The organism is Arthrobacter sp. UYCu511 (assembly GCF_040547105.1).
In the GTDB taxonomy this organism is placed as follows: Bacteria; Actinomycetota; Actinomycetes; order Actinomycetales; family Micrococcaceae; genus Specibacter; species Specibacter psychrochitiniphilus.
Map to the genome: position 1 here is coordinate 1 of NZ_JBEPPB010000015.1, position 90,563 is coordinate 90,563.

At 60.3% G+C, this 90,563-nt stretch carries 86 protein-coding genes, 1 tRNA gene, 1 pseudogene and 3 riboswitches; of the genes and pseudogenes, 42 read left to right on the forward strand and 46 right to left on the reverse strand.

Features of this window, described 5'->3' with window-relative positions:
• Window positions 1-875 (reverse strand): pyruvate dehydrogenase E1 component-related protein (locus ABIB48_RS16400; RefSeq protein WP_502914144.1); only part of this gene is annotated, 875 nt, incomplete at its 3' end.
• A 315-nt stretch (window positions 876-1,190) separates the two neighbouring features.
• Between ABIB48_RS16400 and ABIB48_RS16405 the strand changes: the two genes are divergently transcribed.
• The gene (locus ABIB48_RS16405; RefSeq protein ID WP_315914364.1) at window positions 1,191-1,952 is read left to right on the forward strand and encodes an SDR family oxidoreductase; all 762 of its coding nucleotides are present in this window, start codon (window positions 1,191-1,193) and stop codon (window positions 1,950-1,952) included.
• 111 nt (window positions 1,953-2,063) lie between these two features.
• On the opposite strand, the gene ABIB48_RS16410 is transcribed toward ABIB48_RS16405, so the two are convergent.
• From ABIB48_RS16410 to uraD, 4 genes are all read right to left on the reverse strand, one after another.
• Window positions 2,064-3,563, reverse strand: coding sequence for a nucleobase:cation symporter-2 family protein (locus ABIB48_RS16410; RefSeq protein WP_315914363.1), 1,500 nt, complete (start codon window positions 3,561-3,563; stop codon window positions 2,064-2,066).
• Between the two features lie 135 nt (window positions 3,564-3,698).
• Window positions 3,699-4,610 carry a factor-independent urate hydroxylase gene (gene pucL / locus ABIB48_RS16415; protein WP_110104879.1) on the reverse strand — a complete coding sequence of 304 codons (912 nt, stop codon included), beginning with the start codon at window positions 4,608-4,610 and terminating at the stop codon, window positions 3,699-3,701.
• Between the two features lie 4 nt (window positions 4,611-4,614).
• Window positions 4,615-4,956: a hydroxyisourate hydrolase gene (gene uraH / locus ABIB48_RS16420; protein ID WP_110104878.1), complete on the reverse strand. Its 342-nt coding sequence runs from the start codon at window positions 4,954-4,956 to the stop codon at window positions 4,615-4,617.
• Window positions 4,953-5,450 carry a 2-oxo-4-hydroxy-4-carboxy-5-ureidoimidazoline decarboxylase gene (uraD, locus tag ABIB48_RS16425; protein WP_110104877.1) on the reverse strand — a complete coding sequence of 166 codons (498 nt, stop codon included), beginning with the start codon at window positions 5,448-5,450 and terminating at the stop codon, window positions 4,953-4,955. The genes uraH and uraD overlap by 4 nt, the downstream gene beginning before the upstream one ends.
• Window positions 5,451-5,765: 315 nt before the next feature.
• Between uraD and bcp the strand changes: the two genes are divergently transcribed.
• Together bcp and ABIB48_RS16435 are read left to right on the forward strand one after the other, a co-directional pair.
• Window positions 5,766-6,236 (forward strand): thioredoxin-dependent thiol peroxidase, encoded by a 471-nt coding sequence (gene bcp / locus ABIB48_RS16430; protein ID WP_110104876.1) that lies wholly within the window; start codon window positions 5,766-5,768, stop codon window positions 6,234-6,236.
• 398 nt (window positions 6,237-6,634) lie between these two features.
• Entirely contained in the window at window positions 6,635-6,793 is a 159-nt protein-coding gene (locus ABIB48_RS16435; protein WP_354213644.1) for a hypothetical protein, read from the forward strand.
• Window positions 6,794-6,960: 167 nt separating this feature from the next.
• Here the strand turns inward: ABIB48_RS16435 and ABIB48_RS16440 are convergent, their stop codons facing one another.
• On the reverse strand, window positions 6,961-8,511 hold the full coding sequence (locus tag ABIB48_RS16440; protein WP_354213645.1) for a CAP domain-containing protein: 1,551 nt from the start codon (window positions 8,509-8,511) through the stop codon (window positions 6,961-6,963).
• 138 nt (window positions 8,512-8,649) lie between these two features.
• Here ABIB48_RS16440 and ABIB48_RS16445 point away from each other — a divergent pair, with 138 nt between their 5' ends.
• The 4 genes from ABIB48_RS16445 to ABIB48_RS16460 all read left to right on the forward strand — a co-directional run bounded on the left by ABIB48_RS16445 (window position 8,650) and on the right by ABIB48_RS16460 (window position 9,543).
• Entirely contained in the window at window positions 8,650-8,874 is a 225-nt protein-coding gene (locus ABIB48_RS16445; RefSeq protein WP_354213646.1) for a hypothetical protein, read from the forward strand.
• Between the two features lie 106 nt (window positions 8,875-8,980).
• On the forward strand, window positions 8,981-9,106 hold the full coding sequence (locus ABIB48_RS16450) for a hypothetical protein (RefSeq protein WP_354213647.1): 126 nt from the start codon (window positions 8,981-8,983) through the stop codon (window positions 9,104-9,106).
• Window positions 9,103-9,369: a response regulator gene (locus ABIB48_RS16455; protein ID WP_110104873.1), complete on the forward strand. Its 267-nt coding sequence runs from the start codon at window positions 9,103-9,105 to the stop codon at window positions 9,367-9,369. Before ABIB48_RS16450 ends, ABIB48_RS16455 begins: the two co-directional genes overlap by 4 nt.
• A 6-nt stretch (window positions 9,370-9,375) precedes the next feature.
• Window positions 9,376-9,543 (forward strand): response regulator transcription factor, encoded by a 168-nt coding sequence (locus tag ABIB48_RS16460; protein WP_110104872.1) that lies wholly within the window; start codon window positions 9,376-9,378, stop codon window positions 9,541-9,543.
• 26 nt (window positions 9,544-9,569) lie between these two features.
• Here ABIB48_RS16460 and ABIB48_RS16465 read toward each other — a convergent pair whose 3' ends face one another.
• Window positions 9,570-10,517 carry a LysR family transcriptional regulator gene (locus ABIB48_RS16465; protein WP_354213648.1) on the reverse strand — a complete coding sequence of 316 codons (948 nt, stop codon included), beginning with the start codon at window positions 10,515-10,517 and terminating at the stop codon, window positions 9,570-9,572.
• Between the two features lie 237 nt (window positions 10,518-10,754).
• On the opposite strand from ABIB48_RS16465, the gene ABIB48_RS16470 reads away from it, so the two are divergent.
• The 6 genes from ABIB48_RS16470 (at window position 10,755) to ABIB48_RS16495 (ending at window position 17,368) form a co-directional block, all read left to right on the forward strand.
• Window positions 10,755-11,336: an NAD-binding protein gene (locus ABIB48_RS16470; protein ID WP_354213649.1), complete on the forward strand. Its 582-nt coding sequence runs from the start codon at window positions 10,755-10,757 to the stop codon at window positions 11,334-11,336.
• 14 nt (window positions 11,337-11,350) lie between these two features.
• Window positions 11,351-12,838, forward strand: a complete 1,488-nt coding sequence (locus tag ABIB48_RS16475) for an aldehyde dehydrogenase family protein (RefSeq protein ID WP_354213650.1) — start codon at window positions 11,351-11,353, stop codon at window positions 12,836-12,838.
• A gap of 10 nt (window positions 12,839-12,848) precedes the next feature.
• Window positions 12,849-14,141 carry a CaiB/BaiF CoA transferase family protein gene (locus ABIB48_RS16480; RefSeq protein WP_354213651.1) on the forward strand — a complete coding sequence of 431 codons (1,293 nt, stop codon included), beginning with the start codon at window positions 12,849-12,851 and terminating at the stop codon, window positions 14,139-14,141.
• Between the two features lie 35 nt (window positions 14,142-14,176).
• Window positions 14,177-14,986: an enoyl-CoA hydratase/isomerase family protein gene (locus tag ABIB48_RS16485; protein ID WP_354213652.1), complete on the forward strand. Its 810-nt coding sequence runs from the start codon at window positions 14,177-14,179 to the stop codon at window positions 14,984-14,986.
• Window positions 14,987-15,074: 88 nt separating this feature from the next.
• Window positions 15,075-15,707, forward strand: a complete 633-nt coding sequence (locus ABIB48_RS16490) for a TetR/AcrR family transcriptional regulator (RefSeq protein ID WP_315914349.1) — start codon at window positions 15,075-15,077, stop codon at window positions 15,705-15,707.
• A complete protein-coding gene (locus ABIB48_RS16495; protein WP_110104867.1) occupies window positions 15,704-17,368 on the forward strand; it encodes an MDR family MFS transporter in 1,665 nt (554 codons plus the stop codon). Before ABIB48_RS16490 ends, ABIB48_RS16495 begins: the two co-directional genes overlap by 4 nt.
• Window positions 17,369-17,409: 41 nt before the next feature.
• Here ABIB48_RS16495 and ABIB48_RS16500 read toward each other — a convergent pair whose 3' ends face one another.
• Together ABIB48_RS16500 and ABIB48_RS16505 are read right to left on the reverse strand one after the other, a co-directional pair.
• On the reverse strand, window positions 17,410-17,709 hold the full coding sequence (locus ABIB48_RS16500) for a hypothetical protein (RefSeq protein ID WP_354213653.1): 300 nt from the start codon (window positions 17,707-17,709) through the stop codon (window positions 17,410-17,412).
• Window positions 17,710-17,768: 59 nt separating this feature from the next.
• Window positions 17,769-17,981: pseudogene (locus ABIB48_RS16505) on the reverse strand (ABC transporter permease); the annotation flags it as partial.
• A 162-nt stretch (window positions 17,982-18,143) separates the two neighbouring features.
• Between ABIB48_RS16505 and ABIB48_RS16510 the strand changes: the two are divergent.
• Both ABIB48_RS16510 and ABIB48_RS16515 read left to right on the forward strand, forming a co-directional pair.
• A complete protein-coding gene (locus tag ABIB48_RS16510) occupies window positions 18,144-19,217 on the forward strand; it encodes a lipid II:glycine glycyltransferase FemX (protein ID WP_354213654.1) in 1,074 nt (357 codons plus the stop codon).
• Window positions 19,218-19,336: 119 nt separating this feature from the next.
• Window positions 19,337-20,755: a threonine/serine exporter family protein gene (locus ABIB48_RS16515; RefSeq protein WP_110104963.1), complete on the forward strand. Its 1,419-nt coding sequence runs from the start codon at window positions 19,337-19,339 to the stop codon at window positions 20,753-20,755.
• 36 nt (window positions 20,756-20,791) lie between these two features.
• On the opposite strand, the gene ABIB48_RS16520 is transcribed toward ABIB48_RS16515, so the two are convergent.
• Together ABIB48_RS16520 and ABIB48_RS16525 are read right to left on the reverse strand one after the other, a co-directional pair.
• The gene (locus ABIB48_RS16520) at window positions 20,792-21,646 is read right to left on the reverse strand and encodes a siderophore-interacting protein (protein WP_502914145.1); all 855 of its coding nucleotides are present in this window, start codon (window positions 21,644-21,646) and stop codon (window positions 20,792-20,794) included.
• An 83-nt stretch (window positions 21,647-21,729) separates the two neighbouring features.
• Window positions 21,730-22,485 (reverse strand): uracil-DNA glycosylase, encoded by a 756-nt coding sequence (locus tag ABIB48_RS16525; protein WP_396334230.1) that lies wholly within the window; start codon window positions 22,483-22,485, stop codon window positions 21,730-21,732.
• A gap of 234 nt (window positions 22,486-22,719) precedes the next feature.
• Between ABIB48_RS16525 and ABIB48_RS16530 the strand changes: the two genes are divergently transcribed.
• The 4 genes from ABIB48_RS16530 (at window position 22,720) to ABIB48_RS16545 (ending at window position 26,725) form a co-directional block, all read left to right on the forward strand.
• Window positions 22,720-22,977 carry a DUF3263 domain-containing protein gene (locus tag ABIB48_RS16530; RefSeq protein ID WP_245932048.1) on the forward strand — a complete coding sequence of 86 codons (258 nt, stop codon included), beginning with the start codon at window positions 22,720-22,722 and terminating at the stop codon, window positions 22,975-22,977.
• 42 nt (window positions 22,978-23,019) lie between these two features.
• Window positions 23,020-23,634 carry a LytR C-terminal domain-containing protein gene (locus tag ABIB48_RS16535; RefSeq protein ID WP_315914344.1) on the forward strand — a complete coding sequence of 205 codons (615 nt, stop codon included), beginning with the start codon at window positions 23,020-23,022 and terminating at the stop codon, window positions 23,632-23,634.
• Window positions 23,635-23,975: 341 nt separating this feature from the next.
• On the forward strand, window positions 23,976-25,601 hold the full coding sequence (groL, locus tag ABIB48_RS16540) for a chaperonin GroEL (protein WP_354213655.1): 1,626 nt from the start codon (window positions 23,976-23,978) through the stop codon (window positions 25,599-25,601).
• A gap of 176 nt (window positions 25,602-25,777) precedes the next feature.
• Window positions 25,778-26,725, forward strand: coding sequence for an RNase H family protein (locus ABIB48_RS16545; RefSeq protein ID WP_354213656.1), 948 nt, complete (start codon window positions 25,778-25,780; stop codon window positions 26,723-26,725).
• 33 nt (window positions 26,726-26,758) lie between these two features.
• Here the strand turns inward: ABIB48_RS16545 and ABIB48_RS16550 are convergent, their stop codons facing one another.
• The 9 genes from ABIB48_RS16550 to ABIB48_RS16590 all read right to left on the reverse strand — a co-directional run bounded on the left by ABIB48_RS16550 (window position 26,759) and on the right by ABIB48_RS16590 (window position 37,612).
• The gene (locus ABIB48_RS16550; protein WP_354213657.1) at window positions 26,759-28,747 is read right to left on the reverse strand and encodes an HNH endonuclease signature motif containing protein; all 1,989 of its coding nucleotides are present in this window, start codon (window positions 28,745-28,747) and stop codon (window positions 26,759-26,761) included.
• Between the two features lie 130 nt (window positions 28,748-28,877).
• Window positions 28,878-29,171 carry a WXG100 family type VII secretion target gene (locus tag ABIB48_RS16555; protein WP_110104856.1) on the reverse strand — a complete coding sequence of 98 codons (294 nt, stop codon included), beginning with the start codon at window positions 29,169-29,171 and terminating at the stop codon, window positions 28,878-28,880.
• A gap of 133 nt (window positions 29,172-29,304) precedes the next feature.
• Window positions 29,305-30,795: a sensor histidine kinase gene (locus tag ABIB48_RS16560; RefSeq protein ID WP_110104855.1), complete on the reverse strand. Its 1,491-nt coding sequence runs from the start codon at window positions 30,793-30,795 to the stop codon at window positions 29,305-29,307.
• A gap of 15 nt (window positions 30,796-30,810) precedes the next feature.
• Window positions 30,811-31,521, reverse strand: a complete 711-nt coding sequence (locus tag ABIB48_RS16565; RefSeq protein ID WP_062294031.1) for a response regulator transcription factor — start codon at window positions 31,519-31,521, stop codon at window positions 30,811-30,813.
• Window positions 31,522-31,608: 87 nt separating this feature from the next.
• Window positions 31,609-32,928 carry a sulfatase family protein gene (locus tag ABIB48_RS16570; RefSeq protein WP_354213658.1) on the reverse strand — a complete coding sequence of 440 codons (1,320 nt, stop codon included), beginning with the start codon at window positions 32,926-32,928 and terminating at the stop codon, window positions 31,609-31,611.
• On the reverse strand, window positions 32,925-34,388 hold the full coding sequence (locus ABIB48_RS16575) for a sulfatase family protein (protein ID WP_354213659.1): 1,464 nt from the start codon (window positions 34,386-34,388) through the stop codon (window positions 32,925-32,927). The genes ABIB48_RS16570 and ABIB48_RS16575 overlap by 4 nt, the downstream gene beginning before the upstream one ends.
• Complete coding sequence (locus ABIB48_RS16580) at window positions 34,388-35,332, reverse strand: carbohydrate ABC transporter permease (RefSeq protein ID WP_110104852.1); 945 nt, start codon at window positions 35,330-35,332, stop codon at window positions 34,388-34,390. The genes ABIB48_RS16575 and ABIB48_RS16580 overlap by 1 nt, the downstream gene beginning before the upstream one ends.
• A gap of 10 nt (window positions 35,333-35,342) precedes the next feature.
• Window positions 35,343-36,299, reverse strand: a complete 957-nt coding sequence (locus ABIB48_RS16585) for a carbohydrate ABC transporter permease (protein WP_354213660.1) — start codon at window positions 36,297-36,299, stop codon at window positions 35,343-35,345.
• Entirely contained in the window at window positions 36,299-37,612 is a 1,314-nt protein-coding gene (locus tag ABIB48_RS16590; RefSeq protein WP_315914338.1) for an ABC transporter substrate-binding protein, read from the reverse strand. Before ABIB48_RS16590 ends, ABIB48_RS16585 begins: the two co-directional genes overlap by 1 nt.
• A gap of 290 nt (window positions 37,613-37,902) precedes the next feature.
• Between ABIB48_RS16590 and ABIB48_RS16595 the strand changes: the two genes are divergently transcribed.
• A complete protein-coding gene (locus ABIB48_RS16595; protein ID WP_354213661.1) occupies window positions 37,903-39,054 on the forward strand; it encodes a GntR family transcriptional regulator in 1,152 nt (383 codons plus the stop codon).
• A 16-nt stretch (window positions 39,055-39,070) separates the two neighbouring features.
• The gene (locus ABIB48_RS16600) at window positions 39,071-40,060 is read left to right on the forward strand and encodes a Gfo/Idh/MocA family protein (protein ID WP_354213662.1); all 990 of its coding nucleotides are present in this window, start codon (window positions 39,071-39,073) and stop codon (window positions 40,058-40,060) included.
• A 133-nt stretch (window positions 40,061-40,193) separates the two neighbouring features.
• Here ABIB48_RS16600 and ABIB48_RS16605 read toward each other — a convergent pair whose 3' ends face one another.
• A complete protein-coding gene (locus ABIB48_RS16605; RefSeq protein WP_354213663.1) occupies window positions 40,194-42,566 on the reverse strand; it encodes a polysaccharide lyase 8 family protein in 2,373 nt (790 codons plus the stop codon).
• 168 nt (window positions 42,567-42,734) lie between these two features.
• Window positions 42,735-44,228 (reverse strand): sulfatase family protein, encoded by a 1,494-nt coding sequence (locus ABIB48_RS16610; protein ID WP_354213664.1) that lies wholly within the window; start codon window positions 44,226-44,228, stop codon window positions 42,735-42,737.
• A 151-nt stretch (window positions 44,229-44,379) separates the two neighbouring features.
• On the opposite strand from ABIB48_RS16610, the gene ABIB48_RS16615 reads away from it, so the two are divergent.
• Both ABIB48_RS16615 and ABIB48_RS16620 read left to right on the forward strand, forming a co-directional pair.
• On the forward strand, window positions 44,380-45,231 hold the full coding sequence (locus ABIB48_RS16615; protein ID WP_354213665.1) for a sugar phosphate isomerase/epimerase family protein: 852 nt from the start codon (window positions 44,380-44,382) through the stop codon (window positions 45,229-45,231).
• 41 nt (window positions 45,232-45,272) lie between these two features.
• Window positions 45,273-46,700: a sulfatase family protein gene (locus tag ABIB48_RS16620; protein ID WP_354213666.1), complete on the forward strand. Its 1,428-nt coding sequence runs from the start codon at window positions 45,273-45,275 to the stop codon at window positions 46,698-46,700.
• Window positions 46,701-46,730: 30 nt separating this feature from the next.
• Here the strand turns inward: ABIB48_RS16620 and ABIB48_RS16625 are convergent, their stop codons facing one another.
• The 4 genes from ABIB48_RS16625 to ABIB48_RS16640 all read right to left on the reverse strand — a co-directional run bounded on the left by ABIB48_RS16625 (window position 46,731) and on the right by ABIB48_RS16640 (window position 51,331).
• Window positions 46,731-47,564, reverse strand: a complete 834-nt coding sequence (locus ABIB48_RS16625) for a class I SAM-dependent methyltransferase (RefSeq protein ID WP_354213667.1) — start codon at window positions 47,562-47,564, stop codon at window positions 46,731-46,733.
• An 83-nt stretch (window positions 47,565-47,647) separates the two neighbouring features.
• A complete protein-coding gene (locus ABIB48_RS16630) occupies window positions 47,648-49,297 on the reverse strand; it encodes a DNA repair helicase XPB (RefSeq protein WP_354213668.1) in 1,650 nt (549 codons plus the stop codon).
• On the reverse strand, window positions 49,290-51,071 hold the full coding sequence (locus ABIB48_RS16635) for a helicase-associated domain-containing protein (RefSeq protein WP_354213669.1): 1,782 nt from the start codon (window positions 51,069-51,071) through the stop codon (window positions 49,290-49,292). The genes ABIB48_RS16630 and ABIB48_RS16635 overlap by 8 nt, the downstream gene beginning before the upstream one ends.
• A gap of 20 nt (window positions 51,072-51,091) precedes the next feature.
• Entirely contained in the window at window positions 51,092-51,331 is a 240-nt protein-coding gene (locus ABIB48_RS16640) for a hypothetical protein (RefSeq protein ID WP_110104841.1), read from the reverse strand.
• Window positions 51,332-51,530: 199 nt separating this feature from the next.
• On the opposite strand from ABIB48_RS16640, the gene ABIB48_RS16645 reads away from it, so the two are divergent.
• A complete protein-coding gene (locus ABIB48_RS16645; protein WP_110104840.1) occupies window positions 51,531-51,911 on the forward strand; it encodes a cold-shock protein in 381 nt (126 codons plus the stop codon).
• Between the two features lie 11 nt (window positions 51,912-51,922).
• Window positions 51,923-52,432 carry a DUF3027 domain-containing protein gene (locus tag ABIB48_RS16650; RefSeq protein ID WP_110104961.1) on the forward strand — a complete coding sequence of 170 codons (510 nt, stop codon included), beginning with the start codon at window positions 51,923-51,925 and terminating at the stop codon, window positions 52,430-52,432.
• A 129-nt stretch (window positions 52,433-52,561) separates the two neighbouring features.
• Here the strand turns inward: ABIB48_RS16650 and serC are convergent, their stop codons facing one another.
• Window positions 52,562-53,689 carry a phosphoserine transaminase gene (serC, locus tag ABIB48_RS16655; protein WP_110104839.1) on the reverse strand — a complete coding sequence of 376 codons (1,128 nt, stop codon included), beginning with the start codon at window positions 53,687-53,689 and terminating at the stop codon, window positions 52,562-52,564.
• A 230-nt stretch (window positions 53,690-53,919) separates the two neighbouring features.
• Here serC and ABIB48_RS16660 point away from each other — a divergent pair, with 230 nt between their 5' ends.
• From ABIB48_RS16660 to ABIB48_RS16670, 3 genes are all read left to right on the forward strand, one after another.
• Entirely contained in the window at window positions 53,920-54,615 is a 696-nt protein-coding gene (locus tag ABIB48_RS16660; protein WP_110104838.1) for an iron-dependent transcriptional repressor DtxR, read from the forward strand.
• A 112-nt stretch (window positions 54,616-54,727) separates the two neighbouring features.
• Window positions 54,728-54,974: riboswitch (cyclic di-AMP (ydaO/yuaA leader) on the forward strand.
• A gap of 70 nt (window positions 54,975-55,044) precedes the next feature.
• On the forward strand, window positions 55,045-55,794 hold the full coding sequence (locus ABIB48_RS16665) for a M23 family metallopeptidase (protein ID WP_502914147.1): 750 nt from the start codon (window positions 55,045-55,047) through the stop codon (window positions 55,792-55,794).
• 141 nt (window positions 55,795-55,935) lie between these two features.
• Window positions 55,936-56,146, forward strand: a riboswitch (cyclic di-AMP (ydaO/yuaA leader).
• A gap of 4 nt (window positions 56,147-56,150) precedes the next feature.
• Entirely contained in the window at window positions 56,151-56,948 is a 798-nt protein-coding gene (locus tag ABIB48_RS16670) for an NlpC/P60 family protein (protein ID WP_315914328.1), read from the forward strand.
• Between the two features lie 141 nt (window positions 56,949-57,089).
• Here ABIB48_RS16670 and ABIB48_RS16675 read toward each other — a convergent pair whose 3' ends face one another.
• Both ABIB48_RS16675 and ABIB48_RS16680 read right to left on the reverse strand, forming a co-directional pair.
• Window positions 57,090-58,769: an MDR family MFS transporter gene (locus tag ABIB48_RS16675; RefSeq protein WP_354213671.1), complete on the reverse strand. Its 1,680-nt coding sequence runs from the start codon at window positions 58,767-58,769 to the stop codon at window positions 57,090-57,092.
• 139 nt (window positions 58,770-58,908) lie between these two features.
• Window positions 58,909-59,589, reverse strand: a complete 681-nt coding sequence (locus tag ABIB48_RS16680; RefSeq protein ID WP_170120878.1) for a TetR/AcrR family transcriptional regulator — start codon at window positions 59,587-59,589, stop codon at window positions 58,909-58,911.
• Window positions 59,590-59,763: 174 nt separating this feature from the next.
• Here ABIB48_RS16680 and ABIB48_RS16685 point away from each other — a divergent pair, with 174 nt between their 5' ends.
• The 3 genes from ABIB48_RS16685 to ABIB48_RS16695 are packed head-to-tail and all read left to right on the forward strand — an operon-like array spanning window position 59,764 to window position 62,089.
• The gene (locus ABIB48_RS16685; RefSeq protein ID WP_354213672.1) at window positions 59,764-60,450 is read left to right on the forward strand and encodes an NTP transferase domain-containing protein; all 687 of its coding nucleotides are present in this window, start codon (window positions 59,764-59,766) and stop codon (window positions 60,448-60,450) included.
• A gap of 3 nt (window positions 60,451-60,453) precedes the next feature.
• Entirely contained in the window at window positions 60,454-60,792 is a 339-nt protein-coding gene (locus ABIB48_RS16690; RefSeq protein WP_354213673.1) for a DUF6457 domain-containing protein, read from the forward strand.
• 10 nt (window positions 60,793-60,802) lie between these two features.
• Window positions 60,803-62,089 carry a molybdopterin molybdotransferase MoeA gene (locus tag ABIB48_RS16695; RefSeq protein WP_354213674.1) on the forward strand — a complete coding sequence of 429 codons (1,287 nt, stop codon included), beginning with the start codon at window positions 60,803-60,805 and terminating at the stop codon, window positions 62,087-62,089.
• 117 nt (window positions 62,090-62,206) lie between these two features.
• Here ABIB48_RS16695 and ABIB48_RS16700 read toward each other — a convergent pair whose 3' ends face one another.
• Window positions 62,207-62,920, reverse strand: a complete 714-nt coding sequence (locus tag ABIB48_RS16700) for a putative endonuclease domain-containing protein (protein ID WP_354213675.1) — start codon at window positions 62,918-62,920, stop codon at window positions 62,207-62,209.
• Window positions 62,921-63,571: 651 nt separating this feature from the next.
• Window positions 63,572-65,905: an FdhF/YdeP family oxidoreductase gene (locus tag ABIB48_RS16705; RefSeq protein WP_354213676.1), complete on the reverse strand. Its 2,334-nt coding sequence runs from the start codon at window positions 65,903-65,905 to the stop codon at window positions 63,572-63,574.
• A gap of 67 nt (window positions 65,906-65,972) precedes the next feature.
• On the opposite strand from ABIB48_RS16705, the gene fdhD reads away from it, so the two are divergent.
• Entirely contained in the window at window positions 65,973-66,806 is an 834-nt protein-coding gene (fdhD, locus tag ABIB48_RS16710) for a formate dehydrogenase accessory sulfurtransferase FdhD (protein ID WP_354213677.1), read from the forward strand.
• Window positions 66,807-66,809: 3 nt separating this feature from the next.
• Here the strand turns inward: fdhD and ABIB48_RS16715 are convergent, their stop codons facing one another.
• From ABIB48_RS16715 to ABIB48_RS16730, 4 genes are all read right to left on the reverse strand, one after another.
• Window positions 66,810-67,229 (reverse strand): hypothetical protein, encoded by a 420-nt coding sequence (locus ABIB48_RS16715; RefSeq protein ID WP_354213678.1) that lies wholly within the window; start codon window positions 67,227-67,229, stop codon window positions 66,810-66,812.
• Window positions 67,230-67,362: 133 nt separating this feature from the next.
• Window positions 67,363-68,160: an amino acid ABC transporter ATP-binding protein gene (locus ABIB48_RS16720; RefSeq protein WP_354213679.1), complete on the reverse strand. Its 798-nt coding sequence runs from the start codon at window positions 68,158-68,160 to the stop codon at window positions 67,363-67,365.
• Window positions 68,147-68,806, reverse strand: a complete 660-nt coding sequence (locus tag ABIB48_RS16725) for an amino acid ABC transporter permease (RefSeq protein WP_354213680.1) — start codon at window positions 68,804-68,806, stop codon at window positions 68,147-68,149. Before ABIB48_RS16725 ends, ABIB48_RS16720 begins: the two co-directional genes overlap by 14 nt.
• 32 nt (window positions 68,807-68,838) lie before the next feature.
• A complete protein-coding gene (locus tag ABIB48_RS16730; RefSeq protein WP_315914319.1) occupies window positions 68,839-69,651 on the reverse strand; it encodes an amino acid ABC transporter substrate-binding protein in 813 nt (270 codons plus the stop codon).
• A 273-nt stretch (window positions 69,652-69,924) separates the two neighbouring features.
• On the opposite strand from ABIB48_RS16730, the gene ABIB48_RS16735 reads away from it, so the two are divergent.
• Complete coding sequence (locus tag ABIB48_RS16735; RefSeq protein ID WP_354213681.1) at window positions 69,925-71,841, forward strand: ABC transporter ATP-binding protein; 1,917 nt, start codon at window positions 69,925-69,927, stop codon at window positions 71,839-71,841.
• A 76-nt stretch (window positions 71,842-71,917) separates the two neighbouring features.
• Here the strand turns inward: ABIB48_RS16735 and ABIB48_RS16740 are convergent, their stop codons facing one another.
• The 4 genes from ABIB48_RS16740 to ABIB48_RS16755 all read right to left on the reverse strand — a co-directional run bounded on the left by ABIB48_RS16740 (window position 71,918) and on the right by ABIB48_RS16755 (window position 74,812).
• Entirely contained in the window at window positions 71,918-72,328 is a 411-nt protein-coding gene (locus ABIB48_RS16740) for an NUDIX hydrolase (protein ID WP_354213682.1), read from the reverse strand.
• 164 nt (window positions 72,329-72,492) lie between these two features.
• Window positions 72,493-72,828 (reverse strand): YnfA family protein, encoded by a 336-nt coding sequence (locus tag ABIB48_RS16745; RefSeq protein WP_354213683.1) that lies wholly within the window; start codon window positions 72,826-72,828, stop codon window positions 72,493-72,495.
• 48 nt (window positions 72,829-72,876) lie between these two features.
• Window positions 72,877-73,770, reverse strand: coding sequence for a diacylglycerol kinase catalytic domain-containing protein (locus tag ABIB48_RS16750; protein ID WP_354213684.1), 894 nt, complete (start codon window positions 73,768-73,770; stop codon window positions 72,877-72,879).
• Window positions 73,771-73,774: 4 nt separating this feature from the next.
• Window positions 73,775-74,812, reverse strand: a complete 1,038-nt coding sequence (locus ABIB48_RS16755) for an SPFH domain-containing protein (protein ID WP_354213685.1) — start codon at window positions 74,810-74,812, stop codon at window positions 73,775-73,777.
• Window positions 74,813-74,917: 105 nt separating this feature from the next.
• Here ABIB48_RS16755 and ABIB48_RS16760 point away from each other — a divergent pair, with 105 nt between their 5' ends.
• On the forward strand, window positions 74,918-75,667 hold the full coding sequence (locus tag ABIB48_RS16760; protein WP_354213686.1) for an NUDIX hydrolase: 750 nt from the start codon (window positions 74,918-74,920) through the stop codon (window positions 75,665-75,667).
• Between the two features lie 74 nt (window positions 75,668-75,741).
• On the opposite strand, the gene rarD is transcribed toward ABIB48_RS16760, so the two are convergent.
• The 3 genes from rarD to ABIB48_RS16775 form a co-directional block, all read right to left on the reverse strand.
• The gene (gene rarD, locus ABIB48_RS16765; RefSeq protein ID WP_354213687.1) at window positions 75,742-76,677 is read right to left on the reverse strand and encodes an EamA family transporter RarD; all 936 of its coding nucleotides are present in this window, start codon (window positions 76,675-76,677) and stop codon (window positions 75,742-75,744) included.
• 71 nt (window positions 76,678-76,748) lie between these two features.
• Window positions 76,749-76,820: transfer RNA gene (locus tag ABIB48_RS16770), tRNA-Arg, on the reverse strand.
• 49 nt (window positions 76,821-76,869) lie between these two features.
• Window positions 76,870-77,496 (reverse strand): hypothetical protein, encoded by a 627-nt coding sequence (locus tag ABIB48_RS16775; RefSeq protein WP_354213688.1) that lies wholly within the window; start codon window positions 77,494-77,496, stop codon window positions 76,870-76,872.
• 32 nt (window positions 77,497-77,528) lie between these two features.
• Between ABIB48_RS16775 and ABIB48_RS16780 the strand changes: the two genes are divergently transcribed.
• On the forward strand, window positions 77,529-78,410 hold the full coding sequence (locus ABIB48_RS16780) for an inositol monophosphatase family protein (RefSeq protein ID WP_354213689.1): 882 nt from the start codon (window positions 77,529-77,531) through the stop codon (window positions 78,408-78,410).
• Window positions 78,411-78,572: 162 nt separating this feature from the next.
• Complete coding sequence (gene pcrA / locus ABIB48_RS16785) at window positions 78,573-81,092, forward strand: DNA helicase PcrA (protein WP_502914148.1); 2,520 nt, start codon at window positions 78,573-78,575, stop codon at window positions 81,090-81,092.
• Window positions 81,093-81,178: 86 nt separating this feature from the next.
• Here the strand turns inward: pcrA and ABIB48_RS16790 are convergent, their stop codons facing one another.
• Window positions 81,179-81,790, reverse strand: a complete 612-nt coding sequence (locus ABIB48_RS16790; protein ID WP_315914310.1) for a hypothetical protein — start codon at window positions 81,788-81,790, stop codon at window positions 81,179-81,181.
• 160 nt (window positions 81,791-81,950) lie between these two features.
• On the opposite strand from ABIB48_RS16790, the gene ABIB48_RS16795 reads away from it, so the two are divergent.
• The 4 genes from ABIB48_RS16795 to ABIB48_RS16810 all read left to right on the forward strand — a co-directional run bounded on the left by ABIB48_RS16795 (window position 81,951) and on the right by ABIB48_RS16810 (window position 86,201).
• On the forward strand, window positions 81,951-82,673 hold the full coding sequence (locus tag ABIB48_RS16795; RefSeq protein WP_354213691.1) for a hypothetical protein: 723 nt from the start codon (window positions 81,951-81,953) through the stop codon (window positions 82,671-82,673).
• Between the two features lie 225 nt (window positions 82,674-82,898).
• The gene (gene sucC / locus ABIB48_RS16800; protein WP_110104816.1) at window positions 82,899-84,068 is read left to right on the forward strand and encodes an ADP-forming succinate--CoA ligase subunit beta; all 1,170 of its coding nucleotides are present in this window, start codon (window positions 82,899-82,901) and stop codon (window positions 84,066-84,068) included.
• A 15-nt stretch (window positions 84,069-84,083) separates the two neighbouring features.
• Window positions 84,084-84,986 (forward strand): succinate--CoA ligase subunit alpha, encoded by a 903-nt coding sequence (gene sucD, locus ABIB48_RS16805; protein WP_110104815.1) that lies wholly within the window; start codon window positions 84,084-84,086, stop codon window positions 84,984-84,986.
• 285 nt (window positions 84,987-85,271) lie between these two features.
• A complete protein-coding gene (locus tag ABIB48_RS16810) occupies window positions 85,272-86,201 on the forward strand; it encodes a DUF4253 domain-containing protein (RefSeq protein WP_354213692.1) in 930 nt (309 codons plus the stop codon).
• A 325-nt stretch (window positions 86,202-86,526) separates the two neighbouring features.
• Here the strand turns inward: ABIB48_RS16810 and ABIB48_RS16815 are convergent, their stop codons facing one another.
• Window positions 86,527-86,835, reverse strand: coding sequence for a rhodanese-like domain-containing protein (locus tag ABIB48_RS16815; protein ID WP_354213693.1), 309 nt, complete (start codon window positions 86,833-86,835; stop codon window positions 86,527-86,529).
• Between the two features lie 218 nt (window positions 86,836-87,053).
• Between ABIB48_RS16815 and ABIB48_RS16820 the strand changes: the two genes are divergently transcribed.
• A complete protein-coding gene (locus ABIB48_RS16820) occupies window positions 87,054-88,166 on the forward strand; it encodes an LOG family protein (protein WP_502914146.1) in 1,113 nt (370 codons plus the stop codon).
• On the opposite strand, the gene ABIB48_RS16825 is transcribed toward ABIB48_RS16820, so the two are convergent.
• A complete protein-coding gene (locus tag ABIB48_RS16825) occupies window positions 88,167-89,258 on the reverse strand; it encodes a VIT1/CCC1 transporter family protein (RefSeq protein WP_315914308.1) in 1,092 nt (363 codons plus the stop codon).
• Between the two features lie 159 nt (window positions 89,259-89,417).
• Between ABIB48_RS16825 and ABIB48_RS16830 the strand changes: the two genes are divergently transcribed.
• Window positions 89,418-89,705 carry a hypothetical protein gene (locus tag ABIB48_RS16830; RefSeq protein ID WP_354213694.1) on the forward strand — a complete coding sequence of 96 codons (288 nt, stop codon included), beginning with the start codon at window positions 89,418-89,420 and terminating at the stop codon, window positions 89,703-89,705.
• A gap of 266 nt (window positions 89,706-89,971) precedes the next feature.
• Here the strand turns inward: ABIB48_RS16830 and ABIB48_RS16835 are convergent, their stop codons facing one another.
• On the reverse strand, window positions 89,972-90,259 hold the full coding sequence (locus ABIB48_RS16835) for a hypothetical protein (RefSeq protein WP_315914306.1): 288 nt from the start codon (window positions 90,257-90,259) through the stop codon (window positions 89,972-89,974).
• Between the two features lie 12 nt (window positions 90,260-90,271).
• A riboswitch (SAM riboswitch) is annotated at window positions 90,272-90,383 on the reverse strand.
• Between the last annotated feature and the right edge of the window lie 180 nt (window positions 90,384-90,563).

Below are 90,563 nucleotides of genomic sequence, written 5' to 3' on the forward strand. Positions count from 1 at the left end.
AGTTCCTGAACGATCTTCCCGTTGCCACGAACCGGACCATCTAGACGCTGAAGGTTGCAGTTAATGACGAAGTTCAGATTATCGAGCTTGTCATTCGCGGCCAGTTGCAGCAGGCCACGGGACTCAGGCTCATCCATTTCACCATCACCTAAGAACGCCCACACCTGCTGCTCAGAGGTGTCCTTGATGCCACGGTTATGCAAATACCGGTTGGACTGTGCCTGATAGATCGCGTGCATCGGGCCAATACCCATCGACACGGTCGGGAATTCCCAAAACTCCGGCATTAAACGCGGGTGCGGGTACGAGGACAAGGCATGGCCCTCTTTGGACTTTTCCTGACGGAAACCATCCATGTCTTCCTCGGAAAGACGGCCCTCTAAGAACGCCCGGGCATACATACCAGGAGAGGCGTGTCCCTGGAAGAAAATCTGATCTCCACCACCGGGATGATCCTTACCACGGAAGAAGTGGTTAAAACCGACCTCGTACAACGTGGCAGCACCGGCATACGTGGAAATATGGCCACCCACACCAATATCAGGAGACTGCGCACGGTGGACCATAATCGCAGCATTCCACCGCAACCACGCACGGTACTTCCGCTCGATCTTCTCATTACCCGGAAAAACCGGTTCCTGATCAGCAGGAATCGTATTCACGTAATCAGTCGTCGTCACCATCGGCACGCCAACACTCTGCGCACCAGCACGCTGAAGCAAGCTACGCATAATGTACTGGGCACGCTCCGTGCCACGATCCTGAATCAACGCATCCAAAGACTCAAGCCACTCGGCAGTCTCCTCCGGATCACGATCAGGTAGCTGGTTAGTCAACCCGCTAAGGATATGGGAGTTCTCGTCACGCTGAAGCATTGGTATCTCTTTCCGCGGGGCCTTCACACAACTTAACTTTGGTGAGGCGTGTGTAGTTTTACCCGCCACCCGTTCGTCATCGAACGGGGTTGGCTGGGTTGGGCTTGGTTGAGCACCCAGATGATTATTATCATTATGTGAAAACAAAATATTGTATCTTGAGAATACTGCGCCTGATTGTGTGACGCAAGACGCGTGGTGATGTGACGGGGGCCTCGAGAGTGTTTTCCCCGAAAAACAGTGGATGTGTCACTTCACAAGCACCGCCGCCCGGGCTACAGTCAGCCACAACATCCCCACCTGCAAGGAGCACAGATGAACACGCAAAAACCGGCCGCTAAGGTCATGGTCATTACGGGAGCCGGATCCGGAATTGGACGGGCAGTGGCTCGCCGTGCCATCGCTGAAGGCTACAACGTAGTGCTGGCTGGCCGGCGATCAGCGGAACTGGCAGAAAGTGTACCCAGCGCCCCAAACGCACTGCTGGTACCCACAGACGTCACCGACGTGGATGCTGTTAGGACATTATTTGAGCGCGCAGTGGAACACTTTGGCCGGGTGGATGTTCTATTCAACAATGCAGGTATGTTTGGCCCCTCCGGGGCAGTGGATGAAATCTCCCTGACCGGCTGGAATGACACCCTGGCTGTGAACCTTACGGGATCCATGTTGTGTGCGGCGCAGGCCGTCCGCACCATGAAATCTCAGACTCCTCACGGTGGGCGGATCATCAACAACGGATCCATTTCCGCTCACTCGCCTCGCCCCAAATCGGTGGCTTACACGGTGAGCAAGCATGCCATCAGTGGACTCACCAAATCGATTGAGCTTGACGGACGAGCCTATGGAATCAGCTGCGGGCAGATAGATATTGGCAATACCGCCACGGATATCATGAACGAATTGGATGTTGCAACGGGTGCCGTGCAAGCTAATGGATCCCTGCTGGTGGAGCCTATGTTCCCCGTGGAGGAAGCGGCCAGGACGGTGCTGTTCATGGCCGGGTTGCCAGCCAGTGCCACCATTGGCCAGTTGGTGATTACGGCGGCAGGAATGCCGTTTGTGGGACGCGGCTAGCGCTCCTGCCGAACTCTTAGATGATCAGCTATCCAGATAGACAACTACGGCGGTGGCCTCCTGGCGAAGGAGGCCACCGCCGTGCTCAGTCACCGTGGGATTACGGCGCTACTAGTGTTCGTTTGCTTTGGGAGTGAGGGGTACTTCTCCCGTGATGGTTATCTCGTTGCCATCGGCATCGATCAACTTGCCGTTCTCGTAGCGGTCACCGTCTTGCAGTGATGCCATAACTTCGGAAGCGACCAAGCGGTCCGTGCCGGCAACGAACACGGAGGCGTTATCCGAGTTGCCGAACTTCAAGTGGTTGAACAACAGGTTCAGCAAGATGGCTACTACAGCGGCGGAGCTGATGCCTGAGTGGAAGATCGTGGCGAACCATTCCGGGAACTTGTCGTAGAACGTGGGTGCGGCGATCGGGATGATGCCAGCACCGATAGCTGTGGCAACGATGATCATGTTCATGTTGTTTTTGTAGCTCACAGTGGACAACGTGCGGATACCGCTGGCTGCAACCGTACCGAACAGAACAATACCGGCACCGCCCAGGACGGGCAGCGGCACTGCGGCCACAACGCGGCCCATGACGGGCAGAACACCCAAGATCACCAGGATGACGCCACCGGCTGCCACTACAAAGCGGCTCTTGATGCCGGTAACGGCAACCAGGCCCACGTTCTGAGCGAAGGCGCTCTGTGTGAACGAACCGAAGACCGGTGCAATGACGCTGGCTGCCATGTCGGCGCGCAGGCCGTCGCCGAGGCGGCGTGAGTCAACCTTGGTGTCCACGATGTCGGCAACAGCCAGGATGTCAGCAGAGGTTTCCACCATGATGACCAGAACCACAATGAACATGGAGACAATGGCGGCGATATGGAAGGTGGGCATGCCCAGGTGGAACGGTGTTGGGAAGGCAACGATGGGGCCGGTGCTTACCTTGGAGAAGTTAGCCATTCCCACAGCGACGGCGATCAGGGTGCCGATGACGATGGCCAACAGGATGGAAAGACGGGAGATGGTGCTATTGCCTACCTTGCTCAACAGCAGCACAATGACCAGAGTCAGGGCGGCGAGACCAATATTGGCGACACTGCCGTAATCTTCCGCCTTCCTGTTTCCGCCCATGGCCCAGTTAGCTGCCACCGGCATGAGCGACAATCCGATCACCGTGATGACGGTACCGGTCACCACCGGAGGGAAGAACTTGATGATCTTGGAGAAAATCGGAGAGATCAGCAGACCAAGTGCCGAGGAGACTATGACGGCACCAAAAACACTCTGGATGCCTCCACCACCGTTGACAATAGCCACCATGGTGGCCACCCCGGCAAACGAAACACCCTGCACCAAGGGGAGCTGGGAGCCGAAGAACGGCAGACCCAAGGTCTGTAAGAGAGTGGCAAGTCCACCCATGAACAAGCAGGCTGCAATGAGCAAGCCAATGTCTGCCGGGTCCAGACCAGCGGCCTGTCCAACAATCAGTGGTACGGCAATGATGCCACCGTACATGGTCAGTACGTGCTGGAATCCGTAGGCAAAACTTGCCCCGATTCCTAGTTTCTCGTCCTCTGGCCGGGTGGGGGCTACGGCGGTGGATCGTGAATTCTTGGTCATAGCGGACCTCCTTGTCTGCTTACCTTCATCAAACGTCAGCCCACTTTTGGAGATGACGTGCGGGGTGGGCGGGGGATTGGAGCCCCGCCCACCCCTGGCCATTATGGCCGTGGGCTGACGTTCAGCCGCTAATTTCTAGCAGAAACCTGCTACGCCTTCCCAGACGTTGCCTGCATCGCTGGCGTTGTCGCGGGTGACGGTGGCTTCGATCAGACCGTACGGACGATCTGCTGCGAAGAACACTTCGTTGGGGTTGTCCTGGCCGAACGGAGACAGATCCACCAAGAAGTGGTGCTTGTTCGGCATGGAGAACTTCATTTCGTCGATCTCGGGGTGCGCTTGTAGAACCTTGGTGCCCATTTCGAACAGCGTGGTCTGGAGTGCGTGGGAGAAACCTTCGGTGAAGCCTTCTAGCAGGAGAGACTTGACGCTTTCGTAAGAGGCGTTGAAATCGAACTCTGCAGAGATCGCATCGGCATTGAAGCGCCAGCGTGCTGCCACGTCGGTGGCGAGGATGCGATCGCTGGTCTCGGCCAAGGTGGTGAACTTGTCAACCGGGAAACCGGAGAAACCTGACTGGGTGGACTTCAGGACGGTGAGGTCCTTCAGGCCGGCGAGAACGTGGGTGCTCTCGCCATCCTTGACCACAACAGCGGTGCGGACTTCCTGGTTGCTCTTGACGAAGGAGTGATCGTGTTCCTTGCCGTTGGCCTGGATACGGTTCCATGCGTACTGCTCGGCTGCCCAGCGGCCGCCAGTTACCCAATCGAACTCGCTGGTGAAGTGTGCGCCGAGGCGAAGCAGGAATGCTTCGGGGGAGCCCACTCCGTCGCGGGCAAAGCCGTAAACGGTGTTCTTCTGAGTGTCAGTGGGAACCACGTGGCCGTTGTCGCCATCGAGGTGGGCGGCCTGGAAGTCACCGCGCAGCTGCGAGGTGACATTGAGGTCTTCAATCTCGTGGCGGTCAGTGTCGCGAGTGATCTTGACGAGGCGAACTTCGGCCTTGCCGTACTGGTTGGCGCCCAGGATTATGTTGTTATCGCTCATGGTATTAACTTCCTCGATATGTTGAATAGGCGAATGGACTCAGGAGCAGGGGCACGTGATAGTGCTCCTGGCTAGCCTGAACCGCAAAGGTCAGCGATACCTCCGGGAAGAAGGTGTCCGTCTTGATGCCGGCGAAGTAGGCCTGAGTGTCAAAACGCAACTGGTACGTTCCGCTTTGCAGTTTCTCAGGGCCAAGATCTTTCACCCGCCCGTCAGCATCAGTGGTGCCCGACGCAATCTGGAACCATGCCTCGCCGTCGCGGGCATAAAGCTCGACGGCGACACCTGCAGCAGGTTTCCCCAGTGCGGTATCCAGAATGTGGGTGGTTATATGGGAGACGCTCACGCGCTCATCACTCCTTCGAGCCGCAGCACAGCGATTTCTCGCAGCTGTTGGGCAACTATGAGGGCTTCTTCAGCTGCGGTGTTTTCCATCCGCTGGTGAAGGGTTTTTATGATTTCCTGTGGGCTGCGTCCTGCAGCCCGGATCAGGAAGACTTGGTCAAATTTGGCTTCGTAGGCACGGTTGCCTTCGGCGAGTGCCGTAGCGATCTCTTGATCGGCGGGATCTACGCCGGACTGCTCTTGACGCGACAATGTGGCTTCTGCGCCAGCTCCGGTTGCCCGTTCGCCGATTCTGGGGTGGTGGGCCATAGCAGAGGCCACTTCCTCATCGGTGAATGGCTCTGCAGCAGTCCGGGCACAGTAGAGTAATTCGGCATTGCTAGAGAACGGGCGGGCATCGATGATCTCGTTTACCCAGCGTTCAATATCAATGCAGGGCTTCAAAACTGAGATCAGTTCTGCAGGTTCTGCGCTGTTAAAGTCTTCAAGCATCATCGCTTGCATTCCTTGCGAGTCAGTGCTGGCATCCACGGTGTCGGCTATACGAGAACAACCAAGTTATTTTCGTATCGTGGAACTGTTATTTCAGCATATGAATAGTGAACCGCATCACAGGTGAGATGTCAAACACAAATTTCAACCCTTAAGGTGCCTCTTGTTCATCTTGGGTTGCACTGGGGGGCACTCTTGCGGATTTACGCGCTTGTGCTGGCACAATGACCGGCATGGCATTGACGGGCCGCGGGGCCTCCACTAAGTTATTTCATAGAGCAAGATTTGAATTTCACTTTATGAAAACTTAGGAGCGACATGACTACCCCCCTTACGCCCGGAACGATCGCACCGGCCTTCACCCTTCCCGATGCACAGGGCAACGCTGTCAGCCTCTCGGATTACGCAGGCCGCCAAGTCATCGTGTACTTCTACCCCAAGGCTGCCACCCCCGGGTGCACCACTGAGGCCTGCGATTTCCGTGACAGCCTCGCGGCATTGCATAGCGCAGGTGTGGAAGTTGTTGGCATCTCCACCGATCCGCAGGAAGCTCTTGTCGCATTCACGGAAGAATTTAACCTGAATTTCCCGCTGCTCTCCGACGAAGCACACGAGGTTGCCGAGGCTTGGGGCGCCTGGGGCGACAAGGTTGTCAACGGTAACGCCATGGTGGGGACCTTGCGTTCAACCGTGGTGGTCAATGCCGATGGCACCGTCAAGAGCGCCGAGTACAACGTCAACGCTGATGGCCACGTGGCACGCCTGCGCGAAGAACTTCTGGGGTCATAAGACGGGTCTCCCGCACTCCCAACGCACCGCACTCAAACGCTCCAGCACCCCAGGTGCTGGAGCGTTTGAGCTTTCATCCTCCGAGATTTAACTCGTTGGAGTGTGTTTGCGCGCCAGTTGCGCAACCGTTCGCCGATAAAACCTCCTCACTTTACGTCCGAGTGCCGGCCACTGTCCCGCAGTAGCTCCGGTCCTGGCTGGATCCGATCCGGGCCCGGCTGCTGGCCGAACTGCGGTGCCTTTTTTCGCAGGGGCGGTCTTTGTGGCTAAGCTTGCAGCCGACACGGCGCACTTGGTGGAAAGTAGCGCAGCGTGAAAGCAACCCCACAAGAAATTAACGAAAGTGCCCGAACGCCCGGCCGCATCAAGGGGTCATGATGACCTAGAAATTGCAGATTGTGCACGAATCCGAGATCGAGGGTATCCCGGTGCAGGTCTTTGACGCGGCGATCCTCCGGCAGATGCAGGGATTCTTTGCCGCCGCAGGATCTGGCGTTTCCGGCAGTAAAGTGAGCCCTTTCTGCGGACCTGACGCCGCGGGAACACCAAGCTTTTGAGCTCGTGGTGGTGGTGGCGAAATTACGGGTGGCAAGCCACAGTCAAACGATCGTGCGAGCCCGCGAGGCAGGCCAGAGGGAAGCTGGCATTGGGTAGCCGGCCCCTGCCGATTCCCGTCTGGTTCCTACTTGCCCTCGGGATTCACTTTCGGTGGCTCAGGAAAGCTCTAGCTACCCAGCTTCAGCGCCGACCAGCCACCCGTGCCAATCTGCACCTTAGAACCCCAAGAGTTGCGCAGGATCGGGTAATACAAGAGATTGCCGCTCGAGGAGCGGGCAAGAACGCCGTAAGTGCCCGCGCCTACGTGATTGGAGATGCCAGATAGATGAGTCATGGAGCCCCACCCGGTCCCCACCTGGCGGCGGGTTTCACTGATGAATCCACCGGCGCCATTGCCGCGGTAGAGCAGCAACTTTCCAGCCGTGCTGCGAGCCAGCAGGTCTTGCCTCTTATCACCGTCAAAATCGGCGGCCATGATGGTCAGCGATCCCCAACCTTGGCCAATCTGCTGGCGTGCACCGAACCGGACGCCGTCAAGGTTTGGGTAGAGAAATAGCTGTCCGGTGGTACGGTTTTTCGCGACGATAGACGGGTATACCGAGCCGGACTTCCAGTTCGTAATGACTACGTCAAGCGGTCCCCATCCTGTACCGATCTTTTGCGCAGCCTTCAAAGTGCCGTTGGTCTGGCCGAAGCTAACTGTGAGCCGGCCATCGGACCATACCGCGACCAGGTCTTGGATGCCGTCGTTGTTGTAGTCCACCACTGTCAACTGCTGAACTCCGGCCCAACCCGCTGAGATGAACTTGCTCTGCCACAAGTCGCCTCCTTTGGCGGAAGGGTAGACGTACAGGCTGCCGGCGGAGTTTACGGCGGCGATGTCGCCTGCTGCAAAGACAGGGCCAGAATTTGGTGCAGGGTTGCTTGGTGCAGGGGTGCTTGGCGCCGGGGTACTCGGAGCAGGGGTTGGCAATGTTGCCGGGTACCGGGCCAAATTGCCCGCAACCACGCTCATGCCGCTCCAGCCAACCTTGCTGGTCTTGACGTAGCCCAGCCCAAAGTCAGTGAATCGTTTATCCATCAGCGCTGCGCGGTGGCCGGGGGAGTTCATCCACCAGTCAACAATCTGTTCGGCCGTGTTGTTGATGCCGATAATTTCCGAGTAAGTGTCAAAACCGGCAGGGAGAATAGAAGCACCGTAATCCGGGCGATGCAGTTTGGCCATGTCCAGCGTGTCAGCGTTGATTTGTCCGTTTAACTTCAGGACCCACTCTTGTGAGCCGGCGCTAATGGCCGTGTTTAGGACCAGCGGGGCCGCTCCGTTTTGGGCTCGGTAACTGTTGGCCCTGGCCAACACCTTCGAGGCAAAAACGTCTTTGGCATCGGGGACGTAGATGCCGGATAGTGCTCGAGCTACAGGACTCTTGGCCGGTGTAGTTGCGGCGATGTCTGCCGTCATGATGGGAGACGAGGACGCAACAGCCGCCCCGGTTTCCTCAGCAGGAGCCGGCTCAGCACCCGTGCTCGTGGTGGCGGCGGGTGACGCGGTCGGTGAGGGATCCGCCGTCGTACGTGGGGTTGAAAAGGGTGCGGCGGAAGAGGTTGGTGATGGGGTGGAAGGGGGTGCCGGGGATTGCGCCAGAGCAGGTGAGAACCCCGAGGTCGCAAGGACAGCCGACGCCGCAACGGTGCACAGCAGAGAAGCAATTTTTCGCATGGTGAATCCCCAGAGAACGCGATAGGTCGTGGCATCTTCGAGACAAGGATGCTTTTTCATCCTATCCGGGCCGTCAATTTCTGCTGGCTTTGCTGGCTTTGCTACCCGTAACGGCTGGGATCACTTCAAAACCATTGGGTGAGCCAGATCTCTGCGATGGTGGCCGCCGCATCGGACGCTATGGCCGACTACCAGGATCCGAACCTCATTGGCCTGCGCACGCAGGACGCCATGTACCGCTCCTTCGGCCGCAATGCGTTCGGCGCCGTGGTGTGCATGACCATCCACCTCTTTGCCGACGGTGCCGGCGCCGAAGCGGCCGGTGTGGCCTGGGGCGTGTGGCTCAACGGGCTGTACGCGTAGCTGCACCGGGCATATTCTTCGCCGAGCACGCTGAATATCCCGGCCCGACCGGGGCTGTAGACACTGGTGCCCGGGACGTGGGCGCGCCGGAAGGGTGCCGCAGGGCATGGCAGGCCTCGCCATGAACATCGTGGGCATCACGCTTATGCTGGCTGGCCTGCCGGGACTGCTCCAGCGTGCCAGCGCTCGGGCACCCGTTGTGAGCAGGATCGCCGCCTGGCCCGGGATGTGACGGGGGTGCGGATCTGCATCCTGACCATGTTCGACGACGACGATTCCGTGTTCGCCTCCAAGCTCGCCGGGGCGCTGGGGTACCTGCTCAAGGGCGCCGACATTGACGGGATTGAACGCGCGGTGCGGGCTGTGGCTGCGGGAGAGGCCCTGTATTCGGCTGCGACTGCCCGGCGCATGCAGGCATTCTTTGCCGCTTCCTCCGGCGGTGGGCACGCCCAGGCCCTTGCCGCCCAACCGTGTCCCGGGTTGACGCCCCGGTAGCGGGAAGTGCTAGAACATGTGGCGCGCGGTCAAACCAATGCGCAGATTGCGGCGGCGTTGGGATTGCGCCCCAAAACAGTGCGCAACGTGGTCTCATCCCTGTTGGCGAAACTGCGGGTGGACGGCCGCGGCCAGGCCATGGTGCGGGCCAGTGATGCGGGGTTGGGCGGCTGACGCTTGCCGGTTCTGCGGCTCAGGGGTCAGTCGGGTAGGAGGCGGTTCGCCATGCGCTGGATTTGGTCACGGAACGCGCCCAGCACGGCTTGCACCGCTGGTGACCGGAGCGATTCTGCCCGGGCCGCAACCCAGAACTGCACTCTCTGCTCAACCTCCTTGGGCAGGACCCGGACCAATCCGTCCTGCCCTTCTGCCATAAACGCCGGCAACATCCCAATGCCGGCGTTGGCCCGTACTGCCTCAATCTGCGCGAAGACGCTCGTGGCTTGAAACTGGGCCGTGTTCACGGAGCTTGCTGTGAGCGCAGAGTGAGCCCTATCCAGAGGGCGGGCAGGGCGCTGCAGGGCCAGCTCCGAGACCTGCAACGTTGTTTCCACGTAGGAAATAGAGCGGTGGTTGCCCAGCTCGGCCACGGAGGCCGGCAATCCGTGTGTCTGGGCGTAGCCTGTTCCAGCATAGAGCCGCAGTGAATAGTCGCTCAGGTGGAGGGTTTCGGCCCGGCCCGCCTCCACACTTCCGGCCACCACTTCCAGATCCATCCCTGACCGGTTTTTGCTCAGCCTGCGGGTTGCGCTGAGTAGTTCCACCCGCAGCGATGGATGCTTCAGTTGCAGCCTTGCAAGGGCGGGCGTGGCAATGAGTGCGCCAAAGCCGTCGGAGGTGCTGATCCGCACAACCCCGGACACAGCATCCACCCCGTTGCCAAGGCCGGAGGTCAACTGGCCCAGGCTCTTCTCTACCCCTTCGGCGGCGGTCACTGCTGCCCGGCCCAGCTCTGTCAGTTCCCACCCGTGCGGGGTCCGCTCCAAAGTGCGCCCACCCAATTGTTGCTCCAAGGCCAGAATGCGGCGCGAGACAGTGGTGTGGGTGGTCTTGAGAGCGTCGGCTACTGCGGTAAACCGCCCCAGCCGAGCCACTGTGAGCAGAATCAGCAGATCATCCGGGCTGGGAAACCGTGGGAAATCCGCCATGCCACCACTTCCTTCCAGAGACCCGCAGAGGCCCTCATAGAGAGAGCTCATAGTGAGGCGTGCAGAGTGCCCCGCGGAGGTGCCGCCAAATCAACCAAGGCTTCATTGTGCAAAAATGCACATGCACTCTGCTGATTTCAGCCTTGTTTGCACCCTATCAGGGTGTGATGCTGGTCATAGCCGGTCAATGTCGGGGCCTTGGGACATAATGGGAATTGGGCGCAAGGGAGCATTCAAATGGCAGTTGTGGCGTGGATTGGTTTGGGCAACATGGGCGGGCCCATGGCTGCCACCAATGCTGCCACCACGGTCAAGGCCGGGCGCGTCGGGCACACCATCCGCAGCTTCCGCGCGGGCAAAGCCCCTGGCCGGAAATATTATCTCCAGGGGAGGGGCCGCCACAGGCCAGGAGCCGTTCCTGGAGAGCGCCTCCCTATAGACCGCGTACTCGCAGAACCCTTCCCTTCAGAAAGCCTTGGCCTGGGCAAACAAGTGTTCTGGGATATTGGCTCGGTATCCGCCGGCGACAGCTGGGCTCTGCGCACCTGGTATCCCATCTCCGGAGTTGTCCCCACTTCCGCGGCCAACAGCAACTTCGCACCGAGCTTGACCGCAGAGTTGGCCAACAAGGACAGGGGGTTGGCCCTTGCAGCCGCCCCAAGCGCCAACACTCCCTTGGGAAGAGGTGAGCCCGTCCAAGCGATGCTCCAACGCCTCACCCGCCAACGCCTCACCCGCCAAGGCCAGGGAACCAAGGATTGCACCCAGATCGTCTTCTTGGTGGATGACTCCCTGCCGGAGCTTGCCTTCCGTGAATAGATAAGGAAAATGCCATGACTGAAATTCAAGCAGCTGTCCGTGATTGGCCCATGTGGATTGGGGGAGAAGAAGTGGCCTCCTCCAGTTCGGCGTGGCGCACAGTGATGAACCCTGCACGCCGAGAAGCTGCCATTGCGCGGGTTCCGGCCGGTAATGAGGCAGATGTGGACCGGGCTGTGGCCGCCGCCCGCGCAGCCTTCCCGGCCTGGCGCGCCCAGCATTTCACCGCTCGAGCCAAGGCCCTGCTGGACATTGCGGACGAGCTCGAAGTCCGTTCTGAGGAATTTGCCAGACTCACGGCGCTGGATACCGGCAACGCTTTGCGCACACAGGCCCGCCCCGAGGTCACTGGCCTGATCACGCTGTTCCGCTATTTTGCCGGCATTGCCGGGGAGGTTAAGGGAACCACTTTGCCCGCAGGTGAGGATCAGCTCCAGTACACCCGTCTTGAACCTCTTGGCGTGGTCGCGGCCATCCTGCCGTGGAACTCGCCTCTCATGATCGCCGCCTTCAAGATCCCCGCCGCACTCGCAGCAGGCAACACCGTCATCATGAAGGCCGCCGATGACGCTCCGCTCACCATTTTGCTGCTGGCCGAGGTGTGCAACAAACACCTGCCGCCCGGCGTCGTCAATGCCATGACGGGCCGTGGTGCGGTCATCGGCGAGGCACTGGCCAAGCACCCGGGCGTGGACAAGGTCTCCTTCACCGGCTCCACCGAAGTAGGGCGCGGGGTGGCCTCCACGGCAGCAGCACGTCTAGCCCACATGTCCTTGGAACTCGGCGGTAAAAGCCCCTCCATCGTGTTCCCTGACGCTGTGGACGAGGAACTCATCGATGGATTACTGACCGCCTCTCGCTTTACTAGGCAGGGCCAAAGCTGTACCGCCGGCTCCCGTCTATTCCTCCATGAGGACATTTACGAGGAAGTCCTGGCCCGTCTCAGTGACAAGCTCGGTGCGCTCAAGGTGGGTGACCCACTTGACGAGGAGAGCGATATGGGCGCCATCATCAATGCCAAACAACATGCCGCCATCTCCGCCTATCTGGATGAAGGCCGCGCCACGCCCGGCATGAAAGCCGTCCTGGGAGGCAGCGCCCCCACCGAGGGGCCACTGGTGGAGGGCTACTACCACCTGCCCACAGTCTTTAGCGGAGCACGGAACGAGTTCCGGCTGGCACAGGAAGAGATCTTTGGCCCCGTGCTGGTCGCCATCCCGTGGAGGGATACCGAGGAGGTCATCAGGATGGCCAATGACACCAGCTACGGTCTCGCCGCCTATGTATGGAGCCACAACCTGGACAATGCGTTGAATACGGCCAACCGGATCGAGGCCGGCTGGGTGCAAGTTAACCAAGGTGGTGGGCAAGTGGCAGGCCAATCCTATGGAGGATACAAGCAAAGCGGCATGGGCCGAGAAGTATCTCTAGAAGGCATGCTGGCCGGATTCACCCAGACCAAACAGATCAATGTGCGTTTGCGTGCGGTGCCCCGTGGATAAGCCGGGCCCCGTGGATAAGCCGATGCAGATGCCGATGGGGGACCCGGGTCCCCTGGGTGATGCGCAGCAGCTGCCACTGGCGGGTATCCGTATTCTTGACCTCAGCCGTGCCCTCGCCGGACCATACGCCACGGCGCTGTTGTCCGATCTCGGCGCCCAGATCATCAAGGTTGAAAGCATCAAGGGTGGTGATTCCAGCCGAGCCTGGCCACCTTTTGAGAATGAGCACAGCCTGTACTTTGACTCCGTCAACAGGGGCAAGCACTCGATTGCCGTTGATTACTACACGGACGCAGGCAAGGAGTTGCTGTGGGATCTGGCGCTGAGCTCTGACGTGGTCGTGGAAAACTTCCGCCCCGGCGTGTTGGCAGTCATGGGACTAGCCCCGGAGAAGCTTCGCGCCGCCAAGCCGGAGCTGGTGGTGGCTACGGTGAGCGGATTCGGAGCCACGGGGCCGTTGTCGCAGGCACCTGGACTGGACCAGGTGGCGCAGGGCATGAGCGGACTGATGTCGGTGACCGGTCCGGATACCGATCACACCTACCGCGTTGGCGTTCCGATCGTGGACCTGGTGTCCGGGATCAATACGGCACTGGCCATTGCAGCGGCACTGCTGGGTAGGGCGCGGACGGGGGAGGGCATGGAGGTCTCCACCTCATTGCTGGAAACCGGGCTGGCACTGAGCGCGTTCCAGGGCCAGCAGTACCTCAGCACGGGTAAGCTGCCTGTGCCGCAGGGAAACACCCACCCCGCACTGACCCCCTACGGCGTGTTTGCCACACGGGACATTCCCCTCATTATCGCCGTGGGCAGTGAAAAGCAGTGGCACCAACTGTGCACCCTTTTGGGGGAGCCGGATATGGCGCAGCGGTCCACATACGCCACAGGTTCGCTGCGTCATAGCAACCAGGCCGCACTCAAGGAAGAGTTGGAGGCATTGCTGGCGCACCGTCCCGCCGCCGAATGGTTACCCTTGCTGCGGGCTGCGTCCATCCCGGCCGGGCCCATCTACAACTATGAACAAGCCTTTGCCGATGAACAGGTGCAGTCCCTGGGTGTGGTGCAAACCGTGCAACGTGCCGATGGCAGTGAACTGCCGCTGGTCCGAGGGCCCATTTCTGTGAACCGGCGGGCCCCGCGCATCCGCAAGGCCCCGCCGTCGTTAGGGGAGGACACCCTAGAGGTGCTGGCAGGGTTGGAACTGACGCAGGAGAAAATTACGGCTCTGGTGGCGACCGGCATTGTGCAAGTGGCTACGCCGCGCCTTAGCTCTCAGCCATCTGATTCCGCGCCATCCACATGAACATCGCAACGAAGGCAGGGGAGAAAGGGGTCACGGTGAAAGAGCAAGTGGGCAGGTTACGCATTGAGACGGTGGGTCCCGTGGCCATGCTCGTCATGGACAACCCTCGAATGCGCAACGCCATCACCCAGGGCATGTGGCAGCAATTCCAGGATTTGCTGGCACAGTTGGACGCCGATGACTCCGTCAAGGTGGTGGTAGTGCGCGGGGAGGGCGCACACTTCTCGGCAGGAGCAGACATCGCCTCCGTTCAACAGATCCTCCATGACCCCGCCACGGGGCAGAGTAGTGGCGGGGACATCACCGTCGCGGAGAATGCCCTAGCGCACTTCCGCAAACCCACGATTGCGGCGATAGACGGTTACTGTGTGGGTGGCGGCTGGCAGATTGCCGGTGCCTGCGACATTCGTCTGGCCTCCAGCCGCGCCATATATGGCATCACCCCGGCCAAGATCGGCATTGTCTACCCACTCTCAGGCATTAAACGTCTCGTGGAGTTGACGGGGCCAGCCGCGGCCAAATACTTGTTGTTCAGTGGCGACTTCGTCGACGCCAACCAGGCGCTTCGCCTGGGCTTGGCCACCAAGGTCCTTGGTTTCGACGATTTCTGGGAGGAAGTCCACACCTTCGCCCTGCACCTCGCAGAGCGCTCGCAGTTCTCGGCTCAAGGTCACAAGTCCTTGATCAATGCGATCAGTGCTGGGGACGGAGATGCTGCTGTGGCAAAGCTCAGCGCGTACTGGCAGGGGCAGATGGCCATCAGTGAGGATGCTGCCATTGGTGTTAAGGCATTCCTTGCCAAGGAAACGCCGGTATTCACCTGGTTGCGTCCCCGCGAAGGGTAGGGGAGCCTGCATAGGATGTGAGTAAAAACATGCGCTCCTGCAAACTTTGCACTTGTGCAACTTGTGCGTGAGTGCATATACTGGGGATATGCAAAAAACCGCAACTGTGCCGCTTCGTGAACGTAACCGTTTGGACACGTGGGCCTTGATTCATGACGCGGCCTCAGCGATGGCGTGCCAGCAGGGGATGTCTAAGACCACGGTCGAAGCCATTGCTGAAGCGGCTGGAATCTCCAAGCGCACCTTCTTCAACTATTTCCCCACCAAGGAAGACGCCATTCTGGGCCTGCAACAGCCCACCTTGTCAGAGGAAACCCTGGCGGCTTTCCGGGCCGAAAGCTCCGGGGACCTTTTTGGCCGGACAGTGCGCCTGATGGTGACGGTGATCCGCTCCATGTTCCCCGAAGAATCCAAGGCGGAGCGCCGGAAGCTACTAAAGCAGAAATACCCGGAACTGGGGAAAAGGATTTTTGACCATTTGAGGGACTCTGAGGAACTGGTTGAAGCCGTCCTCATGGAGCGCTACCCGGATCCGTCAGAAGAACTATCCGAACCCGGGGATCTCCCCGGCAAAGACTCGGCGCTGGCCTTGTTGATGATGGCGGGAACCGTTATCCGGTTTGCCTTCTCCAAGGATTCAAGCGCCGCCACCAACGAACAAAGCACGGCCATTGATGAGGCCATTGAAATTTTCCGAGAGGCAATTAAAGCAACCCTATGAGTAAGCAAAAAATAGTTGAAACGTCGGTGGACGCCGGCGAAAAGCGCAAAATAATCCTCTTGTTCTCCGGCTTGATGGTCACCATGCTGCTGGCATCGCTGAACCAGACAGTTCTTTCGAGCGCCCTGCCAACCATGGTGGGCGAGCTCAACGGCGTCGAGCATATGGCGTGGGCCATTACGGCCTTCATCCTGGCTTCCACCATCATGATGCCGGTTTACGGCAAACTCGGTGACCTCTTGGGCCGCAAGCCCATGCTGTTGTTCGCGATCTCCATTTTCTTGGTGGGCTCGGTGATCGGTGCGTTAGCGCCGGATATGGGCACACTCATTGTGGCACGCGTCATTCAGGGCCTCGGTGGCGGAGGTTTGATGATCCTTTCTCAGGCAACTATTGCTGATGTGGTCCCTGCCCGTGAACGCGGAAAGTACATGGGAATCATGGGCGGCGTCTTCGCCTTCTCCTCCGTTGCCGGACCACTGATTGGTGGCGGCTTGACGGAAGGACCCGGCTGGCGCTGGACCTTCTGGATGAACGTGCCGCTGGCATTGCTGGCCATTGTTGCCACGGTCTTCTTGCTGCACATCCCCAAAGTAGTGCACGCAACCCGTCCCAAGATTGACTACTTGGGCATGATGCTCATTGCCGTAGCCACCACAGCACTTGTTCTGGTAGGCACCTGGGGCGGTTCCCAGTACAGCTGGAACTCCCCGGAGATCATTGGCCTAGCCATCATTGCAGTAGTTACCGGTGTCTTGTTCGTCTTTGTAGAAAGCCGCGCCACGGAGCCTGTCATGCCGCTGATGCTCTTCAAGAACCGTAACTTCAACCTGACCACGTTGGCTGGTTTGCTGACCGGTATTGCCATGTTCGGTGCCATTGGCTACATGCCGACCTACATGCAGATGGCCACAGGCTACTCCGCTACCCAGGCTGGCTTGCTCATGATCCCCATGATGGCCTGCATGCTGGTCACCTCGGTCATCATTGGCCGCCGGGTCTCCAACACTGGCCGCTACAAGGTTGCCCCCATTGTTGGTTCGGCCATCTTGGGTGTAGCGCTGGCATTGCTGGCTACCATTCACGCTGATAGCCCCATCTACTTGATCTGCGTTTACTTGGGCATCATGGGTATTGGGCTCGGTGCCAGCATGCAGATTCTGACACTGGTGGCTCAGAACTCCTTCCCGCTGAAGTTCGTGGGGACGGCCACTGCCGGGCAGAACTACTTCCGCCAGGTGGGTGCCACTTTGGGTTCAGCTGTTGTTGGTGCCATGTTCGCCAGCCGTTTGAAGTCCCTCATTGCAGACAAGCTGCCAACAGGCGGTGGCGCAGGGGATGGCAACTCCTTCACCCCCCACATCGTCAACAGCTTGCCTGAGCCGTTCAAGTCTCTGATCATCGAGTCCTACAACGAGGCCTTGATCCCCATGTTTATGTGGATGGTGCCGCTGGCTGTTCTTGCCGCCATTGTTCTGTGCTTCGTGAAGGAAGTGCCGTTGGCCACCAAGATCAACCGCGAAGCCCCTGTGGCTCTTGCCCCGGAAATGGCTGAGTTTGAAGCGGACGTCATTGAAAACGATTTACAGGATTCAAAGTCCTTGCACGACGCCGGAACGCAGGACGAGCTGGAGACGGCGGCTTCCCACTCGCGCCAGTAAGTGACGCAGTCCCTGCTGCGGCGCAACTAACGGCGCGGCAACTACAGGAGAACTTTTCCTGGAGTTGCTGCGCCGAAGCTGTTTAAAGTGACTCTGGTGTTGTGGGCGCTGGCGGGGCTGACTCTGGTGTTGCGGATACTGGAGGTGCCGGCTCTGGTGTGGCATCCTCGGTGAGGTTGCCACGGGCAAGCCGGAACCTGCGGTCCGTCTGGGCTACCAGGCATGACCATGGGTGAGTACCAAAATAGTGCACTGTTCCTCGTGCGCCAGGCGAGCGCTCGGGCAATGGCTACACGCTGTTGCATGCCACCGGAGAGCTTGTTGGCCTTGCGTCCGCACATTTGATCGGTCAGCCCTACCTGGTTGAGCAGTTCGGCGGCCCGGGTACTGCGTCCTGGGTTCCACCACCTCGCCAGCAAAGGGATTCTGCTGGATTCACGGTGATGCTGGTGCCCACCGAGGCTTTGAGCGAGTCTACTTTGGCGCCAACCGCCTGGTTGGCGACCAGCATGGCCAGCGCCAAACCACTGGCCACCGCCAAAGTCACCACGACGGCGCCGCTACGCACCTTGTTGCGAAACGCGTTACCCGCACCTCGAGAAACCACACCCATCTCATGCTCCCTGCCAGGGTGGGCACCCTTCTGGCAGCCGTACGTAGCAATGTTCTGGCGGGGACTTTGGCTTTGATCATGGAGCCGCTGTGTGTGAGCTGTGAGAACCCGGCCCGGTAGACTGGACGCAGTGAATACACGCCAACGTAATTGAGGTCTCACTTGCCAGAATTTACCGCCCGATTTGCCACAGCCGCCGAGATTGCCCACTGGGATGGGCATGTCACCGCCAACCCCAACGGCGGGAACTTGCTGCAGTCCCTAGCCTTTGCGACCGTGAAGAAAAACTACGGCTGGGGCACCCAATTCATCGCATTCGAGGGGGCTGGCTACACCAGCTACAATCTCATTCTGGAGAAATCCTTCCCGGTGCTAGGCAAGCTTTGGTACCTCATGAAAGGCCCTGACACAGCTGAGGCGGCCCACGTTCCTGCCATGTTGGAGGCGCTGCAGGCATTCGTGAAGCGGGCCCGCCTCAACGTGTTCGCCGCGAAAATTGAGCCTGACCTTGTGGCCTCAGATGAGGTACGCTCCATCTTCGCCGGTGCAGGTTTAATCAAGGTTGATGACTTGCAGCCCAACGATCACACAGCAATTTTGGACATCACCCCCGAACCCAATGAACTGCTGCGCAAGCTCCACTCCCGCGGCCGCAACGCGATTCGCCGGGCCATCCGTGAAGGCGTGGAGGTCCAGCGGGCGGAGCCCACGGAGGAAACCATGCGGACCCTCTACGGGCTCATGGAAGGGACGTTTGAGGCGAAGAATGCGGGCAAGGCCCGTGAGTTTGCCTACTTCCAGCAGTTCTGGGGCGAGTTCTGCGCCCGCGGTCAGGGCCAGTTCTTCTTTGTCCATGAAAACGGTGTTCCCTCCGTTGGTGCGTTTGTCATCAATTACGGTTCCAAAGCCACCTACAAAGATGGGGGCTCGTTGCAGAAGCGCTCCCAGTACGGGGACTCCCACTTGATTCAGTGGGAAGCCATTTTAGCTATGCAGGAGTTGGGGGCGGTGGAATACGATTTTTGCGGCACGCCGCCTTCGGACCGGCTCAAGGACCCCACCCACCCGCACCACGGGCTGGGCCTGTTCAAGACCAGTTTTACAAAGACCGTCACTGACTTCATAGGTTGCTGGGATCTGCCGTTCTCACCCTGGAGATACAAGGTGTGGACGGCAGTTGGGGAACGGGTTGCGCGCCAGATTTATGTGCGGCGCACGGGACAAAAATTTTACTAGGGCATTGCCCGCGGCTGCTGTCTTGCAGCAGCCGCGTGAGAGAAAAGGAAACACTGGAAAGGTGACTTGTGGGATCTGACCGCCGGATTCAGGCCTCGAAGGATGTGCCGAAAAAAGATATGCTGCAGCCAGCTCACGCTAATGCCGTTGCCAAGAACATCCTGCGCAAGCTGGTTCAGGGAGAGTCGCCACCTACAGCGCCCATGAAGATTGTTGACCGGCTGGCAGGCAGCCCGTATGCCAACTTCACTATTCAGGTGGGCAAGGCAGAGGAATCGGCGCGAAAAACCATTGACTTTGCCCTGCACCTTGCCGAAACCATGTTCCGGTACGGAGCCGGTGCCCTGGAAGTTGAAACAAGTATTATCGCCGTCACTGCGGCGTTGGGGTTGCGCCACATTGAAGTCGACATCACCAACCAGTCGGTCATCATCAACTATGCGCCGCGGGACGCCGTCCCCATCACGCTTTTGCGGGTGGTCCGTTCCTGGACCAACAACTATGCCGGTTTGGTGGCAGTGCATGAGCTGGTCACCGATATCACCGCCGGTGGGGTCAGCCGGGATGAGGCCTACCGGCGCCTGGATGTCATTGTCAAGAAGCCCAAACCGTTCCCGCGGTGGATGGTTGCTGTTGCTGAAGCGGTTTTTGCTGCCGCCGTGGTGGGCGTCATTGGTGGCACACCCTTTGGCATGATCGTTGCCCTGATCACCATCCTCCTGGCCGGGCAAACTGCTCGTGTCCTGGGTAAATGGCGGGTCCCTGACTTCTTTGTCACAGCCATTAGTTCCTTCATTGTCACCATTGTGGCGGTGCTGTGCTTTATGGCTCGCGTGCCTTTGAGCCCATCGGTGGTGGTGGCCGGTGGAATCTTGCTGATGCTGCCTTCAGGGCGGCTGGTCTCAGCTGTTCAGGATGCCATCAACGGCTTCCCTGTCACCGCCGCTGGACGTTTTCTCTCCGCCTTCCTGAGCTTTGGTGCCATCGTGGCAGGTATTGCGGTGGCACTAGTTACCGGGGCCTTGTTTGGGGCCGAGCGCCTCAACGTGGCCGAGACCATCAACAGCTTGCTTCCTTTGTATTCTGTGCTGGGCCTTGTGGCCGTGGCCACAGTGGCTATCTGCATTGCAGAACAAACTGCCGTCCGGTTGCTGTTGCCAACGGTTGCCGTGGCGTTGATCGGCTATCTGGTTTACTACTTGGGCATGTATTGGGGTTTGGGCGGTCGCTTCGCACCAGCTGTTGCAGCCGTGGTGATAGGAATGTTGGCCCGCATCATTGCTCTTAGGCTTGGTGCCCCGCAACTGGTGGTGGCCGTCCCGTCCATCATCTTCTTGCTGGTGGGACTGTCCATCTTCCGCGCCATGTTTGTCATGACCCTCACACCCGAAGAGTCAATCACCGGGTTCGTGGGCCTCTTCAACGCCCTGATTGTCATCCTGGCTGTTGCCGCGGGCGTGGTGCTAGGAGACAACGCCGCCCGTCCGTTCACGCATATCAAGGGCACGAAGGACCGGCGCAGGAACCGCCGCCGTTGACCTGGTAGTTCCTCGCCGGCGCAAGAATCATACGGGTTAGAGGATCTTGCCGATGGGTTCGCGCTTTTCGGCCTGGAAATAGTCTTCTGTGCGTCCGTAGGCCCAGTATCCCGAGAGTGAAACTTGTGCTCGTTCCAGGCCGCGCTGTTTGAAAAGGAGGTCCCGCAGCGCCTTCATGTATTCACGCTCGCCATGCACAAAGGCATGAACCGTGCCTTCTGGCCAGGGTCCGTTGCGCACGGCATCCAAGAGGGCCGTGGACTCGGCGGGGGTGGTCCCGTTGCGGAACACCCAGGTAAGGCCTACGCCGTGTGGCTTGTCCAGGGGCTGGATGTCAGCGGCCGAATCAACCTCTAGGTAGGCGTGGCCGGCGGCTTCTACGGGCAGAGCTTCCAAGGCTGCAGCAATGGCAGGCAGTGCGGCTTCGTCGCCGGCGAGCAGATGCCAGTCGGCGTCGGGGTTGGGCTGATAGCCGCCACCGGGACCGGAGAAAATAATCCTGTCGCCGGGGATGGCCGCAGCCGCCCAGGGACCGGCCAGCCCGGAACTGCCGTGCAGCACAAAATCGATCGCAATCTCCTGCGCGGCCAGATCGATCCAGCGGACCGTGTAAGTGCGGGTCACGGGCCACAGCTCACGGGGCATGCTTTCGCGCAGTGCAAACACATCCACCGGCTCCGTGTATTCCACGCCCGGGTGCAGGAAGTGGATCTTCACGTACATGTCCGTGGCGTCCTTGGGCTCAAATTTCGCCAGCCCGGGCCCGCCGGCAATGATGCGCACCATGTGCGGACTGAGTTGTTCCTTGCGCAGCACATTGAGGGTGTATTGGGTGCGGGGTTTCACGGCAGGTGCCATGGTGCGGGTGGCGGCGGGCTGTGGTGAGGTCATGGTGAGCTCCTGGTGCCGGGTAAGCAGGCCGGCCTGGTGGGCGCGGAAAAAGCGCCAAGTTAGGTTGTCCTAACCAGTCTAGTTCATTGTGGTAATTGCCAGTCCACGGGGGTGGCACCTTGCGCTAATAGCTGATTGTTGATGCGGCTAAAGGGCTTGGATCCGAAGAAGCCGCGGGATGCGGACAGTGGGCTTGGGTGCGCCGATTCAATCACGGGGGTTCCGGTGAGAAGCGGCGCCAGCCGTTGGGCGTCCTTGCCCCACAGCACGCTCACTAGCGGCTGTTTCCGTGCTGCGAGGATTCTAATAACAGCCTCGGTGACCTCTTCCCACCCACGACGGCGGTGTGAACCTGCCGCTCCTGGCGCCACCGTGAGTACTCTGTTCAGGAGCAGGACGCCTTGACGGGACCAGGCACCCAGATCGCCATGGGTGGCAGGTGGGATGCCCAAGTCAGTGTTCAATTCCTTGAAAATATTGTTCAGGCTCCGAGGCAGCGGATGCGTTGAGCGGTCCACGGAAAACGCCAGACCTACTGAATGCCCCGGTGTGGGGTAGGGATCTTGGCCCACAATCAACACCTTCACCTCGGCCAAGGGGGTGCCCAGGGCGCGCAGCACCTGGGTGGGTAGAGGCAGGAAGCGAGTTCCGGAATCGTACTCATGTTCAAGCATGGCGCCCAAGCTCGCCAAGGTGGCCTCCAAGGAGGCCAATGCTGTGGCCCAATCAGGGGCCATTTGCGTCAGGGGAGCGGATTTCAAGGCGGCAAGGGCCTGCAATTGTGTTCCATCCCAGGGTTCCGGGGCCGGCAGGTCAAAAAGGCTGGGTGCGCTGTCCATGCTCTCCATTGTGGGCCATGGTGGGGGAAGGGGACTTCCTCCACAGCGCCCACTAGCGCCCGGCCCATCCACGCAATCCCAAATGACAGGGCGGTAATTCACCCCTATCATTGACAGAGCGGGCTCATGATTGCTGCCCGAACGGGAGAGCCAAGCGGAAAAGGGACTGTTGTGACTGAAGCGCTCCATCACGAGACTGCTTCCGCAGAGCCCTCCGCAGAAACTACCGCAACGCTGGGGACTCCTGTGGGGCTCAGTGCACGCGAGCAGCAGATGCTGGATCTGGAACGCCAATGGTGGAAGTATGCCGGCGCGAAGGAGCAGGCCATCAGAGAGAAGTTTGAGCTCTCAGCGACCCACTATTATCAAGTTCTGAATGCGTTGATCGACACGGAAGCCGCGCTGGCCTATGACCCCATGCTGGTCAAACGGTTGCGTAGACTACGTTTGTCACGGCAACAGGCCCGTTCCGCACGGCGGCTCGGGAACTAACGCACGCCTTCGCCACCGTACCCACAAGGACCACACTGCACAATGAGTAATTACCCGCGGGATGAATTCGACGCCGTCGAGGAGAACTCGGCACGCCACGGCGTCCACCGGTCTTCGATGGAAGCCCAGGGGCGCTCCTTAATGCCTTTGATGATTGTTGGCGTCGCCGCCTTGTGTGTTGGTCTTCTGGCCTTTTTCATCATGCCGAAAATTCTCGGTAACACCACGCCGCCGCCCCTTGTGGCCAACCAAACCACCGCGGCACCGACACTTGCGCCGACGGCGCCTGCCACCACGGCACCCGCCCCGACCGATTCTGCCACCACGAAGCCTACGGAAACGCCGACGTCAACACCCACAGCTGAAGCAACTCCCGAATCAGTGGTTGATAAGAGCGTTACCGTGGCCATCTTCAACGCCACCGGAGTACCGGGACTTGCCGCACGCTACGCCGGTACAGTCCAGGGCGATGGATGGGTTGTGTCACAGTCCTCCAACTGGGGCGGGCAGCCGCAAAATACATCGGTTATTTTCTACAGCGGCCTCGAGCAGAAGGCCAATGCTGTAGCCCTCGGAGGGCTGCTGAATATCACTGAGTTGGTGGATACTGCAGAACTCGGGCTTCCCCTAGCGGTTGTGTTGGGCCCGGGAGCGTAAGTTTTTTACCCTCTGCAGGCCCGGCGCCAGCTGCAGTGAAGCCCTGCGCCAGCTTCGGGAATGCCCGGCCCAGCCCCTGCCCGGCCGTTCGCCGCAAGCACATAGTGCCGCTCCCGCTTGCACTCTGAGGTACCGAGTGCTAATTATTGAGTTAGCACTCTGAGGTGGTGACTGCTAATTTCTAGCAGTTTCGCTTTCGTCAGGGTAATAACATTTCCTCACATGGCGAGGGTTTGCCGCTGTTGTATCTATATCAGCAGAAGGCGCATCCGTCCGTCGCGGGCGCCGTGCGAGGAATCTTGAAATTGTCTAATGACTGTCCCGAAAGGACTGAAGCCTCCATGGCCAAGCTCATTGCATTTGATGAAGAGGCACGCCGCGGCCTTGAGCGTGGGTTGAACATCCTCGCCGACGCCGTAAAGGTAACCTTGGGCCCGCGCGGGCGCAACGTAGTGCTGGAAAAGAAGTGGGGCGCACCCACAATCACCAACGACGGTGTCTCCATCGCCAAGGAAATTGAACTTGACGATCCTTATGAAAAGATCGGCGCCGAGCTGGTCAAGGAAGTCGCCAAGAAGACTGACGACATTGCAGGCGACGGCACCACCACGGCGACCGTGCTGGCCCAGGCCCTGGTCAAGGAAGGCCTGCGCAACGTAGCTGCCGGCGCCGATCCGCTGTCCCTCAAACGCGGCATCGAGAAGGCTGTTGCAGCCGTCATCAAGGAACTGCTGGCTTCCGCCAAGGAAATCGAGACCAAGGAAGAGATCGCCGCAACAGCGTCCATCTCCGCCGGTGATCCCGAGATTGGTGCCCTCATTGCTACTGCCTTGGACAAGGTAGGCAAGGAAGGCGTCATCACTGTCGAGGAGTCAAACACCTTCGGCCTGGAGCTCCAGCTCACCGAAGGCATGCGCTTCGATAAGGGTTACATTTCCGCTTACTTTGTAACCGACACCGAGCGCCAGGAAACGGTTCTTGAAGATCCGTACATCCTGATCGTGAACTCCAAGATCTCCAGCGTCAAGGACCTTGTTGCAGTTCTGGAAAAGGTTATGGCTTCGAACAAGCCGCTGCTGATCATCGCCGAAGACATTGAAGGCGAAGCACTGGCCACACTGATCGTGAACAAGATCCGTGGCCTGTTCAAGTCCGTTGCCGTCAAGGCTCCGGGCTTCGGCGATCGCCGCAAGGCTCAGCTCTCCGACATTGCCATCCTCACCGGCGGCCAGGTCATCGCTGAAGAAATTGGCCTCAAGCTGGAAAACACCACGCTTGACCTGTTGGGCAAGGCCCGCAAGGTTGTTGTCACCAAGGACGAGACCACCATTGTTGAAGGCGCCGGCGACGCCGAAGCCATCGCAGGTCGCGTTGCACAGATCCGTGCCGAGATCGAAAACTCCGATTCCGACTACGACCGCGAGAAGCTGCAGGAACGTCTGGCCAAGCTGGCCGGCGGCGTTGCAGTCATCAAGGCCGGTGCCGCAACTGAAGTTGAGCTCAAGGAACGCAAGCACCGCATCGAAGACGCAGTGCGCAACGCCAAGGCAGCTGTGGAAGAAGGCATCGTCCCCGGCGGTGGTGTTGCTCTCATCCAGGCCGGCGTTACCGCGTTTGACTCTCTCGAACTGACCGGCGATGAAGCAACAGGCGCCAACATTGTGCGTGTTGCCATTGACGCTCCCTTGAAGCAGATTGCCCTCAACGCAGGCATGGAGCCTGGCGTAGTGGTGGACAAGGTCCGCTCACTGCCCAACGGCCACGGTCTGAACGCTGCAACCGGCGTGTACGAGGACCTGCTGGCTGCTGGCGTTAGCGACCCGGTAAAGGTAACCCGCTCTGCCCTACAGAACGCGGCTTCCATTGCTGCACTGTTCCTCACCACTGAAGCAGTCATTGCCGACAAGCCTGAGAAGGCTGTCCCGGCTGGCGGCGGCGACGACATGGGCGGAATGGGCGGCTTCTAACCCACCGTCTTATCGCTCAAGTAAAAACACCCCTGCCCCGCGGGCAGTACGATTTCGCAAAAAGCATGCGAAATCCATCCCCGCTACAGGCAGGGGTGTTTTTTCTTTCCCTGACGGCGGGGTGTTGGCGCCCCTTTGGTGCCTGAGTGTCGGTGGAGTCTGAAAGTATGTAACACATGACAATTGTTGCTGCCGCCGATGGTTCGGCTCTAGGAAACCCCGGTCCGGCTGGCTGGGCATGGTATGTGAATGACAACTGCTGGCGTGCTGGTGGTTGGGACCACGGCACCAACAACATGGGTGAGCTCATGGCAGTCCTTGACCTCTTCAAATCCACGGCACACATGCCGGAGGAACCACTGCACATCCTGTGCGACAGTCAGTACGTGATCAACAGCGTCACCAAGTGGATGCCAGGTTGGAAGCGCAAAGGCTGGCGAAAATCGGACGGCAAGCCCGTTCTGAACCTGGACCTTCTCAAGGAGATTGATGCCGCGCTTGTTGGCCGCAAATTCACCTTTGAGTGGGTCAAAGGCCATGCCGGGCATGAGCTGAACGAGGCCGCTGATGACCGCGCACGGGACGCAGCCACCGCACACCAGGCCAAACGTTCCCCCAACGCCGGGCCCGGATTCCCCGGCGCGAACCTTGGTGCTAACCCTGCCGCTATTCCTGCCGCCAACTCTGCTTGCTCAGGGTCGGGGCAGCCTGCAGGGCAAGCACAACCGGACCTGTTCTCCATGCTGGACGATGAGCCTGATCCCTCGTTCGCGCTCCCAGTTGAGAGCAGCCTGGATGTTGTGCGCGAGCTCGAGCAGGAACTACTTGACCCGAGTGTCCGCTCCAATCCGCTCCGTTTAGCGGAGCTGTTGCACCCCGACTTTGAAGAGATTGGTGCCTCCGGAAGCCTGCGTTCGCGTGCGGAAACGCTGGAACTACTAGCTGATGAGGTGGCCGCAGACGTTGAAATGGAAGTTCTCAACCTGAACAAGGTGGACGCTGCCACTGCCCTGCTGAGCTACCGCACTCTTTCAACGAATGGAAACACCCTGCGAAGTTCTCTGTGGCAGCTGGATGGCCAACAATGGCGTCTGCGCTTTCATCAAGGGACCACAGAACGGTAGTGCGGATAGCCGGGGCAGTTTTCAGCAGTTGCCCTAGAAGGGGGCCTCGACGCCAGCTTGGGTCTGTATGTACACGCGCCCAGTTGGTGTTGTTGTCTTGGTGACGCCCGGGCTGACATGCTCCACAGTCCACCCTGTATGAGGATCGTCCTTGAGGTGGTGGCAGTAAGGGCAGCGTGGGCGCAGGTTCTCGATGCTGGTTTCTCCGGGCGGCAGTTCGCTGCCATCTGAGGAGTACGTGATTCTGTTGAAGGGGTTCGTGTGGTCCAATTCGCAGGAGCGGGCGGGACGGTCACACCCAATACCGGTACAGACGGGGTCCCTAAACCGAACTTCACGAGCCATGGCTTTTGGCGGTTTTCGTGATTTCCGGCCAATGCTCACCATTATCCCAGTATCCGGGTCGGTGAGGAATCTTCGCCAAAACTTTGCAGTGGCGGCTAGGTGGTTGACATCGTCTACTGGGATGGGGCCGAATCCATCAAGTATCACAGGATCTGCCGACTTCCCCATGAGCCTGTCCGCCGAAACCGTGATATTTAGAATGGCCGGAATTCGATTCCTGAAGTACGGCCCTGCACCGCTCCAGCCTGCGCCGTTCGCCTCTTCGCCAGAACTGTTTGCTCCGGAACTGTTTGCTCCGGAACTGTTCACTCCAGAAGTGTTCGGCGGCGGGGTGGATGAGTGCAGCAGGACTTGGTGCAGCAGATCGATCAGCACATCCGCCCGGTATTCGCTGAGCGAACGAGATGGACGCCCTGTGGGAGTGATTCCATGGCTATCCTCACCGTTCAGCTTGGCTGACCGTGCCCACTCATCGAGCGAGTTAAACAGTAGGGTGGCATCAGTGGCTGGCAAGCGTGCTCCCAGGAGGGCCATGCCATCTGGCAACGGCGTGAGCCAAACATCCCTGCCAGTGCGTGCCCTGCGATGACGTTCTGAAATGGGCTCTGGATTGTGACGTTCGGCGAGCCCGCGAACTTTTCGCGTCAGCGCGTTGGGATTGCTGTTCATGGCTTGGTTGAGAAATTTGGATTCCAGTTCGTGGAGAATTTCCGGGGGAGTGTTCTGGCATCCCCTGATCACTGAGCGGACCCTGCGGATGTCCAGCGAGCCTTGATCAAATTCTGCGAAGGTATCAGGCAGGTGCCGGGTCAGAAGCTCAGCGTCGGTAATGAGCCGTTCAGCGGCGCCGGTGCTGATAGCAAACATGGCCATGAGCTCTGCCGCCGCATAACGGGAGCGGTCCGGGTGCTTCTCGGGTGGTTCTTCGCCGCACACAGGCGGTCGACGTGTGGAAAACTCATTGATGGCCGCCGACTGCCGGGCCATGGACCAGGAGGCCTGACGCTCCGTGGCCTGAATGTAGGTGAGGAGTTCTTCGTCCGAGAGTTTCGCGGGATCCAAGCCAGCCAATGCTGCCGCACCCAGCTCGGGTGTCCACTGAACGTAGTGAGCTTGCTCTTCAGCCGTTAGGGTGGGGAGCAGCCGCTGAACACGTTTGCTCCCACCATAAACAGCCACCCTCAGTGGGGGTGGCATAATCAGTGGCTCGGCGAAGCGCAGGACATCGAGGTACTTCCGCGCCATGCCTGCTGGCAGTGGATTGGCTGCCAGCGGATTGTCTGCCAGTGGTTCGCCAGCCCGTGGTTCGCCAGCCAGTGGATTGTACGGCAGCCGATTGTCTTGGAGCGCGGGGTCGTATCCTTCAAATCCTTCACCAAATCCTTCACCGCAGCTTTCAGCGCCTCCGAAGCTGGCTGCAGATTCTCGCCGGGCTTGTTCTGCCACCGCGTCGAAGAACATTTCTTCATCGATCAGACCATCGTCAGCACCTTCTGGAAGATCTGGAAGATCGGAGAAAAAAAGATCCTGGTGTTGGTTCCCGGAGGAGGGTTCTACGGGGAAGTGGAAGGCCGTGGAGAAGTAATTCTCGAGAGCCTTCTCGAGATTGACTCCTGAAACTGACGGTCCGGAAAGGTTGGATTCCTCTGAAGATCCGGGCCAATTGGCCGTGCCCATACCATAATTATATATGAATCTATACCATATGGATAGAATTTTCTAATATATAGTTTCTATATTTGAAGCTGGTTGGGCCAACCCAACCCAACCCAGCCCAACCCGTCCCAACCCAACCAGCCCTGACAGCTCAGCGAATGGTGAACATGCGGGTGTTGGCCGCCTCAGCTTGAGCGTACTGAGTTGCAGCCATGGACAGTGCGGAGTTGATGCTTTCCAAAGATGCTTCCACCTTTAGCTCGGTGGCGTGCCATTCCGTCATGAGCGACTGAAAGTTGGTGGCCGCTGTCCCTGTCCATGATGACTGCAGATCCAGGAGGTTGCGCTTCATGGCGTCTACCTCGGTCCGGATTCGTTCCACTGAGCCTTTGACTGCGGTGCTTTTCAGGGCGAGATCGTCACTGTTGACGTTGAACTGTGCCATGGGGGTTACCTTGCCTTCAAACCTAGGGCTTGTGCCTATGTCCAGCGAATGTCACTGGGTAAGCTCAGCCTAAGAGGCGCACTGGGGCAGCGGAACACTGGATGCCCGGCCCGTGGACAGGCTCGCCCCTGCTCTAGTCTGTGGAGGAATCAGCGTCAGTGCTGTCTTCCCTAAAGGGCAGCTCAATCGCCATGGTGGCCCCTCCGCCGGGGGTGTTTTCCAACCTGACAGTTCCCTCATGGGACGCCACGATGGCTGAAACAATGGCCAAGCCGAGTCCGCTGCCGCCGGTGTTCCGATCGCGTGAGGAATCCGCGCGGTAGAACCGTTCAAACACCCGAGGAGCTTCTTCGGCTGAGATGCCGGGGCCATGATCGCGAATCTTGATCACAGAATACTGGGCCTCACCATCGTGGCGGGTCCCGACCATGATCTCGATGGGGGAGCCATCGGGGGTGTAGCGCAGCGCATTGCCCATCAGGTTCGTCACCACCTGACGCAATTTCGCCTCGTCTCCCACCGCAGTGGCAGGGGTTCCGGGGCCGCCGTCGAGCCCGGTGACTCTAAAGGTACGGTCCGTGGCTGTGGCCTTGGCGTCCAGGACGGCGTCGTGGCCAATGATAAGCAGGTCCACGGGCTTGAGCTGCAGCGGACGCTGCTCGTCAATGCGGGCCAGCATCAGCAGGTCCTCGACCAGCTCGCCCATGCGCTTGGCCTCGCTTTCAATACGGCCCATGGCTGTGCCGACATCGTCCGGGGTCTGAAGGGCGCCGTGCCGGTACAGCTCGGAGAAGCCGCGAATAGTGACTAAGGGGGTGCGCAGTTCATGGGAAGCATCAGCCACAAAGCGGCGCATCTTCTTTTCTGACGCTGTCTGTGCAGCAAAAGCATGTTCAATATGGGCCAGCATGGCGTTCAGGGAGCCGGATAGCCGGCCCACTTCCGTGGCGGGATTCTCAATATCCACGCGCCGGGACAGATCGCCAGCAGCAATGGCCGCGGCCGTCTTTTCCACGCGCCCCAGCGGTCTGAAGGAGCGGGTGACCGTCCAATAGGCGATCATGGTGCCCAAGGTGACGGCCAGGATGGCAACCCCGGCAATGACCACGGCCAAGCGCTCCATGGTGATGTTGAGGTTTTCGTAGGGAAGCCCCACCACCACATAACCCACATAGGGAGTGCCTCCCTGATTCATTTCCACCGTGCCAAAGCTGAACTTCTGAGGGGCAATAACAGTCACCCGCCACGGAGCTCCGCCATCGCTGCTCGGGACCGAAAACTTCTTACCATTGAGGGCCTGTGCCTCGGCCATGGATAGGCCCGGGTAGACCGGCTTGTCCTGCCCTGAACGGTTTTGATCAGCCAGCGAACCATTGGAAAAGTGGAAACCCACATAGTAGTCAAAGGCAAACGGGGTCTGTCCGGTATTCTGCGAATCCACGGTTCCGTAGCCCACAATGGAGCGCTGGAAAGTGGTCAGCTGCGTGTCCATCTGGTCTTCCAGAAAGGAATGCAGCAAAAGAAACGTTGTGGCTCCCAGCGCCAACAAAGACACACTCAACAGGGCGCTGATGATGGCCACCAGCTGTGAGCGCAGGGAGGCGTTTTTCCACAACGTAATCAATGGACTGGGTGTGCGTTAGCGCTTGTCAGCCGTTCGCAGCACGTACCCCACGCCGCGCTTGGTCTGAATCAGGGCGGGGAGGGAGGCATCAATATCCACCTTGCGGCGAAGATAGGAAATGTAGGATTCCACAATGGAGGCGTCGCCGTTGAAATCGTACTCCCATACGTGGTCAAGGATCTGGGCCTTGGACAGCACACGGTTGGGGTTCAGCATCAAATAACGCAGCAGCTTGAACTCGGTGGGGGACAGTTCCACGGTCTTGCCGGCGCGGCGCACCTCGTGGGCATCGTCGTCGAGCTCCAGATCGGCAACGCGCAGTACCGCGTCATCGTCCTCCGTGGGCTGGGTGCGGCGCAGAACCGCACGGATGCGGGCCACCACCTCATCCAAACTGAAGGGCTTGGTGACGTAATCATCGCCGCCAACTGTCAGGCCGGTGACCTTATCTTCGGTGTCATCGCGGGCCGTCAAAAACAGCACAGGGAAGTGCCGCCCGGCTGCACGCAACCGGCGGGTCACGGTGAATCCGTCCATGTCCGGGAGCATGACATCCAGAACGGCCAGGTCAGGATTGTGCTCCTCAGCAGCAGCCAAGGCATCGCGGCCATTGGCGGCGGCGATAACCTCAAACCCGGCGAAACGCAGGGAAGTGGATAGGAGCTCACGAATATTGGGCTCGTCGTCAACAACGAGCAGCTTGGCTTCAGGTCCAGTCTTTTTCACCATTTCAGTCTCCGACCATTAGCTGGGAATACGCTGGATATTCCGTGGGTATGTACTGTCAGCTTACGCCCAGTTAGTTCCCAGCTGCTAGTAGGGAACCCGAAAGATCTCTTGATGTTTTCCAGCCGGCGCCGTTTTCGGCAGCACCAGACGCTTGCGGAACGCCGTATCCCCAGTCTCCTCACACCAGCGCAATAGCTCCGTCCGCATCCGTTCGAGCTCCGGCGCGAAGGCATTTTCCGCGGCCAGGTTGCGCTGCTCTTGCGGATCGGCGGCCAGATCATGGAGCTGCTCGCGGTATTGTCCCCACCCGTATACCGTGTATTTCCAGTGCCCCAGGATGAGCGCCCGGCCCGATGTTCGTGCACCGGGCAATGCTGCTGCGTCCGCGAACGCTGTTTCCACCACCACCGGATTCCCGTCCCGCTGCAGTGCTGATGGTGCGGCGAGGCCCTCCGGCACCTGTATTCCCGCGATTTCGCACAGCGTAGGTAGCAGCCCCAGCACGGCTGCCACAGGCTCAGTGACCACCGCTGCGGGCCGCCCTGGCACCTGCACCAGAAATGGCACCTTAATGCATTCCTGGTACAGGGCAGTCTTTTGGTTCCAGCCGTGCGACGCGTCGCCGTCACCGTGGTCACTGACAAATATGACGGAGGTACTCGCCACATCAATCCCGTCCAGCAGCTGCCCAATGCGTTGGTCAACGCGCTGAACCAGTGCGGCATAGGTGGCGCGGTAGCTGCGCCAGTCATCGGGACTGAATCCAGCCGTGCCGTAGAGACGTGCCGCTGCAACCTGTTCCATGGCTGGTGCCTCAGAGGCGTAGGGCGCCTTATAGAAGTTCGCCGGCAGCGGGGGAGCCTCAGCAACGGCGGCGGCTGGCACATCCCCGTAAGGCATGGGCTGAGAACGGGCGTATTCGCAAATGGTGTGAGGATCGTCAAAGGATGCCACCAGTAGGAACGGGCGTTCGCCACTACGCTGCCCCAGCCAGTCATGGCACGCCTCCACCAGACCCTCGTCGCCGAAGGGGTGGATGGGGGCAAAGCCGTCATTCACGGAAGCGCTGGCCTGGAGGGCATGCCATTTGCCTGCGTAGGCACAGTCATAGCCCGCCGCGGTGAACCAATGGCCAAGTGACTGTGAACCGTGGCCAGGCTCGGAGCGCGGAGCAGCATCTGCAGACTTATTGTTCATGATGCCCAGCTGGTGCGGATATTTTCCGGTAATCATGGAGCTGCGGGCCGGCACGCACAGCGGAAACGGCGTGTAGGCCTGGGTAAAAACCGTGGAGACAGACGCTAACCGGTCAAGGTTGGGCGTTTTGAAATGCGCGTCGGTGGAACGGCTGCGTGCCAGTGCGTGGGCAGCAAACTGGTCGGCCATGATGAGAAGGATGTTCATAGTTGCACTCCCAACGTAGTGTTTGCCAATACTTTCAGTGCTTGGTCGCCGTTCCATGACTGGCCCGCCGCTGCCAAGGCGTTTGAAAGGCTCCCCGCCCAGTGCCGGATTGCGGAGGGATCGGTGATGTTCTCTAATTCGAATGGATCTCCGGCCAGATCAAACAGCTCTGTGGACAGCCCGGAGGCTGGCTGGAAACGGGCAATGAACTTGGTGGAGGCTGTGCGCAACCCCCGGATATCTACATCGGAACTGTTGCGCGGGTAGTAGAAATACAAGGACGACGGCGAACCCAGATTCCCAGCTTCACCCCCCTGAGCGCCACCCCCTTGGGCCCCGCCACCGTGGGCGAGTAACGCAGGCGAGACATCGGTGCCGTGCATTGCTGCGGGGACTTGCTCGCCCAGTCCGAGCAGTCCCAACAGAGTAGGTGCTATGTCCACACTGGATATCCCCACACTGTCCGCGGCAGAGGAGGTCAGGCACCCGGGCCAGCGCATGACCCACGGTATCCGCATGGACTCTTCGTACGGCACGTTCTTGTAGATAAGGCCCTGGCTCCCCATTTGCTGGCCGTGGTCCGAGGTAAAAATGACGAGTGTGTCCTGCGCCAGATGCAGAGCGTCCAGGGTTGCCAGCAACCGTCCCACCTGCGCATCGATGGCAGAAACGGCTGCGTAATAGAGGGGTGCAATAGTGGCGGCCTCGCGCCCGGCGGGGGAGTCGAGGTCCACGTTGGGACGGTTCAATAGCTCTGCGGGGGGAAGGGCGCCGTAGCTGGTGTTGTGCACCAGCGGCAGCTGATCGTAGGGCTGGTGCGGTGGGTTCCAGGAAACAGCCAAGGCAAAGGGCGTCCGGTCCGCATCCCCGGAGGCCATGGATGCGGCGCGTTCTAGAAAGCCAATGGCCACGTCCGTTTCATGGGCGGCTGACCACCCGGCGACGTTAGTGCGCTGGTGCCGTCCGGCGTCGGAGGTCCAATAGTGAGGGGTGAGGTGCTCATCGCAACAGCCGTAGGAATACCAAAAATCAAAGCCGTGGCGGCGATCCGGCGGCGACCAAGCATCCCAGTACCGCCCATCTTCCAGCGGACCGGTGCCGTGGATGGCATCCTCGGGCACCGGGGCCTCCAAATGCCACTTACCAATGTAGCCGGTGTTATATCCGGCATCCCTGAGTGCCGAAGCCCACGAGGGGGCATCCGGGCGTAAGCCAACGCCCCAAGTGGCGGTCTGCGAGTTCACATTGTGGGTGACCCCGTTCGCGTCCGGATATTGCCCACTGATCATCATGGCCCGGTGCGGACTACACACCGGGTAGCTGCTGACAGCGTGGGCCAGGGATACGCCGTCGGAGGCCATGGCATCCAAATTAGGGGTGGAAACAGGGTCGCCGCCCGGCTCCAGGCACATGGCCCGGAACTGGTCGGCGACAATGAACAGCAGGTTGGGAGTGGGCACTACTTGCCCATTCCCAAGGTCAGGCCCTCCGTGAGCCGGCGTCCCAGCCAGATGTAGATGGCCAGCATGGGCAGGACTACGATGCAGAGGCCGGCGAAGAGTCCGCCCCAATCAGCACCTGAATAGGTTTGCTGCTGCACAAAGGAAATCAACGCAACGGGCAGGGTGTACTTTTCGGTGGACTGGATCAGTGTCAGCGCCAGTAGCGTTTCATTCCAGTGCGCTACCACCTGCAGAACAAATGCGGTCAGGATGCCTCCCTTGGCCAGTGGGAGGGTGATCTGGACGAAGGTGCGCAGGGCAGTGGCGCCGTCGAGAGCGGCGGCCTCCTCCATCTCCATGGGCAGGCTGCGGAAGAACGCCGTTAGCAGGAATACGGTGAACGGCATGGAACCGGCAATGTAGACCAAGTTCAGCCCAATCAGGCTGTCCGTCAGGTAAACCTTGTTCAGCATCACGAACAGCGGGATCAAGATGACCTGCGCCGGGATACCCAAGCCAAGGATGAAGTACAGGCTCAGCCCGTTGGTCAGGCGGCTTTCCACACGGCTGAGGTAGTACGCAGCGGGTGCTGCCAGAGCCACCGTTATAAACGAGGACACAGCAGTGGTGATGACAGAATTGAACGTTGCTGTGGCAAAGTCACCAACAGTCCAGGCCCGCACGAAGTTGGAGAAGTCTAGGCTTTCCGGCATTCCCCAAGGGCTGGAGAGGATAGAACGGGTGTCGCGGAATGCCTGCAGGACCATCCACAGCAGCATGGCGATGCTGACGGCAACCACAGCCCACAACAAGAACACGCCGATGCTGCGGATGATGTTGCTTTCAGCGCGCAGGGCCGGGCTGACGCCGCGGTAGTTCTTGCTGCGCTTCTTCCCGGGCGTATCGGTGCGTGAATCCGGTGCCTGATTCGGTACCTGGTCGGGTGCGGTGAGAGTAGACATGGGCTGATCCTTAGAATTCAACGGCGTCACGGCGCATAGCGCGGCGCAGGAACACCACGAGGACGGATACCAAGGCCAAAGAGATGATGGCCGAGGCGGTGGCCGCCCCATAGGCAGGTGTGGACTGGCCGGAAAAGGCCGTGACGTAGGTGTACACGGCGGTGGTCCAGCTCTGTGTGGGTGGAATACCGGCACCGCTGCTGCCGCCGAATACCCAGATGATCTCAAAGATCTTCACGGAGGAGATGGTCCACAGCACAGCGCAGGTGCCAAACACGTCCCAGGTTAGGGGCAGAATCACATACCTCAGACGCTGCCATGCATTGGCGCCGGCCAGGGCGCAATCCTCGTAGTAGTAAGGAGGAATGCGATCTACACCAGCCATCAAGATGGTGGTGAAATAACCGGTGGTGGTGGCCACCAGTGTGGCCATGATGAGCGGGAAGATGTTGTCTTGGGCCAGCCAAGCGGGTGGTTCAGTGACACCAAAAGGCTTCAGTAGAGTGTTGACCATGCCGCCCGGGTTGAAGATGAAGCCGGCCAGTACGCCGAAAACGAGGGCATTGATCAGGTGCGGGAAGAAGATGACGTTGCGGACAATCTTTTTCCCGGCCATATCCCGCAGCACCAACGTCATGGCGAAGGCAAGGATGAAGATGGCAGCACCAACCACGAACAACAGCAGGAGTGTGTTGCCAAAGGACTTCATAAACAGATCGTCTTGGAATACCCTGATGTAGTTCTTCACACCTACAAACTTCATGGGGCCGGAGCCGGCCCATTCATGCAAGCTGATCCAGGCCGCGCCGATGGCGGGAATAATGAACAGAAGCGTGTAGACAATGAAGGCGGGGCCAACAAACGGTACAAGAAGCTTGCGCCGCTGACGGTCAATGCTGCTGCCACCCTGCCCCCTCTCCACGGCTGCTGCCGCGGAAAGGGAGCGGCGGGTTGTGGTGCGTGACATTAGCTGTTGTCCTTCCAGTACTGAACCGTTGCGGTTTTCATCTTTTGGACGAATTCTCCAGCGTTGATCTTGCCAAGGAACAGCTCATCGTTGATGGGCCAGAAGACTTTCTCAACGTAGCCGGGGGCCGTGACGCCGTCGTTCTGTAGGTAGATTTCTTTGGCCCCGTCAATGGACTTCTTCACAGATGCCATTTCCGGAGAGGTGGCTGCATCGGTGCGGATAGGCAGGACTTTAGCTTCGGTGCCGTAGGCGTCCTGGTAGTCCTTCTTCAGCAAGAAGGTGGCCAGTTTCTGAGCCAGTTCCGGGTTCTTGGCTTTTTTGGGAATGGCCCAACCGCCAAAGTCTGCGCGTACCGATGCTGGTTGTCCGGCTTCGGCAGGGAATGGAAAGGATGAGAATTTGAAACCTTCGGAAGCGTAAGTACCTGTTTCCGTCGGGATCCAGGAACCGTTGAGCATGAGCTCGGCTCCACCCGTGGCCCAAACCTGCTGCTGGGCAGGCCACTTGCTGGCGTTATAGCCCTTGATCAGATAATCGCCCTTGACAACTTGTTCAACCCTCTTGGCTGCGGCCAAGACATTCGGAGCATCCCAAGCGGCGCCTGTCTTATCCTGGACCACCTTCGCGAAGGAGCCTGCTCCGTCGGTGCGCACCAGTGCGGTGGTGAACCACATGGAGTTGTAGCCGCCAATGTCGCCGTCGGCTGCCAGCGGAACCTTGCCCTCTGCCTTGTACTTATCTAATAGTGCAATGAAGTCATCCCATGATGCCGGCGGAGCGGTCTCCAGCTCGGGGTGCTGCGCTGCGTCAAACCAGAAACCATCCGATGTGAGGCTGTAGGGCAGCATCCAGGGCGTCCCGTCAGCATCGAGAATGTTGTTCGCAGTAAGGTACTTTTTCGGAATCAGATCGGAAACTTTGGTGCCCTCAACCTCAGCGGCATAAGCATCGCCCAAGGGAAGAGCCTGTCCGGTGTCGCCCAGAATAGGGGCCAGCTTGGCGTAGGAGCCATCAACAATGTCAGGGACATTGTTGGTATTCAGAGCGGGGACGAGCTTTTGGACGTTGGAACGTCCCTGCCACTGGACGTTGACAGTTGCGCCTGTTTCAGCTTCAAAATCCTTAATGGCGCGGGCAATAATCAGTTGCTGCTGCTCGCCCTCTTTCCACATGGACCAGTACGACAATGTACCGCCCTCTGTGCCGCCATCTCCTGGTGAACCGTTGGTGCCGCCACCACAGGCGGAGAGTGCCAAGGCTGCGCCGGCCATCACGGCCAGTGTCCGTGCAAAACGGAATTTGGTTGTCATTGCGTACACCCTTGCTAGAAGTAATTGTGCCCTGCGTGGAGTTGTGCTCTGCGTCACGGGCCAGTGAGAATACTCAAACAGTGAGTAAAGATAGGATTCAATGAGTACTTAGAGTTATCTTTATCTTAGTTTTACCGCTACCCTCAAGGCGTTGACCCATAACTCGCGCATTTAATGGGTAGTGACGCAAAGGTGCGGTGCAGGCTACAAGAGGAATATGCAAAGTACTCATATATTCCTCTCTTATACCTTTGGCAGACTCAAGCGCAGCAGTAGCTGGAGAGGGAACATTGAAGAACACATCACAGGGTAAAAAGATTCGGGACGCGGACACCAGAGAGCTGAAATTTCAAGCTCTGGCGGGCGATCTGCGCCGCGGCATACTGGCTGGGACCTGGGCCGTGGGTGCCAAGTTGCCCACCGAGGCTCAGCTGGCGGCCGAGACCGGCATGTCTCTGACCACTGTGCGCCGGGCCTATGAGGAACTGGAAACGGAACGGTTCGTAGTACGGCGCCAAGGCGCAGGTAGCTTTGTAGCTGAGCGCCAGCCTGCCCGGCGACCTTCTCGCTTTACGGTGGGTGTTCTCCTGCCAGACACTCAGCTCTATTACCCACGGGTGCTGCAAGGCATTGAGGAAACGCTCTCAAGCCACGATGTCAGCTTGCGCTTGGCTACCTACAACTATGATCCTGCGCGGGAAGATTCAAGTATCCAATTCCTGATCGACTCTGGGGTTGACGGGCTGATCCTGGTGCCCACACTGGCAGGGATTGCGGATCCGAAACAGCGGGTGCGTGAATTGAGTTCGCTCAATGTCCCGGTGGTTTTGCTCGAGCGTAGTCTGATGGATTTGGGCCCAGGGGATAGGACTGAGCATGTTTGCTCGGACCATCAAGGTGGTGCATACGACGCCGTCACCCACCTTTTGGAGTTGGGGCACCCAACGGTTTCCCTCCTGACCAGATCCAACACGCCAACCGAGGCAGCCATTGTGGAAGGTTATAAGCGTGCGGCGGCAGATCTGGGCTTCACTCCTCTGGTGCGCCGGGCGTTGAAGTCGGAGTGGGAATCAGGGGCGGCGGAGCAACTCCTCCAAGAAGTACTCTCCAGCGGTTCAACAGCGGCCTTGGTCTTTGGTGATAGGGAGGCGGCCTTGCTTGAAGCGGCGGCTAGGCGGGCAGGGGTGGCAATCCCGCATGACTTGGCTTTGGTTTCTTATGATGATGAGCTCGCTGATTTGGCTGAAGTTCCCCTGACAGCGGTTGCACCGGCCAAGCATCGGATGGGAAAGATGGCGGCTGAAATCTTGCTGCGCCGACTGGTAGAAGGTGACGACTGCCCCGTCCATCAGGTACGGCTGCGGCCCAGGCTGGTTATCAGGGACTCCTGTGGAGCTAAACACGGCGCTGACACACGCGCCCACAAACTACAACAACGCTAATGAAAGAGAGTCAATCATGCGCTTGGGAATTATTGGGGCAGGTGCGGTGGCCGGATTTCATGCACAAGGAATTGCGGACATTGCGGGGCTAACCCTCACCGCGGTCTGTGACCTGAACGCGGAAACTGCCGGCAACGTTGCCCAACCCTGGGGGGCGAGCGTCTACACCGACTATCAGGAAATGTTCACTGGGGGGGTGGTGGACGCGGTTGTTATTAACACCCCGCACAGCCTGCACAAGGACATGGTGGTGGCTGCCGCATCCCATGGCGTGCACGTGCTGGTGGAAAAGCCTATGGCCACCACGCTTGAGGACGCCAAGATTATGGAGGCGGCCTGCGAGGCAGCCGGGGTAGTCATGGTGGTGGGGATGATCCAGCACTTCATGGCTGAAAAGCTGGCCCTCATGGCGGCGCTTCAGAGCGGTGTCCTGGGCCGGGTGCTGATGATCCACGATTACCGAAGCACCGACTACCGTCCAGGGTCCCGCCCAGACTGGTTCTTTGATAAAGCTGTTTCCGGCGGCGGCGCCTTTATCAACATCGGTGCACACTGCCTGGACCGGAGTTTGTGGATTGGCGGTGCGCCCGCCGTGCGGATCACCTCGAGCACGTTGAACCGATTCGGGGCACCCGTTGAAACTGACGGGACCATGGAATTGCGCCTCGCCAATGATGTGCAGCTACGCATCACTATTGTCTCCGACACTCCGGAAAACATCGATGAAGTACTCGTGGTGGGCGAGCGGGGCACCATCACTGCTGATCCACGCAGAGGTACTTTCATGAAGATCGACGGCGTCCGCACAGTCCTGCACACAAGCTCGGCAGATGATATTCAGAATGCCTTCACGGCCCAGCTCGCTGACTTTCACGCTGCCGTGCGCGGGGCTGCGCCAGCCGTCAGTGGCACGCACGCCAAGCACGTGGTCGAGCTGGTGCTGGCCGCCTACGAATCTGCTCAGAGCGGTGAGTCCGTTGAGTTGACACCGGCGTTGGTGCGCTGAGCTTTTCAAGTACGCTGAGCTTTCGCAAATACGGGGTGGAGTGAAGACGGGGCCACCCCGCGAGAAGGGTGTATTTATGCAGCCGTTTCGCGGGTTGGCCCCGTCTTCAGTGGAGCGTGTTATGTCCGGGTGGTTAGCGCTGCAGGCTCAGCTCCACTGTCCGGCCCAGCAATGTTGCCACCCGTACTGTGACCACCGTGTTGCCAGCTGCATCGCGTGAGAGAGTGGCGCCTGTTCCACCCGTGACGCGGCGGTATTTTGTGCCCTTGAGCGTGATCGCCAAGTACTCGGCAGCATGGGTGGGGTCAGCTACCGCGAGACGGCCGTGACCTGGATTACCCGAATAAAGTACACACGCGGGTCCATTGGCAAAAATGTTACCTACCCAACCTGCCTGCCAGAACACTGCTGCGGATTCCTTGTGTCCTAACGCAACGCCTTGTCCTACAGTGTCATTGCGCAGGATGCGCGGTGCCTTGCGAGCTGCCTTTTCGGTAGTCTTGGCAGTGGCTCCCGGTAGCAGTGCGTAGGCGTAGCTGGCCTTTTTCGGTTGTTTTCCGTGGTCTATGAGCAGCGTGGCGTATTCACGCTGGATGATATCTGCGGGGCCGCCGCTATTGATATTTTTCCACGCCCCCGTGCGCTGTTCGCGCAACACTGTCAGTGCGGTGCTACCCAACAGCAGGTAGCCGCCGGTCCCTTCCACGTGGGCCCATTTCGGGTTTTTGTGGATGCTCGGTGAGGCGGCTGCGGAAGCCACTCTGCGGCCGTCGAGGGTGATCTTCTGGCCTCCCGCAGGGCCCAGATTGCGGTGCTCCACAACGGTCTCCACCCTAGCCTCTGATGGCGAGTGGATGCCGGCCCCGAGCGCCACTACCATGTCCGGGGCGTAAAACCAGGCCTTGCGTGCCTGCATGCCGGTGCCACCCGGGGCGAGGAGGTGCATGCCCACAGCGCCACTGGTGCCCAGGCTGACTCCTCCGGTCCAGTCGTTCCCCGGCGTACGCTCTCCCCACTGCCCCTCAACTCGTGGGGGCAGGGGGGTGGTGTCCACCGTGGTCCCTGGTAGCTTGACCAGATTTGCGGTGGGCCAGAAATTGTCGTCAAAGTGGTCCGCTTTACCCGTGTACAGGTAGGTCATGCCGGAACCGGTCTGGGCTCCTAAATCATTCTCGCCGTTGCCACACTCATACCAGGCGATGCGGTTGCTGCACAGGCCTAGGCTGAGCGCCCAGCCGCTTCCACGGTAAACGGAGCGGTCCATGCCTGCAAAGAAGCTGTGCCCGGAATTCTCAGCGAGTGGACTTACGTGTGCAGCTGCCAAGTCCTTCAGCAGTGCTGTGCGGGGGATCGACGCCCCCGTCATGGGGTGTTCAAAGGTGTTGCGTGAGATCCAGCCCTGGCAGAGCCTGCGCCAGCGCTTGGCAGTGGCAGGGTCCACAGCGCGGGCCAGCCACAGGATCGCTTCAATGGCCTTGTCACCATTGTCGTAGCTGCGTTCCTGCGTGCGTGAGATGGCGCGGCCGCGCACAGAATCCATCATCTGGCCATTGTGTATGAACGGCGCGAAGGAATCCTCGACGGTCTTGAACAGGATGTCCCGGCTGGGATCGGAGACGGCGTGCTCGGATTCGCTGAGCAACGAGAACAATTTAGAAAGCCCACTGAGCAGTACCAGCCCATACGTTCCCGTGTACGCGATGGTTGAGTGCTGCACAAACGAGCCGTCGTCAAAGAATCCGTTGCCGCTGGTAACGTACTGCCATACCGGACTCAGTGCATTGATGGCCTGTGCCAACCGGGCCGGGTCATGGCCAACAATGGCGCGGATGATGCTGCCCTGGCAGATGTCCACACGGTTGGCTCCTTGGGAGAGGATAGGCCCGCGCTCTGCCGAGAACTGCTTGGTTGGATCCGGAATGAAATGATCCACGGCGGCCATATACCGTCCCAGTAGTTCCACCGGGACGTGCGATCCCAAGATTGCCAGAGCATCACCCAAGGGACGGGGAACACCGATTTCCCAGTTCCACCAGTTGCCGAATTCCGGTTGTGAGGTGTTGTAAATCAATCTGTTGCCATCTTCCAAAGCGGCCAGCAGATGATGGAGAAGTTCGGCATTGCCCTCATGCGCTGACCCCGGGGTGGCCCACGCCGTAGCCATTTGAGCCAGCCGCTTGTACGTGGTGACCATGTGGGTATCAGCACTGAACGCGGCGTCCGAAAAAATCTGCACACGGTTACCGCCCGGTAGTAGCTTGGAAATTGAGGAGGTCACCTCGGTGTCTAGTCGGACTAGCGCTGTTGCAAATTCGGGATCGCCGGCCGTGATGAGCTTGCGGCCCGTGATCTGATCAACCCAGCGTTCCCGCAAGGCATCAAGCTCCGGAGCCGTGGCGGTCTCCGCGGCCTGAGCCAGCGGAGCAAAACCGCCCGTAAGAAGTCCGGCGAAGGTCAAGGCTCCAGCGCCTTGTAGAATGTGCCGTCTGGTCAGTCCATGCGTCATGGCAAGTTTCCTTTACTCCACGGACGCCGCACTGGATGCAGGGCCCTTTGATACCTAGCAGTACAGAAGCAGCGTAAGAGAGGAATAAAGGACTACTGGTAGGGACCAACCTTTCGGATAGTGCTTTTCTCGCTGCCGTTCCCCGTAGCGCGACGGGATTTTCTTTTCTTACACACCATCCCAATTGGGGCCCGTGAAGGCGCCGAGCGGATCCGCGGCTCCTGTCACAGACCCCAGGGTCACGGCCCGCAACGGACTGTGCTGGCCCGCACCGGCAACCGGGAGCGCTGCGCCATCAAACTCCGGTACCCCGTGCTTGGCAAACCAGCCAGCCAGCTGCGAACGCAAACCCACCAGCGCAGGGTGCGGGGCGGCGTCGTTCATTAAATTCCTGCGCTCACCAGGGTCGGCCACCAGGTCATAGAGCTCGTGCGGGCCGTGCGGGTGGCGGTGCACGTACTTGAATTCGTGGGTGCGGATCATCCGGACCGGGCCGTATTCGTCATAAACCACGACGGCGTCTCCCGCCCTCCCGGACGCCACCCCACCGGAACGCAGCAGCGGGGCAAAGGATGAGCCGGGCCCCGTTTCAAACGGTGCCGGGTCCACGCCGACCAGGTCCAGGATGGTGGCTGCGATGTCGTACGCGGAGAGCAGCTCGTGACGGATAAGGTCGGGGGCAATGCGTCCGGGCCAGTTGAAGATGGCAGGAACCTTGACAGAGGAGTCGTACATGTTCTGCGGGAACGTGCCGTTGCCCTTGCCCCACACGCCGTGGTGGCCGCAATTGAAGCCGTTGTCGCTGCTGAAAATGACAAGGGTGTTCTCACGCAGGCCCAGCTCCTGAAGGTGCGCCATGAGCCGCCCAATAGCCGCATCCATGGCGCTAACGGCGGCAAAGTAGCCCACCAGGGCGGCCCGGACGTCCGGTTCCCCGCCAATCGCCACCCCGTTCACGGTAGGCTGCCACGGGTGCGGCTCCTCCTGCGGGCAGCTCTCGAAGGCGCAGTCCGCGTACAGGTCCTCGAACTCTTTGGGGTGCTGGCCCTTCCACGGTTTGTGCGGTGCCGTGTAGTTCACAGCCAGGAAGAACGGCTCCACTTCTCCAGGTCGGGCTGCAGCTGATTCCTGCCGCCGGGCACCTTCCCGTGCCAGGAAGGCGAGGGCGTCCTCGGTGATGGCGTCGGTCAGGTAGGTGGTGGTTTCCTCGCGCTCGCCGTTGCGGTACATGGTGGCGCCGGTATACGGGCTGCCGCCGCCTTCGAGTCCGTACCAGTGCACAAATCCCTTGCGCGGGGCGTCATTGGCGCCCAGATGCCACTTTCCGGACAGTCCCATCCGGTAGCCGTGATCGGCCAACACGTCGGTGAAGATTTCCTGCCCGGCCAGATAATCCGGGGCCCCGGCTCCGACCTCCACTCCGGTGAGGTAGTCGTGGACGCCGTGTCGGGACGGGATCTGCCCCGTCATGAGGCTGGCACGGGCGGGGGAGCAGACGGGGGAGACGGCGAAGAAATTCTCCAATCTGGTGCCGTTGGCGGCCAGGGGATCCAGCACGGGAGTGTGGATGTCATCATTTCCGGCGCAGCCCAGCGCCCACGGGCCTTGATCATCGCTGAGGATGAAAATGATGTTGGGCTTGCTGGCAGGCTGGCCGGTCACGAGTGCTCCTTCAAAGGTGTTTAACCCTCATCAATACCAGTGTTCCGGCAGAGGAATAAAGGAGGACTCAATAGACCGCAAACATTGATGGAAAGCGTTTTCCGCACTAGAGTTAATGGGACTGCCGTTGTTTGCCGATGAAAGGATTGCCATGCCGTTGGCGTTTTCCACCCTGGGGTGTCCCGGGGATTCTCTGGAACAGGTGATTGCCACCGCCCACGCATCGGGGGCAACTGGTGTGGAGCTCCGTGCCGCCGACGGCGAGTTCGTCTTCCCTTCCATGGATGCGGCCGGGCGCGCCCACGTGGCGGGCACCCTCGCCGCTGCCGGGATCACTGTCCTGGCCCTGGCCAGCTACGTCCGGGTCTGTGCCGTCCCCCACGAGGGGGTGGGCGTAAACGATCCGGTGCTCGCGGAACTGTTGGCCGCCGTGGACCTTGCCGCAGATCTGTCCGCCGCACATGTCAGGGTTTTCCCGGGGGCCGGCGTTGAGCCGTGTGGGCCGGGAGAGGAGCCGTCCGCGGAACTGCTGGCGGCGGATCAGCACGGTGCCGCCCGGCTCAACGCTGCAGCCGCCCATGCCCGGGCCCGCGGCGTGAGCATGCTGTTGGAAACTCACGATTCGCACCCGCGGGCGCAGGATATTGTGCGGATTCTGGCTCATGTTGACGCGGACGCGCCTGTCCAGGTGATTTGGGACCTGATGCACCCGTGGCGCTACGACGAGGCGCCCGCGCGCACTGCCGAGTTGCTCGCGGACTCGCTGGCCTACGCCCAATACAAGGACGGCGTTCGTCAGCAGGGCACCAATACAGTGAGCCTCACCCTGCCCGGCGCCGGAGAGCTGCCGCTGGCGCAGATGCGGGATCTGGTGGCAGGAATTTTGGCCACCCGCGGTACTACCGAGCCATGGATTTCCCTTGAATGGGAACGTGCCTGGCATCCAACGCTGCCGCCCGTGGCACAGGCATTGGAATCGCTCAAGGCCGTACTGGCTCCGTAACCCTGAACTTGCCCCCTCATTCAACACCTACAGGAGCAGCCATGCCCTCGTCTGTAAGCAAGCCCGTCAGTAAGCACCAGCCCTACCAGCCGCGCACATCCAGCCAGCCCAACATCATGGTCATCATTTCCGATGATCACGGCTACGCCGACCGCTCCATCCTCGGCGTGCAGAACGATGTGGACACCCCGCACATGGACCGGCTGGCACGGGAAGGCGCCTCGTACTCCAACGCGTACGTCACGGCGCCCATCTGCTCGCCGTCCAGGGCGGGACTTGCCGCCGGCAGCTACCAGCAGCGATGGGGTGCGCGCTGGTTCACGGACTCAGAAATTGGCCCGGAGAGCGTGCCCACCATGGCCGAGCTGCTGCGCGCGGAGGGGTACACCACCGGCTACTTCGGCAAAGTGCATTACGGCAGCGAACACCACGGCCACCGCGGCACCCCTCCGCAACACGGCTACGACGAATCGTTTTACGGCCTGGCTGGGGAATCCATGGGCCGGCTCAACTACCTGCACCACTCGGAGGAGTCGGTGGCAGAGTACGGCGAGGCCGCATTCCCCATGGCTGTCCAGCCGCTGTGGAACGGCGAAGAACCGCAGGAGCTCGAGGGCTTCCTGACTGACGCCATTGGTGAGCGGACCCGCCAGTTCGTGGCCGAGCACGCGCAGACGCCGTTCCTGGCCACCGTCGCGTTCAACGCCGTCCACAACTTCTGCTGGCAGCTACCCGCCGAGGAGCTGGAGAAGCGCGGGCTGCCCGCCTACGAGGACTGGAACCCCGGCGCCGGTGAGTACATTGACTGGTACGACGGCGCCATCAGCCCGCACCTGGAAAACGGCCGCGCCTACTATTTGGCCCAGCTGGAGCTCATGGATGCCCAAATTGGGCTCATCCTGGACCAACTCGATGAGCTGGGCCTCACCGAGGACACCATCGTCATCTACCTCACTGACAATGGCGGATCCACCTGCAACTACGGTGTGAACCTGCCGCTACGTGGGACAAAGTACACACTGTGGGAAGGTGGCGTGCGCGTGCCGTTCCTCCTGCGCTGGCCCGGGCACGTGGAGGCCGGCACTACGCTGGCCGGGCTCACGAGTTCCATGGACATCCTGCCCACGGCAATGGCTGCAGCCGGCGCGGACCCGTCCCGCTATGCGCACAGCGACGGCCGCGATCTGCTGGCCACATCCAGTCACGACGCCCTACATTGGGACTGCGGCTGGCAGTGGTCTGTGCGGCGTGGGGACTGGAAATTGGTGTGGGTTGAGCCCGGCTCGCCCGTCGCGGAGGCCATCAGGGACGTGGAGCACGCCGAGCCCGGCAGCGGCTTCTTCCTGGCCAACCTGGCTACGGACCCTGCCGAGACCACTAACCTGTACGACGCCGAACCAGCCCTCGCCGCTGAACTCCTCGCCTTACACGAGGCGTGGGTGAGAGACATGGACGGGGCCTGCGTCTAGGACGGGCGAATCTAGTGTAGGTGGCAGGGCTCAGGGCAGGTGAGCGTATATTTCCACTGGTGCCAAAACACCTGACCGGAAGGCCGCCAGCAAGTTCACCATGGCGGGCAAATCCACCCCGGCAGGTCCTCCTGAGCTGGTGGCTCTTTCCAGAAACGCAATTCCCTCGGCCAACGGTTTGGCCTCCCTGTCCACAATGAATCCGGTCTGGGACAGGGCGTCGCTATAGGCGAGCGGAGGCTGCATAAAGGAAGTGTCCGCCGTGAGTGCCCACGGCAGCGGATAACCCTCAACGTCCCCGCCCATGAGCATGACATCGTAAATGGCGAAGACACCGCCGGGACGCAGTACCCTGGCCGCCTCGGCAAAGACGGTGTCCTTGTCCTGGATGTTCATCCCCACATGGATCAGGAGAGCCACGTCAAAGCAATCATCGTCGAAGGGCAGTGAGAGGATGCTCCCCTGACTGAACGCCACCTGGTCAGTGAGTCCAGTGCGGGCCGTGAGTGAGCGGGCCAGCTCCACGAATTCCGGGGTGAGGTCCACGCCGTGAACGGTGGCACCGAAGCTGTGGGCTATATGGCGGGATACCCCGCCGGTACCTGACCCCAAATCAAGGACCCGGGTGCTGGCATTGATGCCCGACTGCTGGGCTATGCGCGTGGTTGCGGCTGCCCCACCAATGTGGAGCTGGTCTGCGCCGTGCAGATCGGCTGGGGCAAAGTGCTCGGGGTTCCCGCCGCCGGCCTTAATGATCCCCAGTAACTGTTCCTCTACCTTGCCGCGTCCGTAGTGGGCGGCAACAGACTCCTCGGTGTTCATGGCGTCTCCCTTGGCGCGAGCAAAGTGCGGAGGGCCCCGCATTTTTTGATCCTACTCCGCCGAGTGCCAACCGACACGTGGCAAGTTCGGCGGCCAAGTTAATGCGCCTTCAAAAACTGTAGTCTTTAGCGAATGTCCGCGGCGTCAATGATCCGATAGGCGTAGCCTTGTTCGGCCAGGAAGCGTTGGCGTTTGGCGGCGAACTCGGCATCCACGGTATTGCGGGCCACGAGTGTGTAAAAGCGTGCGGTCCGGCCATCCTTCTTGGGCCGCATGAGCCGGCCTAAGCGTTGCGCCTCTTCCTGCCTGGAACCAAAGGATCCGGAGACTTGAATAGCCACTGAGGCTTCCGGCAGATCGAGGGAAAAATTGGCCACCTTGGAGACCACCAGCACCGAAATAAGGCCCTGCCGGAAGTCCTCGAAGAGCCGTTCGCGTTCTGCCACCTTCGTGTTGCCCTTGATGAGGGGTGCATCCAGCCGTTCCGCCAACTCGTCGAGCTGGTCCAGATACGTGCTCATCACCAGGATTTGTTCCCCGGGATGCGCGGCCACAAGAGCCTGGGCAACAACCGTCTTCGCTGGTGAGGTAGCCGCCAAACGGTACCTCTCGCCGTCGTCCGCTGTGGCATAGGCAAGGTGCTCGGGCCGGGAGAGATCAACACGAACCTCAACACAATCTGCTGGGGCAATGTAACCCTGGGCCTCAATTTCCTTCCAGGGGGCGTCGAAGCGCTTGGGGCCGATCAGGGCGAACACCTCGCCCTCGCGGCCATCCTCCCGCACCAAGGTGGCGGTCAACCCCAGACGACGGCGGGCCTGCAGATCCGCGCTCATGCGGAAAATGGGGGCAGGTAGAAGGTGAACTTCGTCGTACACCAACAGTCCCCAGTCATGGTCATTGAGCAGTTCCAGATGCGGGTAGATGCCATTGCGGCGCGTGGTCAGGACCTGGTAGGTGGCGATGGTGACGGGACGGACCTCCTTCACGGCACCTGAGTATTCGCCAATCTCCGACTCCGTCAGTGAGGTGCGTTTGAGCAGTTCCGCTTTCCATTGCCGGGCTGAGACGGTGTTGGTGACAAGGATCAGGACGGTGGTTCCCGATGCCGCCATGGCCGCCGCGCCCACAATGGTTTTGCCGGCACCGCAGGGGAGCACTACAACGCCTGATCCTCCGGCCCAAAAATTCTCCACGGCCCGGCGTTGGTAGGGGCGTAACGTCCACTGTCCCGGCGCCGTGCCGTCCGTCAGCGCTATCAGGTGCGCCGTCCCGTCAACATAGCCGGCTAGGTCTTCGGCGGGCCACCCGGCCTTGAGTAGCAGGGCCTTGAGCTCGCCGCGGGCCGAACCATGCACCACCGCCGTCAGCGGATCAATGCGGCTACCAAGCAGCGCGGCAACCTTTTTGGTGTGGCTGACCTCGGCCAGGATCATCTCATCGTCACTGCGTAGAACCAGCCCGTGCACGGGGTCCTTCTCAAGCCGCAGCCGGCCATACCGGGCCATAGTCTCGGCAATATCCAGCAGCAGCGGGTGAGGCACTGGATAACGGGAGAAGCGCAGGAGGGCGTCCACTACATGCTCGGCGTCGTGACCGGCGGCACGCGCATTCCACAACCCCAGCGGGGTGATCCGGTAACTGTGCATGTGTTCCGGCGCGCGCTCCAGCTCGGCGAAGGTGGCAATGGCGTGGCGAGCCTCGTGCGCATCCGGGTGCGCCACCTCCAGCAGAATCGTCTTATCCCCTTGAACAATCAGCGGGCCATCAGCCACGGAGCTCCTCTCCTTCCAGCACGTCCACACTCTGAATTCGGTGAATACTAAAACGCCGGGGCGCGCCGGTGTCAGCCAGGCGGGTGAGCAGCAGCCCACCCGAAAATGAGACTGGCACCGCCGTCACGTGTTCAGTTACGCCTACATTATTGACCGCATGAACCCGTATCTTCAATCCGCAGGCAACAGCTCGGCGCACCCCCTCCAGCACCAGGGCGGGCCCTACCTCACCCTGCCCTGCCTCATTTTTCCCGGCCGTATTTTTCCCTGCCGCCCGTAAGAGTGCCAGCTGTGCTTCCACTTCTTCGAGAAGTACGACGCCGGAGCCTGGCCATGGCGCGTCCCCCACCCAGTGCGGGGGTGCCGGTTGCTGGGGTGCAAAAAGGCATTGTGTGGGAGTTGGCGCCAGCGTTCTTTGCGCCCGGGCCGCTTCCGCAATAAGAAATTCCAATGATGGTGGCACAGTTGTGCTTGAATACCGTTTGAGAAAATTTTGGATGGTTTCGGCGGACATGCCAGCTCCCATGGCAGCGGTCAGGGACAATTCGCTGAAACGGAAGATTCCGGCCGGACCCCGCCCCTCCACAACGCTCACGCACCTCAGTTGTGCCGCGATGTGGGGAAGGAGGGGGCCCGGGGCGATGGCCGTGAGATCGCCTTGAATGACAAAGCGATCAATCGCCGCAGGCAAGAGCTGCGCCACAGCGCTCGCAGCCTGTAACCAATCGTTCCGGGCGGCGGCGTCCCCGGCGCAACTGCAGGCCCCGGCGCCCGTCAGACCCAGCCATTCCAAGTGGGTGAGTAATTCCGGAAGTGCTGCCACCTCCGCCGTTGCTGTACGCGGGTGATTCCACAAATAAGATTCCACGACTGAATTCAGGCTCAGGGCCCCGGCTGAGGTGATCCCGGAGGGCGAGACAGGGGTGGTGGCAGAGGTGGTGGCAGAGCTGGTGACGGCGACCGGGGCCCAAGCCGGTCTGCCAGCCACCACTGACAGCAGCCTCGCCCTGCTAGTTAGTGCTGGCTCGCCAGCTGTTGCGGGGGAGCTAAGCCAGGAGCGGATCAAGCCCACCCATTGCTCCTGCCGTTCCAGCTCGCTCCACCAAGGGGCTGCCCACCGCCAGTCCCGGGTGGAAGTCTGGAACGTCAACAGCCCTGCCGTGGCGCACAGGTCCAGAAGAAAATGGGTGTGTAGTTCATCCGTTTCCAAGTTTTGGGCCACGAGGCGCACTGTACGTGCCGCGAACTGGCCACTGCGAAGCGCCTGCAATGGTGTGTGCGCAGCGAGGTCCGCGAGCGTATCGACGGATCGTAACAAGGCATCTGCGGCACTTCCCGCCGCGTTCTTGCACACAGCCTCGGTGACCGCACGCACCACAGGTTCGGGCGGAAGAGTTGAGGAGGGCATCTGCGGGTTGGGAACAAGGGCCAGGGGAAGCACATAGGGGGCATGCATGTAGTGCCCGGTCCCGGCGTCGTCCGTCTGGTTATCCGTTTGAAGGAGCAGTAGGCCGCGGGCATAGAGCTCCGGCATAAGGGAAGAGTTGGGGGAAGTCTGAGCATTCCACGGGCCGGTTCCAAGGTGTTGCAGGGCCGGGGCGTTGAGTGCATCCAGGGCGCGGGAAATGCAGGAGGCGGTGGAAAGCCGGGCAGCCAAGGCCACGAATGTGGGCACCGGCGGGTTCAAGGCATCGGGGCGCAGCAGCAGAAGTTTGCGCAGGGCCGGCTCCGGGCGGTTGGCAAGATCCGCCGCAAACGCCGCCAAGGTACCCATAGAGCAGCGAGTCAGGCGGGTTAGGAGCGGCGGCGGGCGGCCACTGCGTACAGGACGCTGGTGCCCATCATCAGGAAGGCTGCGGGAAGGGCGAGCATGGCAATCCAGTTGAATCCGGGCCAGGGGAGGCCGCCGGCCCACTTGCTGATAAGAACCACAATGAGGGCGATCAGGGCGATGACAGCCAGCGCCATGGCCGTGTAATTGAAGATCGCCCAGCCGCGGTTCAACCGTTGCGGGGCAGAAAAATGGGGGCTCATAGTCATAACGCTAACAGCGGACAGGTGTGGCACAAAGCCACACGGGTTTCATCAAGGCGGTAACCTAGTACTCAGTAGAGCTGCACAACCCGCCATTGCAGGCACCGCCCGCCAGATTCCCGGGACCGGGAACGGCGTAGAGCAACCGCGCAGGCGCGGAATGCGTTTCACGAATTTCAACTTTTAAGGGGTAAAGCAAGTGCCTATCGGCAAAGTGAAGTGGTACGACAACGAAAAAGGCTTTGGCATCATTGCCGCCGACGACGGCCGCGAGGTGTTTTTGCGCGCGAACGCCCTGCCCGCCGATGCCGGTGACATCAAGCCCGGCATGCGGCTGGAATTTGGTGTGGCGGATGGGCGCAAGGGCGCTCAGGCCATGGCCGCGAAGGTTCTAGACCGCAGCGCCTCCGTGGCGAAGGCCAAGCGGATGCCCGCCCGGGATCTTGCACCCATTGTCCAGGACCTGCTTTCCCTGCTTGAACACTCGGTTGGTTCACTGACCAACGGCAAATATCCTGACGGCGACGCAAGCAAGATTGCTGCTGCGCTGCGCAAGGTTGCCGACAACTTCGACGCGTAACGGTGCCCACCATGACCGAAATTCCCAGCACTACAACCGCCATTCCTGCACCGCTGCCCGGTGTTCCGGCGTGGCGGGTGGGAAAGCCGGACGCTTTCCTTGCGGCCGACGTCGATACTGCGCGCGACGCGGTGTTGACCATTGCCGATGGTGCGTTCATTGGCAAGCATCTGGGTGCCCGCAGTGAAGGTGTTCGCTGCGTGAGTCACTTGTTCGAATCTCTTCAGCCGGGCTATGCCGGGTGGGTGTGGTTCGCTTCCTTGAGCCGGATTGCGCGTGGCAAGTACTCCACTGTCAATGAAGTGGGCATGTTGCCTACAGAGAGCTCTGTATTGGCACCGCCGTGGGTGCCTTGGTCTGATCGGGTTCGCCCGGAGGATCGGCAAGAGGAAGAAGAAGCGGCTGCCGCTCTGGCTGCTGCCCATGGGCCGGCGGGGCACGGGCACGCTGAGCACGGTAGCGATACTCACTCGGAGCACGGCGGCTCAGAAGACGGCGCCTCAGAAGACACAGAAGACTAATTCCCTACCGCCTAGCAAAAGCAGTTAGTACACAGTAGGCACAGTAAAGGCCCCCACCGTTCTCCGGAGGGGGCCTTTACTGTGTTTACTTTGCCTGCTGCGCCTTCGTGGGCTGCTGGCTAATTGCTATTAGATGTTTTCGATGACGAACTCGATGCACTTGATCAATGCTGTGATGTCCTCGGGATCGATGGCTACGAACGTGGCGATGCGCAGCTGGTTGCGGCCCAGCTTGCGGTAGGGCTCGGTGTCCACAATGCCGTTGGCGCGCAGCACCTTGGCCACGGCAGCGGCATCGACGGATTCATCGAAGTCGATGGTCACAATGACGTTGGAGCGGTCCTCGGGGTTCACCACGTACGGGCTGGCCACGGCGGATTCCTCGGCCCAGGTGTACAGGCGTCCGGCGGAATCCGCGGTGCGAGCCGAGGCAAAATCGAGGCCACCGTTGGAGTTGAGCCACTGCACCTGGTTGTTCAAGGTGACAAGTGTGGAAAGCGCAGGCGTGTTGTACGTCTGGTTCAACAGCGAGTTATCAATGGCGGTCTTGAGGTTCAGGAAGTCCGGCACCCAGCGGTCGGAGGCCGCGATGCGGGCGGCACGCTCCAGCGCGGCGGGAGAGAACAGGCCAAGCCACAGCCCGCCGTCGGAGGCGAAGTTCTTCTGCGGGGCGAAGTAGTAAACATCGCTCTCACGCACGTCCACGGCTAGGCCACCGGCTGCGGAGGTCGCATCGATAAGGATCAGCGCACCGTCATCGGCACCGGCCACGCGCTTTACGGGCGCGGCAACACCGGTGGAGGTTTCGTTCTGCGGCCAGGCGTAAGCGTCCACGCCGGCCTCGGCAACAGACACCGGACGCGTGCCGGGCTCGGCCTTGATGATGGAGGAGGCGGCCAGGAACGGGGCGTTGTTGGTGGCGGAGGCAAACTTGGAACCAAACTCACCGAAGGAGAGGTGCTGTGCCTTGTTTTCCACCAGACCAAACGCCGCAACATCCCAGAACGCGGTGGATCCACCCACGCCGAGAATCACCTCGTAATCGTCGGGTGCATTGAAGAACTGCTTCAGGCCGCTGCGGACATCGCCCACAAGGTTCTTCACGGGCGCCTGGCGGTGGGAGGTGCCAAGCAGTGATGTGCCGGCTTCGGAGAGTGCCGCGACCTGCTCGGGACGGACCTTGGAGGGGCCGGCGCCGAAGCGGCCGTCGGCCGGGTGCAGGTTGGCGGGAATGGTGAGGGGCGTGGATTCGCTCACAGCTGGCTCCAAAATTTAAGCGATGGAAGTGTCCTTGGTTGATCAAGGACTCTTGCCAATTCTGCCGTAGAAGTTCGCTGAGCGGAAAAATGAGTGGGAAACGAAAAATATTGTTCAACGGCGAACGGCTGCCAGGGATGGACTGGTTACCAACAGGTATGGTATTCAGGCTAACGTAGAGATGAAAAGACTTTGCTCAATATTCTTGCCCAAAACAGGAGGATGCTGCCGTGGCCGATCTGATTGACACGACTGAAATGTATTTGCGGACCATCCTGGAATTGGAAGAAGAGAGCATTGTGGCTCTACGGGCCCGCATCGCCGAACGCCTACACCATTCTGGGCCCACAGTCTCCCAGACCATTGGGCGGATGGAACGCGATGGCTTGGTGATCGTCTCCGGTGACAGGCATCTGGAACTGACCACAGCCGGCCGTGAGAAGGCAACCCGTGTCATGCGCAAACACCGTCTGGCGGAGCGGCTTCTCGCGGATGTTATTGGTCTGGACTGGGCTTATGTGCACGAAGAAGCCTGCCGTTGGGAACACGTCATGAGCGAAAGAGTTGAGCAGCGCTTGTTCGACTTGCTAGGCCACCCCAAGGAATCGCCGTACGGAAACCCCATTCCGGGGTTGGAAGAGCTAGGTGGCGAAGTGGCGCCCTTATTTGCTGCCGGATTGGTCACACTCGTTGCTGCCATGGCCGCCTATGCTCCCGAACAGGAAGTGATCATCCACCGGCTGTCCGAAAGGATACAGGTGGAGCCCGAGCTCCTGCTCCAATTGGATGAGGGTGGGCTGCGCCCAGGGGCCCGTATCTCCCTAGCCCAGGTGGGCGAGTACATCTCCGTACGGGTTCCCGGCATTGAAGGCGCCTTGGAATTGCCGCCAGAAGTGGCATCCCACGTGTTCGTCTCCATGGGTTAAGAGATTTTTGACACGGCATTTTCAATAGAACAGGTAACGGAATTGTTACGTTTACCGCTTGTGCCGTATAGTATTTATCTGACGCCGTAATCAAAGCGTTACCGTTCTGCGACACCGAACCTTGCCTTCGCAGCCCGGCCAGTAATCATTTAGGCAAGGGCGGGGGAACCACTTTTGACGGCCCAATAGGCCGTCTTGGGGTGAAGTCCACACTCGAATGCAATACCCGCAACAACCCTGACGCAGCATCCTGTTGGACTGCGCCATGGCTATGCGTGTGCCTAAGGGCGTAGGCCGGATCGAAAGTTACACTCTCTGATCCGAATCCGACAGCTAACTTCGCAGGTGCTTTATGTAGAGAGGTTTTTAGTGTCAGAGGTTAAACAGCGGGGACGCCGTCGCGCGTCATCGCAGGCAACTCATGAGCTCATGTCAGTGCCCGGGAGCCGACGTGAACTGATTGCCGCAGAGCGGGCAGCTGCCCCTTCAGGAATTTCAGTAGCCCAGCTGCTGCGTGCCGGAGCCTCCAGCGGCGCCGGCCAGAAAATGGGTGTTGCCATGGCAGCCACAGGCCTGGTCCTGGCTGTCACGCTTCCCTCAGCCCAAGGTGCGGATGAATTCCCCATGGATGCTGCAGCCGCGGTTTCACTGGAGAGTCCAGTCACAGCCGGCGCTCAGATCCCCATTACTTTTGCTACTCCGGACATTGCCAGCGCCCTGAATCCCGATGGTCAACTGAAGGAAACGCTGAAGGTCAACGCCTCCAACGTGGCCCCTCAGGCGGCCAAGGGAACCCTCTCAGCGCCCCTGAAGCACATTGAGACCACCTCACCCTTCGGAAACCGCATCAGCCCCATCACCGGCCAAATCGGTGAACAGCACACTGGTCAGGACTTTGCCGCCCCGTGCTCCTCCGACGTTTTTGTTGCCGCAGGCGGCGTAGTGACGTTCGCTGGCTGGCACAATTACGGCGGCGGCAACAGGGTTGTTGTGAACCACGGTAACGGTCTGTCCACTTCCTACAACCACATGAGCAGCCTCGGCGTCAAGGTGGGGCAGAAGCTTGAGCGCGGAGACCAGGTAGGCCTCAGCGGAACAACGGGCGCCTCCACAGGCTGCCACCTCCACTTTGAAGTCATTATTGACGATGAAGTTGTCGATCCCATGGGTTGGCTCTAACTCCTCCACAGGCCCTTTTAGTTACGACTTAGTCACAGGACCGTGACCTGAACGTGACATTGGGAAAAATCTGTTGTACCGTCGTAATCGCGCCAACTTTGAATCAAGTCGGCGTCCATGAGTTGATTGCCTAGCTCTGCCACTACTCATGGTCCGTTCGTATCAATCGTCTGGCAGGGGCGGGGGAACCAATAATCGGGATTCGCGTTATTTTTGCGAAACCCTAGGGGTGAAGCCGCGAAGCGTTCAAACACTGAATAGGAAGAAATTCCTTACGTGCGCCAACGTGGAGCGGCCGGGTGACTCCCATCCGAATCCGACAGCTTACCTCGCAGGCTTTGGGAGAGGAATCCTTCTTGGCTTCAAACACTGCCCTTGGGCGCCACCGCGCCGAGGTTGTTAAGACCAGTCCGATCTCCACCCTCACGAAAGCCGTCAGTTTCAATGTCGGTGGGGTTGGTCGTCAGGCCGCTGTAATCGCAGCAGCGTCAGGATTGGTACTGACTTCAGGTATCGCCGCAAACGCTGCAACTCCCACCGTGGAGCGCGCTTCCGACGGTGCTACCACGCTGAACCTGAACACGGAACTTGCTTCCGCGATCACGGCAGCATCCACGGTGAAGATTTCCTTCGCCACCCCCGCTATCACCTCCACCCCGGCTCCTGTAGTAGTTGAAGAGCCGGCAGTTGTAGAGGCCCAGTCCAGCGAAGTTGAAGCAGTAGCAGCACCTGCAGTAGCAGAAGCAGCAACAGCAGCAGCAGCTCCGACGCTTACCGTTGCTAGCCCTGAGCCGGAAGCTCCCAAGGTAGTAGCCAATAGCGGAGTCGGCTCAATCATTGCCAGCGCTGCCTTGGCTCAGCTTGGTGTGGTTCAGGACTGCACCGCGCTGGTCCGCAACGCTCTGTCTGCTGCAGGGATTTCCTGGGTAGGCTGGCCTGGTGACTACCTGAACAAGGGCCGGCTAGTATCCCAGGGCGAAGCCCAGCCCGGCGACTTGATTTACTATGCAGATGGTGGCGTGGGCCTGGCCCACATTGCTGTTTACATTGGCAACGGCCAGGCAGTTCACGGCGGTTACATGGGAAACACCCAGATCGCCGGAGCCAGCATACCGGGAGCCTCGGCACCGGTCTTCATTGCAGTGGGTCACTAAGTAGTACCAGCTTTCTTGCTCAAAGCCCCGTCATTCGACGGGGCTTTGGCATTTAATCCCTCGTCTATCCGGGGAGTACCCGCGGTCCCTGAATATTCGAGCGCTGTGAGCATCCGGCTACCCGGGAAGTATTCCGCGCGTCTAAGCCGGGAGTATGCGATGAACAGTGAGCTCCTGATCCGGCACGTCTAGAGCGTCCGGACCGGCACCCTCCGGACCGGCACCCTCAGCGTCGGCGCCGTGTGCACCCACCCCATCCCTGCCTTGGGCATCCTCGGCGGGTCCGCCATGGTGGATGGAGGTGGCCAGCGGAATTTCCTTGACGAACATTAACAGGATTCCGGCCAGCACAAGTAGCGGCACCATGTAAACAAAGATGGGTGTCAGCGCGTCACTGTAGGAGCCGATCACCACGGTGCGCAATTGCTCAGGCAGCGCCCGTACTATAGCCGGTGTCAGAGAGTTGATGCCGGTGCTACCGCTGCCGCCGGACGCGCCAGCCGGGATACGCTCTGTCAGCAGTGTTGCCAGCCTGTGAGCAAAGAGGCTCCCCACCACGGCAGAACCCAGCGAAGCGCCGATCTGGCGGAAGTAGTTGTTGGATGCGGTGGCCATGCCAACCTGCGAGTTGGGGAACTGGTTTTGCACAATCAACACCAGAATCTGCATTGAGGTGCCCAGTCCAATTCCCATAAGGGCCAGGTAGCAGCAGATCAACCAGACCTCCATGGTGGCGGACATGGTGGAGAGCAGTACCAAGGCAATAGCCACAATGAACATGCCCGCAACAGGGAGCCACTTGTACCGTCCGGTGCGGCTGACGATCTGCCCCGACAGGATCGAGGTGACCAGCAAGCCAGCCATCATGGGGATCATGAGGAAGCCTGCCTGGGTGGCATTGGCTCCCGTGACCATCTGCAAGAACGTGGGCATGTAGGCCAGTGTGCCGAACATGGCAATTCCGGTGATGAGCCCGGCCGCCGTCGTTAGGTTAAAGTTGCGGTCCTTGAAGAGGTGCAGTGACATGATGGGATGCTCAGCCCTGCTCTCCACCCAGATGAACAGGCAGGCGGCAAGTACCGTGCCTGCACTCATACCAATGATCTGCGGGGAACCCCAGCTGTACTTGGTGCCGCCCCACGTACTGACCAGTACCAGAAGCGTGGAGGTGATGCCAAGAAGTGCCATGCCAGCCACATCCACACGGACCTTAACCTTTGGATGGGCCGGCAGTCGCAGGAAGAAGATGGCGCAGACAATGGCGAGCAAGCCCAGCGGGATGTTCATCCACAGGCCCCACCGCCAGCCGATCCCGTCGGTGAACCAGCCACCCAGCAGCGGCCCGGCCACCGAGGATAGGGCAAACACGCCACCTAGGATACCCATGTACCGGCCACGTTCACGGGCGGGAACAACATCGGCAATGATGGCTTGAGAGAGCAGCATCAAACCGCCGCCACCGAGGCCCTGAACACCGCGGCCTATGATCAGCCACGTCATGTCAGGTGCCAGACCGCCCACGATCGAACCGAGAATGAACACTGAGATGGCCCCAATGAAGAGGCCTTTACGGCCCATGAGATCGCCCAGTTTGCCGTAAATGGGAAGCATGATGGTGGAGGCCAAAATGTAGATCGTGATGACCCACAGCATCTCGTTGACGCCATTGAGCTCGCCAACAATGGTGGGAAGCGCCGTGCTGAAAATTGTTTGGTCAAGGGAGGCCAACAGCATGGTCAACATCAGTCCTGCGAAAACCAGGAGAATGCTGCGGCGATCCGATGCTGCGGGGGGATTCACAATTTTGGTAGTTGAAGTCATGGCTGATTCCTAGCGGCCGGATGATGTGCAGGAGTTTTTGGGTATCTATTGTCAAAAGTAGTACGACGCCGTGCCGTCGCCTTGGCCGGTCACGCCGGCTTTGCGTTGGGGGCGGGCCAGGCGGCGGGCGCCTGAGTGCTCAGGGCCAGTGTTCGTTGGTGGTGACCCGCTGGATCAGTGCGGAGGTGGTGCGCATGAGTGTTTCCCTAGTCGAGGTGAAATTGCCAGCAACCCATTTTTGCAAGGCAAACCGCAGAGCCCCTGAGGCCAGGGCAACCACCATATGCGCCTCGTCCTCGAGATCCGGGGTGTCCGTGGTGCTGCGCCCCTCGTGCTGGAAACGCTCCAGAACGTACCCCGCAAAGATTTCTTCCATTTCACTGATGCGGGACTTTTCCCTATTTAACAGCTCGGGTGTTTGGTAGATGAGGCGGTGCCTGCCCTGGAACAGTTCCAGATCCGTTTCCGCTGCGAGGAAGGTGCCGCAGATGAGTTCAAAGAGTTCACGGAACACACTGGGCCCGGCGCCTTCCACGAAGTCCCTGTGTTGTTGCGCCGTGGGCAGTGGCTTATGGGCACTAATGTAGGCGCCTTCCTTGCTGCCAAAGTAGTTGAAGAAGGTGCGCGGGGAGACGGTACTTGCGGCACAGATCATCTCCACTGTGACGTTTTCATAGCCGTGGGCTAGTCCCAGTGCAATGGCTTCGCGGCGAATGGTGAGGCGGGTCGCGGCACGTTTTCTACTCCGCAAAGAATGCTGATCGGAATCATCATCGGAGCAGAGTTGAGATGCTGTGTGGTTCGGCAGATCAATTTTCATGACGGCTCCAAAATAAGGTGCGCAGTCTGTGCCACGCTGTTCCGTTGGGCACAAAATCAGAATAATTGCAGTTCCTGCAAATTTGCAATGAGTGCACAAATACTTTTTCATTTTTCGCTGAGCTCTTGAGGGTGTGGAGAATTCTCAGCTGCTCAGTGCCGATACTATGGCCCCATGACTGACATTGACGGAGGAGATTTGCACGCCCTGATCCTGGCCGGCGGACTCTCGCGAAGACTGGGCGGGGTGGCCAAAGCGGGGCTCATGCTCGAGGAACAAACGCTACTGGCACGCACGGTGGACGCTGCCGCGTGCGTCATCGCAGCCCACCGGACCACGGCGTCCGGGGCAGGACAAGGCGACGGTGGCATCGCCGTCGTGGGTCCAGTGGAGAAGATTGCTGGCTGGCTGGCAACTGCCAAACACTGCGGGCAGGCGGTGGCGGTGCAGGAGAACCCGCCCTATTGCGGTCCGGCGGCCGGCATTGCTGCGGGTACAGGAGCTTTGGCAGGAGAGTCCGGGCATGTTTTAGTCCTTGCCTGCGACATGCCCCATGCTGGCGAGGTGGCACGTTTTTTGGTGGCAAAACTTGCTGATTGTTCGCCCGGTGAGGGGGTCATGGCTGTGGCTGCGGGCAAGCAGCAGCCGTTGGCGGCCATCTACCCGCTGGCGGAACTACGTGCGGCGGCTGATGCGGCGCGGGCATCACACAGACTGGAGAATGCTTCGGTTTTCTCCCTGATTGCTAGGCTGAACATGTTGGAGGTTGCTGTACCAGCGCAGCTGACGGCAGACATTGATACTTGGGCGGACGCCCGTTCGCAGGGGATCGCGGCCGGGCCGCCCGCTGCGGAAGGATGAGCGTTGGAAGATCACGACGAATTATTGCAAAAGTGGACGCAAACATTGCTGGATGCCTTTGAAATTGGTGACCTTGAGGTCGACGTGCACGCTGTCTTAAACGTGGCAGGGGTTGCGGCGCATTCAATCGTGCGTCCGGCAGCACCGCTGACCACCTTCATTGCCGGGTTGGCTGCCGGTTTGGCAGCAGGTTCGGGCCAGGCTACCGAGGAGGCAGCCATGAAGGTAACTCTTCGGATGGCGAAGCAGTTGGCGGCAGCACAGGCGCCCGCGGCTGAAGACGCCACTGGCGCCACTGACTCCGCAGGCGCTACTGACTCCACTGACTCCGCAGGACAATAGGGCGACCAAGATGAATCGTGCCAGTATGGCAGCCGGGGAGGTTGCCGGAGATGCCCCTGAGGGGGTTGCCCAGGCAACAGCCGCTGACGGGGTTGCCGCGCAGGCTGCGAAGTCGCGGGCGCTGCCCCTTACGTGGATCGAAGCCCGCGATCACGCGTGGAGTGTGGCCCGTCCTTTGGCTGCCCACACTGTTCCACTCGCACTGGCTGTGGGGCGAATTCTCGCGGCAGATGTAGTCTCCTGCCACGCCATGCCACACTATGCATCCTCAGCCATGGATGGGTGGGCGGTTGCGGGGAGTCCGCCATGGATTCTGGCCGAGAAGGGCAGTCGGATCACCCCGGGGCAGGCCGCACCTATAGTCACCGGTGGGCTGATTCCTCCCGGCGCCAAGGCTGTGCTGCGCAGCGAATCGGGCGAGATCTCCACCGACGAGGATGGCCTGCCGATTTTGGTGCGTGGGGCTGGTGCCCGTCCGGGAGAGCCAAAAAACGGCCAGCACATCCGCCCTGCTGGTCAGGAGGCTGCTGAAGCGGAATTGCTGATCAAGGCAGGAGTCATGCTGAACCCGGCACACGTATCACTGGCCGCCCTGGGCGGACTCGACGAACTTCCCGTGATGGGGCGGCCCGCCGTCAAGATTGTCCTGACGGGAGATGAGGTGGTGTCCGCAGGAGTGCCTGAACCTGGTTTTGTACGGGATGCCTTCTCGCCTCAGCTGGGCGCCGTTCTCAGCCTACTGGGCGGTACCGTAGTGGGCCTGCAACGGGCCGCAGATAACCTTGTCTCCATGCTGGATGCGCTGGCCGACGACGAAGAGGACCCGGCCGACGTCGTAATTACCACGGGCGCAACAGGACATTCCAGCGCCGATTTCCTGCGTGCAGCCATCACGGCCATGGGCGGAATTTTTCACGTCCCGCAGATCGCCATGCGTCCCGGACACCCCACCCTGCTGGCGGAACTGCCGGATGGGCGCTTCATTGTAGGCTTGCCGGGGAACCCGTTGGCGGCCATGGTGGGGCTCATGACCTTGGGAGCGCCGCTGCTGGCGCGGCTCGGTAGTATGGCGAAGCCTGCGTTGACAGAGGTGCGGTGTGGAGCGCCCATCAAAGAATTCCACGGGCCCACCCGGCTCATGCCCTACCGGCTGGTGTACGGCCTGGCCTCACCTTGTGCCCATACGGACTCCGCCATGATGCGCGGACTCGCAGCGGCCGATGGCCTCATGGCGGTGTTGCCGCACGGAGCCAAGATGGGTGAGAGTTTGCCTGCCATGCACCTGCCGTGGAAGTAAACACCGTCACGGAAGTTGAATTCGCTTGCCCGGCTGGATGAGCGCCCAGCGCTGCATTGACCCGTGAGAAAAGGTTGCTCTGTGGGGCTAGAGCAGCCTTTTCTCACGGGTGAATTCTCAGAAGACGTCCTTGCGGACATGCAGCTGGCCAAGCAGTGAGCCTTTGGCCAAATTTTCCGGATCATTCCACCCGCCGAGAACTAGCATCCGCGCTATTTTGATAATTGCGACTCGGGCGCCATTTCCCATATCGTTCTTGTTGATCACGGCCTGGTGCCACCCCAGCGTACTGGTGAGAAAGTTGCGGTCATGGTCCTTTGATTGTTGTTCGGCACTTAGATGATGTGCGCCATCATATTCTGCGCACGTACGGTACCGAGGGCATGACAAATCTGGAGCAATTTTAGGGTTCCCGGCATTATCCCTAATTTCAAAGTTACAGATGAATTCTGGGAGCCCTGAACGTTGGATGGACAGCCTGAGCTGGGTCTCCGGTGCTGAATCTGCGCCCACCCGCACCAGCTTCATGGCTGCCGTGAGCGTGCGTATGCCGCGCTGGTGTGGGTGCTGGGCAATGTACGCATTCAGTTCACTGATTTCCACTAGCGGGAGCTTTCTGGGACCAAAATGCAGGTTATGGGCACAAACGATCTGGTCGGCAACAGCAACCAGTTCATTGACCGTGAGAATTGCTGCAATGTCCACCAGCGTTCTTTGAACGGATGTGACGGGAATACCTTCAACCATGGCGTAATCACGGGTGGTCAGGGACAGCTCATGACCGTGAACTCGGCTGCGCTGTGGTCTGCCTTGTCCAAGATTCTTGGACAAGTGGATCTCTTCATTAGTGAGATACCGGAGGGGGAGCCGGAATTGATGAAGCTTTGCTGCTGTGATGTGGCTGATGAGACTTGAGCTAGTCACGGACGTGATGGCCCGGCAGCTATCAAGGAGGCTAACGTTCATGCCTTGAGGCATACGTACTTCCCGGCATGGTGTCCACAGGTCTGAGGCCCGGGTTCTACCTCGGCTTATACCGGCTTGGCGGGCTTGAGTCAGTGTGAATGGCTTCCCGGCCAGGTTCCAGGGGAGCTGCTGTGGATTTCTCATGTCCTTATTGAGGACCATTTAGGCGGCGCATCCCAGCTAGCTCGTGGCTTTTGTGCATCACTTGGCAAAGCGCTGCTGCTGTGGAGGAAAGAAGGGAGAGATGCCCGAAGTCCGAGTCGCCGCTATCCGAAATTGATCCGTGAGAAAAGGTCGCTCTCACCCGTGAAAGCGACCTTTTCTCACGGATCAAGGGAGGAATGCTGGCGGAGTGGGGCGGAACGGGAAGAAATGGCGAGTGTGAGCACTAGGACAGTGCTGCCCACGATCCACTGGCCTGATTCCGGCGGGCTGAATCAGCGGTGGGCCCCGATTCCGGCGGGAACAAACAGCGCTGGGCGCTGATTCCGGCGGGCTGAATCAGCGGTGACGGGATCAATCGGCGGTGACTGGCTCCAGCCGGATCACCACTGACTTTGACGTGGGAGTTCCGCTGACATCGGCCTTTGAATCCAGTGGAACCAGCACATTCGTCTCGGGATAGTACGCTGCGGCGCAGCCCACGGGCGTGGAATACGCCACCACACGGAAGCCCGGTGCGCGGCGATCCACCCCGTCCTTCCACTCGGAGACCAGATCAACCATGGCGCCGTCGGCAAGGCCGAAGGTGTCCAGATCCTTCTGGTTTACGAACACCACGCGGCGTCCATTCTTGATGCCGCGGTAGCGGTCATCCTTGCCGTAAATGGTGGTGTTGTACTGGTCGTGGGAGCGCAGGGTCTGCAGCAGCAGCCGCCCCGCCGGAACCCGCGGGTACTCCATCTCATTGCCCGTGAAATGTGCCAGGCCGGAATCCGTGGTGAAGGTGCGGGAATCACGCGGGCCGTGCGGCAACACAAAGCCGCCGGGCACGTCGATCTTCGCCTCGAAGTCCTCGAATCCGGGGACCACTGCAGCAATGTGGGAGCGGATCAGGCTGTAGTTCCCTGCCAGCGCATCCCAGTCGGCCACGGGCGCATTGGGACGGGTGCCGCCGTCGTCTGTGGAAAACAGCAGCTTGGCAAGCTGGCAGACAATGGCCACCTCGGAGAGCAGCATGCCCGACGCCGGTGTGAGACGCCCGCGTGAGGCGTGTACGGCGCTCATGGAGTCCTCCACTGTGACGCGCTGATCGCCACTGGCCTGGGTATCGCGCTCGGTGCGGCCCAGGGTGGGCAGAATAAGCGCCGAGCGGCCCGTGATCAGGTGGGACTTATTGAGTTTGGTAGAGATTTGCGCCGTCAGGGAGAGCTTGTTCAGGGCGGCCTCGGTGACTGAAGAATCCGGTGTGGCACGGACAAAGTTACCACCCATGCCTACGAAGACTCCAGCCTTGCCATCACGCATCGCCTCGATGGCGGCCACGGTATCAAAGCCGTCTGGGCGCGGAGAGGCGAAGGAGAATTCTGCGTCGAGCGCATCCAGGAAGGAGGCTGGCATGCGCTCAAAAATGCCCATGGTCCTATCGCCCTGGACGTTGGAGTGACCGCGGACGGGGCAGACACCGGCGCCGGGCTTACCAATGTTGCCCTGCAGCAGCAGAACGTTGACAACGTCACGGAGCATGGCCACCGAGTGCTTGTGTTGGGTCAGCCCCATGGCCCAGCAGACCACGGTTGCCTTGGACGCAATGAGACGTTCGCCGGTGGTGCGGATCTGCGCTTCGGTGAGGCCCGTTGCTGTGACGATCTCTTCCCAGCTCACTTTATCCAGCTGTGCTAAATAGTCTTCCAGGCCTGTGGTGTGGCTCTCGATGAACGCGGTGTCAAAGACGCGGCCGGTATTGGGTGAGCCCGGACGGCGCTGTTCCTCGAGCAGAAACTTGCCCAGACCTTGGAACAACGCCTGATCTCCACCAAGCTTGATCTGCAGAAAATCGTCCGCCAAGGCGGTGCCGCCGCCCACGAGTCCACGAATAGTTTGCGGGTTCTCAAAGCGCATGAGCCCCGCCTCGGGGAGCGGGTTCACGGCCACAATGACAGCCCCGTTTTTCTTGGCCTTTTCCAGCGCAGAGAGCATGCGGGGGTGGTTTGTGCCCGGGTTTTGACCAGCGATGATGATCAGCTCGGCCTTGTACATATCCTCCAGTGACACCGAACCCTTGCCAATGCCAATGGTCTCCGTCAGGGCAGATCCGCTGGATTCGTGACACATGTTGGAGCAATCCGGCAGGTTGTTGGTACCCAGCCCGCGCACCATGAGCTGGTACAGGAACGCCGCCTCATTGGAGGTGCGTCCCGAGGTGTAAAAGATGGCCTCATTGGGGTCCGCCAGCGCCTTGAGTTCATCCGCAAGGATCCCCAGCGCCCTCTCCCAGGTGACGGGGACGTAGTGATCGCTGCCCTCGGCCAGGTACATGGGGTCAGTGAGTCGGCCTTGCTGGCCCAGCCGGAAGTCATCCCATTCCCGCAGCTCGCTCACACTGTGCTCTGCAAAGAACGACGGCGGCACGCGCCTCTTCGTGGCTTCCTCGGCTACCGCCTTGGCACCGTTTTCGCAGAACTCTGCCGTGTGCCGCTTGTCCGGATCCGGCCAAGCACAACCTGGACAGTCGAAGCCGTCCTTCTGATTGAGTTTTAACAGGGTTTGAGCCGTGCGGAGTGCACCCATTTGGTTCAGTGAGACCTCCATGGAGTGCAAAATGCCGGGAATGCCCACGGCCTTCTTTTGCACTTTGCCAACGGAGAGCTTTTGTTCGTCAATGTTTTCCTGGGGCGCTTTGCCAGCCATGATGGATCCCTTCATCGTGGAGCATCTAGTGTAGATCTTACGCTTTAGTTTTTTTGAAAGGATTTTTATGGGACGGCTCATCCGCAGAGTCAAGGCCACCAAGGTCAGTGTGGCCGATAATCGCCGTATTGTGCGTGAGGAATCGCTGGCTGTGGAGGAACCTCTGGAAATTCGGCTTGGCCACGAATCATTTTCTGTCACCATGCGAACCCCCGGCGACGACTTTGACCTTGTGGCAGGATTCCTTGTCTCCGAGGGTCTCATTTATGAGCCGGAACAGCTGATTTCCCTGCGTTTTTGTGCTGGCGAGGATGAGAATGGGCAGCAGACCTTCAATGTTGTAGAGGCCCAGTTGCGCCCCGATGTGGCCATGCCGCTACCTTCGGCCCAGCGCCATATCACCACCTCCAGTGCCTGCGGAATTTGCGGCACAGCCTCCATTGAGGCCGTGCACAAGTCAACACACTTCAAGCTCACCTCAGACGTGGATGAGGTACTGATCTCAGCCTCGGTGCTGGCCAGTCTGCCAGAGCTTCTGCGCAGGGAGCAGAAGCTCTTCGAGAAGACCGGCGGTGTCCACGCGGCAGGGTTGTTTGCCCCGGACGGGGAACTGCTTTCGCTCCGGGAGGACGTGGGGCGGCACAACGCCGTGGACAAAGTGGTGGGTGCGGCCTTCCGGGAGAAACAACTGCCGCTGCGCAACATCATCTTGCAGGTTTCGGGACGAGCCTCGTTTGAGCTCGTCCAGAAGGCCGCGATGGCGGGGGTGCCGGTGCTCGCTGCCGTGAGTGCACCCTCATCCTTGGCCGTAGAACTGGCCCACAACAGTGGTGTGACCTTGGTGGGGTTCAGCCGCGGCGCCACCATGAACATCTACACGCATCCAGGGCGCGTGGGCTAAGCCCTACCTGTTCGTGAACTCGCGGATCTCATCCATGGTGGGGGATTGAGCCAGACCGAGTGCATCAGGGCGGATGCCGTTCTCTTCTGCGCCTTTCGGGAAAACATAGAAATACACGGGGACCAGCGGTTTGATTGAACCCGCCGATTCCGCGAATGCCCGGAGCGAATCGCCCATGACTGTTTCCAGATCAGCAGACGGGGAAGCCGTGACTCTGGCCGTGACGGTGGCGCCCAAGCCGCCGGGATCTGTGTACCTGATGCTGTTTTTCTCAACACCTGAAACAGCGTCGAGAGCAGCAGTGGCCGCAACGCCAAAGGATTCCCCGGCTTTCTGGGGGTTGCCAGCACCGCATGAGCCCAAGGTCCACGTTAGAAGTCCCACAAGCACGAGACTGACAAACTTGCGCAACATACTATTCATCACCCTTACAGTTAGTGGCTGAAATTGGCGTCTCTGGACGAGACCTTAGGCGGCTCGTCCGTGATGGATTTCTTGGTAGCGGATGCCTCTGCAATCGGCACAAAACGACGGGTCCGGCTGTGGACCCAACGGCTTAGAGCTCGTGCAGCAGCCGGCGCACAAACGCCTGAGTGCGTTCCTCCTGCGGCTTGCGCAGCACTTGGCTGGCGGGCCCGCGTTCCACCACCACACCACCGTCCATGAAAACCACCTCGTCGGCCATCTGCCGGGCAAAAGCCAGCTCGTGGGTGACAATGACCATGGTCCAGCCTTCCTCTGCCAATTCTTTGATGACGGCCAAGACGTCATCCACCAGCTCGGGGTCCAGAGAGGAGGTGGGCTCGTCGAAGAGCAGCAGCTGCGGTTTCAAAGCAAGGGCACGAACAATCCCCACCCGTTGCTGCTGTCCGCCGGAGAGCTCAAAGGGATAGGCGTCGCGTTTGTCCGCCAACCCCACCCGGGTCAGCAACGCTTCAGCATCCGCAACAGCCTCTTCACGGGGACGTTTCTGCACCTGAACGGGGCCCTCAATGACATTTTGCAGGACAGTCATATGCGGAAACAGATTGTATTGCTGGAAGACCATGGCGCTGCGGTCGCGCAACAGTGAAATCTGCTCGGCTCGAGCCTTCTTAGACACGGGGGTACTGAAATCAACACTCAGTGCAGGTAGCCCCGAAGTGGCCCCAGCACCCACGGTGACGGATCCGGCGTCGGGAATTTCAAGGCCGTTGAGGGAACGCAGCATGGTGGTCTTGCCGGACCCCGAAGGCCCAATCAGCGCCACCACCTTGCCCCGAGGCACATCCAGATCGATGCCGCGCAGCACTGTGTTGGCGCCGAAAGACTTGGTCACGCCGCGGACCTGAAGAGCAAAATCAGTGGGCAACATAGCGGTCCAATCTCTTTTCCAGGCTGGTTTGGGCCGTTGACAAGATGAGGCAGATGACCCAGTAAATCAGGGCGGCCTCGAGGTAGAGCAACATAAATTCCTGACTGAACGCGGCCACCTGCTGCGCCACCCGGAACATCTCCGTAACAAGGATCAACGAGGCCAGGGACGTGTCCTTCACGAGCGAGATGAACGTGTTGGACAGCGGCGGCACGGATACGCGCGCAGCCTGCGGCAGAATGATCCGCACCAGGGCCTGGTTCCGGGACATGCCAATCATATGCCCGGCCTCCCATTGGCCGCGCGGCACGGAGAGGATGGCGGCCCGAATGATCTCCGCCGCGTAACCTCCCACATTCAGCGAGAAGGCGATGATGGCGCTGGGCCACGGGTCAATCTTCACGCCCACCGCAGGCAGACCATAGAAAATAACAAACAACTGAACCAGCAGGGGGGTCCCGCGAATAACTGAGATGTAGACCCGAGCCACTGCGCTGGCCAGCTTGTTAGGGCTGATGCGCATCACGGCGATCACCAGGGCGATCATCAGCCCCAGGGCGAAGGAAGCCAGAGTAAGCGGGATGGTGCCCTGAATAGCGCCCAGGAGCAGCGGTCCCAGGGAACTCCAAAATAAACTAAAGTCCATGGCTGAACTCTAATCTCCGGTCTGCCACCCGATTACTTGCTGACATCCGCACCGAAGTACTTCTCGCTCAACTTAGCCAAGGTGCCGTCTGCGGAGAGATCCTTCAAAGCGGTGTTGACGGCATTAGTCAGGGCTGTGGAACCTTTGCGGAAGGCGAAGGCAGAGTCTGAGGATTCTTTGGTGGTTGCGGCAATCTTCAAGCCCGAGTTCGGGTTGCTGTGCTGGTAGTCAAGGAACGTGAGTTTGTCATTGACAATGGCATTTACCCGGCCATCCTTGAGAAGGGACACTGACTGGGCCCAACCCTCAACGGCTTCAACCTTGGCGCCGGAATCGGTGGCCAGGGTGTACCAGTTGCTGGTCAAGGACTGAGCGGTAGTCTTGCCCTTGAGATCGGCAAAAGAGGTGATGTCCGTGGTGCTGTCCTGGACCACAATGACACCCTGGGAAACCGTGTAAGGGATGGAAAGATCATACTTTTCCTGGCGGACGGGGTTAATGGTCACCTGATTGGCTACGGCGTCGAAGCGGTTGGCTTCAAGGCCGGCAAAGATGGAATCGAACTGGGTCTCCTCAAACTTGGCCTTAACGCCGAGCTTGCCCGCAACAGCCGTGGCAACATCGACGTCGTACCCTGTCAACGGGCCGGAGCCACCCTCATGGAAACTGAAGGGCTTATACGTTCCCTCGGTGGCGAAGGTGATGGTGCCAGCGTCCTTGATGCTACTCAACGAGGTGTCCGTTCCCGGAGCCGGGCTGCCGCCTCCGGTTCCGCCGCCGCAGGCTGCAAGGGCCAATGAAGCTGCTGCGAGTATGCCAACGAGTCCAAGGCTGCGACGATTCATGGTGCGGGTTTCCTTTGTCGAGAAGTTAAAGCGTGCCGTGAAAAGGGTGGGCCACGGTCTGCCTATAACGTGGACGCTACCACCGGGGACGGATAAACAAAGACTAAATATTTCCGTATATTACGCAATTGTGACGTAGGTGATTTGACTCACGCAATTCCTTGCCTTGTCTGGCTGGGCTGGGCTGGCAGAGGAATTAGGTGCCGGGAATTTCTGTGACGGCCCCGGAGGTTAAACTTGTAGCTTGACCTCTTAATGATTAGGAACACACGCATGAGTATGGAAGGCGCGGCTTGGAGCTCACTTTGGAGCACCATGCGTTCGGACAAGTCCAACGGCGGAATTGCGAAGGACACGCTTCGCCGGACAGTCCTCTTTGCTAAGCCCTACAGCCGGAAACTGCTGATATTTGTGGTGCTGTCGGTGATCTCCGCAGCGCTGGCCGTGGCCACCCCGGTGTTGGCCGGTCAGGTCATCGATGCCATTGTGGCTAAAACTGCCGTGGACGTGGTGCTGCGCCTGGCCGTGCTCATTGCGATTGTGGCGGTGCTGGACGCCGGGTTGTCGCTGATTATCCGTTGGATTTCAGCGAATCTGGGCGAAGGCGTCATTTTGGACCTGCGCACCGCCGTTTTTGACCATGTCCAGCGAATGCCCATTGCGTTCTTCACCCGGACCCGCACGGGCGCGCTGGTCAGCAGGCTCAACAATGACGTCATTGGCGCCCAGCAGGCCTTCTCCGGGACCCTGTCCGGGATTGTGTCCAACTCTGTGCAGCTGATTTTGACGCTGATTGTCATGCTGAACACCTCGTGGCTGGTGACGTTGCTGGCGCTGGTCCTGTTGCCAATCTTCCTCATTCCGGCCCGCCGTTTTGGTGCCACACTGGCCGGGTTGCGGCGCGAGGCTGCTGACCTGAACGCGGACATGAGCACGCAGATGACCGAGCGTTTCTCCGCACCCGGGGCCACCTTGGTCAAGCTGTTTGGCCGCCCGGCCGAGGAATCCCGAGAGTTCGCTTCCCGGGCCAACCGGGTCCGCGAGATTGGGGTGCGCACAGCTGTCATGCAGTTTGTGTTCTTCACGGCGCTGATGCTTGTTTCCTCCCTTGCCCTTGCGCTCGTGTATGGCTTGGGTGGCTCCTTGGCCATCGGTGGCGCGCTTAACGCGGGCGACGTCGTGGTGCTGGCCCTGCTGTTGACCCGCCTCTATGCCCCGCTCACCGCGCTGGCCAACGCCCGCGTGGACATCATGAGCGCGCTGGTCAGCTTTGACCGCGTGTTTGAGATCCTCGATTTGAAGCCGCTGATCGCCGAAAAGCCCTCCACCGTTCCTCTGCCCGCCGGTCCGCTGGGCGTGGAATTTAGCAATGTTCGCTTCGGGTACCCCTCCGCCGACAAGGTCTCGCTGGCCTCGCTGGAGGATGTTGCCGTGCTTGATACCCGCGGGGGCGAGGAGGTTTTGCATGGCATTTCCTTCCGTGCCGAGCCAGGCCAAACTATCGCGCTGGTGGGCTCTTCCGGCGCCGGCAAGTCCACCATTGCGCAGCTGCTCTCAAGGCTGTACGACGTCGATTCCGGCACCGTGCGCTTGGGCGGCGTTGACGTGCGGGAACTGTCCTTTGACGGACTGCGCGCCGGAGTTGGTATGGTCACCCAGGACGGGCACTTGTTCCACGAAAGTATCCGCTCCAACCTGCGCCTGGCCAAGCCTTCGGCCACGGATGCGGAGATTTGGGATGTGCTGCACCGGGCCCGGCTCTCGGCGTTTGCCCAGGCCCTGCCTGATGGTTTGGACACCGTGGTGGGCGAGCGCGGCTACCGGCTTTCCGGCGGCGAGCGTCAGCGCCTGACCATTGCCCGGCTGCTGCTGGTGCAGCCCGCCGTGGTCATTTTGGATGAGGCAACCGCCGCCCTTGACTCCACGAATGAGGCCGCCGTCCAGATTGCCTTGGGTGAGGCGCTTGAGGGGCGAACAGCGTTGGTCATTGCGCACCGGCTCTCCACCATCCGTGCCGCAGACATGATTCTGGTCCTTGAAGGCGGGAACATAGTAGAACGCGGCACGCATGAGGAGCTCATTGGTAGGGGCGGGCGCTACGCCGAGCTCCATGACACTCAGTTTGCCCAAGCCGTTGAGGCTGTGGCTGACGCCAGCTCACCGCAGTCTGCCTCACCCGATCCAGCGTGAATCGATCCAGCCCGAATAGATCCAGCCCGAATAGATCCGTGAGAAAAGGTGGGTAACCGGATACGCGCCAGGTGCCTTAGGCCTTGTGGAGGCGGGGGAGCACGTACTCGGTAAGGAGCGGGGCAAGGTCATCGAAGTCCCCAGCCGCTTCCAGATGCATCCAGCGCAGCTCCGCGATTTCGGCTGCCGGAATCACTGCATCTGCGTCCCAGCGCCCTGGTGCGGTGAACACTGTCGCCTCAATGTCTGTATTTGCCTCATTGGCGGCCGTGCCGGTCCATACACCGATGAGTTCAAGGTCCACGGCGGCAAGGTGGAGTCCGACTTCCTCGGACAGTTCTCTGACACCAGCCTCAGCGGCAGTTTCGCCGCGCTCCGGCTTGCCGCCGGGATGCATGAACTTGGTGGTGCCCTGTTTCCGGACGGTCAGGAGCCGCCCGGAGAGATCGTAGACACACACGGCAGAAACTTTGAGAACATTTTTCACCTGTTGATCCTAACCGTGGAACTCCACGACGCGTACCCTGCCGACGCTGGCCGCGGCAACATCTGAAGCACGTGCGTGTTCGGCGCCGCCGGGAACGGCAGGCAAGAAAGCGCTAAAGAGGGCGGCGGGGTGGCGGGATGGCGGAGTGAGTTGGCGGGGCATGGCTAGGCGGCTCTCGGGGCAAACATGATGACGCTGACACCGAGCAGCGCAATGAGGGCGCCGATCACGTCCCAGCGGTCGGGCGAAAACTTGTCGAACACCATGCCGCAGATGAGCGAGCCGGCAATGAACACGCCGCCGTACGCGGCCAAGACCCTGCCAAAGTTGGCGTCGGCCTGCTGGGCGGCAATGAAACCGTACGCACCGAGCGCCATGACGCCTAAGGCAGCCCACCACCATGACTTGTCCTCGCGCACGGCCTGCCAAATGAGCCAGGCTCCGCCAATTTCGGCAACCGCAGCCAGGGCGAACAAGATGATGGTTTTCGCAATGCTCATGGCTCTATCATCCCTTGCCGGGCACTTGCTGAAATTGTGCCGGGTACACTACAGCAGGCGCAGCGCCCGGGTACCTAGTTGGAGCGTGATTTCCTGTCCCCAGGATGCTGTTAGCCTGTCACTTTCCATGCCGTCGCCAAAGATGACGAGTTGGTCCGATGCGGCGCAGATGCGCAGGGACTCGCCTGCAGCCAGCACGCCCTCGGTCAGTGAGGCGCCCGTGGCAGGGGACGGCCAGGCCTCGCGGACAAACCACGCCAACAATGGGTCTGTGGGTTTGGGAAGTGTGCGCCCGCCGCGTTCCAGCGATATTGAGGCGCACCATCCGGTGGCGCCCGTTCCGGTGGAAACTATCAACCCGGAGGACGATTGGCTCTCCAGCCGGCCATCCGGCGTCGTAATTTGGTAGCGGGCAGATTGGTGGGAGGAGTGCCCAATGAAGATCTCATTTAGGGCGGAGAGTTCCTGCCCGTCATCCAGCCGCGCCGTCACCATAGCCAGATCTTGGCAGGACACGGCGGAGGGGTCAGCGGCTGCAATCCGGGCCAACAGTGCGGCGGTTGATGCGGGGGAATGCCTGACCAGGATTCCGGCGTTCACACCCGGTTCGGGGTCGATGCCCAGAACTGGCTGACCGCTGAGATATTTTGCCGTGTTGGCCACGAGCCCGTCCTGGCCCACCACGGCGATCACATCATCCTCGGTAAACATGAAGCGGCTCAGATCAGTGCGCTCCACCTCCGCGCGGCGCCAATCGGCAGGAACTGCCGCACGTACCTGATCCAGTGCTGCCATGATGAAAGCGTGCCGTTCCTGCACATCTTGCAGGCGCCGCCCCCGGGTGCGGAGGAAGAATTCAGCCTGGCCCACGGTGGCGTGCCGATCGAGCAGCTCCGCAAATTCGGTGCGCCGGTGGACGATGACAAGGCGGGGAGATCCCATGGTGTTACCTTCCTGTGCTGGGCAAACCGGGCTGCTCCGCAGTGCTGCCAGCGGGTTGGAACAATCCTGCCAGAACCCCGCTCAGGATATCTGGAGTGATGGTCAAGTTATTGATGTTTGGCAGTGACGCGGCGGCTTCGCGGAAGGCTAGGGCTAGCAAGGTGGCCTGGTCCATATTCTTGTAGACCTCCATGGTGGCGGCCTCGCGCGCTGCCGTTGCCTCGCCGATGAGCTGGAGCGAGCTGGCCTCGGACGTGGCGCCGATGCCTTGGCGTTCGGCTTCGGCGTGGGCCTTGATGAGGTTGGCGGCGGCCTGTTCCTGCGCCTCACGCCGGGCATTGGCGCCTTCCTGGGCAACCAGGTTTTCACGGCGGGCGGCCAGTTCAATCTTGCTCGCCATCTCATTTTCAGAAATGGTCCGTTCGCGTTCCACTGCTACCGCCCGGCGTTCATACACCGCCCGGTCCGCCTCCGCCTGCAACTGTTCGCGGACAGGTGTTTGCAGGGCCCGCTCAACATCGGACTCCGGACGGACTGCCAGAACCTGCACGCCCAGGATTTCAATGCCGGTTGACTGCAGCCGGGCATTGGCCTGAAGTGCTCCTGTCAACAAGGTGCGCAGCTCGCTGACGCCGCGCTCCAAGGATTGGGCCAAAGTTGTGGCGGCAATCTGATCGATCGCATGGCTCTGGCACAGCTGGCCAATGATGGTTGCCACCTGCTCACGTCCGGCAGCGGTTGAGGCGCCGCCCGGTTGCAGTGCGAAGTCCAGGCGGCTGGCAACCGATACCGGATCACTGAAGCGGTAGGTGACATTCGCCTGGACGCTGACGTCCTGGTGGTCCCGGGTGATGGCGTGGAAAAGCGTAGGCAGTTCCTGATCGTCCACAGGCACCTCGCTCAGGACGGAGGAGGCTGGCCGGAACCAGAACGCCTGGCCCACACCCTCATGCCGGACGGTGCCCTTCTGTAAGTGAATGACGTAGCCGGTGGGGCTGCCGAGGAAGTGGCTGAGCCAGGGGTAGCGCTTGATGGTGGCCATGAGGTTCTCCAAGTATTCGTAGTTCTCGTCAATTTGACGATAACTAAACTCTAAGCCCCTGCGCCATTTATTGTCAATATGACGATAATTATCTAATGTGGTGGCATGAACACTTCATATCCGGAGCCGGCCCGCTTCCCTGTGACAGTGGACGTTGTTGCCCTCACCGTGAGTGCCGGCGCATTACAGGTTCTGTTGATCACCCGTCTCATAGAGCCCTTTAAGGGGAGCATGGCCCTGCCCGGAGGGTTTGTGCTGCCGGGGGAGGGTCTGATTGAAGCAGCAACCCGGGAGCTGGCAGAGGAAGCCAGTGTGGCGGAACAGCCCGGATATTTGGAGCAATTGCAGAGCTATGGGCCGAAGGGACGGGACCCGCGCGGCGATGTGCTGACGGTGGCGCACCTGCTGTTGGCTCCCAACTTCCCCGTTATTGCCGCCGGCAGTGACGCTGCCAGCGCCGGCTGGTACCCGGTCAAGGACGTGTTGGCCGGTGAGTATTCCCTGGCCTTCGATCACGCAGAAATCCTCAGCGATGCCGTGGAGCGGGCTAGGTCCAAGCTGGAATACTCACCGCTGGGCGCCGCTTTTTGCACGCCGGAATTCACCATTGCCCAGCTGCGCGCGGTCTATGACGCCGTATGGGACACAAAGCTGGACCCGCGCAACTTCCACCGAAAGGCCACCGGAACGCCGGGATTTCTGGAGGATACGGGAAAGATGAGTACGGGGGAAGCCGGGCGCCCGGCAGCCCTGTTTCGGCTTGTTCCGCAGGCTCCCACCACTAGAGCAACCTGCGCCCACGCCGTGCTCAACCCGCCCCTGATGCGTCCCGCGGCACTAACAGGCCAAGACTGACGCCTGTTAGGGGGCTTCTATTCGGCGGCTTCTGGGACTCAAGGGACTGCCGGGACTGCCGGGACTGCCGGGACTCAGGGCCTTCCGGGCCTGCCGGGCGTTCCGGGCAGCGCACTGCGCCGCCCATCTACTCCCAACAACACTAGCGCCAACATTATGGGCCCGTACGTCAGTAGTGAAGACCAGCCAAGGGTTTCGCCCAGGAGGATCGAGACGCCCACCAGCAGCACCGGCTCCACATAACTCAGCAGCCCAAACAATGACAAGGGCAGCCACTTGCTAGCGAGCAGGTAAAAGGCCATGGCCAGGCCACCCAGAACACCAATGGAGATTGCTACCCAGAGTCCGCCGGAACCGGCACCTTCCACGGCACCGGATCCAATGCCGTGGGGTCCGGCCAGAATGAAATACACGCCCAGAGGTAGCATCATCAGCAGCTCGGCAGCAAAAGCAGGAAGATTATCGAAGCCAATCTTGCGCCGCAGTACAAAATAGACGGGGTAGCCCAGGCACACCACTAGGGTTGGCCAGGCCAGGCCGTTAGCTGAAAAGGCCTCGTGAGCAACGCCCACTACAGCAGCAGCAACAGCAAGCTTACGCAGCGGGTTGAGCTTGTCAGCGAAGAAGACCCGCCCTGCCAACACCATGGTCAAAGGCAGCAAAAAATATCCGAAGGACACTGAGAGTGCCATATTGTTCAGTGGCGCCCACATGAACAGCCACAATTGCACTCCCACAATCCCAGCGGCAAGCACCCCGGGCAGGAGGAGGGTTGGCCGGCGTCGAACGCGGGAAAAAAGGGTTATGGATTCGGTGCGAGCCCACGGCAGAAACGGCAGGATCACTGCCAAGGTGGCCAAGGTCAGAACCACGCGCCAGCCAAAGATCTCCTGCGCACCCCACCCCGGCAGGAGACCAGCCATCAAAAAGATGACGGCAAACAGAACCGAAGCAATGAGAGAAACGGCCACGCCGCGGCCAGAATGGGATGCAGCGTGAGTCGGCACCATTTCCCCTCTCACTTTCTGGAACACCGCCGCAAAATGACCGGCACCGCCGCGCTGCGTGTGGGCATGAAAAGTGCCCCCGCCGGGGATCGAACCCGGATCTGCCCTTTAGGAGAGGGCTGTCTTATCCATTGGACTACAGAGGCGCGTCCCCAAGCCTAGCGGAACAGGTAGTCAAGCAAAAAACGGCGGTGTTCAGCTGGCGGCCGGAGTGACTTTTTTCTTGCGTCCCAGGAACAATGCCAGGCCAATGGCGAGAAGCGTTGCAATGAGCAGCATCCATGACGCCGTGACCAGCCCCGAAGCCATCGTGACGGCTCCTGGATCGAGTTTCTGGGCGGCCATCATTGAATCCACAGCGGCATTGGCCCACAAGGAAATCGCGGCAAAAGCCAACGGCAGCACCCAGAGTGCCCACCGCAGCGGACGCTTGGCCACATTCGAGGCGATCATGGTCAGCGCTGTGATGGCGAACAGCAGCGGGAACAAGGTTCCGGCAGTTTTGCCAACATAGTTCAGTTGTCCCAGGGCATCGGCGTCCATGGCAAGGCGCAACGCCTCAACATGGGCCATGTCAAAACCGAACACAAAGGACTGCGGCATGGCCAGGCCACCGGAGAGGTCCTTCATCTGGTTCAGCGTCAACAGATGGAAGTAGGCAAACAGGAACAAGCTGGCCACGGAACTGGCAATCAGGAACAGATTGACGTTTCCCTGCGCTTTTTGCGGAGTCCGTCTGGTGCTGTTGTTGATGACCGGTACGGTGGAAGGGGTAGCAGCCGTGCCATGCTTGGCAGCACGCTGGGCGGGAGTTTTAGCCATGATGTCATTATCGCCTAGATTAGGCTTGCCCCATGGCACTTCTTGAGAGCTCCGCGCTCAGCGACAGCGAATTGGCGGCGAAAATCCTCCGTGAGGCCGCGTCCTTGGCTTTCTCCATCCGCGCGCAAGGACGCACCGAGCTGCGGGCCGGGATGCTGTGCAAGGGCGAGATTTCCAACTTTGCCACGGCCGCGGATCTCGCTGCCGAAAATCACATCTTCAACGCCCTGCGCGACGCCCGGGCCAGCGATTCGATTGTGGGCGAGGAAGGCGCCGGACATGTTGGTAGTTCCGGACGCTGCTGGGTTATTGACCCCGTGGATGGCACGTATAACTTCGCCAGCGGCTCCTCCTATTGGTGCACGGCGCTGGCCTTGGTGCTCCCGGACCATATCTCGCCCGCTGGTTCCCCTGCTGATTGCCACCCAGAAAGTTCGACGCCGGACCCGCTCACCACTGCGGAGGTGCTGCTGGGGGGTGTGTTCCAGCACGAGGAAAACAAGTTGTGGCTGGGCGGGACCACTGTAGAGACGTCAGTGAATGGGGAGAGAATAGTCCTGGATCCGCAGGCGAGCCTGGCAGAGTTGTCCGCCGCAACCTACATCCACCCCAGTTGGTTGGCGCAGCCCCGGGCAGCCGTGCCGTGGCAGCGCGCCGCAGAACTGCCCGCAACATTGCGCATGTTGGGTGCTGGCTCCTGCGATCTGGCCCGGGTGGCCCAGGGAGAGTTGGGTGTGTGGTTCCAGCACAGCGTCCCGCCCTGGGACTGGCTCCCCGGCAAAGGCATCGTTGAAGCCGCCGGTGGGGCCACAGCCGTGGTGCGGGTCAATGGGCTGGACTGGTTCGTTGCAGGCCCGCCGGGGCCGGTGGCCGAACTTTCCCAGGCGCTGCAAGGCGGAGCCATCGCGCACTGAGTCCGGTTAGGCGCACTTGAGCCCCGCCCCGCCTGAGGCCGGCACGCCCCGCTACCCGTCTAGGCGCACTTGAGCCCCGCCGCGCACCCCAGCACCCACTGCTTTTTTCGGGTGTGCAGGGGATTGTCAGTGGGGCCAACTAGACTAGATGGCACCATGGATATGTTGTTTGACCCTTACCCCCAAAAGCCCAAGCCGACGCGTAGCCCAGGCGCTGGCCTCCCTGCGTGGGCGCCCTTTGAGCAGGAAGACCCCGGCGCTGACATGCCGGAGTTCGCGGGAGCAGGCACCGGCCCGGCCTGGGAACATCAGGAAGCTGCCGCGCCACGGCAGTGGCCTGATCCAGATGAACTGCTGCAAGGTATGAACCCGCAGCAGGAAGCCGCCGTGATCCACACCGGCGGTCCGCTGCTCATAGTTGCCGGGGCGGGCTCGGGAAAAACGCGTGTGCTCAGCCACCGCATTGCTTACTTGCTGGCCACGGGCCAGGCGCATCCGGGTCAGATCCTGGCCATCACGTTCACGAACAAGGCTGCAGCGGAAATGCGTGAACGCATTGAGGCGCTGATCGGTGACGCCGCGAAGAGCATGTGGATTTCCACGTTCCACTCCTCGTGCGTGCGGATTTTGCGGCGCGAGGCCAAGGTCATTGGGCTGAACTCGAATTTCTCCATCTATGACTCCGCCGATTCACTGCGCTTGATCACCTTGGTGACCAAGGGGCTGGATCTGGATCCCAAAAAGTTCGCACCCAAAGCCATCATGCATAAGATTTCGGCTCTGAAAAACGATCTCATCGATGAAGAAGAGAACGCGCTCAGCACCAACTTCAACGAGCCTTTCGCCGCCGCCGTTGCCGAGGTCTACAAGGGCTATGCCTCACGCCTGCGCCAGGCCAACGCCATGGACTTTGACGATCTGATTGCTCAGACCGTGTACATGTTCCGTGCCTTCCCCGGCGTTGCCGAATATTACCGGCGGCGTTTCCGCCACGTTTTGGTGGACGAGTACCAGGACACCAACCACGCCCAATATGCGTTGGTCCGTGAAATTGTTGGCCCTGACGACGGCGGTCCCGCTGGCATTGCCCCAGCCCAACTGACGGTTGTGGGTGATTCTGACCAGTCCATTTATGCCTTCCGTGGTGCTGACATCCGCAATATTGTGGAGTTTGAACAGGACTATCCCAACGCGGACACCATCAAGTTGGAGCAGAACTACCGCTCCACCCAAAATATTCTCAGCGCCGCCAACGCCGTGATTTCCCGCAACCCCAACCGGCGCGAAAAGCGCCTGTGGACGGCTGAGGGAGACGGTGAAAAGATCATTGGCTACGTGGCCGAGTCCGAACACGAAGAAGCCCGCTTCATCGCCAAGGAAATTGACAGGCTCCAGGATGAGACGGATCTGCGTCCCGGCGATGTGGCAATTTTCTACCGTACCAACGCCCAATCCCGTGCCATTGAGGACATCCTGGTTCGGGTGGGGCTGCCCTACCGAGTGGTGGGCGGCACGCGCTTTTATGAGCGCAAGGAGATCAAGGACGCCCTCGCCTATCTGCGGGCCCTGGTCAACCCGGACGACGACGTGAACTTGCGCAGGATTCTCAACGAACCCAAGCGCGGGATCGGGGACCGGGCCGAAGGAGCCGTAGCGGCCCTGGCCGAAAGGGAAAGAGTCTCCTTCTCCGTTGCCATGGCGCGTGCCGAGGAGGCGCCCGGAATTGCCTCACGGTCGCTGAACGCTGTTAACGCCTTTGCGAAGATGATGGGGGATTTGAGCGAAGTCGCTTCAACATCCACCCCTGCCATTGCACTAGAGGCGGTACTGGAACAGACCGGCTACCTCGAAGCGCTGCGCACCTCAACTGATCCGCAGGACGAGTCGCGGGTGGAAAACCTGGCCGAGCTGGTCGCCGTCGTGCGGGAATTTAGCACTGACAACCCAGAAGGTACCCTCGGAGAATTTCTTGAGCAGGTCTCTCTGGTGGCGGACGCCGATCAAATTCCTGATGCGCCCGGTGGTTCCGAGGCGGAGGCGGCAGCGGCTGTGGCCGAGGCCAAGCGGTTGGGGGTGGTGACCTTGATGACGTTGCACACCGCCAAGGGACTGGAATTCCCGGTGGTGTTCCTGACGGGCCTAGAACATGGGCTGTTCCCGCATTCACGCTCCGCCACGGACCCCAAGGAACTTGCCGAAGAACGCCGGCTGGCCTATGTGGGCCTGACTCGTGCCCGGAAACGGCTGTACATCACCCGCTCTGAAGTGCGCAGCATGTGGGGTCAAAGCCAATACAACCCCGCCAGCCAGTTCATTGAGGAAATCCCGGAGGACCTTATCCAATGGAAGCGTGAAGGTACTGCGCGCATGGCACCGGTGGCCGGAAACTTTGGCACCAGCCGCTATTCAGGGTCCTCCTGGGGGGCAGGAACCTCCGTGGGTGGCCGCGATTCAGGGGTTCTGCCGCCGAGCATTTCTGCCCGCACGGCGGCAGGGCGTGTGCAGCCACAAAAGGAAGTCGTCTCGGTCAGTGTGGGAGACAAAGTCAACCACACCGCATTTGGCAATGGCGTGGTGCTGGAAATCAGTGGTGCCGGTGACAAGATGGTGGCCAAAGTGCGCTTTGAGATAGGGGAGAAGCGGCTACTGCTCAGATATGCCCCTCTTGTCAAAGAGGATTAGAAGTCAAAGAGGATTAGAAGTCAAAGAGGACTAGCCCCGGCAGACTCGCCACTGCGATGCGGCGAGACTGCCGGTGCGGGAGTTGCTCAGGTCCAGGACCAGGTTGCCTGCACCGAGGAGTACACGTCCAAACGGTCCGCTTCCGAAACGGTGGGGCTGAAGGAGAACGTGAGGATGTACGTCTGCTTCTTGTAGTTGAAATAGAACTGCTCGGTCTGGTAGTCACCTTGGTCATTGGGGAACACTGACGACAAATGGACCGACTCCGATCCTGCGATGGTGGTCCGATCACGCACCTTCACGTCCTTGGCTCCGACGTTTTCGAGTTCCTTGGCTCCTTGAGACTCGACTATTGCGGCAGGGACTTCCCCAGCGGGTGAAAGAACCACGTTGACGTTGTCGGCGAAACCATCCGTGTCACGCATATTTGCGGCAAACGTGTCGATGCCCACTGGAGCGGGCGTGTCTTCTGGAACAGCCCACCCTTGCGGAATAACGTAGCTGTAGCCTTTTCCTTCGATCGTGATGCCTGCCGCCGGTTTAACCGCAGCAGGAGTTGCCGGTGCCGTTGAGCGTTCCAGCGTCTGCGCGGAGATTGGTGTGGGCTGCGACGATTTAGTTGTCGAGGATGCTGAACACCCCACCAAGGCAAGGGAAAGAGCAAGGGTAAGGCCAGAGAATTTCATGAGTTGAGACATGTTGAAAGATTATGCAGGAGCTCTCGGCACTGCAAACTAGCAGCTTCTTATTTTCATTGCACGTCTTAGTGTTGGAGAAATAGCCAGCGTCTGCGCGGGGGGCCTAAGCGAAACCGGTACCCGGTTGGGCTGCCGGTGCCGGATACGGCAAACTTATCCCATGGTCTTATCCCTCCATCGTGCTTCACGCGTTGCGGCCCTCTTACTGGCAGCAGCTGCCGGAGCTGTGCTCGCCGGCTGCAGCATCACTGTGCCGGATCCGCCCCCTGTCCCCACCTTGAATGCAGGTCCCACTGATCCGCCCAGTTACTTGGAACGGCTCAAGGCTGCCCCCGTTGTGCAGCCCACTGACGGGGTGACAAGTACTGCACTGCCACAGTTTATTAGCGATTCACGTAACATAGCCTGCGTCTTTACCACCTCTCAAGGGGGGAATCTGAACCAGCCGTGGGAGCCCAACAACTATGGTGACAGGGCCAATGGGGCGGCCCCCATCATTCCTGTGACCAACTGCCTCATGGTCAGCTACCCGCAGCCTGCCCCCGCGGATATTGCAGATAACTGCGCCGGGACCAACCTCGGCTATCTAGGTGGCACCGCGTTGTTATTCCCGGACCGGGCTCTCTATGGGGGCTGCCGGGCAGGGGTCACGGCCATGGAAGCCGCCTTCGGGGTGGACGGGACACCGAACCCGGATATGGACGCAATTCCCGTACTGGCCTCCGGCATGGCCATGGAATCGCAGGGATACCGCTGTGCTCCTTTGGATAACGGCGTGGCTTGCGCCAACCTGGCGGACGGGATTGGATTCTTCATAGCTTCCGGCAAATATGAAATCTTTGGGCCTAACACCCAGGCAAGCTCCACCCCAACTGCCTCCTAGCACCTACCGTTTCACCCGCACATTCTCGAGGTGCGCCCTGGGTGAGCGGAAGAACTTACCGAACATGCCGTCGTCGTGCGTCCAAAGGCCCTGATTGTGAGGCGAATAACGGCTCGCAACGGTGGCCACGACGCAAAATATGTGCTTTCCCTGTGAGACTGTAATGTGTGGAAGGGGTCAACGCCCCCACAAAATCACTACTTCGACGTAGAAGGACACAAACCCGTGGACCTGTTTGAATACCAGGCGCGCGACATGTTTGAGGCTCACGGCGTTCCCGTGTTGGCCGGCATCGTGGCGCACACCCCTGAAGAAGCAAGGGCAGCAGCCGAGAAGATTGGCGGCGTCACCGTCGTCAAGGCACAGGTAAAGGTTGGTGGCCGCGGTAAGGCTGGCGGCGTCAAGGTTGCCAAGAATGCTGACGAAGCATTCGCGTACGCCACTGACATTCTCGGCATGGACATCAAGGGCCACACCGTTAACACGGTCATGATCGCCCAGGGTGCAGACATCGCCGAGGAGTTCTACTTCTCAGTGCTGCTGGACCGCGCCAACCGCAACTACTTGGCCATGTGCTCGGTGGAAGGCGGCGTGGAGATCGAAGTCCTAGCCGTTGAACGCCCCGAGGCTCTGGCACGCGTTGCGGTGGACCCCGCCGTGGGCATCGACGCCGCGAAAGCTGACGAGATCGTCGCCGCAGCAGGCTTCAACGCCGAGCTGGCCCCGAAGGTTGCCGCCGTCATCATCAAGCTGTGGGACGTTTTCAAGAACGAAGACGCCACCTTGGTTGAGGTCAACCCGCTGGTTCGCACCGGCGCTGGTGACATTGTTGCGCTGGATGGCAAGGTCTCCATCGATGAAAACGCCGAATTCCGCAACCCGCACCACGCCGCCCTCGAGGACGCAGCTGCTGCTGACCCGCTGGAAGCCAAGGCCAAGGCTGCGAACCTGAACTACGTCAAGCTCGACGGCGAAGTGGGTGTCATCGGAAACGGTGCCGGCTTGGTCATGTCCACGCTGGATGTTGTTGCTTACGCAGGCGAAAACCACGGCAACGTCAAGCCCGCCAACTTCCTGGACATTGGCGGTGGAGCATCCGCAGAGGTCATGGCCGCTGGTTTGGACGTCATCCTCAATGACCCCCAGGTCAAGAGCGTGTTTGTGAACGTCTTCGGTGGCATCACCGCGTGTGACGCTGTAGCCAAGGGCATTGTTGGCGCACTCGCCGAGCTCGGCTCGGCTGCGAACAAGCCTCTCGTTGTCCGTCTCGACGGCAACAATGTTGAAGAAGGCCGCCGCATCCTCAACGAAGCCAACCACCCGTTGGTCACCCTGGCCGCCACGATGGACGAGGGCGCCGACAAGGCTGCCGAGCTCGCCAACGCTGCAAAGTAGAGGTTTAGAAAACTTATGTCTATCTTCTTGAATAAAGATTCCAAGGTCATCGTCCAGGGCATCACCGGCGGCGAAGGCACCAAGCACACCGCCCTGATGCTCAAGGCTGGCACCCAGATTGTTGGCGGCGTCAACGCACGCAAGGCTGGCACCAAGGTTGTTCACGGCGAGGTTGAACTCCCCGTGTTCGGCACCGTTGCAGAAGCTGTTGCCGAAACCGGCGCAGACGTCTCCATCGTGTTCGTCCCCCCGGCATTCACCAAGGATGCCGTTGTTGAAGCTATTGAAGCCGGCGTGCCGCTGGTAGTTGTCATCACCGAAGGCGTGCCGGTTCAGGACTCCGCCGAGTTCTGGGCACTAGCTCAGTCCAAGGTTGACGCTGACGGCAACCAGGTCACCCGCATCATCGGGCCGAACTGCCCCGGCATCATCACCCCCGGTGAAGCACTGGTTGGCATCACCCCGAACAACATCACCCAGAAGGGCCCCATCGGCTTGGTCTCCAAGTCCGGTACCCTGACCTACCAGATGATGTTCGAACTGCGCGATCTGGGCTTCTCCACCGCGATCGGCATTGGTGGCGACCCCGTCATCGGCACCACGCACATTGACGCTCTTGCCGCGTTCGAGGCCGACCCCGAGACTCTCGCTATTGTGATGATCGGTGAAATTGGTGGCGACGCTGAAGAGCGCGCAGCCGAATACATCAAGGCTCATGTCACCAAGCCCGTTGTTGGCTACGTGGCTGGCTTCACCGCACCCGAGGGCAAGACCATGGGCCACGCTGGCGCCATTGTCTCCGGCTCCGCGGGCACGGCTCAGGCCAAGAAGGAAGCCCTCGAGGCTGCCGGCGTGAAGGTCGGCAAGACTCCTTCCGAAACCGCAACCCTGCTGCGCGAAGTTTACGCAGCTCTGTAATTCTTCTGGGCGCTTCGGCGCTGACAGTTCTTCTGTGCTCAGAGGCGCGGCCATTTCCACCGATTCGGTGGTGTGGCCGCGCTTTTTTGTTTTCCTGATCTGATGAACGACGGCGGACGCCAGGTTGCGCTGTTCCCCGTGCCGCTGCGCTGGAGTTCCTTGTGCAAGGGTTACTCCTGCAGAGGTTCCTCCACAGGTTCCTCCACAGGGGGCCAGGGGGACAGGTTCTGCACACTTTGAGGCTTGGGGGTGGCTCGCGGCTGCCGGTTTCGCAACGATTGAGCCATGAATAATTTCGCCGATGATCTGTGGGGTTTCCCTTCCAGTGCTTCGCCCGGGTGGGAAACCGTTGACATCGCGGTCCGGGCCAAACGCCCGGGCCGTGTTCCCCCTGATGGCGAGACGCAAGTCGGTGGGGTGCATCTGCCGGCCGGGTCCAGCATTCGGCCCGAGCAATATGAGTACACCAGCTGTGATGGCAGTAAGGGCGTGAGCGCCCTGCTGCCGCACATTGGCTGGTACAGCGACACGGATTGGGACAGCACGTTGGTTTCGTGGGTGGGCCTTGCACGTGCGTTTTCACAGACCGGGCTGTGGCCGGTGGTGGGAGGTCCCGGCAACCGCTGTGCCGAGCCGCGGATCATCAAAAGGAGCTGGCCCCGGAGCCGCACCCACAATGACGAAGCAGCCAACGTGCTGCAGGATTGCTGGGATGGGAGGGCCGTGGTTGCCCGGGAAACTGGCGAACCGCTGCCCGAGAACCGTCCGCCTTTCCCCGGGGTGCCGGTGGGAAAAATACTGACGAACAATGTGGAAAAGGTCCCGCTTGCGGGGTGGAGCAATTGGAACCCCGGCTGTGCCAGCCCGCAGGCGGGGCTGTTGCTGGTTCCTGCGATGCGGCCTGCGGACGTGCCGCAATTGGTGGGATGGGCAGGGCCGGGCAACTACTCACTCGGGGGACACGAGATCTCCGCCGTGCTCCGGTCGTGGGAGGAACGGTTTGGGGCAGTGCTGTATCAACTGGGGCCAACCACCCTGGCGTTGCGGGTTGCTCGGCCGCCAACCACTCTTGCTGACGCGACGGTGCTGATGGAGGAGCACTACCTTCTGTGTGTAGACAACTTTGGCTCCCAAAGTTGGGAGCCACCCATCAGCCGCGACGACTACGCAAAGAGACTGATCAACGCCCCCGTATGGGATTTCTGGTGGGACTGACGGCCGGGTGATAGGAAGCGGGAAGCCGGAAGCTGGCAGGCGTGTTGCCGTGTTTGGGCTATTCGGTCGTCGCTGCGGCGTTGGCCGGCGCCACAGCGTGGAGTTGGGGGTAGTGCCTGCACCAGGAGTGCCAGCTCGGGCAACTGGGGGCCCTCATCCAGAGCGCACTCGAGTGCTTCGTTGTAGACCGGACGGGCGGGATGACGCAGCGGAGGTCGTAGTTAAGATTGGAGGCCGGTGCACCGGCCTCCAATCTTAACTACGACCTCCGGGCGCTTCCGGTGTGCCGACTGATCCGTTTGCGGGCTGTGCCGAGGGTGGGCGGCTATGCTTCCGGCGGGACCATGGGCAGACCTTCGGCCTCCCAGCCGCTCATGCCGCCCACCAGGGTGTCGGCGTTGAATCCAAGCGCGGTGAGTGCTTCGGCGACCCGGCCGCTGCGTCCGCCACCGTGACAAACGGCAATGATGCGGCGGGACTTGTCCAGCTCTGCGGCGCGTGCCACGATCTCACCGGAGGGAATGTGCACGGCGTCCTCGATCATGCCCGTGGAGAGTTCGGCAACTTCGCGGACGTCGATGATCTGCACGTCGGGATCGGCGGCCAGAATATCCGCAGTAGTGACTTCCTGCATGGGTGCTCCTAAAGGTGAGGCGGGCACGGCGCCAAGTTCCGGCGTCGTGCATGGGACTTGCACCTCCATCCTAGAGGCGAAGTCGGGTCAGCTCCTGGGAACAGGGAGGTGCGGAGGCAGCTGTTAAGTTCGGCTGCCTGTGCACCTAGCTCCATTGTTAACTACTGCATCCCAGCCAGTTTCTGGTGCCGGGTCCGCCTCCCGTTACGCTGGGAGATGTGAACGTACCTCTTGCACCTCAGGCCCGGACTGTTGAAATCGAAGACCTAGAGCGGTTTGACGCGCTCGTTGCCGGCGGCGCCAAGAACATGCACGGCTGGCATTTTCAGTCCGTGGACCTGCGCCAGCGCTCGGGCGTGCTGGTGGAGCTGCACGCATCAGGCGCCATTTTCATGGGCTGCACTTTCGAAAACGGTGTGGAAGACTTGCTGCGGGGGCGCGGTGCCCTGATCTTTCCCGCCTTGCCGCATCTGCCCTTCAACCCCTATCGCGGACATCTGTATTCGGGCGTTGAACTTTTCGAGGGCATTGCTACCGGCGAATATGAGAGCGTTCCTGACGCCGCTATTTACCATTGGAGCCTGCAAACGCGGCCGGCCCTGAACTCAACGCTTGCCACGGCCATGCACGACCACGCCATCACCGACGCGCTGTATGATTTTCTGGACCAGCTTCCACATCCAGTAGTGGGTGTCATGGGTGGGCACGCGGCGGCGCGGGGGAGTGAACAGTACGCCCAGGCGGCCAAACTGGGGTGGGCCTTGACTCAGTCCGGGTTCCTGGTTGCGACCGGTGGTGGTCCCGGGGCCATGGAAGGCGCCAATTTGGGGGCCTACCTCTCCACGTACGACGCCGAGACCCTAGAGCGTGCCCTGCTCACTCTGGGCGAGGTCCCCGGCTTCCGTCCCTCGGTCACAAAGTGGGCGAGGGCTGCGTTCAAAGTGGTGGAGGCGTATCCGGAGGGGGCGCCAAGTCTGGGCATCCCCACCTGGTTCTACGGGCATGAACCGCCCAACATCTTTGCCAGCAAAATTGCCAAGTACTTCACGAACGCCCTGCGCGAAGCCATCCTGCTAGAGCGTTCCCGTGGCGGCACTGTGTTCCTGCCGGGCGCGGCAGGAACCGTCCAGGAAGTTTTCCAAGATGCCTGCGAGAACTATTATGCGGCTGAGGGGGCGGTGGCTCCGATGGTTCTGGTAGGCCGAAAATACTGGGAAGTTGAGGTTCCTGTCATGCCGTTGCTGACGACGCTGGCACAAGGGCGGCCCATGGAAGACTTCCTGTTCCTGGTGGATTCGGTGGAGGAAGCCTGTGCAGTGCTGGCGGGTTAGCTAGCCGACGACCGCGCCGAACAACAAACCGAGCAGGTAGGTGGCGGCGGCAGCGCCCATGCCGATGCCCAGCTGTCGTAATCCGCGCCACAGCGGTGATGCTCCGGAAAGCAGTCCAACAACGCCGCCGGTGCCCAGCAAAGCCACACCAACCAGAACACACGCCAACACGAGCGCGCCTACACCAGTCATGCCAAAGACGAACGGCAGGATCGGAATGATGGCACCCGAGGCGAAGAAACAGAAGCTCGAGGATGCGGCGCCCCAGGCTGTGCCTAGAGTTTCGTGGTCATCGGTGGTCTCAAAGTTCTCTGGTCTCAGTGACAGGCTCGGATCGCAGTCGCAGCTGAAGTGTCCCATGCGTTCGGCAGCACGATGTTCGGCGGCTTCGCGGGACATTCCCCGTGCCAGATAGACCAGTACTAGTTCATTGTTTTCAAGATCCAAAGACGGCGCCGCCAACAGGGTGACCTGGGTGGGCTGCGAAGCGTCCAACAGTTCCCGCTGCGACCGTACGGAAACATATTCCCCCGCGCCCATCGATAAAGCTCCGGCGAGAAGTCCGGCAATGCCGCTAAACAGCACCACCTGACTGCCAACCCCCGTCGCCGCCATGCCCATAACGAGGGAAAGGTTGCTGACCAGCCCGTCATTAGCGCCGAAGACGGCCGCTCTGAAGGAGCCGGCGAGACTGTTGCGCCCACTTGCAGATAGGCCGCGAATGACTTCTTCGTGAATTGATTCGTCGGCCGCCATGGCCTCCGTGGCGTCGGCGTCCGTGGCGTAAGGGGACCTAGACTCCGAGCGCTGTGCCAAGGCGAGCACAAACACCGAACCAAACCGGCGCGCCAGCAAGCCTAAAAGCTGGTTGCGCAGCGAGGGACGGATAGCTGGCTCGGCGTGCTCGCCCAGTAAATCCAGCCAGTGCTGTTCATGGCGACGCTCCGCTTCAGCCAAGGCCATGAGAATGGCGTATTCGTCGCCCTCTCGGCGTTTGGCAAGGTCCCGGTAGACAGCAGCTTCGGCACGTTCATCAGCCAAATATTGCCGCCAGCGCTTAATCTGCGCTGGGGTGGGAATCCGTTCGGGCATGGTGAAGCTCCTCTAGGTCAGCCAACACTGTAGCCTGTATTCCCGCGAAATTCCGGCCGGTATCCCTAGCAAGAAGGTTTCGGGGCACCGGAATTAGCGCATAAAAATGACAAATAACAGTGCCTAGAAAGTACTTGACGTAACGGAAAGTACTTGCGTATGGGTGATACACCATTTCAAGCCAACAGCACCAGGAAAACCTCGGGAGAGACCATGACGAACAACGGCTCGCAGGCCAAGTCCACCTCTAATAGCGCCCGCTACATGGGGTTAGGCTTCGCGATGGGCATGCTGTGCATGATTGCGTTGTTCGTTGCCGGACTCATCAAGGCCAATGCCGGAATGGTGGTCATGGCGGCAAGCATGGCTGCCGTGCTCGGGGCAACATGGGGTTCCACCGTGGTGGCAATGAAGAAGAAGGCTGCCAAGGAGAATGCGGCAGCCTAATTCAGCTGCTCGGTAAAATCTGCTTGGTGGAAGCTGCTTGATATTCGGCGTCCAGGTGGGAGCCCACCTTGGCGCCGATTGCTACCCGCGGCAACTTCTACTGCGAACTCGACGCATGGTGAAAGTGGATGTTCGCTATGGGCAACGTGGGACGCCAACCGGGAGCAGAACCAACGAAGAATGGGCAAGCGGTGGAACCAGCCCCCGGCCGAGGGGACTATTCATCCGGCCGTGCTTCTGAGAAAAAGCCATGCTCCCGAACTGGATCAGTAGGCGGAAAGTCGGAAACCCACATGACGCCCGGCACGCGCGCCCGTCTGGGCAACCGTGATAACTAGGGTGCCGATCTCCGGGATCCAGCGTGCAGGCCGAACAGCCTGCGTCAGCGCCGAAACCAGCTGGGAGGGCTCCGCCGAGTAGTAGGCGCGGTGGCCTGACGGGGTCAGGAACGTGACGGCCCCCAGGTTCACATCAACTGCAGGAAGCACTGAAATTCCCTGTGGGCGGGTGACTGCCGGGGCATTTTTGGTGCGCGTTATGGTTGAAAAAGTCATGAGTGGACTCCTCGAATGCTCTTGCCAACGGAGCTTTTCCGCTGGCCGCTTCCTCATCCGAACCACCCGTGAAGCATGGGGTTGGCGTGCGACCAGTCGGAGCTTGGCGTCGCATCTCTTGAAGCTGGCTCAAGACTACTGCTTAAGCAGAACTGCGGCGGGGGGGGGGGGGGGGGGGGGGCCCCCCCCCCCCCCCCCCCCCCCCCCCCCCCCCCCACCCCGGCCGGGGGGGGCGGCGGGGGGGGGGGGCGGCCGGGGCGGGGGCCCGCCCCCCCCACACCACCCCACCACCCCAAAAAACAAA

Excerpts from the sequence above, each read along its gene's own strand:
- ABIB48_RS16650 (WP_110104961.1), top strand. The coding sequence starts at position 51,923 with ATGACCGAAATTCCCAGCACTACAACCGCCATTCCTGCACCGCTGCCC.
- ABIB48_RS16625 (WP_354213667.1), bottom strand. The coding sequence starts at position 47,564 with ATGCGGGGCCCTCCGCACTTTGCTCGCGCCAAGGGAGACGCCATGAAC.
- ABIB48_RS16470 (WP_354213649.1), top strand. The coding sequence starts at position 10,755 with ATGGCAGTTGTGGCGTGGATTGGTTTGGGCAACATGGGCGGGCCCATG.
- ABIB48_RS16585 (WP_354213660.1), bottom strand. The coding sequence starts at position 36,299 with ATGTCACGCACCACAACCCGCCGCTCCCTTTCCGCGGCAGCAGCCGTG.
- sucD (WP_110104815.1), top strand. The coding sequence starts at position 84,084 with ATGTCTATCTTCTTGAATAAAGATTCCAAGGTCATCGTCCAGGGCATC.
- ABIB48_RS16550 (WP_354213657.1), bottom strand. The coding sequence starts at position 28,747 with ATGGGCACGGCCAATTGGCCCGGATCTTCAGAGGAATCCAACCTTTCC.
- ABIB48_RS16760 (WP_354213686.1), top strand. The coding sequence starts at position 74,918 with ATGAACACTTCATATCCGGAGCCGGCCCGCTTCCCTGTGACAGTGGAC.
- ABIB48_RS16835 (WP_315914306.1), bottom strand. The coding sequence starts at position 90,259 with ATGACTTTTTCAACCATAACGCGCACCAAAAATGCCCCGGCAGTCACC.
- ABIB48_RS16735 (WP_354213681.1), top strand. The coding sequence starts at position 69,925 with ATGAGTATGGAAGGCGCGGCTTGGAGCTCACTTTGGAGCACCATGCGT.
- ABIB48_RS16545 (WP_354213656.1), top strand. The coding sequence starts at position 25,778 with ATGACAATTGTTGCTGCCGCCGATGGTTCGGCTCTAGGAAACCCCGGT.
- ABIB48_RS16635 (WP_354213669.1), bottom strand. The coding sequence starts at position 51,071 with ATGGGTACCTTGGCGGCGTTTGCGGCGGATCTTGCCAACCGCCCGGAG.
- ABIB48_RS16520 (WP_502914145.1), bottom strand. The coding sequence starts at position 21,646 with ATGACCTCACCACAGCCCGCCGCCACCCGCACCATGGCACCTGCCGTG.
- ABIB48_RS16675 (WP_354213671.1), bottom strand. The coding sequence starts at position 58,769 with ATGACTTCAACTACCAAAATTGTGAATCCCCCCGCAGCATCGGATCGC.
- ABIB48_RS16745 (WP_354213683.1), bottom strand. The coding sequence starts at position 72,828 with ATGAGCATTGCGAAAACCATCATCTTGTTCGCCCTGGCTGCGGTTGCC.
- ABIB48_RS16535 (WP_315914344.1), top strand. The coding sequence starts at position 23,020 with ATGAGTAATTACCCGCGGGATGAATTCGACGCCGTCGAGGAGAACTCG.
- ABIB48_RS16720 (WP_354213679.1), bottom strand. The coding sequence starts at position 68,160 with ATGTTGCCCACTGATTTTGCTCTTCAGGTCCGCGGCGTGACCAAGTCT.
- ABIB48_RS16405 (WP_315914364.1), top strand. The coding sequence starts at position 1,191 with ATGAACACGCAAAAACCGGCCGCTAAGGTCATGGTCATTACGGGAGCC.
- ABIB48_RS16440 (WP_354213645.1), bottom strand. The coding sequence starts at position 8,511 with ATGCGAAAAATTGCTTCTCTGCTGTGCACCGTTGCGGCGTCGGCTGTC.
- ABIB48_RS16825 (WP_315914308.1), bottom strand. The coding sequence starts at position 89,258 with ATGCCCGAACGGATTCCCACCCCAGCGCAGATTAAGCGCTGGCGGCAA.
- ABIB48_RS16620 (WP_354213666.1), top strand. The coding sequence starts at position 45,273 with ATGCCCTCGTCTGTAAGCAAGCCCGTCAGTAAGCACCAGCCCTACCAG.
- ABIB48_RS16410 (WP_315914363.1), bottom strand. The coding sequence starts at position 3,563 with ATGACCAAGAATTCACGATCCACCGCCGTAGCCCCCACCCGGCCAGAG.
- ABIB48_RS16810 (WP_354213692.1), top strand. The coding sequence starts at position 85,272 with ATGAATAATTTCGCCGATGATCTGTGGGGTTTCCCTTCCAGTGCTTCG.
- ABIB48_RS16705 (WP_354213676.1), bottom strand. The coding sequence starts at position 65,905 with ATGGCTGGCAAAGCGCCCCAGGAAAACATTGACGAACAAAAGCTCTCC.
- fdhD (WP_354213677.1), top strand. The coding sequence starts at position 65,973 with ATGGGACGGCTCATCCGCAGAGTCAAGGCCACCAAGGTCAGTGTGGCC.
- pucL (WP_110104879.1), bottom strand. The coding sequence starts at position 4,610 with ATGAGCGATAACAACATAATCCTGGGCGCCAACCAGTACGGCAAGGCC.
- ABIB48_RS16780 (WP_354213689.1), top strand. The coding sequence starts at position 77,529 with ATGGCACTTCTTGAGAGCTCCGCGCTCAGCGACAGCGAATTGGCGGCG.
- groL (WP_354213655.1), top strand. The coding sequence starts at position 23,976 with ATGGCCAAGCTCATTGCATTTGATGAAGAGGCACGCCGCGGCCTTGAG.
- ABIB48_RS16600 (WP_354213662.1), top strand. The coding sequence starts at position 39,071 with ATGCGCTTGGGAATTATTGGGGCAGGTGCGGTGGCCGGATTTCATGCA.
- uraD (WP_110104877.1), bottom strand. The coding sequence starts at position 5,450 with ATGATGCTTGAAGACTTTAACAGCGCAGAACCTGCAGAACTGATCTCA.
- ABIB48_RS16775 (WP_354213688.1), bottom strand. The coding sequence starts at position 77,496 with ATGGCTAAAACTCCCGCCCAGCGTGCTGCCAAGCATGGCACGGCTGCT.
- ABIB48_RS16715 (WP_354213678.1), bottom strand. The coding sequence starts at position 67,229 with ATGAATAGTATGTTGCGCAAGTTTGTCAGTCTCGTGCTTGTGGGACTT.
- ABIB48_RS16680 (WP_170120878.1), bottom strand. The coding sequence starts at position 59,589 with ATGAAAATTGATCTGCCGAACCACACAGCATCTCAACTCTGCTCCGAT.
- ABIB48_RS16475 (WP_354213650.1), top strand. The coding sequence starts at position 11,351 with ATGACTGAAATTCAAGCAGCTGTCCGTGATTGGCCCATGTGGATTGGG.
- ABIB48_RS16450 (WP_354213647.1), top strand. The coding sequence starts at position 8,981 with ATGGCAGGCCTCGCCATGAACATCGTGGGCATCACGCTTATGCTGGCT.
- bcp (WP_110104876.1), top strand. The coding sequence starts at position 5,766 with ATGACTACCCCCCTTACGCCCGGAACGATCGCACCGGCCTTCACCCTT.
- ABIB48_RS16725 (WP_354213680.1), bottom strand. The coding sequence starts at position 68,806 with ATGGACTTTAGTTTATTTTGGAGTTCCCTGGGACCGCTGCTCCTGGGC.
- ABIB48_RS16580 (WP_110104852.1), bottom strand. The coding sequence starts at position 35,332 with ATGTCTACTCTCACCGCACCCGACCAGGTACCGAATCAGGCACCGGAT.
- ABIB48_RS16750 (WP_354213684.1), bottom strand. The coding sequence starts at position 73,770 with ATGGGATCTCCCCGCCTTGTCATCGTCCACCGGCGCACCGAATTTGCG.
- ABIB48_RS16695 (WP_354213674.1), top strand. The coding sequence starts at position 60,803 with ATGAATCGTGCCAGTATGGCAGCCGGGGAGGTTGCCGGAGATGCCCCT.
- ABIB48_RS16605 (WP_354213663.1), bottom strand. The coding sequence starts at position 42,566 with ATGACGCATGGACTGACCAGACGGCACATTCTACAAGGCGCTGGAGCC.
- ABIB48_RS16640 (WP_110104841.1), bottom strand. The coding sequence starts at position 51,331 with ATGAGCCCCCATTTTTCTGCCCCGCAACGGTTGAACCGCGGCTGGGCG.
- ABIB48_RS16685 (WP_354213672.1), top strand. The coding sequence starts at position 59,764 with ATGACTGACATTGACGGAGGAGATTTGCACGCCCTGATCCTGGCCGGC.
- ABIB48_RS16665 (WP_502914147.1), top strand. The coding sequence starts at position 55,045 with ATGTCAGTGCCCGGGAGCCGACGTGAACTGATTGCCGCAGAGCGGGCA.
- ABIB48_RS16815 (WP_354213693.1), bottom strand. The coding sequence starts at position 86,835 with ATGCAGGAAGTCACTACTGCGGATATTCTGGCCGCCGATCCCGACGTG.
- rarD (WP_354213687.1), bottom strand. The coding sequence starts at position 76,677 with ATGGTGCCGACTCACGCTGCATCCCATTCTGGCCGCGGCGTGGCCGTT.
- pcrA (WP_502914148.1), top strand. The coding sequence starts at position 78,573 with ATGTTGTTTGACCCTTACCCCCAAAAGCCCAAGCCGACGCGTAGCCCA.
- ABIB48_RS16525 (WP_396334230.1), bottom strand. The coding sequence starts at position 22,485 with ATGGACAGCGCACCCAGCCTTTTTGACCTGCCGGCCCCGGAACCCTGG.
- ABIB48_RS16795 (WP_354213691.1), top strand. The coding sequence starts at position 81,951 with ATGGTCTTATCCCTCCATCGTGCTTCACGCGTTGCGGCCCTCTTACTG.
- ABIB48_RS16590 (WP_315914338.1), bottom strand. The coding sequence starts at position 37,612 with ATGACAACCAAATTCCGTTTTGCACGGACACTGGCCGTGATGGCCGGC.
- ABIB48_RS16570 (WP_354213658.1), bottom strand. The coding sequence starts at position 32,928 with ATGAACATCCTTCTCATCATGGCCGACCAGTTTGCTGCCCACGCACTG.
- ABIB48_RS16615 (WP_354213665.1), top strand. The coding sequence starts at position 44,380 with ATGCCGTTGGCGTTTTCCACCCTGGGGTGTCCCGGGGATTCTCTGGAA.
- ABIB48_RS16830 (WP_354213694.1), top strand. The coding sequence starts at position 89,418 with ATGGGTGATACACCATTTCAAGCCAACAGCACCAGGAAAACCTCGGGA.
- ABIB48_RS16490 (WP_315914349.1), top strand. The coding sequence starts at position 15,075 with ATGCAAAAAACCGCAACTGTGCCGCTTCGTGAACGTAACCGTTTGGAC.
- ABIB48_RS16755 (WP_354213685.1), bottom strand. The coding sequence starts at position 74,812 with ATGGCCACCATCAAGCGCTACCCCTGGCTCAGCCACTTCCTCGGCAGC.
- ABIB48_RS16555 (WP_110104856.1), bottom strand. The coding sequence starts at position 29,171 with ATGGCACAGTTCAACGTCAACAGTGACGATCTCGCCCTGAAAAGCACC.
- ABIB48_RS16465 (WP_354213648.1), bottom strand. The coding sequence starts at position 10,517 with ATGGCGGATTTCCCACGGTTTCCCAGCCCGGATGATCTGCTGATTCTG.
- ABIB48_RS16515 (WP_110104963.1), top strand. The coding sequence starts at position 19,337 with ATGCTGCAGCCAGCTCACGCTAATGCCGTTGCCAAGAACATCCTGCGC.
- ABIB48_RS16790 (WP_315914310.1), bottom strand. The coding sequence starts at position 81,790 with ATGTCTCAACTCATGAAATTCTCTGGCCTTACCCTTGCTCTTTCCCTT.
- ABIB48_RS16495 (WP_110104867.1), top strand. The coding sequence starts at position 15,704 with ATGAGTAAGCAAAAAATAGTTGAAACGTCGGTGGACGCCGGCGAAAAG.
- ABIB48_RS16500 (WP_354213653.1), bottom strand. The coding sequence starts at position 17,709 with ATGTGCGGACGCAAGGCCAACAAGCTCTCCGGTGGCATGCAACAGCGT.
- ABIB48_RS16730 (WP_315914319.1), bottom strand. The coding sequence starts at position 69,651 with ATGAATCGTCGCAGCCTTGGACTCGTTGGCATACTCGCAGCAGCTTCA.